At 67.7% G+C, this 114,314-nt stretch carries 99 protein-coding genes and 1 tRNA gene (1 of these 100 cut by a window edge); 38 read left to right on the forward strand and 62 right to left on the reverse strand.

Annotated features, from left to right (window positions below; translation table 11 throughout):
• Together ABIN76_RS07210 and ABIN76_RS07215 are read right to left on the reverse strand one after the other, a co-directional pair.
• Nucleotides 1-1,242, reverse strand: partial view of an MFS transporter gene (locus tag ABIN76_RS07210; protein WP_346959026.1) — the 5' portion only. 90 nt of this gene lie to the left of the window's left edge; the window shows 1,242 of its 1,332 coding nt (coding positions 1-1,242); the start codon lies at nucleotides 1,240-1,242; the stop codon falls past the left edge of the window.
• A 34-nt stretch (nucleotides 1,243-1,276) separates the two neighbouring features.
• Complete coding sequence (locus ABIN76_RS07215) at nucleotides 1,277-2,215, reverse strand: PAC2 family protein (protein WP_346959027.1); 939 nt, start codon at nucleotides 2,213-2,215, stop codon at nucleotides 1,277-1,279.
• Nucleotides 2,216-2,536: 321 nt separating this feature from the next.
• Between ABIN76_RS07215 and ABIN76_RS07220 the strand changes: the two genes are divergently transcribed.
• The 5 genes from ABIN76_RS07220 (at nucleotide 2,537) to ABIN76_RS07240 (ending at nucleotide 8,747) form a co-directional block, all read left to right on the forward strand.
• Nucleotides 2,537-4,063, forward strand: a complete 1,527-nt coding sequence (locus ABIN76_RS07220; RefSeq protein ID WP_346959028.1) for a leucyl aminopeptidase — start codon at nucleotides 2,537-2,539, stop codon at nucleotides 4,061-4,063.
• Nucleotides 4,064-4,362: 299 nt separating this feature from the next.
• A complete protein-coding gene (gene lpdA / locus ABIN76_RS07225; RefSeq protein ID WP_346959029.1) occupies nucleotides 4,363-5,748 on the forward strand; it encodes a dihydrolipoyl dehydrogenase in 1,386 nt (461 codons plus the stop codon).
• Nucleotides 5,749-5,870: 122 nt separating this feature from the next.
• Complete coding sequence (gene sucB, locus ABIN76_RS07230; protein ID WP_346959030.1) at nucleotides 5,871-7,628, forward strand: 2-oxoglutarate dehydrogenase, E2 component, dihydrolipoamide succinyltransferase; 1,758 nt, start codon at nucleotides 5,871-5,873, stop codon at nucleotides 7,626-7,628.
• A gap of 96 nt (nucleotides 7,629-7,724) precedes the next feature.
• Nucleotides 7,725-8,075, forward strand: a complete 351-nt coding sequence (locus ABIN76_RS07235; protein ID WP_346959031.1) for a hypothetical protein — start codon at nucleotides 7,725-7,727, stop codon at nucleotides 8,073-8,075.
• Nucleotides 8,076-8,318: 243 nt separating this feature from the next.
• Nucleotides 8,319-8,747, forward strand: coding sequence for an OsmC family protein (locus ABIN76_RS07240; protein ID WP_056739892.1), 429 nt, complete (start codon nucleotides 8,319-8,321; stop codon nucleotides 8,745-8,747).
• A gap of 72 nt (nucleotides 8,748-8,819) precedes the next feature.
• On the opposite strand, the gene ABIN76_RS07245 is transcribed toward ABIN76_RS07240, so the two are convergent.
• Nucleotides 8,820-12,422 carry a S41 family peptidase gene (locus ABIN76_RS07245; RefSeq protein ID WP_346959032.1) on the reverse strand — a complete coding sequence of 1,201 codons (3,603 nt, stop codon included), beginning with the start codon at nucleotides 12,420-12,422 and terminating at the stop codon, nucleotides 8,820-8,822.
• A gap of 73 nt (nucleotides 12,423-12,495) precedes the next feature.
• Here ABIN76_RS07245 and ABIN76_RS07250 point away from each other — a divergent pair, with 73 nt between their 5' ends.
• The gene (locus ABIN76_RS07250; RefSeq protein WP_346959033.1) at nucleotides 12,496-13,389 is read left to right on the forward strand and encodes a TIGR01777 family oxidoreductase; all 894 of its coding nucleotides are present in this window, start codon (nucleotides 12,496-12,498) and stop codon (nucleotides 13,387-13,389) included.
• A gap of 72 nt (nucleotides 13,390-13,461) precedes the next feature.
• Here the strand turns inward: ABIN76_RS07250 and ABIN76_RS07255 are convergent, their stop codons facing one another.
• Nucleotides 13,462-15,207: a serine/threonine-protein kinase gene (locus tag ABIN76_RS07255; protein WP_346959034.1), complete on the reverse strand. Its 1,746-nt coding sequence runs from the start codon at nucleotides 15,205-15,207 to the stop codon at nucleotides 13,462-13,464.
• 107 nt (nucleotides 15,208-15,314) lie between these two features.
• Between ABIN76_RS07255 and lipB the strand changes: the two genes are divergently transcribed.
• The 4 genes from lipB (at nucleotide 15,315) to ABIN76_RS07275 (ending at nucleotide 18,419) form a co-directional block, all read left to right on the forward strand.
• Entirely contained in the window at nucleotides 15,315-15,983 is a 669-nt protein-coding gene (gene lipB, locus ABIN76_RS07260) for a lipoyl(octanoyl) transferase LipB (protein WP_346959035.1), read from the forward strand.
• Entirely contained in the window at nucleotides 15,980-16,987 is a 1,008-nt protein-coding gene (lipA, locus tag ABIN76_RS07265) for a lipoyl synthase (protein ID WP_346959036.1), read from the forward strand. The genes lipB and lipA overlap by 4 nt, the downstream gene beginning before the upstream one ends.
• Nucleotides 16,988-17,076: 89 nt before the next feature.
• Complete coding sequence (locus ABIN76_RS07270; protein WP_346959037.1) at nucleotides 17,077-17,853, forward strand: DUF4191 domain-containing protein; 777 nt, start codon at nucleotides 17,077-17,079, stop codon at nucleotides 17,851-17,853.
• Between the two features lie 203 nt (nucleotides 17,854-18,056).
• On the forward strand, nucleotides 18,057-18,419 hold the full coding sequence (locus tag ABIN76_RS07275) for a DUF3817 domain-containing protein (RefSeq protein ID WP_346959038.1): 363 nt from the start codon (nucleotides 18,057-18,059) through the stop codon (nucleotides 18,417-18,419).
• A 97-nt stretch (nucleotides 18,420-18,516) separates the two neighbouring features.
• On the opposite strand, the gene ABIN76_RS07280 is transcribed toward ABIN76_RS07275, so the two are convergent.
• Entirely contained in the window at nucleotides 18,517-18,954 is a 438-nt protein-coding gene (locus ABIN76_RS07280; RefSeq protein ID WP_346959039.1) for an RDD family protein, read from the reverse strand.
• 298 nt (nucleotides 18,955-19,252) lie between these two features.
• Here ABIN76_RS07280 and glnA (ABIN76_RS07285) point away from each other — a divergent pair, with 298 nt between their 5' ends.
• From glnA (ABIN76_RS07285) to ABIN76_RS07300, 4 genes are all read left to right on the forward strand, one after another.
• Entirely contained in the window at nucleotides 19,253-20,677 is a 1,425-nt protein-coding gene (glnA, locus tag ABIN76_RS07285; protein WP_138769611.1) for a type I glutamate--ammonia ligase, read from the forward strand.
• Between the two features lie 400 nt (nucleotides 20,678-21,077).
• Nucleotides 21,078-21,296 carry a hypothetical protein gene (locus tag ABIN76_RS07290; RefSeq protein ID WP_346959040.1) on the forward strand — a complete coding sequence of 73 codons (219 nt, stop codon included), beginning with the start codon at nucleotides 21,078-21,080 and terminating at the stop codon, nucleotides 21,294-21,296.
• Between the two features lie 243 nt (nucleotides 21,297-21,539).
• Nucleotides 21,540-21,974: a hypothetical protein gene (locus tag ABIN76_RS07295; RefSeq protein ID WP_346959041.1), complete on the forward strand. Its 435-nt coding sequence runs from the start codon at nucleotides 21,540-21,542 to the stop codon at nucleotides 21,972-21,974.
• A gap of 21 nt (nucleotides 21,975-21,995) precedes the next feature.
• Nucleotides 21,996-22,289: a DUF6221 family protein gene (locus tag ABIN76_RS07300; protein WP_346959042.1), complete on the forward strand. Its 294-nt coding sequence runs from the start codon at nucleotides 21,996-21,998 to the stop codon at nucleotides 22,287-22,289.
• A 64-nt stretch (nucleotides 22,290-22,353) separates the two neighbouring features.
• On the opposite strand, the gene ABIN76_RS07305 is transcribed toward ABIN76_RS07300, so the two are convergent.
• From ABIN76_RS07305 to glnA (ABIN76_RS07325), 5 genes are all read right to left on the reverse strand, one after another.
• On the reverse strand, nucleotides 22,354-22,869 hold the full coding sequence (locus ABIN76_RS07305) for a GNAT family N-acetyltransferase (RefSeq protein WP_346959043.1): 516 nt from the start codon (nucleotides 22,867-22,869) through the stop codon (nucleotides 22,354-22,356).
• A 68-nt stretch (nucleotides 22,870-22,937) separates the two neighbouring features.
• Entirely contained in the window at nucleotides 22,938-23,687 is a 750-nt protein-coding gene (locus tag ABIN76_RS07310) for an amino acid ABC transporter ATP-binding protein (RefSeq protein ID WP_346959044.1), read from the reverse strand.
• Complete coding sequence (locus ABIN76_RS07315; protein ID WP_346959135.1) at nucleotides 23,684-25,141, reverse strand: amino acid ABC transporter substrate-binding protein/permease; 1,458 nt, start codon at nucleotides 25,139-25,141, stop codon at nucleotides 23,684-23,686. The genes ABIN76_RS07310 and ABIN76_RS07315 overlap by 4 nt, the downstream gene beginning before the upstream one ends.
• A gap of 188 nt (nucleotides 25,142-25,329) precedes the next feature.
• Nucleotides 25,330-28,341, reverse strand: a complete 3,012-nt coding sequence (locus ABIN76_RS07320; protein WP_346959045.1) for a bifunctional [glutamine synthetase] adenylyltransferase/[glutamine synthetase]-adenylyl-L-tyrosine phosphorylase — start codon at nucleotides 28,339-28,341, stop codon at nucleotides 25,330-25,332.
• Nucleotides 28,342-28,350: 9 nt separating this feature from the next.
• Nucleotides 28,351-29,691 (reverse strand): type I glutamate--ammonia ligase, encoded by a 1,341-nt coding sequence (gene glnA / locus ABIN76_RS07325; RefSeq protein WP_138769615.1) that lies wholly within the window; start codon nucleotides 29,689-29,691, stop codon nucleotides 28,351-28,353.
• 264 nt (nucleotides 29,692-29,955) lie between these two features.
• Between glnA (ABIN76_RS07325) and panB the strand changes: the two genes are divergently transcribed.
• Nucleotides 29,956-30,882, forward strand: coding sequence for a 3-methyl-2-oxobutanoate hydroxymethyltransferase (gene panB, locus ABIN76_RS07330; protein WP_346959046.1), 927 nt, complete (start codon nucleotides 29,956-29,958; stop codon nucleotides 30,880-30,882).
• A 12-nt stretch (nucleotides 30,883-30,894) separates the two neighbouring features.
• Here panB and ABIN76_RS07335 read toward each other — a convergent pair whose 3' ends face one another.
• Nucleotides 30,895-31,059: an SPOR domain-containing protein gene (locus ABIN76_RS07335; RefSeq protein WP_346959047.1), complete on the reverse strand. Its 165-nt coding sequence runs from the start codon at nucleotides 31,057-31,059 to the stop codon at nucleotides 30,895-30,897.
• Between the two features lie 139 nt (nucleotides 31,060-31,198).
• On the opposite strand from ABIN76_RS07335, the gene map reads away from it, so the two are divergent.
• Complete coding sequence (gene map, locus ABIN76_RS07340; protein ID WP_346959048.1) at nucleotides 31,199-32,077, forward strand: type I methionyl aminopeptidase; 879 nt, start codon at nucleotides 31,199-31,201, stop codon at nucleotides 32,075-32,077.
• Between the two features lie 63 nt (nucleotides 32,078-32,140).
• Nucleotides 32,141-32,944, forward strand: a complete 804-nt coding sequence (gene ppgK / locus ABIN76_RS07345) for a polyphosphate--glucose phosphotransferase (protein WP_346959049.1) — start codon at nucleotides 32,141-32,143, stop codon at nucleotides 32,942-32,944.
• 80 nt (nucleotides 32,945-33,024) lie between these two features.
• Here ppgK and nrdR read toward each other — a convergent pair whose 3' ends face one another.
• The 3 genes from nrdR to ABIN76_RS07360 form a co-directional block, all read right to left on the reverse strand.
• Entirely contained in the window at nucleotides 33,025-33,516 is a 492-nt protein-coding gene (nrdR, locus tag ABIN76_RS07350; protein WP_346959050.1) for a transcriptional regulator NrdR, read from the reverse strand.
• A 161-nt stretch (nucleotides 33,517-33,677) separates the two neighbouring features.
• On the reverse strand, nucleotides 33,678-35,099 hold the full coding sequence (gene hisD, locus ABIN76_RS07355; protein ID WP_346959051.1) for a histidinol dehydrogenase: 1,422 nt from the start codon (nucleotides 35,097-35,099) through the stop codon (nucleotides 33,678-33,680).
• A 91-nt stretch (nucleotides 35,100-35,190) separates the two neighbouring features.
• Nucleotides 35,191-35,751, reverse strand: coding sequence for a hypothetical protein (locus tag ABIN76_RS07360; RefSeq protein WP_346959052.1), 561 nt, complete (start codon nucleotides 35,749-35,751; stop codon nucleotides 35,191-35,193).
• 207 nt (nucleotides 35,752-35,958) lie between these two features.
• Between ABIN76_RS07360 and ABIN76_RS07365 the strand changes: the two genes are divergently transcribed.
• Entirely contained in the window at nucleotides 35,959-36,417 is a 459-nt protein-coding gene (locus tag ABIN76_RS07365; RefSeq protein WP_346959136.1) for a flavin reductase family protein, read from the forward strand.
• Nucleotides 36,418-36,444: 27 nt separating this feature from the next.
• Here the strand turns inward: ABIN76_RS07365 and dnaE are convergent, their stop codons facing one another.
• The 23 genes from dnaE to dinB all read right to left on the reverse strand — a co-directional run bounded on the left by dnaE (nucleotide 36,445) and on the right by dinB (nucleotide 64,466).
• On the reverse strand, nucleotides 36,445-40,002 hold the full coding sequence (gene dnaE / locus ABIN76_RS07370; protein WP_346959053.1) for a DNA polymerase III subunit alpha: 3,558 nt from the start codon (nucleotides 40,000-40,002) through the stop codon (nucleotides 36,445-36,447).
• A gap of 77 nt (nucleotides 40,003-40,079) precedes the next feature.
• Nucleotides 40,080-41,036 carry an RluA family pseudouridine synthase gene (locus ABIN76_RS07375; RefSeq protein ID WP_346959054.1) on the reverse strand — a complete coding sequence of 319 codons (957 nt, stop codon included), beginning with the start codon at nucleotides 41,034-41,036 and terminating at the stop codon, nucleotides 40,080-40,082.
• Complete coding sequence (gene lspA, locus ABIN76_RS07380) at nucleotides 41,029-41,664, reverse strand: signal peptidase II (RefSeq protein WP_346959055.1); 636 nt, start codon at nucleotides 41,662-41,664, stop codon at nucleotides 41,029-41,031. The genes ABIN76_RS07375 and lspA overlap by 8 nt, the downstream gene beginning before the upstream one ends.
• 82 nt (nucleotides 41,665-41,746) lie before the next feature.
• Nucleotides 41,747-42,433 (reverse strand): DivIVA domain-containing protein, encoded by a 687-nt coding sequence (locus tag ABIN76_RS07385; protein WP_346959056.1) that lies wholly within the window; start codon nucleotides 42,431-42,433, stop codon nucleotides 41,747-41,749.
• 148 nt (nucleotides 42,434-42,581) lie between these two features.
• Nucleotides 42,582-42,890, reverse strand: coding sequence for a YggT family protein (locus ABIN76_RS07390; protein WP_346959057.1), 309 nt, complete (start codon nucleotides 42,888-42,890; stop codon nucleotides 42,582-42,584).
• A gap of 148 nt (nucleotides 42,891-43,038) precedes the next feature.
• Nucleotides 43,039-43,569, reverse strand: a complete 531-nt coding sequence (gene sepF / locus ABIN76_RS07395) for a cell division protein SepF (RefSeq protein ID WP_346959058.1) — start codon at nucleotides 43,567-43,569, stop codon at nucleotides 43,039-43,041.
• Nucleotides 43,570-43,683: 114 nt separating this feature from the next.
• Nucleotides 43,684-44,427, reverse strand: a complete 744-nt coding sequence (locus ABIN76_RS07400; RefSeq protein ID WP_346959059.1) for a YggS family pyridoxal phosphate-dependent enzyme — start codon at nucleotides 44,425-44,427, stop codon at nucleotides 43,684-43,686.
• Nucleotides 44,424-45,188, reverse strand: a complete 765-nt coding sequence (locus ABIN76_RS07405) for a polyphenol oxidase family protein (RefSeq protein WP_346959060.1) — start codon at nucleotides 45,186-45,188, stop codon at nucleotides 44,424-44,426. The genes ABIN76_RS07400 and ABIN76_RS07405 overlap by 4 nt, the downstream gene beginning before the upstream one ends.
• A gap of 131 nt (nucleotides 45,189-45,319) precedes the next feature.
• Nucleotides 45,320-46,534: a cell division protein FtsZ gene (ftsZ, locus tag ABIN76_RS07410; protein ID WP_346959061.1), complete on the reverse strand. Its 1,215-nt coding sequence runs from the start codon at nucleotides 46,532-46,534 to the stop codon at nucleotides 45,320-45,322.
• A gap of 285 nt (nucleotides 46,535-46,819) precedes the next feature.
• Nucleotides 46,820-47,746, reverse strand: coding sequence for a cell division protein FtsQ/DivIB (locus ABIN76_RS07415; protein WP_346959062.1), 927 nt, complete (start codon nucleotides 47,744-47,746; stop codon nucleotides 46,820-46,822).
• Nucleotides 47,739-49,151 (reverse strand): UDP-N-acetylmuramate--L-alanine ligase, encoded by a 1,413-nt coding sequence (gene murC / locus ABIN76_RS07420; protein ID WP_346959063.1) that lies wholly within the window; start codon nucleotides 49,149-49,151, stop codon nucleotides 47,739-47,741. The genes ABIN76_RS07415 and murC overlap by 8 nt, the downstream gene beginning before the upstream one ends.
• Before the next feature lie 129 nt (nucleotides 49,152-49,280).
• The gene (gene murG / locus ABIN76_RS07425; protein WP_346959064.1) at nucleotides 49,281-50,411 is read right to left on the reverse strand and encodes an undecaprenyldiphospho-muramoylpentapeptide beta-N-acetylglucosaminyltransferase; all 1,131 of its coding nucleotides are present in this window, start codon (nucleotides 50,409-50,411) and stop codon (nucleotides 49,281-49,283) included.
• 5 nt (nucleotides 50,412-50,416) lie between these two features.
• Nucleotides 50,417-51,952: a putative lipid II flippase FtsW gene (gene ftsW / locus ABIN76_RS07430; protein WP_346959065.1), complete on the reverse strand. Its 1,536-nt coding sequence runs from the start codon at nucleotides 51,950-51,952 to the stop codon at nucleotides 50,417-50,419.
• A gap of 2 nt (nucleotides 51,953-51,954) precedes the next feature.
• Nucleotides 51,955-53,556 carry a UDP-N-acetylmuramoyl-L-alanine--D-glutamate ligase gene (gene murD, locus ABIN76_RS07435; protein ID WP_346959066.1) on the reverse strand — a complete coding sequence of 534 codons (1,602 nt, stop codon included), beginning with the start codon at nucleotides 53,554-53,556 and terminating at the stop codon, nucleotides 51,955-51,957.
• Nucleotides 53,538-54,647: a phospho-N-acetylmuramoyl-pentapeptide-transferase gene (gene mraY, locus ABIN76_RS07440; RefSeq protein ID WP_346959067.1), complete on the reverse strand. Its 1,110-nt coding sequence runs from the start codon at nucleotides 54,645-54,647 to the stop codon at nucleotides 53,538-53,540. Before mraY ends, murD begins: the two co-directional genes overlap by 19 nt.
• Nucleotides 54,644-56,167 carry a UDP-N-acetylmuramoyl-tripeptide--D-alanyl-D-alanine ligase gene (gene murF, locus ABIN76_RS07445; protein WP_346959068.1) on the reverse strand — a complete coding sequence of 508 codons (1,524 nt, stop codon included), beginning with the start codon at nucleotides 56,165-56,167 and terminating at the stop codon, nucleotides 54,644-54,646. Before murF ends, mraY begins: the two co-directional genes overlap by 4 nt.
• Before the next feature lie 6 nt (nucleotides 56,168-56,173).
• Entirely contained in the window at nucleotides 56,174-57,847 is a 1,674-nt protein-coding gene (locus ABIN76_RS07450) for a UDP-N-acetylmuramoyl-L-alanyl-D-glutamate--2,6-diaminopimelate ligase (RefSeq protein WP_346959069.1), read from the reverse strand.
• A 112-nt stretch (nucleotides 57,848-57,959) separates the two neighbouring features.
• Complete coding sequence (locus tag ABIN76_RS07455) at nucleotides 57,960-59,762, reverse strand: penicillin-binding protein 2 (protein ID WP_346959070.1); 1,803 nt, start codon at nucleotides 59,760-59,762, stop codon at nucleotides 57,960-57,962.
• A gap of 45 nt (nucleotides 59,763-59,807) precedes the next feature.
• Complete coding sequence (locus tag ABIN76_RS07460; RefSeq protein ID WP_346959071.1) at nucleotides 59,808-60,470, reverse strand: hypothetical protein; 663 nt, start codon at nucleotides 60,468-60,470, stop codon at nucleotides 59,808-59,810.
• Nucleotides 60,467-61,468 (reverse strand): 16S rRNA (cytosine(1402)-N(4))-methyltransferase RsmH, encoded by a 1,002-nt coding sequence (rsmH, locus tag ABIN76_RS07465; protein ID WP_346959072.1) that lies wholly within the window; start codon nucleotides 61,466-61,468, stop codon nucleotides 60,467-60,469. Before rsmH ends, ABIN76_RS07460 begins: the two co-directional genes overlap by 4 nt.
• 224 nt (nucleotides 61,469-61,692) lie before the next feature.
• Nucleotides 61,693-62,121 (reverse strand): division/cell wall cluster transcriptional repressor MraZ, encoded by a 429-nt coding sequence (mraZ, locus tag ABIN76_RS07470; protein WP_056740915.1) that lies wholly within the window; start codon nucleotides 62,119-62,121, stop codon nucleotides 61,693-61,695.
• A 402-nt stretch (nucleotides 62,122-62,523) separates the two neighbouring features.
• Nucleotides 62,524-62,895 (reverse strand): DUF3040 domain-containing protein, encoded by a 372-nt coding sequence (locus tag ABIN76_RS07475; protein ID WP_346959073.1) that lies wholly within the window; start codon nucleotides 62,893-62,895, stop codon nucleotides 62,524-62,526.
• A gap of 332 nt (nucleotides 62,896-63,227) precedes the next feature.
• Nucleotides 63,228-64,466: a DNA polymerase IV gene (dinB, locus tag ABIN76_RS07480; protein ID WP_346959074.1), complete on the reverse strand. Its 1,239-nt coding sequence runs from the start codon at nucleotides 64,464-64,466 to the stop codon at nucleotides 63,228-63,230.
• A 73-nt stretch (nucleotides 64,467-64,539) separates the two neighbouring features.
• On the opposite strand from dinB, the gene ABIN76_RS07485 reads away from it, so the two are divergent.
• Complete coding sequence (locus ABIN76_RS07485; protein ID WP_346959075.1) at nucleotides 64,540-65,082, forward strand: hypothetical protein; 543 nt, start codon at nucleotides 64,540-64,542, stop codon at nucleotides 65,080-65,082.
• Entirely contained in the window at nucleotides 65,079-66,173 is a 1,095-nt protein-coding gene (locus ABIN76_RS07490; RefSeq protein WP_346959076.1) for a polyprenyl synthetase family protein, read from the forward strand. Before ABIN76_RS07485 ends, ABIN76_RS07490 begins: the two co-directional genes overlap by 4 nt.
• Nucleotides 66,174-66,271: 98 nt before the next feature.
• Here the strand turns inward: ABIN76_RS07490 and ABIN76_RS07495 are convergent, their stop codons facing one another.
• A complete protein-coding gene (locus ABIN76_RS07495; RefSeq protein WP_346959077.1) occupies nucleotides 66,272-66,625 on the reverse strand; it encodes an Rv2175c family DNA-binding protein in 354 nt (117 codons plus the stop codon).
• Between the two features lie 349 nt (nucleotides 66,626-66,974).
• On the opposite strand from ABIN76_RS07495, the gene ABIN76_RS07500 reads away from it, so the two are divergent.
• On the forward strand, nucleotides 66,975-68,378 hold the full coding sequence (locus ABIN76_RS07500; protein ID WP_346959078.1) for a LysM peptidoglycan-binding domain-containing protein: 1,404 nt from the start codon (nucleotides 66,975-66,977) through the stop codon (nucleotides 68,376-68,378).
• Nucleotides 68,379-68,477: 99 nt separating this feature from the next.
• Nucleotides 68,478-70,595: a PASTA domain-containing protein gene (locus tag ABIN76_RS07505; RefSeq protein ID WP_346959079.1), complete on the forward strand. Its 2,118-nt coding sequence runs from the start codon at nucleotides 68,478-68,480 to the stop codon at nucleotides 70,593-70,595.
• 116 nt (nucleotides 70,596-70,711) lie between these two features.
• On the opposite strand, the gene ABIN76_RS07510 is transcribed toward ABIN76_RS07505, so the two are convergent.
• Together ABIN76_RS07510 and ABIN76_RS07515 are read right to left on the reverse strand one after the other, a co-directional pair.
• Nucleotides 70,712-72,097 (reverse strand): class II 3-deoxy-7-phosphoheptulonate synthase, encoded by a 1,386-nt coding sequence (locus ABIN76_RS07510; protein ID WP_346959137.1) that lies wholly within the window; start codon nucleotides 72,095-72,097, stop codon nucleotides 70,712-70,714.
• A 107-nt stretch (nucleotides 72,098-72,204) separates the two neighbouring features.
• A complete protein-coding gene (locus ABIN76_RS07515) occupies nucleotides 72,205-72,945 on the reverse strand; it encodes a lysophospholipid acyltransferase family protein (protein ID WP_346959080.1) in 741 nt (246 codons plus the stop codon).
• Between the two features lie 111 nt (nucleotides 72,946-73,056).
• On the opposite strand from ABIN76_RS07515, the gene ABIN76_RS07520 reads away from it, so the two are divergent.
• From ABIN76_RS07520 to ABIN76_RS07530, 3 genes are read left to right on the forward strand one after another with little or no spacing between them, the layout of a single operon-like run.
• Entirely contained in the window at nucleotides 73,057-73,899 is an 843-nt protein-coding gene (locus tag ABIN76_RS07520; RefSeq protein ID WP_346959081.1) for an alpha/beta fold hydrolase, read from the forward strand.
• A complete protein-coding gene (locus tag ABIN76_RS07525) occupies nucleotides 73,896-74,699 on the forward strand; it encodes an alpha/beta fold hydrolase (protein WP_346959082.1) in 804 nt (267 codons plus the stop codon). The genes ABIN76_RS07520 and ABIN76_RS07525 overlap by 4 nt, the downstream gene beginning before the upstream one ends.
• The gene (locus ABIN76_RS07530; protein WP_346959083.1) at nucleotides 74,692-75,231 is read left to right on the forward strand and encodes a hypothetical protein; all 540 of its coding nucleotides are present in this window, start codon (nucleotides 74,692-74,694) and stop codon (nucleotides 75,229-75,231) included. The genes ABIN76_RS07525 and ABIN76_RS07530 overlap by 8 nt, the downstream gene beginning before the upstream one ends.
• 33 nt (nucleotides 75,232-75,264) lie before the next feature.
• Here ABIN76_RS07530 and ABIN76_RS07535 read toward each other — a convergent pair whose 3' ends face one another.
• Nucleotides 75,265-76,353 carry an ROK family glucokinase gene (locus tag ABIN76_RS07535; protein WP_346959084.1) on the reverse strand — a complete coding sequence of 363 codons (1,089 nt, stop codon included), beginning with the start codon at nucleotides 76,351-76,353 and terminating at the stop codon, nucleotides 75,265-75,267.
• Nucleotides 76,354-76,541: 188 nt separating this feature from the next.
• Here ABIN76_RS07535 and ABIN76_RS07540 point away from each other — a divergent pair, with 188 nt between their 5' ends.
• On the forward strand, nucleotides 76,542-78,362 hold the full coding sequence (locus ABIN76_RS07540; protein ID WP_346959085.1) for a long-chain fatty acid--CoA ligase: 1,821 nt from the start codon (nucleotides 76,542-76,544) through the stop codon (nucleotides 78,360-78,362).
• A gap of 83 nt (nucleotides 78,363-78,445) precedes the next feature.
• On the opposite strand, the gene ABIN76_RS07545 is transcribed toward ABIN76_RS07540, so the two are convergent.
• A complete protein-coding gene (locus ABIN76_RS07545) occupies nucleotides 78,446-81,841 on the reverse strand; it encodes a pyruvate carboxylase (protein ID WP_346959086.1) in 3,396 nt (1,131 codons plus the stop codon).
• Between the two features lie 319 nt (nucleotides 81,842-82,160).
• On the opposite strand from ABIN76_RS07545, the gene ABIN76_RS07550 reads away from it, so the two are divergent.
• Nucleotides 82,161-83,015, forward strand: a complete 855-nt coding sequence (locus ABIN76_RS07550) for a ParA family protein (protein ID WP_346959087.1) — start codon at nucleotides 82,161-82,163, stop codon at nucleotides 83,013-83,015.
• A 105-nt stretch (nucleotides 83,016-83,120) separates the two neighbouring features.
• Here ABIN76_RS07550 and ABIN76_RS07555 read toward each other — a convergent pair whose 3' ends face one another.
• The 5 genes from ABIN76_RS07555 to gcvH form a co-directional block, all read right to left on the reverse strand.
• Nucleotides 83,121-83,717, reverse strand: a complete 597-nt coding sequence (locus ABIN76_RS07555; protein ID WP_346959088.1) for a MerR family transcriptional regulator — start codon at nucleotides 83,715-83,717, stop codon at nucleotides 83,121-83,123.
• A gap of 264 nt (nucleotides 83,718-83,981) precedes the next feature.
• Nucleotides 83,982-84,485 carry a bifunctional nuclease family protein gene (locus tag ABIN76_RS07560; RefSeq protein ID WP_346959089.1) on the reverse strand — a complete coding sequence of 168 codons (504 nt, stop codon included), beginning with the start codon at nucleotides 84,483-84,485 and terminating at the stop codon, nucleotides 83,982-83,984.
• On the reverse strand, nucleotides 84,485-85,201 hold the full coding sequence (locus ABIN76_RS07565; RefSeq protein WP_346959090.1) for a MerR family transcriptional regulator: 717 nt from the start codon (nucleotides 85,199-85,201) through the stop codon (nucleotides 84,485-84,487). The genes ABIN76_RS07560 and ABIN76_RS07565 overlap by 1 nt, the downstream gene beginning before the upstream one ends.
• 23 nt (nucleotides 85,202-85,224) lie before the next feature.
• Complete coding sequence (locus ABIN76_RS07570) at nucleotides 85,225-85,698, reverse strand: FHA domain-containing protein (RefSeq protein WP_346959091.1); 474 nt, start codon at nucleotides 85,696-85,698, stop codon at nucleotides 85,225-85,227.
• A gap of 163 nt (nucleotides 85,699-85,861) precedes the next feature.
• Entirely contained in the window at nucleotides 85,862-86,248 is a 387-nt protein-coding gene (gene gcvH, locus ABIN76_RS07575; protein ID WP_346959092.1) for a glycine cleavage system protein GcvH, read from the reverse strand.
• Between the two features lie 153 nt (nucleotides 86,249-86,401).
• On the opposite strand from gcvH, the gene ABIN76_RS07580 reads away from it, so the two are divergent.
• Nucleotides 86,402-87,271, forward strand: a complete 870-nt coding sequence (locus tag ABIN76_RS07580; RefSeq protein WP_346959093.1) for a DNA-formamidopyrimidine glycosylase family protein — start codon at nucleotides 86,402-86,404, stop codon at nucleotides 87,269-87,271.
• 89 nt (nucleotides 87,272-87,360) lie between these two features.
• Here ABIN76_RS07580 and ABIN76_RS07585 read toward each other — a convergent pair.
• The 10 genes from ABIN76_RS07585 to ABIN76_RS07630 form a co-directional block, all read right to left on the reverse strand.
• Nucleotides 87,361-87,437, reverse strand: a tRNA-Pro gene (locus ABIN76_RS07585).
• Nucleotides 87,438-87,588: 151 nt separating this feature from the next.
• Nucleotides 87,589-89,139, reverse strand: a complete 1,551-nt coding sequence (gene der / locus ABIN76_RS07590) for a ribosome biogenesis GTPase Der (RefSeq protein WP_346959094.1) — start codon at nucleotides 89,137-89,139, stop codon at nucleotides 87,589-87,591.
• Complete coding sequence (locus ABIN76_RS07595; RefSeq protein WP_346959138.1) at nucleotides 89,136-89,834, reverse strand: lysophospholipid acyltransferase family protein; 699 nt, start codon at nucleotides 89,832-89,834, stop codon at nucleotides 89,136-89,138. The genes der and ABIN76_RS07595 overlap by 4 nt, the downstream gene beginning before the upstream one ends.
• A 49-nt stretch (nucleotides 89,835-89,883) precedes the next feature.
• Nucleotides 89,884-90,627 carry a (d)CMP kinase gene (gene cmk, locus ABIN76_RS07600; RefSeq protein WP_346959095.1) on the reverse strand — a complete coding sequence of 248 codons (744 nt, stop codon included), beginning with the start codon at nucleotides 90,625-90,627 and terminating at the stop codon, nucleotides 89,884-89,886.
• Nucleotides 90,627-91,736, reverse strand: a complete 1,110-nt coding sequence (locus ABIN76_RS07605) for a prephenate dehydrogenase (protein ID WP_346959096.1) — start codon at nucleotides 91,734-91,736, stop codon at nucleotides 90,627-90,629. The genes cmk and ABIN76_RS07605 overlap by 1 nt, the downstream gene beginning before the upstream one ends.
• Nucleotides 91,737-91,739: 3 nt before the next feature.
• Nucleotides 91,740-92,936 carry a pseudouridine synthase gene (locus ABIN76_RS07610; RefSeq protein ID WP_346959097.1) on the reverse strand — a complete coding sequence of 399 codons (1,197 nt, stop codon included), beginning with the start codon at nucleotides 92,934-92,936 and terminating at the stop codon, nucleotides 91,740-91,742.
• Between the two features lie 110 nt (nucleotides 92,937-93,046).
• On the reverse strand, nucleotides 93,047-93,628 hold the full coding sequence (locus ABIN76_RS07615) for an SMC-Scp complex subunit ScpB (protein WP_346959139.1): 582 nt from the start codon (nucleotides 93,626-93,628) through the stop codon (nucleotides 93,047-93,049).
• A gap of 101 nt (nucleotides 93,629-93,729) precedes the next feature.
• Nucleotides 93,730-94,578: a ScpA family protein gene (locus tag ABIN76_RS07620; RefSeq protein ID WP_346959098.1), complete on the reverse strand. Its 849-nt coding sequence runs from the start codon at nucleotides 94,576-94,578 to the stop codon at nucleotides 93,730-93,732.
• Nucleotides 94,579-94,586: 8 nt separating this feature from the next.
• Nucleotides 94,587-95,486, reverse strand: a complete 900-nt coding sequence (locus tag ABIN76_RS07625) for an AAA family ATPase (RefSeq protein WP_346959099.1) — start codon at nucleotides 95,484-95,486, stop codon at nucleotides 94,587-94,589.
• A gap of 309 nt (nucleotides 95,487-95,795) precedes the next feature.
• Entirely contained in the window at nucleotides 95,796-97,163 is a 1,368-nt protein-coding gene (locus ABIN76_RS07630) for a cation:dicarboxylate symporter family transporter (RefSeq protein ID WP_346959100.1), read from the reverse strand.
• Between the two features lie 134 nt (nucleotides 97,164-97,297).
• Between ABIN76_RS07630 and ABIN76_RS07635 the strand changes: the two genes are divergently transcribed.
• The 5 genes from ABIN76_RS07635 (at nucleotide 97,298) to ABIN76_RS07655 (ending at nucleotide 104,194) form a co-directional block, all read left to right on the forward strand.
• On the forward strand, nucleotides 97,298-99,028 hold the full coding sequence (locus ABIN76_RS07635; RefSeq protein WP_346959101.1) for a sensor histidine kinase: 1,731 nt from the start codon (nucleotides 97,298-97,300) through the stop codon (nucleotides 99,026-99,028).
• Entirely contained in the window at nucleotides 99,025-99,744 is a 720-nt protein-coding gene (locus ABIN76_RS07640; RefSeq protein WP_346959102.1) for a response regulator, read from the forward strand. Before ABIN76_RS07635 ends, ABIN76_RS07640 begins: the two co-directional genes overlap by 4 nt.
• Before the next feature lie 98 nt (nucleotides 99,745-99,842).
• On the forward strand, nucleotides 99,843-100,499 hold the full coding sequence (locus tag ABIN76_RS07645) for a hypothetical protein (RefSeq protein WP_346959103.1): 657 nt from the start codon (nucleotides 99,843-99,845) through the stop codon (nucleotides 100,497-100,499).
• 8 nt (nucleotides 100,500-100,507) lie between these two features.
• Nucleotides 100,508-101,011 carry a hypothetical protein gene (locus ABIN76_RS07650; RefSeq protein ID WP_346959104.1) on the forward strand — a complete coding sequence of 168 codons (504 nt, stop codon included), beginning with the start codon at nucleotides 100,508-100,510 and terminating at the stop codon, nucleotides 101,009-101,011.
• 384 nt (nucleotides 101,012-101,395) lie between these two features.
• On the forward strand, nucleotides 101,396-104,194 hold the full coding sequence (locus ABIN76_RS07655; protein ID WP_346959105.1) for an NACHT domain-containing protein: 2,799 nt from the start codon (nucleotides 101,396-101,398) through the stop codon (nucleotides 104,192-104,194).
• A 362-nt stretch (nucleotides 104,195-104,556) separates the two neighbouring features.
• On the opposite strand, the gene ABIN76_RS07660 is transcribed toward ABIN76_RS07655, so the two are convergent.
• Nucleotides 104,557-106,449, reverse strand: coding sequence for an AMP-binding protein (locus tag ABIN76_RS07660; protein ID WP_346959106.1), 1,893 nt, complete (start codon nucleotides 106,447-106,449; stop codon nucleotides 104,557-104,559).
• A gap of 171 nt (nucleotides 106,450-106,620) precedes the next feature.
• Between ABIN76_RS07660 and ABIN76_RS07665 the strand changes: the two genes are divergently transcribed.
• The 4 genes from ABIN76_RS07665 (at nucleotide 106,621) to ABIN76_RS07680 (ending at nucleotide 110,896) form a co-directional block, all read left to right on the forward strand.
• A complete protein-coding gene (locus ABIN76_RS07665; protein ID WP_346959107.1) occupies nucleotides 106,621-107,262 on the forward strand; it encodes a GntR family transcriptional regulator in 642 nt (213 codons plus the stop codon).
• Between the two features lie 10 nt (nucleotides 107,263-107,272).
• Nucleotides 107,273-108,793 carry an MmgE/PrpD family protein gene (locus ABIN76_RS07670; RefSeq protein ID WP_346959108.1) on the forward strand — a complete coding sequence of 507 codons (1,521 nt, stop codon included), beginning with the start codon at nucleotides 107,273-107,275 and terminating at the stop codon, nucleotides 108,791-108,793.
• The gene (gene prpB / locus ABIN76_RS07675) at nucleotides 108,793-109,695 is read left to right on the forward strand and encodes a methylisocitrate lyase (RefSeq protein ID WP_346959109.1); all 903 of its coding nucleotides are present in this window, start codon (nucleotides 108,793-108,795) and stop codon (nucleotides 109,693-109,695) included. The genes ABIN76_RS07670 and prpB overlap by 1 nt, the downstream gene beginning before the upstream one ends.
• Before the next feature lie 61 nt (nucleotides 109,696-109,756).
• A complete protein-coding gene (locus tag ABIN76_RS07680) occupies nucleotides 109,757-110,896 on the forward strand; it encodes a bifunctional 2-methylcitrate synthase/citrate synthase (RefSeq protein WP_346959110.1) in 1,140 nt (379 codons plus the stop codon).
• A 77-nt stretch (nucleotides 110,897-110,973) separates the two neighbouring features.
• Here ABIN76_RS07680 and ABIN76_RS07685 read toward each other — a convergent pair whose 3' ends face one another.
• From ABIN76_RS07685 to ABIN76_RS07700, 4 genes are all read right to left on the reverse strand, one after another.
• Nucleotides 110,974-111,843 (reverse strand): hypothetical protein, encoded by an 870-nt coding sequence (locus ABIN76_RS07685; RefSeq protein WP_346959111.1) that lies wholly within the window; start codon nucleotides 111,841-111,843, stop codon nucleotides 110,974-110,976.
• A gap of 157 nt (nucleotides 111,844-112,000) precedes the next feature.
• The gene (locus ABIN76_RS07690; RefSeq protein ID WP_346959112.1) at nucleotides 112,001-112,489 is read right to left on the reverse strand and encodes an NUDIX domain-containing protein; all 489 of its coding nucleotides are present in this window, start codon (nucleotides 112,487-112,489) and stop codon (nucleotides 112,001-112,003) included.
• 36 nt (nucleotides 112,490-112,525) lie between these two features.
• The gene (locus ABIN76_RS07695) at nucleotides 112,526-113,326 is read right to left on the reverse strand and encodes a hypothetical protein (protein ID WP_346959113.1); all 801 of its coding nucleotides are present in this window, start codon (nucleotides 113,324-113,326) and stop codon (nucleotides 112,526-112,528) included.
• Nucleotides 113,327-113,328: 2 nt separating this feature from the next.
• Nucleotides 113,329-113,832, reverse strand: coding sequence for a sigma-70 family RNA polymerase sigma factor (locus ABIN76_RS07700; RefSeq protein ID WP_346959114.1), 504 nt, complete (start codon nucleotides 113,830-113,832; stop codon nucleotides 113,329-113,331).
• Nucleotides 113,833-113,863: 31 nt separating this feature from the next.
• Here ABIN76_RS07700 and ABIN76_RS07705 point away from each other — a divergent pair, with 31 nt between their 5' ends.
• Nucleotides 113,864-114,247 carry a GNAT family N-acetyltransferase gene (locus ABIN76_RS07705; RefSeq protein WP_346959115.1) on the forward strand — a complete coding sequence of 128 codons (384 nt, stop codon included), beginning with the start codon at nucleotides 113,864-113,866 and terminating at the stop codon, nucleotides 114,245-114,247.
• Nucleotides 114,248-114,314 lie beyond the last annotated feature (67 nt).

Below are 114,314 nucleotides of genomic sequence, written 5' to 3' on the forward strand. Positions count from 1 at the left end.
CTGCCGGCGCACCTTCCGCCGGGTGATAAGGATGGCGGCGGCGCCGAAGGCCAGCAGCAGGAACTGCACGCTCAGCGCGATCCGGAAAGCGCCGAGGCTGTACAGCCCGCCCGGCGAGGCCCCGGCCAGATGCAGCGCGTCCAGGGCCAATCCGATTAGGTAGATGGACAACAGCGCGGCGATGAAGCCGCCGACATTAACGATGCCGGTAGCCGTCCCGATCCGGTGGGCCGGGTTGAAAGTCCGGGCGAAGTCGAAGCCGATCATCGAGCCGGGGCCGCCGATCGCCAGGACCACCACGAGGCCGGCCAGCAGCCAGAGTGGCGACCGGCCCGGCTGGAGCAGCACCGCGGCCCAGGCCGCTGCCGTGGCCCCGGAGATCAGCAGCACCATGGTGGAGCGGCGCAGGGGGTGCCGGGCCACAAAGCTGCCCATCAGCGGCCCGGCGGCGATCGCGGCTCCCACGTAGAGGGCCATCAGGGCGGACACGGTGCCGGCGTCCAGCCCCTGGGCCGAGATCAGGAACGGGTAGCCCCAGGTCATCGCAAAGACCGTCCCGCTGAACTGCACGGTGAAGTGGCTCCACAGCCCCAGCCGGGTGCCCGGCTGCTGCCAGGCCCGGGAGAGCGAAACGCCGGTGGCGCGCAGCCCCTGGGACGGCTCCGGCGCGGGGTGGCCCGGCGGCAGGTCCTGCAACAGCAGCACCGTCAGCACGACGGCGAGCCCGGACATGCCGGCCAGGGTCAGGAACGCCGGGGTCCAGCCCGCCGAATGCAGGATCATGGCGAACGGCACCACGGAAAAGAGCTGGCCCAACTGGCCGGACATGCCGGTTAACTGGGTCAGCAGCGGCACGCGGGACGGGGCAAACCACAGCGGGATCAGCCGGATCACGGAAATAAAGGTCATGGCATCGCCGGCCCCCACGAGCACGCGGCCCAGGACTCCGCCCGGAATGCTGTCAGCGAACGCGAGCTGGAGCTGGCCCAGGCCCATCAGCAGGGCGCCGCCGGCAATCATGGCCCGCGAGCCGAAGCGGTCCACGAGGACCCCGACAGGGATCTGCAGGCCCGCGTAAACCAGTAGCTGCAGCACGGTGAAGAAGGAGATTTCGGCGGCGCTGGCGTGGAACCTCGCGGTGGCTTCCAGCCCGACAACGCCGAAGGAAGTGCGCTGGCTGACCGCCACCAGGTACGCGAAGATCCCGATGATCCAGATCAGCCAGGCGCGGGGGGAGGTCACTCCCCCATTATGCCCCGGTCGTCATAAATAGTATTTATTCGCCGGGTTCTTTACGGGCAAGATAAGCCTCGACGGCGGCGCCGAGCGCGTCCGCATTAGGGAGCTGGTCGTTCTCGTCCGCGAGCAGCGAGCGGCGCACCGTTCCCTCGGCCTTCTCGTCGTACCGCGTTTCCAGCCGGGAGACGACCTGCTGGACCTCCTCGGAGGCATCGATCTGCTCGGCAATCTGCCTGCCGACCTCCCGGCCGGCCTCGCGGAGCCGGTCCGTGGGCAGCATCAGCGAGGTGGCCGCGCCCAGGTATTCAAGTCCCGCGACGGCGGCCGTCGGGTATTCGGCCTCGGCCAGGTAGTGCGGGACGTGGATCACGTACCCGGCGATGTTCCGGCCGGCCTCGCTGAGGCGGAGTTCCAGGATGTGGCCGACGGCGGCGGGCACCTCCACGGTGGGTTTCCAGACGGAGATCCCCTCGATCAGCTCCGGGCGGTTGCCGTGGACGGTGACTCCGACCGGCCGGGTGTGCGGCACCGGCATCGGAATGGAGTGGATCCAGGCCGCCAGGTTGACGTCCAGTTCCTCCACGATGCCTACCACGGCGCGGGCGAACCGCTCCCATCGCAGGTCCGGCTCGAACCCGGCCAGCAGCAGGAACGGGTTCCCCAGTCCGTCGATGAGCCGGTAGAGGGCCAGGCGCGGAGCCTGGTAGTCCTGCAGGTGGTCCTCGACGAAGCTCACCTGCGGGCGCCGGGAGCGGTAGTCGATCAACTGGTCGGCGTCGAACTCGGCAACCAGCTCATGGTCCAGGCTGTCGAGCAGTTCGGTGGTGATCTGCTTGACCACGTGGCCGGCGTCGGCGAATCCGGTGAAGCCCATCAACAGGTTCAGCCCGCGCAGCTCAGGATTGCGGAACAGCGCGTCATCACGGACGTAAAGCGTTTCGGGGTCCAGCAAGGAGCCGGAAATCCGTTCCATCACGGCATGTTCCTTTCGCAGTAGCAGGACGGGTGGGCGGCGGCGCCCGCGGCAGTGGACCGTGGGGGCCCAAAGCAGGGCGCCGGAGTGCCGATACCAGCTACAACGCGCCGCCGGCCGGGGTAATTCCTGCCCCCGGTGTGTGCCAGCTCTCATTAAATTGAACTCCGGTACCGGGGAGAGACTACGATCGGAACTGGCCTTATCGATGGCCTTGCAGACACTGAGGTTACGTGCAATACCGATGGTGGCTCAGGTACCCATGGCAGGGCGCCGAACATGCAGTTCCTGCCGAAAAATCACAGAGAATTGAGGATTGTCCTCGTGGTCAAGAATACCGAAGTCAAACTGAGTGCGGTCGCCGGAGACTTGAAGAAGTCCCCGTCCGACGCCCTCGTCGTGGGCGTGGGACAGGGCACTGACGGCCCCGTGCTGCTGGAGAACCCGCTGACGGCCAAGGCTGCCGAGGCGCTGGCCGAGTCGCTGGGCGTTCTGGGCCTCAGCGGCGCCGCAGACCAGGCGCACCGCCTTCCCGGCCTACCCGAGGCCAGCGCCTCCGTCCTGGTCCTCGCCGGCGTCGGGAAGGTCACCGCCGGCACCCCGCTCTCCGAGGAGGCACTGCGCCGCGCGGCCGGCTCGGCCGTCCGCCAGCTCGCCGGGGTCACCACCGTCACCCTCGCGCTCCCGACGCCGGACCTCGCCGCCGTTGCTGCCGTCGCCGAGGGCGCCGCGATGGGCGCCTACTCCTTCACCGAGTACCGCTCCGCCAAGGACGGGCTCAAGGACCCGGTCAAGAACGTCCGCATCCTCACCGACTTCGCCACGGACAAGGCACTGGCGCCCGTGCTGGAACGCGCCTCCCTGATCGGCAAGGCCGTCAACGCCACCCGCACGCTGGTCAACCAGCCGCCGAGCCACCTCTACCCCGAAACGTTCGCCGACGCCGCCAAGGACCTGGCCAAGGGCCTGCCGGTCAAGGTGACCGTCTGGGACGAGAAGCGCCTGGAGAAGGACGGCTTCGGCGGCATCCTCGGCGTCGGCAAGGGCTCCACCCGGCAGCCGCGCCTGGTCAAGGTCGAATACGCCCCCGCGAAGGCCACCGCCAAGATCGCCCTCGTCGGCAAGGGCATCACCTTTGACACCGGCGGAATCTCGCTCAAGCCGCACCTCGGCATGGGCGAGATGAAGTCCGACATGGCCGGCGCCGCCGTCGTCCTCAACACCGTACTTGCCCTCGCCGAGCTGGGCCTGCCGGTCAAGGCGACCGCCTGGCTGTGCATCGCGGAGAACATGCCCTCCGGTGCCGCCCAGCGGCCCGCCGACGTGCTCACCATCTTCGGCGGCAAGACCGTCGAGGTCCTGAACACCGACGCGGAGGGCCGCCTGGTCATGGCCGACGGCATCGTTGCCGCGAGCCAGGAGTACCCGGACGCGATCATTGACGTCGCCACCCTCACCGGCGCCCAGCTGATCGCCCTCGGCGACCGCACCGCCGGCGTGATGGGCTCCGACTCCGTCACCGGAGCACTCAAGGCCGCGGCGGACCGTGCCGGCGAACTCGTCTGGCCGATGCCGCTGCCCGAGGAACTCCGCCCCAGCCTGGACTCACAGGTCGCGGATATCGCCAACATCGGCGAACGCCACGGCGGCATGATGACGGCGGCCGTCTTCCTGCGCGAGTTCGTGGGCAAGGGCAAGGACGGCGAGCAGATCCCCTGGGCCCACATCGACATCGCCGGCCCGTCCTTTAACAACGGCAGCCCCTACGGCTACAACCACAAGCAGGGCACCGGCTGCACCGTGCGCACCCTGGTGTCCTACGTCGAGGACATCCTCGCCAAAGCCGTCTGAACAAGCACGCCTTCAGCGCCGGCTGAGGCACCGTCCGGTGCGGCGCGGCCTTGCGGCCCGGGGCTGATAACCCGGCCACAAGGCCGCGTGACACTGGACACAAGCGCTCCACAAACGCCACGGCAAGGTGGAGCATGTATTAGTGGTTCGCTAAGGTGAACCGTAGTTTCAAAGCAAACAGCTTCACAGAAGTAATTCCAAACGAAAGGGAACCGGCCTGCTGGCATAATCACGGCAGACAGTTCCAAGACCAGATGATGCGTACTCTCGTGTCATCGTTCACGCGAGGGAGCGTTTTAGTGGCCGATCAGGCAACTGCGCAAGAATTCGACATCCTGGTACTCGGCGGCGGCAGCGGCGGCTACGCAACTGCGCTCCGCGCCGTCCAGCTTGGCCTTACCGTCGGCCTCATCGAAAAGGGAAAGCTCGGCGGCACCTGCCTGCACAACGGCTGCATCCCCACCAAGGCCCTGCTGCACTCCGCCGAACTGGCCGACCACGCCCGGGACTCCGCGAAGTACGGCGTCAACGTGACCCTGGACGGCATCGACATCAACGCCGTCAACGCCTACAAGGACGGCATCATTGCCGGCAAGTTCAAGGGCCTCCAGGGACTCATCAAGGGCAAGAAGGGCATCACCGTCATCGAGGGTGAGGGCAAGCTCCAGGGCACCGACACCGTCGTCGTCAACGGCACCGCCTACAAGGGCAAGAACATTGTCCTCGCGACCGGCTCCTACTCCCGCACCCTGCCGGGCCTGGAAATCGGCGGCAAGGTCATCACCTCCGACGAAGCCCTCACCATGGATTTCATCCCCAAGAGCGCGATCATCCTCGGCGGCGGCGTCATCGGCGTCGAGTTCGCCTCGGTCTGGAAGTCCTTCGGCGTCGACGTCACCATCATCGAAGGCCTGCCCTCGCTCGTCCCGAACGAGGACGCGACTATCGTCAAGGCCTTCGAGCGTGCCTTCAAGAAGCGCGGCATCAAGTTCTCCACCGGCACCTTCTTCCAGGGCGTTGAGCAGAACAACGACGGCGTCAAGGTCACCCTTGTCGACGGCAAGACCTTCGAGGCCGACCTCATGCTGGTCGCCGTCGGCCGCGGCCCGGTCACGGCCAACCTCGGCTACGAGGAAGCCGGCCTGACGATCGACCGCGGCTTCGTCATCACCAACGAGCGCCTCCACACCGGCGTCGGCAACATCTACGCCGTGGGCGACATTGTCCCCGGCGTCCAGCTCGCACACCGCGGCTACCAGCAGGGCATCTTCGTGGCCGAGGAAATCGCCGGCCTCAAGCCGGTCGTCGTCGAAGACGTCAACATCCCCAAGGTCACCTACTCCGAGCCGGAAATCGCGACCGTCGGCTACTCGGAGAAGGCCGCCAAGGCCAAGTTCGGTGACGATCAGATCGAAACCCAGGAATACAACCTCGCCGGCAACGGCAAGAGCTCCATCCTGGGAACCAGCGGCCTGGTCAAGCTGGTCCGCCAGAAGGACGGCCCCGTCGTCGGCGTCCACATGATCGGCGCCCGCATGGGCGAGCAGATCGGCGAGGCCCAGCTGATCGTGAACTGGGAAGCCTACCCGGAGGACGTGGCCCAGCTGGTCCACGCGCACCCGACGCAGAACGAGTCCCTGGGCGAAGCGCACCTCGCCCTCGCCGGGAAGCCCCTGCACGGCTAACAGCCCCGCAGCACCGCAAGAACTCCGTGCTTAGTGCGCCCGGCCCGAAATGCCGGGTGCACTAAGCTCGAACAAGGCAGCAACCATCCGCACTAAAGATCAATAAGGAGAACGGGGACGACATGTCTGAATCCGTTAACTTGCCCGCCCTCGGTGAGAGCGTCACCGAAGGAACCGTCACCCGCTGGCTCAAGCAGGTAGGTGACCGGGTAGAGGTGGACGAGCCCCTGCTCGAAGTTTCCACCGACAAAGTAGACACCGAGATCCCCTCTCCGATCGCCGGCGTGATCGAGGAAATCCTCGTCGCCGAAGACGAGACCGCTGAGGTCGGCGCCCCGCTGGTCCGCATCGGCGACGGCTCCGGTTCCGCTGAGGCTGCCGCCCCCGCCGCCGAGGAACCCCCCACCCAGGAGGCGCCCGCCGAGTCGCCGTCCGGTGCCGAGGCTCCGGCTCCCGAAGCTGAAACCCCCGCCGCCGAGCCCGCCGCCCCGGCCCCCGCCGCCGAGGCTGCCCCTGCCGGTGAAGGCCATGAGGTCACCCTCCCCGCCCTGGGCGAGAGCGTCACCGAGGGCACCGTCACCCGCTGGCTGAAGAGCATCGGTGACACCGTCGAGGTGGACGAGCCGCTGCTGGAAGTCTCCACCGACAAGGTCGACACCGAGATTCCCTCCCCGGTGGCCGGCACGCTGCAGGAAATCCGCGTCGCCGAGGACGAAACGGCCGAGGTGGGCTCTGTCCTCGCCGTGATCGGCTCCGGCGCGGCCGCCCCTGCCGCCGCTCCGGCCCCCGAGGCTCCGAAGCAGGAAGCTCCCAAGCAGGAAGCGCCGAAGCAGGAGGCCCCCGCTCCGGCTGCGGCTCCCCAGCAGGAAGCCCCGAAGCAGGAGGCACCCGCTCCGGCCGAAGCCTCGAAGCAGGAAGCCCCGAAGCAGGAAGCTGCCCCGGCCGAGTCCGGCTACGTCACTCCCCTGGTCCGCAAGCTCGCCAACCAGCAGGGCGTGGACATCTCCTCGCTGACCGGCACCGGCGTCGGCGGCCGCATCCGCAAGCAGGACGTGCTGGCCGCGGCTGAGGCCAAGGCAGCCCCGGCCGCCGCACCGGCAGCATCCTCCACCCCGGCAGCTGCTCCGGCAGCGCGCCCGTCCGCTGATCAGTCCTCGCTGCGCGGCACCGTGCAGAAGGCTCCGCGGATCCGCCAGGTCATTGCCCGCCGGATGCGTGAGTCGCTGGACATCTCCACCCAGCTGACCCAGGTGCACGAGGTGGACATGACCAAGGTCGCCAAGCTCCGCGCCAAGGCCAAGAACTCCTTCCAGGCGCAGAACGGCTCCAAGCTGACCTTCCTGCCCTTCATCGCCAAGGCTGTTGCCGAGGCCCTGAAGCAGCACCCGAAGGTCAACGCCTCCTACGACGAGGACAAGCAGGAGATCACCTACCACAACGCCGAGCACCTGGCGATTGCGGTGGACACCGACAAGGGCCTGCTGGTTCCGGTCATCGCCGACGCCGGCAACCTGAACCTGGCCGGCCTGGCCGGCAAGATCGCCGACGTTGCCGACCGCACCCGCAACGGCAAGATCGGTCCGGACGAACTGTCGGGCGGAACCTTCAGCATCACCAACATCGGTTCCGTGGGCGCCCTCTTCGACACTCCGATCATCAACCAGCCGCAGGTCGCCATCCTCGGCACCGGCGCCATCGTCAAGCGCGCCGTGGTGGTCTCGGACGAAAACGGCGACGACTCGATCGCGATCCGTTCGATGATGTACCTGTCGCTGACGTACGACCACCGCCTGGTGGACGGCGCCGACGCGGGACGCTTCCTGCAGACGCTCAAGGCACGCCTCGAAGAAGGCGCGTTCGAGGCAGACCTCGGACTCTAGCCGCTAGCTCATCCGATCGGGTGAGAGAAGGGCACCTCCCCGTAAGGGAAGGTGCCTTTCTCTATTTATGGACACTTTGTCGCTAAGCTAGGTCCCATGAACATCGTCTATAACATCATGGTTTTCCTGCACATCATCGGCGCCGCCATGATCGTGGGCATCTGGATCGTCCAGATGAAGAAGCCCACCGTCCACCCCCGCCAGTTCGACGGCGCTGCACTGCAGCTCATCACCGGCATCGTGATGATGGGCCTGATCCCGGCCCTCGACATGGACGCCAACTACGCCAAGCTCGGCATAAAGTTCGCGATCGCCGCCGTGGTGGCCGTGCTCGCGTTCATCGGCAGCCGCAAGTACAAGAAGGACCAGCCGGTCAGCAAGGGTCTCGCCCATGCCGTGGGCGGCCTCGCGCTGCTCAACGTGGCCATCGCCACCCTCTGGCAGTAGACCCCGGCCACCACGACGGCGACGCACCCCGCGCGGGTGCGTCGCCGTCGTCGTTAACCCCGGGGCTCGAGCGCCGGGCCGCCGCCGGGCGCTCAACCGGGAGGCGGCGGAACCGGTGGATGTCCAGACAATCCTCTGAGAGCGGACACCGCGTGCAGCGGTCGGACCGAGTCCCTAGGATGGGACACGGCAGGATCCGCTTACCTGACCGGATCGCTGACTCAACGACGCTGAGGAGTGGACATGGCAACAACACGCACCGCACACACTGTATGGAACGGCGACCTGATGTCGGGGGCCGGCAACACCAGCCTGGACAGCTCCGGGCTCGGCAACTTCGACGTCACCTGGAAGGCGCGCGCCGAAGCGGCCGAGGGCAAGACCAGCCCGGAAGAACTGATCGCCGCCGCGCACTCGGCATGTTTCTCGATGGCCTTCAGCCACGCCCTGGCTCAGGCCGGCCACACGCCGGAGGAAGTCAACACCAAGGCCGACGTCACCTTCGAGCCCGGCACCGGCATCACCGGCAGCCACCTCACCCTGAACGCCCGGGTGCCCGGTATCTCCGAAGAGGATTTCCAGCGCATCGCCGAGGAAGCCAAGACCGGCTGCCCGGTCTCCGCGGCCCTGACCGGCATCAAGATCACTTTGGACGCCACCCTGGCCGCCTAGCAGCCGGCAAGCGCAGATACACGAAGGCCCCCGCCCCGGATTTTCCCGGGACGGGGGCCTTCCGCGTGGGCGCTAGTTGCCCGGCCGGCGGGCGGGCAGCGGGGCGGGCCGCACCTTGCGGTACCCCTCGCGGAGCGGCGGGCGGTCGGTGGGGAGCTCCTGGATCATTTCCTTGAGCGCTCCGATGCCGTATTCCAGCTGCGGGTCTGCCCCGGCCGCGTAGGCGTGCGGCGGGAAGGCCACCTCGATGTCGGGGGCAACACCATAGTTTTCGACGCCCCAGCCCACGCCGCCGGTGAACCAGGTGGCGTAGCGGGGCTGGGTGACGCCGGTGCCGTCCGCCAGGGCGAACCGGTTGTCGATGCCGACGACGCCGCCCCAGGTCCGGGTGCCGATGACCGGCCCGATCCCGCGCAGCTTGGAAACCTGGGTGATGATGTCGCCGTCGGAACCGGCAAATTCATCGGTAAGGATGATGACCGGCCCGCGCGGCGCGTGGTGCGGGTAGGTGCGCGGACGCTCGCCCCGCGGCATGCTCCAGCCGGTCACCTTGCGGCCGATCAGCTCCGCCACGAGTTGCGAGGTGTGGCCGCCGCGGTTGCGGCGGACGTCCACGATCAGGCCGTCAAGGGAGGTCTCGGTATCCAGGTCGCGGTGCAGCTGCGCCCAGCCGTTGGCCATCATGTCCGGGATGTGCAGGTAACCGAAGGTCCCCTGCGAGGCTTCCCGCACGGTGCGGCGGTTCGACGCGACCCATTCCTGGTAGCGCAGGCGTTCCTCGTCCTTGACCGGCACGACGGCGACGCGGCGCTGCTTCCCGGCGCCGGCGCCGTGCCCGGCGCCGTTGCGCAGGGTCAGTTCGACGGCGCGGCCGGCGGCTCCGGCCAGCTGCACCGCCGGGGTCAGCGACGCCGAGAGTTCGACGCCGTCGACTGCCAGCAGCACGTCGCCTGGCCGGGCGTCCACGCCCGGCCGGGTCAGCGGCGAGGTGGCGAGCGGGTCGGAGGATTCCCCGGCCAGGATGCGGGTGATTTCCCAGCCCTCCCCGGTGAACGCCAGGTCGGCGCCCAGGCGGCCCTGGCCGTTGCTGCCGTTCTCCGTCACCATGGCGGGGCGGACGTAGGCGTGCGAGGTTCCCAGCTCGCCGTGGAGTTCCCAGAGCAGGTCCACCAGGTCATCGTGCGAGCCGAGCCGGTCCACGATCGGCCGGTACCGGGCATGCACGGAATCCCAGTCCTGGCCGGCCATGTCCGCGGTCCAGAAGAAGTCGCGCTGCAGGCGCCAGGCCTCGTCGAAGGCCTGGCCCCAGACGCTGACCGGATCCAGCCGGACCCGGATGCGGTTCAGGTCCACTTTTACCAGCTGCCCGGATTCCTCGTCAGCCTTCGACGCGGCGGGCGAGACGCGGATCTGCTTGTCCTGGAGCAGGACCACCTTTTCGCCGTCGCCGGTGAGCCGGTAGCTGTCCAGTGCGTCAACAATGGTGGTGGTGCGGCGCTTGGCCAGGTCGAAGCGGACCAGGCTCGGGGCCGCGTTCTTGTCCTCCAGGCTGGCCCGGCCGTCGCCGGTCACCCCGGCGAGCTCGTGGTCGAGCCAGAGCAGGGCGCCGGCGGTGGCGGCCAGGTGCGAGTAGTTGCCCTGCGGGACCGGGACGCTGATGACCCGGTGTGCCAGGCCCTCGGCGTCGACCTTGACCGTCACGGCGGGTTCGGTGCCGTCGCCCTCCCCGGTGGCGGCGGCAGCCGCGCTGTCTTCGGGGAGCGCGACGCTGGGGCCGAACGGGGACGGTGTGTCCGCGGCCAGGGCCACGAGGTAGGGCTTGATCGGACTCGGGAAGGACAGGTCGAAGGAGTGTCCGTCATAGACCGGGTCGAAGCTGCGGTTGGACAGGAAGGCCAGGAATTTACCGTCCGGGGTGAACGCGGGCGAATCGTCCCGGAAGCGGCCGTCGGTGACGTCGATGATCGCGGCCCCGCCGTCCCGGTCCGAAGCCGGGGTTTCCGCGGCTGCTCCGGCCGCGGAGATCCGGGCCAGCCGCAGGCGGGTGCGGGAACCGAAGGAGGTGACCGGCTCAGCCCAGCCCAGCCAGGCCGAGTCGGGCGACCAGGTGAAGCCGTCGATGCTGCCCTCGCCGATGCTGCTGAGCAGCGTCAGGGTGCCGGTGCGGGTGTCCGCGAGGTAGATATCGCCGAACGAGGTGCCGATGGCCAGCCAGTTGCCGTCCGGGCTGGCTTCCATGGCGCTGGCACGGCTCGGCTTAGGGAACTCGATCCGGACCGTGTCCTTGGCGTCGGCCCGTTCCGGTGCGGGGCCGGCAGCGGAAGAACTGTTGTCTGCGCCTTCGCCGGCGCCTGGCGCGGCATCTGCGGCGACGACGGCGGCCGGCGCGGGAACGGGGGCAGAGATGGTGTCCGGCCGGGTCAGGGCGGCTGCCGAGACGGGGCTGGGCAGCGGCGTTCCGCCGTCGGGGTCCTGCGGGACCTTACTGTTTGCCGGGGCGCCGGTTGCCGGGGCGGCAGCTCTCGCAGCAGCTGCCGGGCCGGTGTTGTGCGGCTGGCCGGACCGGTGGCCGCCGTCGCCGTGCAGCGGCGCGGCGATGGACTTCAGGTAGAGTGCCTCGGCGCCCTCGTGGTCAGCGATGTAGGCGATCCGGCCGGCGCCAAAGGGGCGCGGCAGACGTGCCCGGACGCCCGGGGTCGCCTCCAGGATGCGGGACGGTCCGTCTTTGTGCCGCAGCCAGTGCAGGGTGCCGTGGGCCTCCACGGCGCTGGAGTCGCCGGTGTGGTCCGGGATGACGTCGCCGAGGTGGCGGGAGGGCTTCAGCGCGGTCGAGCGCCGGGCCTGCGAGGCGGAGCCCAGCGTGATGTCGAGTTTGGCCGCGTCGGCGTCCAGGCCGGTGAGGAGCCAGAGTTCGCCGGCGGATTCGAAGACCACCCGTTCGCCGTCGGTGGCCGCGTGCCGGACGTAGAAGTCCTCGTGGTCCGTGTGGCGGCGGAGATCCGTGCCGTTGGGCAGCACGGAATAGAGGTTGCCGTAGCCCTCGTGGTCGGAGAGGAACGCGATCCGGCCCCGGACCCACATGGGGTCGGTGAGGTTGCCGTCGAGTTCGGGCGCGAGCCGCTCGAACTCGCCGTTGCCATCCGCGTCGATCCACAGCTTGCCGGCAGTGCCGCCGCGGTAGCGCTTCCACCAGGCCGGTTCGCGGGAGAGCACACTGGCCAGGACCACGGGGCGCTCGTCCCCGACGACGGTTCCGTAGGCCACGGACTCGACCGGACCGAACGGAAGTTCCTCGGCCCAGCCGCCGTCGACCGGGAGGCTGTAAGCATGCGTGAGGCGGCTGTCCGCCTGCCGGAAGGCGCTCGTGACCACCACGTCGCCGTCCGGGGTGAAGCCCTTGACGCGGGTGGAGCTGTGGCCGAAGTAGCTGAGCTGGCGGTACCCGCCGCCGTTGACGTCCGCGGTGACGACCTCCGGTGCCGTGCCCTGGATGACCGTCCAGACCAGGCGCTGCCCGTCGGGGGTGAAACGGGGGTTGCGGGCGGGCAGCTGCAGCGAGGAAACCCGCCAGGCGCGGCCTCCGGCGAGGGGCGCGATCCAGACGTCGTCCTCGGCCACGAAGGTGACCAGATCGCCGTGCAGATGCGGGAAACGGAGGTAACTCGAAGAGGTCATCGTTTGATCATAGTCAAAAGCGCCCGGGCGCCGGGGAGGTTTCCCTGCCGTGCCGGGCATGGTGAGATGGATCATGCGAATCCTTATTGCCGGCGCCTCCGGGCTGATCGGAACGGCCCTTTCCAGCACGCTGCGCGGCAGCGGCCACGACGTCGCCAGCCTGGTCCGGCGGGCGCCCGCGTCCGCCACCGAGTTCCGCTGGGACCCTGCCGAGGGACGCATTGACGACACGGCCCTCAAGGGCGCCGACGCCGTCATCAACCTTTCCGGTGCAGGGATCGGCGACCGGCCCTGGACGCGGCGGCGGATCAACGAGCTCAGCGCCTCGCGGCTGGGCCCGACGCGGATCCTGACGGCGGCGATGGCCCGGATGGACACCCCGCCGCCGGTCTTCCTGAGCCAGTCCGCCTCCGGGTACTACGGCAACGCCGGACCTGCTGTGCTGCAGGAGAGCGCCCCGGCCGGCAGCGGTGTCCTGGCCCGGATCTGCGTCGACTGGGAAGCCGCCGCCCACGAGGCGCCGGCCGGGGTCCGCGTGGTCACCGCCCGCACGGGCGTCGTGCTGAGCCGCACCGGGGGCGCCCTCGGCCGGCTGCTGCCGTTGCTGCGCCTGGGCGTAGGCGGTCCGCTGGGCAACGGCCGGCAGTACTGGCCGTGGATCACGCTGCCGGACGTGGCGGGCGCGTTCGAGTTCCTGCTGACCGCACCGCTGGCCGGCCCGGTCAATGTCTGTGCCCCGGAAAGCGCGGACGTGAACTCGCTGATCGCCCGGCTGGCCGAAGCACTCCACCGGCCGGCCGTGCTGCGGGTACCCGCTCCCGTGCTGCGCCTGGTGATGGGGCAATTGGCCAACGAACTGCTGCTCGCCAGCCAGCGGATGGAGCCCGCCGCCTTGGCCGGGGCCGGGTTCCAGTGGCAGCACCCCTCGCTGGCCCAGGCAGCGGCATGGGTCGCGGACCGCGGCTAAGCGGCAAGCCCGGCTAATCGGTACCGCAGCTAAGCGGCGCCGCGGCTAACGGTATCGCCGGACGCCGTCGGGCTAGCTCCCGGCGGCGGGCAGGATCTCCTGGATCCGCCATTTGCCGTCCACCGGCACCAGCACCAGGCGAAGCCGCTGCTCGCCGACGGCGGCCGCCTCGGCGACCACTGTTCCCTCGGCATCCCGTTCCCGGTAGGGCGGCGAGGCCACCCTGACCGCGACGACCGCCCGCGCCGCAGTGCTCTCGGGCCGGCGCTGCACCAGGCTCAGGCGCGTTTCGAAGCCGTCCAGCACATGCCCGGTCTTCGCCAGCCGGGAACCGACGCCGGCGTCCGCGGCGGCCGCCGGCGACGCCGGGGCGTTGACCTGGTCGAGCAGCCCAAGGTTCCCCGTGGAGAGCGCGTAGGAACGCAACCCCGCGAGCCCGCGGACGGCGTCTTCCGGCTTCGCTGCGGCGAGCAGCTCCTGCAGTCCAGCCGGCACGGCCCGGGCCGTGGCGGGAACCGGCGTCGTGCCGGGAACCGGCGTCGTGTTGTGCCGGGCCGAGGGTACGGACGACGGCCGGACCTCCGGCGCCCATTCACCGGCAGCCAGCCTCCCGGCCAGCAGCAACGTCCCGAAGACACCCGCCGCCGCGACGCACACGGCCGTGACGAACGCAGCGGTTGCCCGCCGGAGGCCCGGGCCACGGCGGACCGGGCCTGGGCGGCCCGGGCCGCGGCGGATCCTGGCGCTCTGGTTCAGGCCGCGGAGGGGGCCCGCGGCGTGCCGCGCACTGCGTCCCGCCGGGACCTGATCCGGCGGGCCCGGATCCGCCGGAGGTGCACTCCGGCGCTTCCGGTCCCGGAGTCGTGCCGCCCGGCGTTCCCGCGCGCTGGCAGGAACAGAGCGCCGGGTCAGGAGCTGCGGGACGACGGTCGGATGCACCGAGACCGAGAGGTCGACGGGCGCCGGCGGCACGCTGCGGAATATTGCGGCGGCGAGCTCCGCCGCGGAGGGCCGCTGGCGGCGGTCGGCACGCAGTCCCGCTTCGAGCGCGTCGGCCAGGCTGGCCGGAACCGTCGGGACCAGCAGCGGCAGGGGCGGACGCTGCGGTTCCGGCTCGGGCGCCCGGCCGGTGAGGCAAAACCAGCCCAGCGCGGCCAGCGAGTAGACGTCGCGTTCGGGCTGGAGTCCGGCGCGGACCGCATCAACCGGGGCCGGGTCATGGAACCCGTCCGTGCCGGCACGGCCGGACTCCTGCGGGTCTGCCAGCATCCGAGCCACGCCCAGGTCTGCCAGCAGCGGCTTGCCCTGGGCAGTGAACAGCACGTTTCCCGGTGACACATCGCCGTGCGTGAAACCCTTGGCGTGCAGGTAGGCCAGGGCCTGCGCGATCGGGGTCAGGATGGTGACGGCCTCCCCCGCCGCCAGGCTGCCGCGGGCCGAGAGGAGCTGCCCCAGCGATCCCCCGGCGGCATAGTCCAGCACGAGGCCCAGCCCGACCCCGCCGTTTGCGTAACCTACCCGCAGCACGGCGTGCGCCTTAACGAGATGCTCATGGTCGAGGGCGGAGAGGATCAGCACCTCGCGCCGCACCGATTCCTCGGCATCCGCGGCCCGTCCCGGACCCGGCGGCGCCTGCCCCGGCGGCCCGACGAAACACTTCAACGCGACGTCACACCGCGTCATCCGGTCAGTGGCGAGCCAGACGCCGGCGGTGCCGCCGCGTCCCAGCAGCCGTCCGACGTCGTAACCGGCAACCTCCGGAACCGGTGCGGGATCAGCTGCGCAGTCAGGTGGCGCGGACCGTTCGAAATCATCCATGGTTCAGGAATAGCGGATCTTCGGCATCCCTGCAGAAGTTATCCACAGGCGTGAGAGGTTCGCCACAGAATCGGTGGGCGGGACGGCCGAGGACTAAGCTGGATGCCATGACTCTTGAGTTCACCCGGCTGGGTCTCGCTCCGGACTTCGTCGACTACACCCGCGGCTGGGACATCCAGCGCGAACTCCACGGGAAAGTCCTCGCCGGAACCGCCCCCAGCACCGTCCTGCTGCTCGAACACTCCCCGGTCTACACCGCAGGTAAACGCACCGAGGACCACGAACGTCCCTTCGACGGGACCCCCGTGGTGCCCGTGGACCGCGGCGGAAAGCTGACCTGGCACGGCCCCGGACAGCTGGTGGGCTATCCCATCATCAAACTGAAGAACCCGGCCGGCATCCGCGACTACGTGGAGCGCCTCGAAGCCGTCATCATCGCCGTCCTCGCCGATTACGGCATCGACGCCGTCCGGATCAAGGGCCGCGCCGGCGTCTGGATCGAACAGGATGAGAAAGGCCCGGCGCGCAAGATCGCCGCCATCGGCATCCGGGTCCACGAAGGCGTGACCATGCACGGCTTTGCGATCAACTGCAACAACGATCTGGCCCCCTATGGCCAGATCATTGCCTGCGGCATCACCGACGCCGGCGTCACCACGATCGCGCAGGAGACCGGCCGGAACGTCACCCCGGCGGACCTCGTGTCGCGGATCACTGAGGAACTGCGCAACAATGAAGAAGCCCTAGTTGCAACCCATGAAGGAGCCCTACTGTGACACTGGCACCAGAAGGCCGGAAGATGCTGCGCATTGAGCAGCGAAATGCGGCCACCCCGGTGGAACGTAAGCCCGAATGGATCAAGGCCAAAGTCCAGATGGGCCCGGAGTTCGTCCAGCTCAAGAACCTGGTGAAGAAGGAAGGCCTGCACACGGTGTGTGAAGAGGCCGGCTGCCCCAACATCTTCGAATGCTGGGAAGACAAGGAAGCCACTTTCCTGATCGGCGGCTCCGAATGCACCCGGCGCTGCGACTTCTGCCAGATCGACACTGGCAAGCCCTCTCCCGTGGACATGTTTGAGCCCACCAAGGTGGCCCGTTCGGTCCAGGCCATGCAGCTGCGCTACGCCACCGTCACCGGCGTGGCCCGCGACGACCTCGCCGATGAGGGCGTCTGGCTCTACGCGGAGACGGTCAGGAAGATCCACGAACTGAACCCGGGTACCGGCGTCGAACTCCTGATCCCGGATTTCTCCGGCAAACCCGAGCACATCGCCGCGATCTGCGACTCCAAGCCCGAGGTCTTCGCGCACAACGTCGAGACGGTGCCCCGGATTTTCAAGCGCATCCGCCCCGCGTTCCGGTACGAGCGCTCCCTGGACGTCATCACGCAGGGCCGCAAGCTCGGCATGGTCACCAAGTCCAACCTGATCCTGGGCATGGGCGAGACCCGCGAGGAGATCTCCGAGGCGCTGCGTGACCTGCACGAGGCCGGCTGCGACCTGATCACCATCACCCAGTACCTGCGCCCCTCCGAACGCCACCTCCCGGTGGACCGCTGGGTCAAGCCGCAGGAATTCGTGGACCTGCAGCAGGAAGCCGATGAGATTGGTTTCCTCGGCGTGATGTCCGGACCGCTGGTGCGCTCCTCCTACCGCGCCGGCCGGCTCTGGGCCACCGCGATGCGGAAGAAGGGCTGGGAAATCCCCGCCGCCCTCGCGCACATCGAAAGCTCCGGCAGCACCCGACAGGAAGCCAGCTCACTGCTCGCAGCGCACTCCTGATCCACCCGCACCCCCTTGCCGCCCAGGGCCGGCTCCGGAGCAATCCGGTGTCCGGCCCTGAGCCGTGCATCACGTAGAATTAAGGCACTATGGCGAATTCCCCTGACCCCCGCATGCCCAGCTCTTCAGCCCACGGCTCTTCTGCCGTTGAGCCGAAGCGTGGCCTTTTTTCCCGCAAGCCCAAGGAAGCAAAGGTCAAGAAGCCGAGCCGGCTGAAGCAGATCCGCGACGTCTTCCAGATGACCCGCCGGCACGATCCGATGGTGCCGTGGCTGATGCTGCTGGCCTTCCTCGGCGTCGTCGCGGTCAGCTTCCTGGTCGGCTTCCTGCTGGATAACTGGATCACCGGCCTGATCATCGGCATTCCGCTGGGCATCCTGGCCGCCACCCTGATCCTGTCCCGCCGCGCCGAGCGCGCCGCGTTCGCGCAGATCGAAAACCAGCCGGGCGCCTCGGGCGCCGCGCTGGGCACGCTGCGCCGCGGCTGGATTACCGAGGACCAGCCGGTCGCCGTGAACCCGCGCACCCAGGACGCCGTCTTCCGCGCCATCGGACGCCCCGGCGTCGTCCTGGTCAGCGAGGGCCCCAGTCACCGGGTCAAGCCGCTGCTCGACGGCGAACGCAAGCGCCTCGCCCGGATCCTGCCCAACGTCACCATCCACGTGATCGAGAGCGGCCGGGGCGAGGGCCAGGTGCCGATCAGCCAGGTCGCGAAGAAGATGGGCAAGATGAAGAACGAACTGACCAAGACCGAGGTCAGCACCGTTTCGAAGCGTATTTCCTCGCTCGGCAACCGCCTTCCGATCCCCAAGGGCATCGACCCGTACAAGGCCCGCCCGGACCGCAAGGCGGCGCGCGGCCGCTAGGTGCGGACCTTGGCAAAGAGTTTTCCGGGACGCCCCGGTTACCGGCACCACGCCGGCAGCCGGGGCGTCCCGCTTTAACCCGCGCCGCCCCCAGCGATCCGACTAACGACGCCGACGCCGTGCGCCGGCGTCCGCGCACCGCCCATCCTGACGACCCACCCCGTCGACCCACCCCGACGATCCACAGCAGAGGACTGCCCCTCATGAAATTTCCCCCGACGACCGCCGTGATCAGGATTTTCCGGACCCTGGCCGTAGCCGAAGCCTTCAGTTGGGCGGCGCTGCTGGTGGGGATGTTCCTCAAGTGGGTGCTCCGGACCACCGAACTGGGCGTTGAAATTGCCGGACCGGTGCACGGGGCGTTCTTCATCGGCTACGGCCTGGCCGCCCTGTCGCTGTGGCGGCTGCAGCGCTGGCCGTTCCGGGTGGCGTTCCTCGCCGGGCTCGCCGCGGTCCTGCCGTTCGCCACGATTTGGTTTGAACGATGGGCCGGACGCCGCGGGCACCTCAGTGTCCGCACCGGCACGGCAGAGCCGACCCCGGTTCCCGAGCAGGCGCGGGTCTAGGTCCGCGGCCTCGTCGATTAGCCACAAATGGCCGCCAGGCGGTGTGGGATACCGGCCATCTCCGGCAAATCGCCGAAGGTTCGGTGCTGGGCGACCGTTACATCCGGACGAGGACGGTATTCATGGCCTTGTCGTGCAGGCCGCGGTGGTCCGGATCGAAGATGACGGCGGGGACCACCAGGCAAAGCAGGACGCTGCGGACCAGCGCCGGGAGCGGTCCTGCGGGACCGCCGTCGAGCCGGACGACGTGGATGCCCACGATGCGGTGGCCGATGCTGTAGCCCAGCGTTCCAACCAGCAGGGCCTGTTCGACGGCGAAGACCGCCAGGTTCGCCCAGGGGTTTCCGGCGAAGGCGAAGTTGCTGATCAGCAGGGCGATCCCCCAGTCGATGCAGATGGCCAGGATCCGGCGGCCCGCGCGGGCGATGGAGCCCGGTCCTGACTCGGGCAGGCCCAGCCGCTCCCCCGGGTACTTGGAGATGCCGGACGTGTCCGGTCCGCTGAGCCAGGAGCCTATATCTTTGCGATCAACCACCCTTCAAGCCTATCGGCTCCCAGGCAGGGCAACGGGCTGTTCACAATATGGACGCTTCCCGGCCACAGAGCGGACCCGGATAGGCCACACTGTGGACAGCGACTAGCTTTAACACGTCAGCGCATTCTGTAACCTGCCCGAAACAAAGCGGACACCGTGGGGAAATCCCGTGTCCTTAGGGTGGTAACAGTTGCTAGCGGCATCGTAGGCGGGGTGGACACTGCGTTTTCCCCGCCGTTGGACTGCGCTGGACCACACGGCCTGACGGCCAGATCTTTCATATGCGTAAGGAGCATAGATGTTCAAGACTGCGGACGAAGTCCTCAAGTTCATCAAAGACGAAGACATCAAATTCGTTGATATCCGCTTCACCGACCTCCCGGGCGTTCAGCAGCACTTCAACGTCCCCGCCAAGAGCGTTGACGCGGACTTCTTCGTCAACGGCCAGCTCTTCGACGGATCGTCGATCCGCGGCTTCCAGGGCATCGCCGAGTCGGACATGCAGCTCATCCCGGACGTCACGACGGCGTTCGTTGACACCTTCCGCATCGAGAAGACGCTCGCGCTGAACTTCTCCATCGTGAACCCCCGCACGGGTGACCCGTACCACCGCGATCCCCGCGGCGTGGCCGAGAAGGCCGAGGCCTACCTGGCTTCCACCGGCATCGCCGACACCGCGTTCTTCGCCCCCGAGGCCGAGTTCTTCGTCTTCGACAACGTCCAGTACCAGTCATCCCCGCAGGGCAGCTTCTACAAGATCGACTCCGAGGAAGCCCACTGGAACACCGGCCGCGAGGAAGAGGGCGGCAACCTCGGCTACAAGACCCCGGTCAAGGGCGGTTACTTCCCGGTCTCCCCGACGGACAAGCAGGCCGACCTGCGCGACGCCATGTGCATCGCGCTGGACGAGGCCGGCCTTGAGGTCGAGCGCAGCCACCACGAGGTCGGTTCCGCCGGCCAGGCTGAGATCAACTACAAGTTCACCACGCTGACCCACGCGGCCGATGACCTGCAGAAGTTCAAGTACGTCATCAAGAACACCGCGGATGCCTGGGGCAAGTCGGTCACCTTCATGCCGAAGCCGGTCTTCGGTGACAATGGCTCGGGCATGCACTGCCACCAGTCGCTGTGGAACGGCGGCGAGCCGCTGTTCTACGACGAGAAGGGCTACGCCGGCCTGTCCGACACCGCCCGCTGGTACATCGGCGGCCTGCTGAAGCACTCTTCCGCCGTGCTGGCCTTCACCAACCCCACGGTGAACTCCTACCGCCGCCTGGTCAAGGGCTTCGAGGCTCCGGTCAACATGGTCTACTCGCAGGGCAACCGCTCCGCTGGTATCCGTATCCCGATCACGGGATCCAACCCGAAGGCCAAGCGCATCGAGTTCCGCGCGCCGGACCCCTCCTCCAACCCGTACCTGGCGTTCGCTGCCCAGCTGATGGCCGGCATCGACGGCATCCGCAACCGCATCGAACCGCCGGCTCCGATCGACAAGGACCTCTACGAGCTCCCCGCCGAGGAAGCCAAGGACATCCCCAAGGCTCCGGGCACGCTCGAGGAAGCCCTGGAAGCCCTGGCCGAGGACAACGAGTTCCTGCAGGCCGGCGGCGTCTTCACCCAGGACCTGATCGACACCTGGATCGAGTACAAGTACGAGAACGAGATCCGTCCGCTCTCACTGCGCCCGAACCCGTACGAGTTCGAGCTCTACTACGGCGTCTAGTTCATAGGCACAACGAAAGGCCGGTCCGAGGTTTCAAACCTCGGGCCGGCCTTTCGTTGTGTCACGAGCAGCTTTGCCGCGCTTCCCAGTCAGCGAGTTCAGCCGCCCGTATGCATGCGCCCGCGATTCCAGTGTTAGCCCTGTGGTTATACTCATGCTTGGGGGCGCCTTAGACGGTGTATGTCGGAAGCGTTCAGCAGCCTAAGTTTTATCTGCCAACCACCGACAGGAGGTGCGGGGAACCGTGCCAGCGTTGAAACGATTGATATTCCGCAAAGCGGCAGCCGCCGCCGTCCTTTCCGTTGCAATGGGCGCCGGAGGACTCATCACCGCGGCCCCTGCCAGCGCCGCTGTGTGCCCGCCGGGCCAGCAGTGCCTAGTCGGAAAGTCCACAGTGTACGTGTCGGCTGGGACCGTTCTGCGCGCAAACAAGTACGGCTGGCCCAAGGGCGCAAACCTGAGGTACCGCTGGTACCAGAACGGCCACTACGTCGCCGGCGGCTGGAACAGTACCCACGCAGCATGGGGTCCTAAAGGTACAAAATGGGTTGTCCGCGTCCATAACACCAAGGACGACCCAACAATCTTCAAGATCAGCCGGACGTTCATCGTCCGCTAACTTCCGCACGCAGACGCCACCGCCAGTCGTTGCGTCAGCCGTTCCTAACGGTTCCGGAACCAGCGACGGCTGGATAAATCTGGCCAACCGCGCCCGACCACCATTCCGCGGAAACTAGGCGATTCCAGCCCTCGCCCGCGTTCCCCCGTCAAGCCGCTCGGTGCCGCACCTGGAGATAATTAGCGGTCCGTCTCCCGCGTTCGAGGCTACGCTTGGTCTTAGGAACTACATCGAGGAGCGGTGATGTCCCGGTTCCGAAGCTTTATACGCCACCACCTTGTGGCCGACGACCCGGCACCCGGTTACTCGCGCCTGGACCGCTTCGATGGCCTGGGAGCATCATCGGCCGGTCAGTCCGCGCCGGGCGGAGAAGCAGAAGCAATCCCGTCCAGCCAAGCGGCCTCCCGGGACGCGGCTCTCGCCGCCATCGAGGAACGACTCACGGCTGACGAAAACGAATTTGCCGGCGGTGTGGCCGACCAGTCCGCCCGGGACCGGCGCTACCTCCTCGCCCTCGTCCAGGAGCGGCGGTCCCAGATTGAGCGGGTGGAGGACCTGGCGTCCTACCTGGACCGCCTCGGTCCCCATGACAGGCACTACTCCCGGCTCATCCGGACGGCCCTCATCCCAGCAGACGAGAATCGGCCCGAAGGTGGCGAAACCGCCCACCAAGCGTAGCGGCATGGCAGAATCCGTGGTGTGGATATTGTGGAGTTCCTGGAAGCTCGGATCGACGAGGAAGAAGCAGAGCTCCGGCACGCCCCCGTTACGGAGCACCCGGCGGCTCCCCCGCTCGCCGCGCCCATGCGCGCAGAATGTGCCCAAAAGCGGGAAATCCTGGCGCGCTATAAGCGGGCCGCATCGGGCACCGTTGACAGCGCGGACGCCCAGAGCGAGCTGGCGATGGCCCGCCGCGCCATGCTCAACATCCTCGCCGCAGGCTACGAGGACCACCCGGACTTCGATCCGGAGTGGGCCGCGACCCTAAAGTAAGGGACGCCCGCTCCCCACGTGCGTCCCGCCCGCAACATCCCGGGCGGAATGTTCCGTGCGCTGGTCAGAACTCGCGGTACATGATCCGCTGCGGCCCGGCGTCCCCGCCCAAGTATTGCCCGCGGTCCTCGAAGCCGGCTTTGCGGTAGGCGGCCTGGCCGGCGGGATTGGCTTCGTTGACGGACAGGACGACGCCGCGCTGCTCCCCGCCGAGCGCGGCCGTCAACCGGGCGGCTTCCCGCACGGCCGCTGCCGCCGCGGCGGCGCCGAATCCCTTGCCCTGCTGCCTCCGGTCGACAAGGAAGCCACGGAGCAACCAGACGGAGTCGTCGTCGGCCCAGCCGGCGGCGCGTGCGGCCCCGGACTGCAACGTGGCGACGCCAACGGCCGCGCCGTTGGCGTCCATCACGTAGGGGAACCGGGAGTCCTCTTCGAGGCCCATCAGCATCATCCGCAGCGGATCACCGACGAACATCCGCTGCCCCCCGCCCAGCTCCAGCCCGGCGACCTCCCCCAGCTTGATGGCGCGGGCATCGTCGTCGAGGTTCTTCAAGGCGATCAGCCACACGTGTTCAGACATGTCAGAAGAGTATCCAACGCCGGGCCGCCCGGCGGGCCAGCCCGGCGGGCCAGCCCGGCGGCAAGAGCCTAGAGCACCTTGGACAGGAACTCCCGGGTCCGTGACTGCTGCGGGTTGCCGAACAGCTCCTCCGGGGCGCCCTGCTCGCAGATCACGCCGTCGGCCATGAACAGCACCCGGTCAGCCACTTCACGGGCGAAGCCCATCTCGTGGGTCACCAGCACCATGGTCATACCCTCGCGCGCCAGGTCCTTGATTACCTGCAGCACCTCGCCCACCATTTCCGGGTCCAGCGCGGATGTGGCCTCGTCGAAGAGCATGATGTCCGGGTTCATTGCCAGCGCCCGGGCAATGGCCACGCGCTGCTTCTGCCCGCCGGAGAGCGACGCCGGACGGGCGTCCGCCTTCTCGGCGAGTCCGACCCGGTCCAGCAGCTTCAGGGCGCTGGCCCGTGCTTCGTCCTTGCCCTGTTTCTTGGACTCCACCGGTGCCAGCATGATGTTCTCGATCACGGACATGTGCGGGAACAGGTTGAAGTGCTGGAAGACCATGCCGATGTGCCGGCGGACCTCGTTGATGTCCACCTTGGGGTCGGTCACGTCGAAACCGTCCACCGTGACGTGGCCGGCGGTGATGTCCTCGAGCTTGTTCAGGCAGCGCAGGAAAGTGGATTTGCCGGAGCCCGAGGGCCCGATCACGCACACCACCTCGCCTTCGGCGACTTCGGCGTTAATGCCTTTGAGGACCTCGTTGGAGCCGAAGGACTTCTTCAGTTCCCGGACGGAGATCTTGCTCGGTGCAGTGACTGCCGTGCTCATTTGTTGAACCTCTTATCCGCGAAGTTGGCCAGCTTGGTCAGCAGCATGATCACCACGAAGTACAGCACCGCCACGATCAGCAGGGTCTCGGTGATCCGGAAGTTTCCGGCGTAGATCTGCTGGCCCTGGTAGAGCAGTTCAGCGAAGCCGATGGCGAGCAGCAACGAGCTGTCCTTGAGCATGATGATCAGCTGGTTGATAAGGGACGGCGTCATGATCTTGAACGCCTGCGGGACCACGACTTTTTGCATGGACTTGGAGTAGCCCAGGCCCAGGCTGCGGCTGGCTTCGAGCTGGCCCGGGTCCACGGACTGGATGGAGCCCCGGACGATTTCGGTGATGTACGCCGCGGAATTCAGGCTCAGTGTCAGCACTGCGGCCACCCAGATGTCGATCGGCTGTCCGGTCAGCTGCGGGATGCCGAAGTAGAAGAAGAAAGCCCAGACCAGTAGCGGCGTGCCGCGGAAGATATTGACGAAGGTGGTGGCGATTCCGCGCAGGATGACGGACGTGGAAATCTTGAAGAAACCCATGAACAGGCCAATCAGCATGGCGAGGGCGAAGGAGATCGCGGTGACCAGCACGGTGTTCCCGAGACCCTTCATCAGGGCGGGGAAGCTGTTGGCCAGCAGGTCCCAGAAGCTGGACGTGGCGGCCTGCGTGGGGTCCTTGAGGTACTTGTCCAGGATTTCCTGGTACTTGCCGCTGGACTTCAGCTCCGCCAGGCCGGTGTTGAACGCCTTGAGCAATTCGGGGTTCTTGCCCTTGTTGACGGCGAAGCCGTAGGAGCCGCCCTTTTCCTTCTCGGACACGGCCTTGAGGCCGTTGTTCTGGCTGATGCCGTAGGCCAGCACCGGGTAGTCGTCAAAGACGGCGACGGCGTTCCCGGACTTGACCAGTTCGTACATGGTGGCGGACTGGTCCAGGGACTTGACCGTGAAGCCGTACTTGCCGGCAATCGACTTGGCGAACGTTTCGCCCTCGCTGCCGGTCTTGGCTGTGACGGTCTTGCCCCGCAGGTCCTCGTAGCCCTTGATCTCCGTGTTGGACTTGGCGACGGCCATCTGGACGCCCGACTCGAAGTAGGGGTCGGAGAAGTCGTAGATCTTCTTGCGTGGTTCCGTGATGGACATGCCGGCGATCACGCCGTCCACCTGGTTGGAGGACAGCGCCTGCAGGGCCGCGTTGAAGCCGAGCGACTTGATCTCGACGGCGAAGCCCTGGTTCTTGGCGATCTCGCGGATCAGGTCCATGTCGATGCCGGTCAGCTCGCCGCCGGCGTCACGGAACTCGAACGGGGCGAACGTGGTGTCCGTGCCGATGACGAAGGTTTTTCCGGACAGGCTCGACGGCGCGGCGGCCGGCAGCGCTGTACCGGCGGACCGGAGCGTCGCGCCTGCGGCGGGGCGCGCGTCCGAGGGGGCCGCCGCGGCGCCTGAGGCACCGAGGAGCATAGCGGCGAAGGCCAGCAACGCTCCGATGACCGTGGCCGTCCGTGGCCGGGCGGCGCCGGTCTGCTGGAGTCTGGGCAAGGTAAACAACCCCTAGGTAAGTGCGGGAGCCGGCCTCAAGGACCGGCAAAGTACCCCTCGAGGCTACCCGCATTTGCCCGCTGGCACCCGGCGAGGCCGGACAGGGCCGGCTATTGGCCGTAAAAGACGCGCTCGAAGACGGCGCGGGCCCGCCGGCTGAGCCGCAGGTAGTCCTCCTCGAGCTCGGCCGCATTCCCGTGGCCGTAACCGCACCAGCGGGCCACTGCTTCCAGGTCGCGGCGCGAGGAGGGCAGCAGGTCCGAGGCGCGCCCGGTCCAGATCACGTTGGCCGAGCGGATCCTGCTCGCGAGCCGCCAGGCCCGCAGCAGCAGCACCACTTCCCCGGCCTCCAGCAGTTCCAGGCCGGCCGCCGCTTCAAGGGCCTGGACAGTGGAGGTGGTCCGCAGTTCCGGATGCCGGCCGGCGTGCCGCAGCTGCAGCAGCTGGGCGAGCCATTCGACGTCGCTCAGGCCGCCGCGGCCCAGTTTCAGGTGCCGTGCCGGGTCCGCGCCGCGGGGCAGCCGCTCGGATTCCATCCGGGCCTTGATGCGCCTGACCTCGCGGACATCCTGGTCCGCCACGGAGTCGGGATAGCGGATCGGATCGATCAGTGCCAGGAAGTCGGCGGCGAGTTCGTCGTCACCGGCCATCGGCCGGGCCCGCAGCAGCGCCTGGGCCTCCCAAATCAGGGACCAGCGGCGGTAGTACTCGGCGTAGGACTCCAGCGACCGTACCATCGGCCCGTTTTTGCCCTCCGGGCGCAGATCGGCGTCCACCGTAAGCACCCGTTCGGCGAGGATCGCCGGTTTCAGCGGCTGGGTCAGCAGGCTGGAGAGTTTGCCGACGATCCGGGCGGCCTGCTGCTGGGCCTCGTCCTCCGGCACGCCGGGCAGGCCGCGGTGCACGTACATGACGTCGGCGTCGGAGCCGTAGCCGATCTCCCGGCCGCCGTGCCGTCCCATCGCCACCACCAGGACCTTGGTTTTGAGCGGCTCCCGGGCCGTGACCACCGTCTCGGCCACCCGGAGCGCGCCGAGCATGGCGGCACGGTCCGTGTCGGCCAGGGCGGCACCCACCTGGTCCTGGTCCAGCAGTCCGGCGCTGTCCGCGATGGCGATCCGCAGGATCTCGCGCCGCCGGATCAGCCGGATCAGGCGCATGGCGCTTTCCGGGTCCGCGTGCCGGGACATCTTGGAGGTGATTTCCAGCCACTGTGCCTCATAGCTGAGCGGGACCAGGTCCTTGTCCGAGCCAAGCCAGGCCACCGATTCCGGCGAGACCTCCAGCAGGTCCGAGATGAGCCGGGAATTGGAGAGCACGTGGCAGAGCCGTTCGGCTGCCGCCGTCGAATCCCGCAGCAGGCCGAGGTACCAGTGCGTCGTGCCCAGCGCCTCGCTGACCCGGCGGAACGCGAGCAGGCCGCCGTCGGGGTCCACCCCGTCGGCGAGCCAGCCCAGCAGAATCGGCAGCAGCTGGCGCTGCAGCGCGGCACGGCGGCTGACCCCGCCGGTAAGCGACTCGATGTGCCGCATGGCGCCGCGCGGATCGAGGTAGCCGAGCGCGGCGAGCCGGCCCTGCGCGGCTTCGGGCGTGAGCTTGGCTTCCTCGCTGCTCAGCGCGGCGGCGGTGTTCAGCAGCGGCCGGTAGAAGATGCGTTCGTGGAGTTCCCGTACCGAGCGCTTGGTTTTCCGCCACGCCGCCAGCAGCGCGTCGGGGTGTGGGCGTTCGTCAGAGAACGGGCCCAGCACGGCTTTGGCGAGGGAGCGCAGCGAGGCTTCCTTGACCGGCATGAGATGGGTGCGGCGTAGCTGGAAGAGCTGGATGCGGTGCTCGAGCAGGCGCAGGTAGCGGTAGTCGCGGTCGAATTCCTTGGCATCGGAGCGTCCGATGTAGCCGCCGGCGGAGAGGGCCGCGATGGCCGAGGTGGTGTCCCGGCAGCGCAGGGTTTCGTCCGATTTGCCGTGCACCAGCTGGAGCAGCTGGACGGTGAATTCGACGTCGCGCAGGCCGCCGCGGCCCAGTTTGATCTGCCGCTGCTCCTCCTCGGCCGGGATGTGTTCGGTGACCCGGCGGCGCATCGAGCGCACTGATTCGACGAAGCCTTCGCGGCCCGCGGAGGACCAGATCAGCGGCGCGACGGCGGCCTCGTAGCGTGCGCCGAGCGCGGCGTCGCCGGCGATGGTGCGGGCCTTCAGCAGCGCCTGGAATTCCCAGCTCTCGGCCCAGCGCGCGTAGTAGCTCTCGTGCGAGGCCAGGGTGCGCACCAGCGGCCCGGACTTCCCCTCGGGCCGGAGGTTCGCGTCCACCTCCCACAGCCCGGGCTCGCGGCTGGTGGACATGATGGCGCGCGAAATCCCCGAAGCCAGGGCGGTGCCGATGGTGTTCGCCCGGGAGTCCTCCAGCGCGCCGGGGTCGATCACGTAAATCACGTCGACGTCGGAGATGTAGTTCAGCTCGCGGGCGCCGCATTTGCCCATCCCGATCACGGCCAGTCCGACGTCGGCGACGTCCGCGGCGCTGAACTGCTCCGCCGCTTCGGCCCGGGACACCGCGAGGGCAGCTTCGATCGCGGCGCCGGCCAGGTCCGCCAGTTCGGCCCCGACGGCGGGCATGAAGTCCAGCGGGTCGGCGGCGCAGAGGTCCTTGACGGCAAGCTCCACCAGGCCCCGCCGGTACGCGGTGCGCAGCGCCGCGTAGCCCTCCTGCCCGGTGAGGGCGGCGACCGGCCGTGCGGCCTTCGGGTCGGCGCGGACGGACTGCAGCAGCCGGGTGCGCAGCTCACCGGCGTCGGCGGCCTGCGGCTCCGGGCTGGCGGTCGTGTGGAAGGCGTCCAGGTGTTCGGGGTGCCGGATGAGGAATTCGCCCAGCGCCTCGGACGCGCCCAGCACCCGGTACAGCGGTTCGCTCCGGTCCGGTTCGGCCGCGGCCAGCTTGCGCAGGTCCGGGTGCTTCTCAATCAGCCGGACCAGGGACTGCAGCGCCGTGTCCGGGTTGGCGGCCAGCTGCAGCCCGGCGAACAGGGCATCCTCATCCAGGCCCGCCAGTTCCGGGGCAGCCAGGAACCGCTCGCCCTTCTCCAGGTCGTTGAAACCTGCGGCGATGAGGCGCCGTGCCAGGCTCACCGCAGCCGCCTAAAGGATGGCCAGGTTGCGCTGCAGCTCGTAGGGCGTCACCTGCAGGCGGTAATCCTGCCACTCGGCACGCTTGTTGCGCAGGAAGTGCTCGAAGACCTGCTCGCCCAGGATCTGCGGCATCAGCTCGGAATCCTCCATGGTGCGGATCGCATCGTGCAGGCTGGCCGGCAGCGGGTCGTGGCCCATGGCGCGGCGCTCGGCCGAGCTCAGCGACCAGATGTCGTCCTCGGCGGCGGCGGGAAGCTGGTAGCCCTCCTCGATGCCCTTCAGCCCGGCGCCCAGCAGCACGGCGTAAGCGAGGTACGGGTTGGCGGCGGAGTCGATGCCGCGGTATTCGATCCGCGCGGACTGGCCCTTGCCGGGCTTGTAGAGCGGAACCCGGACCAGGGCCGAGCGGTTGTTGTGGCCCCAGCTCAGGTAGCTGGGGGCTTCTCCCCCGCCCCAGAGGCGCTTGTAGGAGTTCACGAACTGGTTGGTCACGGCGGTGAACTCGGGGGCGTGCTTGAGGATGCCGGCGATGAACTGCCGCGCGGTTTCGGAGAGCTGGAACTCCGCTCCCGCCTCGTAGAAGGCGTTGGTGTCGCCCTCGAACAGCGAGAAGTGGGTGTGCATGCCGGAGCCGGGGTGCGCGGTGAACGGCTTCGGCATAAAGGTCGCGTAAGTCCCCTGCTGCAGCGCGACCTCTTTGATCACGGTGCGGAAGGTCATGATGTTGTCCGCGGTCTGCAGGGCGTCCGCGTAGCGCAGGTCGATCTCGTTCTGGCCGGGGCCGGCCTCGTGGTGGCTGAACTCGACCGAGATGCCCACGGATTCCAGCATGGTCACGGCGGTCCGCCGGAAGTCCTGCGCAACGCCGCCGGGCACGTGGTCGAAGTAGCCGCCTTCATCCACCGGAACCGGCGCACCGTCCGGGCCGGGCTGCTGGGACTTGAGCAGGTAGAACTCGATTTCGGGGTGGGTGTAGCAGGTGAAGCCCATGTCCGCGGCCTTGGCGAGGTTGCGCTTGAGGACGTTGCGCGGATCCGCCGCGGAGGGCTCGCCGTCGGGGGTCAGGATGTCGCAGAACATCCGCGAGGTCGCTTCCGTCTCGCCGCGCCACGGCAGGATCTGGAAGGTCGAAGGGTCCGGCTGGGCCAGCATGTCGGATTCGAAGACGCGGGCCAGGCCCTCGATCGAAGAGCCGTCGAAGCCCAGCCCCTCCTCGAAGGCGCCTTCCACTTCGGCGGGGGCGAGCGCCACAGACTTCAGCGATCCCACGACGTCGGTGAACCACAGGCGCACAAAGCGCACGTCACGCTCTTCGATCGTCCGCAGGACAAACTCTTGCTGGCGGTCCATGGTGCCTCTTTCCGGGTTTACGTCCGTGCCCCGGACCCGTCCCGACTACTCGTCCTGGCTGGCGCCCGCAGCTGCTCTCGAATCACTCTACTAAGCATTTGAGGCGATTGCTGGCGTAGCGCACCGGCGTAACACGCCGTTAACACAATGTCCGCCGAACCGGCGTCCGGGCGGCCCCCGGCCATGCCAGGGGGCCTTGCTTGTGACGGCCTTCGCCGGACCGCCGGGTAGCTAGGACCCCGGGTATCGCACTACGCTCGTGGCATGGCCCCCAGCAACAGCCCCGAATCCAGCATGTCCGCAGAACTCGCCGCCCCCTACGGCAACGGCCCCGCATCCGGCGTCCCGGCGGAGTCCGGCGCAGCCGCGGTTCCGGCGTCGGGCAGCGCCAAGCCCGTTGCCCGGATCCGCACGCACCACCTGCGGCAGGCCAAACTCAACGGTGAACGCTTCGCCATGCTGACGGCCTACGACCAGTACACCGCGGAGATCTTCGACGCGGCCGGCATCGAGGTGCTGCTGGTGGGAGACTCCGCCTCCAATAACGTGTTCGGCAACGAAACCAGCCTGCCCGTCACCGTGGACGAACTGATCCCGCTGTGCCGGGCGGTGACGCGGTCCGCGCGGCGCGCGCTGGTGGTGGCCGACCTGCCGTTCGGCAGCTACGAGGTATCCGCGCAGCAGGCGGTCGCCACGGGCGTGCGGTTCCTCAAGGAGGGGCTCGCGCACGCGGTCAAGATTGAGGGCGGCAAGTTCTACGCCGAGACCGTCCGGGCCATGGTCCAGGCCGGCATCCCGGTGATGGCGCACATCGGCTTCACCCCGCAAAGCGAACACGCCCTCGGCGGCTACCGGGTCCAGGGCCGCGGCGACGACGCACAGCGGCTGATCGATGACGCCGTCGCCCTCGCCGACGCCGGTGCGTTCTGCGTGCTGATGGAGATGGTTCCGGCGCCGACGGCGGCTGCCGTGGACGCCGCCGTCAAGGTCCCCACCATCGGCATCGGCGCCGGCAATGCGACCACCGGCCAGGTGCTGGTCTGGCAGGACATGGCCGGGCTGCGCGGCGGGAAGATGGCCAAGTTCGTCAAGCAGTACGCGGATCTGCGGACCACCCTGAGCGACGCCGCGAAAGCCTACGGCGACGACGTCCGCTCGGGCCATTTCCCCGGCCCGGAGCACTCTTTCTAGCCGGAGTCTCCGCTAGTCCTCGTCGCCCTTTTCCCAGGCCTCGTTGCGGGCCTTGACCTTTTCGAGGGCGTGTTCGGCTTCCTCGCGGGTTTTGTAGGGGCCGATCAGCTGGCTCCAGTCGGACATCGCGTCTTCCTCGATCTCGTGGGTGTTGACGTTGTACCAGTATTCGGTCATCGGTGATCCTTTCGGGTGTGCCCGGGCGCCGGGGGTATTTCCGGATGTACTGTCCGGCCATGGTTTCCGGCTGCATTTTCCAGCTGCATTCTCCAGCTGCATTTTCCGGGCTGCGCCCGGCTGCTTATAGAATCAATCTATGCCTTCCCTCACCTCGACTGCACCCATCGGCACCCTTGTCCCGGGAACAGTCAGCCCCCAGCTTGCCGTGCCGGCGTCCATCCCGCGCCCCGAATACGTCGGCAAGCCCGCACCGGCCAAGTTCACCGGCTCAGAGGTCAAGTCCGCAGAGACCATCGAGAAGATCCGGATCGCCTCGCGGATCGCAGCCCAGGCAGTCGTCGAGGTCGGCAAGCACATTGCACCCGGCGTGACCACGGACCAGCTGGACAAAGTGGGGCACGAGTTTCTGCTCGACCACCAGGCGTACCCGTCCACCCTGGGCTACCGCGGCTTCCCCAAATCCCTGTGCTCCTCGCTCAACGAAGTCATCTGCCACGGCATCCCGGACAGCACCGTGGTCCAGGACGGCGACATCCTGAACATCGACATCACCGCCTTCATCGGCGGCGTGCACGGCGACACCAACTACACCTTCCTGGTGGGCGACGTCGACGAGGAGTCCCGGCTGCTGGTCGAACGCACCGAAGAGTCGCTGCGCCGTGCCATCCGGGCGGTGGCCCCGGGCCGCGAAATCAACGTCATCGGCCGGACCATCGAGTCCTACGCCAAGCGCTTCGGCTACGGCGTCGTTCGGGACTTCACCGGCCACGGCGTTGGCGAGGCCTTCCACACCGGGCTGATCATTCCGCACTACGACGCCGCACCGGCCTACAACACCATCATTGAGGCCGGTATGGTCTTCACGATCGAGCCCATGCTGACGCTGGGCACGGTCGAGTGGGACATGTGGGCCGACGACTGGACCGTCGTCACGCGTGACCGCAAACGGACCGCGCAGTTCGAGCACACGCTGCTGGTCACGGAGTCCGGCGCTGAGGTCCTGACCCTCCCCTGACGCAGCAACAACCCGCAACACCCCCCGAAGACCCACCCCGCCCCTGCCACGAACGGAAGCCCATTGGCCAAGAAGGACGAGAAGTCGAAGAAGAACGCACCGCTGATCGGCATCGACATCGGTGGCACCGGCATCAAGGGCGGAATCGTTGACCTGAAAAAGGGCAAACTGGTGGGCGATCGGCTCCGCGTGCCCACCCCGCAGCCTTCCACCCCGGAAGCCGTCGCCGAAGTTGTCGCACAGGTCGTCACAGAGCTCTCCAAGCGTCCCGACGCCCCGGCGCCCGACTCCCCGGTCGGTGTGACCTTCCCGGGCATCATCCAGCACGGCGTCGTGCACTCGACGGCGAACGTGGACAACTCCTGGCTGAACCTGGACATCGATGCCCTGCTGACCGCGCGCCTCGGCCGCCCGGTTGAGGTTATCAACGACGCCGACGCCGCTGGCCTGGCCGAAGCCCGCTACGGTGCCGGCGAAGGGATCTCCGGCACCGTCCTGGTCATCACGCTGGGCACCGGCATCGGCTCCGCCTTCATCTTCGACGGCAAGCTCGTCCCGAACGCCGAACTGGGCCACCTCGAAATCGACGGCTTCGACGCCGAAAGCAAGGCTTCCGCCGTCGCCCGTGAGCGGGACGGGCTGAGCTGGGCCGAATACAGCGTGCTGCTGCAGCGCTACTTTTCCCACGTCGAGTTCCTCTTCTCCCCGGAACTGTTCATCGTGGGCGGCGGCATCTCCAAGCGCGCCGACGAGTACCTTCCGCACATGTCACTTCGCACACCCATCGTTCCGGCCGAGCTGAAGAACGACGCCGGCATCGTGGGTGCGGCGATCGAGGTCGCCCTGACGCACAAACTGGCCAAGTAGCCCCGTACGCGATACCGAAACTTGGAGCCGGTGGTGGCCGCGGCTTCCCCTCCGCCGCCACCACCGGAGCTTGGCTGAGCCTAGAGCGGGCTCTTCTGCGAGTTCTTGCCTTCGCGCCCCTTGGACTCCGCCTCGTGGCGGAGCAGGGCGATGGCGGACTCGAAGTCTTCCAGCGATTCGAAGGCCTGGTACACGCTGGCGAAGCGGAGGTAGGCCACCTCATCGAGGCGCTGGAGGGGGTTGAGGATGGCGAGGCCCACCTCGTGGGCGTCGATCTCGGCGGCGCCGGAGGCGCGGATGGTCTCTTCGACCTCCTGCGCCAGCATGGCCAGGTCGTCTTCCGTGACGGGACGGCCCTGGCAGGCTTTCCGCACGCCGTTGATGACCTTGCTGCGGCTGAACGGCTCGCCGACGCCGGAGCGCTTGATGACGGTGAGGCTGGTGGTTTCCACGGTGGTGAACCGGCGCCCGCATTCGGGGCACTGCCGGCGGCGCCGGATGGCGGAACCGTCGTCGGCGATGCGGCTGTCCACCACGCGCGAATCAGGGTTACGACAGAACGGGCAATACACGTCGGTTCCTCCCTGCCGCAAGCCTGGACACCATCACAGCGCCGGAGCACCGTGATGGCGCTTCCCGGATCAGTTTACGACTAGATGTTGCTGAATAACAAGCCTGTAATTACTACATGTTGTGGTCGGGCGCGGTCCCGGCCGGGCGGCCAACGCCCGGTTTATGCACCCGCGGCGAACCGTGCCGTCACGGCCTCGCCGTGCGCCGGCAGGTCCTCGGCGCCGGAGAGGCTGACAATGTGCCCGCTGACCTCCTCCAGCGCGCTCCGGCTGTAGTTGATCACCTGGATGGCGCGGAGGAAGGTGGTCACGTTTAACCCGGAGGAGAACGCGGCCGTCCCGCTGGTGGGCAGCACGTGGTTGGAGCCCGCGCAGTAGTCCCCCAGGCTGACCGGGCTGTAGTCGCCCACGAAGATGGCGCCGGCGTTCCGGATCCGTGCGGCCACTCCGGCGGCGTCCGCGGTCATGATCTCCAGGTGCTCAGCGGCGTAGGCGTCGCAGGCGGCGATGCCCTGCTCAAGGTCCTCGACCAGGACGACGCCGGACTGCGGACCGGACAGGGCCTGGCACACGCGGGCGCTGTGCTTGGTCGCGGCGGCCTGGACGCCGAGTTCGCGGCGGACGGCGGCGGCCAGCTCCTCGGAGTCGGTGATCAGCACGGACGCGGCCTGCGGATCGTGCTCGGCCTGGCTGATCAGGTCGGCTGCGACCAGCCCGGGCCGGGCCGTGGCGTCGGCCAGGATGGCAATCTCGGTGGTCCCGGCCTCGGAGTCGATGCCCACGACGCCCTTGACCAGCCGCTTGGCGGTGGCCACGAAGATGTTTCCGGGCCCGGTGACGACGTCGACCGGGTCGATGCCGGCGTCGATGCCGGTCTCGACGCCGGCGTCGGTGTTACCGGTGCCGGCGGGGATGCCGTAGGCGAACGCGGCGATGGCCTGGGCGCCGCCGATTGCGTAAACCTCCTCGATGCCCAGCAGGCACGCGGCCGCCAGGATCGTGGGGTGCGGCAGGCCGTCGAAGTCTTTCTGCGGCGGCGAGGCCAGCGCGATCGACTCCACGCCGGCGGCCAGCGCCGGGACGACGTTCATGATGACGGACGACGGATAGACCGCCAGGCCGCCCGGGACGTACAGCCCGACGCGGGCCACCGGGACCCACTTCTGGCTGACCACGGCGCCTTTGCCGAGTTCGACGTCGGTGTCTGCCGGCCGCTGCGCATCGGCGAAGCGGCGCGCCCGGCTGATGGACTCCTCCAGGGCGGTGCGCACGGCCGGGTCCAGCCCGTCCAGCGCGGCCTTGAGGGCCCCGGCGGGGACACGCGGGTGGGCCTGGTCGACGCCGTCGAAGTTCAGTGCCAGCTCTCGCAGCGCCTCGAAACCGCGGGTTCGGACCGCTGAAATAATGTCCAGGACCTTTTCCTCGGCGTCGGCCACGGTGCCGTGCTGCGCCCGCGGGACGGCGGCGCGGAGCCCGGCGAGGGACAGCCGCTGCCCGCGCACGTCGACGGTGCGGAAGTCGAGGGTGGCGGGCGCCGTGGGCAGGGAGGCGGAAGATACGGGGCTGTCAGCAGTGGGGGTCACGCCTCCATTTTACGCGCCGGCCGGGCCGGGCCCGCACGCTGTTACGCGGCACCCCGCCCGGAGCGTCCCGGGCGCCCTGGAGGGCGCTGTGTCAGGCCTGCGGCCCGGGCGCTTGGTCCGGCTCGGAGTGGCCGAAAACGGTGGCAAGGAAGATCGCCAGCGCGACGGCGGCCGGCCAGATGGCCAGCATGGCGTAAGCGCGCAGCGAAAACGCGATGCTGGCGCTGGCCGAGGTGTCCTCCGCGGCGCCCCACACACTGCCGGCGAACACCCCGGTCCCCCACGCCAGCAAGGCACCCGCTGCACCCGCGGCAACGGCCAGGACCACCGTCGCGGTTGCCAGCCGCGCGGGCCGGTTCCCGGCAATAAGCACCCCGGACAGGCAGCCGGCCAGCAGGAACAACCCGGCCAGGACGAGGTCGCGGGGCAGCCAGGTCTCGGGGTTGCTGCCGGCGGCGAGGGCGGGGTCCCGGGTGAGAAGGTTCAGGCCGGTCGGCGCCAGGAGCCACCACAGCAGGCCGACCGGGAGGCCTGCCGCGGCGATCACGGCCAGCCCCGTCCACGGCACGCTGCGCCCGGGCCGCCGGGGTGCAGCGTGCGCGGGGGCGCCGTCGTAGTCGTCAACGGGCACGTGCACCGCGGGTTGTGTCATGCAACAAACCTTAACAAAGCATCCGGCGGCGGACGGACATGACGCCGCCGCACGGCACGTGACGCCCGGACGCCTCCTGGGCGCCGGCCGAATACCGCGGGCGGCGCCGGCAGGAATACGCTGGCAGTGAGCACCAGTCGCAGAACAGCAGGGAGATGAACCACAGTGGCCTCAGCCGAAGAAGCTTTCGAAGGGACATTCAAGGAAATGTTCCGCCGCCACGCGGCCGGAGTCGCCATCATCACCGTGAACTACGACGGCGTGCCCTACGGTTTCACCGCCACCTCGGTGGCGTCCCTCTCGGCCAAGCCGCCGCGGTTCACCTTCAACATGGCCCGGACCTCCCGCTCGTGGCCCGCCGTCGCGAATTCCGCCTACATCGGAGTGCATATGCTCGGGCTGGAGAACCAGGAGCTCGCCGACAGGTTTGCCCGCACCCGCAACCGGTTCGAGGGCGACCACTGGGCGCTGGGCCCGCACGAGGTCCCCATCCTCAAGGACGTTACCGGCTGGCTGATCGGCAAGATCCAGATGCGGCTCTCCTTCGAGAACAACGCCGTGGTGGTCGTCGAGGTGGTCGACGGCGCGCTCGGCGGCGACAGCGCACCGCTGCTTTACCACGGTGGCAGCTACAGCCAGCCGGTGCCGCTGGACTACGAAATCTAGGCTGCGGACTCAGCTGACCAGGCCGGCTCAGCTGTCCAGGCAGGTCGGGCCGAGCAGCACCTTCAGGTCGCCGAACAGGGACGGGCTGGGGTTGACGCGCAGATGCACGGGCAGCCCCATGACCTCCACCCGGGAGTCGCCGTGCAGGTGCAGCCGGACCTCGGACTTGCCGCGGTGCGTCCGGAGCACCTCACCGAGCTCGTTCACCACGGCCTCGGTGGCCTTGTGCGTCGGCATGGTGATCACCAGCGGCCCGTCGAGTCCTTCGCTGAGGTCCGGTACCGACAGTTCCATGCAGTTCAGGGCCACCGCACCGTCGTCGCGCCGCTGCAGCCGGCCCTTGACCACAACGATCAGGTCCTCGGCCAGCACGGAGGCGATCGGGCCGTAGACCTGCCCGAAGAACATCACTTCCACCGAGCCGCCCAGGTCCTCGATCTCTGCGCGCGCGTAGGCGTTGCCGCTGGCCTTGGCGATCCGCCGGCTGAGCGAGGTGATCATGCCCGCGATGGTGATGATGGCGCCGTCGTGCGGCCCGTCCTCGGCGATGATCGAGGTGATGGACTGGTCGGCGTGCTGGCTCAGCAGCCCCTCGAGGCCCTGCAGCGGGTGGTCCGAGACGTAGAGGCCCAGCATGTCGCGTTCGAAGGAGAGCTTGTCCTTTTTCTCCCACTCGGGCAGCTCGGGGATCTCGATGCTCAACGAGGATTCCGACTCGGTGTCGTCGATGCCGGCGAACAGGTCGAACTGGCCGATCGCCTCGTTGCGCTTGAGCGTGATAACCGAGTCGATGGCTTCTTCGTGGATCATGGCCAGGGCCCGGCGGTGGTGGCCGAGGGAGTCGAAGGCGCCGGCCTTGATCAGGGATTCGATGGTGCGCTTGTTGCAGACCACCGCCGGGACCTTCATCAGGTAGTCCTTGAAGGAGGTGTAGGCGCCTTCGCGTTCCCGTGCGGCCACCATCGCGTCGACGGCGTTGGCGCCGACGTTGCGGATCGCCCCCATGCCGAAGCGGATGTCATTGCCCACCGGGGTGAAGTTGAGCGCTGATTCGTTGACATCCGGCGGCAACACCGTGATGCCCATGCGCCGGCACTCGTTGAGGTAGATCGCCGACTTGTCCTTGTCGTCGCCGACGCTGGTGAGCAGGGCCGCCATGTACTCCGGCGCGTAGTGCGCCTTGAGGTAGGCGGTCCAGTAGGAGATCACGCCGTACGCCGCCGAGTGCGCCTTGTTGAAGGCGTAGTCGGAGAAGGGCAGCAGGATGTCCCAGAGGGTCTTCACCGCGGCCATCGAGTAGCCGTTGTCCTGCATGCCCTGGGAGAAGCCGGCGAACTGCTTGTCCAGCTCGGATTTCTTCTTCTTGCCCATGGCACGGCGCAGGATGTCGGCCTGGCCCAGGGTGTAGCCGGCGAGCTTCTGCGCCACCGCCATAACCTGCTCCTGGTACACGATCAGGCCGTAGGTGCCGCCGAGGATCTCGGCCAGCGGCTCCTCGAGTTCGGGGTGGATCGGGATGACTTCCTGGATGCCGTTCTTGCGCAGCGCGTAGTCGGTGTGCGCGTTGGCACCCATCGGTCCCGGCCGGTAGAGCGCCAGCACGGCGGAGATGTCTTCGAAGTTGTCGGGCTTCATCAGCTTGAGCAGCGACCGCATGGGGCCGCCGTCGAGCTGGAAGACGCCGAGCGTGTCGCCCCGGGCCAGCAGCTCGTAGGAGGCGGCGTCGTCCAGGGCCAGGGACTCGAGGTCCAGGTCGACGCCGCGGTTCATTTTGATGTTTTCCAGGGCGTCGGAAATGATCGTCAGGTTCCGCAGGCCCAGGAAGTCCATCTTGATCAGGCCGAGGCCCTCGGAGGTCGGGTAGTCGAACTGCGTGATGACCTGGCCGTCCTGGAAACGGCGCATGATCGGGATGACGTCGATGATCGGGTCCGAGGACATGATGACGCCGGCGGCGTGGACGCCCCATTGCCGCTTCAGGCCTTCAATGCCCAGGGCGGTTTCGAAGACCTTCGCGGCTTCGGGATCTGTGGCAATCAGCTGGCGGAAGTCCCCGGCCTCGCCGTAGCGCTTGGACTCGGGGTTCTGGATGTCCGCCAGCGGGATGTCCTTGGCCATCACGGCCGGCGGCAGCGCCTTGGTCAGCTGCTCGCCCATGCTGAAGGGGTAGCCCAGCACGCGGGAGGAGTCCTTGAGCGCCTGCTTGGTCTTGATCGTGCCGTAGGTGACGATCATGGCGACGCGCTCGTCGCCGTACTTGCGTGTCACATAGTCGATCACTTCCGAGCGGCGCCGGTCATCGAAGTCGACGTCGAAGTCGGGCATGGAGACGCGGTCCGGGTTCAGGAAGCGTTCAAAGATCAGTCCGTGGTGCAGCGGGTCCAGGTCGGTGATGCGCATGGCGTACGCCACCATGGAGCCGGCACCGGAGCCACGTCCGGGACCCACCCGGATGCCGTTGTTCTTGGCCCAGTTGATGAAGTCGGCCACCACCAGGAAGTAGCCCGGGAAGCCCATCGAGGTGATGACTTCCAGCTCGTAGTCGGCCTGCTGGCGGACCTTGTCCGGGATGCCCTGCGGGTACCTATAGTGGAGTCCCTTGTCCACTTCCTTGACCAGCCAGGACGTTTCGTCCTCCCCCTCCGGGCAGGGGAACCGGGGCATGTAGTTGGCGCCCGTGTTGAAGGACACCTCGCAGCGTTCGGCGATCAGCAGTGTGTTGTCGCAGGCGTCCGGGTGGTCGCGGAACAGTTCCCGCATTTCCTGCGGGGACTTCAGGTAATAGCCGCTGCCGGAGAAGGCGAAGCGTGAACCGCCGTTGTCATACGTGGGCTCCAGCAGGGTCGAGCCGGACTGGATGGCCAGCAGCGCCTCATGCGCCTTGGCGTCGTGCTCGTGGGTATAGTGCAGGTCGTTGGTGGCCACCAGCGGCAGGTTCAGTTCCTTGGCCAGGCGCAGCAGGTCGCCGGTGACGCGGCGTTCAATGTCCAGGCCGTGGTCCATGAGTTCGCAGAAGTAGTTCTCGGCACCGAAGATGTCGCGGAACTCGGCCGCGGCTTCGAGGGCCTCGCGGTACTGCCCGAGCCGCAGCCTCGTCTGGACCTCGCCGGAGGGGCAGCCGGTGGTGGCGATGAGCCCTTCGGAGTAGGTGTTCAGCAGCTCGCGGTCCAGCCGCGGCCACTTGCCGAAGACCGAGTCCAGGGAGGCGATCGAGGAGGCACGGAACAGGTTGCGCATGCCCACGTTGTTGTAGCTGAGCAGGGTCATGTGCGTGTAGGAGCCGCCGCCGGAGATGTCGTCCTTGCGCTGGTTCTCTTCGCCCCAGCGCACCCTGGTCTTGTCGGTGCGCGCGGTGCCCGGCGTGACATAGGCCTCGACGCCGATGATCGGCTTGATGCCCTTGTCCGTGGCCCGCTTCCAGAAGTCGAACGCTCCGAAGAGGTAGCCGTGGTCCGTGGTGGCCAGCGCCGGCATGCCCAGCCGCTCGGTCTCATCGAAGAGTTCTCCGAGGCGCGCCGCACCGTCCAACATGGAGTATTCGGTGTGGTTGTGGAGGTGGACGAACGAGTTGTTGCTGGAAGTCACCGAATCATTCTAGTGCCGGGCACGGACACTGACGTGCCCGGCACGACGGCGGGGCGGACCGCCGCCTAGGTGCTGCCTTAGGCGTTGCCGGACTCCAGCACTTCGAGGGCGTACTTGAGGTCCTGCGGGTATTCGCTGGTCACGGTGACCCGTTCCCCCGTCCGCGGGTGGTCGAAGGACAACTGCCGGGCGTGCAGCCACTGCCGGGTCAGGCCCAGGGTGGCGGCCAGCCGGGGATCGGCCCCGTAGGTCAGGTCGCCGGCGCAGGGGTGGCGCAGGGCGGAGAAATGCACCCGGATCTGGTGGGTGCGGCCGGTTTCCAGGTGCACCTCCACGAGCGAGGCCTTCCCGAAGGCTTCGAGCACCTCGTAGTGGGTCACCGAGTCGCGGCCGTCCTCGATCACGGCGAAGCGCCAGTCGTGGCCGGGATGCCGGCCGATGGGTGCATCGATGGTGCCGGCCAGCGGGTCCGGCAGGCCCTGCACGACGGCGTGGTACACCTTGTCCACGGTGCGTTCCTTGAAGGCCCGTTTGAGCGCCGTGTAGGCGTTCTCGGTCTTGGCCACCACCATCACACCGGAGGTGCCGACGTCGAGCCGGTGCACAATGCCGGCGCGTTCGGGCGACCCCGAGGTGGAGATCCGGTAGCCGGCACCGGCGAGGCCGCCGACGACGGTGGGCCCGACCCAGCCCGGCGACGGGTGGGCGGCCACCCCGACGGGTTTGTCGACGACGACGAACTCGTCGTCGTCCAGCAGGATCTTCAGACCTTCCACAACTTCCTCCACAACTTCCAGCGGGTCCCGGCGTTCCGGGAGGACGACGTCGAGCTCGCCGCCGGCGCTGAGCTTGAGGGACTTCCCCACCGGCTTGCCGTGGCTGCTGACATGGCCTTCGGCGATCAGCGTGGCGGCCTGGGAGCGGGAGATCTCCATCAGTTTCGCCAGCCCCGCGTCCACCCGGGTGCCGGCGAGTTCGGCCGGGACGTTGAAGTGCCGGCGGCCCTGCTCCCCCGCCGGACCGGGCTCAGACATTGTGGCCGTTCCCGGTATGGTCCGGTGTGGTGGGTTCCGGCGCGGCCGCGCCGGTGGTTGCCTTGTCCTGGTGCTGGTTGAGGCGGGAGCCGTCGAGGGCGACGCCGCGCAGCGTGAGCAGGCAGATGATCACCACCGCGGACACCACGGCCGAATCGGCGATGTTGAAGATCGCGAAGTTGGGCAGCTGGATGAAGTCCACCACGTGGCCCATCGCGAACGAGGGCTCACGGAACAGCCGGTCGGTCAGGTTGCCCAGTGCGCCGCCGAGCAGCAGCCCCAGCGCCAGCGCCCACCAGGCGGAGCCGAGCTTGCGCAGCTGCAGCAGGATCGCGATGGAAACGGCCGCCATGATGATGGTGAACACCCAGGTGACGTTCTCGCCGATCGAGAAGGCGGCGCCGGAGTTCCGGATGTAGTACCAGTGCAGCAGCGGCGGGAGCACCGGGATGCGTTCGCCCTCGGTCATGGTGTTCGTGACCCAGAGTTTGGTCAGCTGGTCGAACACGTAGGCGAACACCGCGAATCCGGCGAACAGGGTCAGCAGCAGGGCGCGCCGCGGTTTGCGCGCCGGCGGCTGCACGGCATCCGCGGGCTGGGCGGCGTCTGGGGTTGGTGCGTCAGTCATAGTGCTTTCGTCCGGGTTAATGCCAAAAGCCGGTGGCCGAGGAGTCCTCAGCCACCGGCTTTCAGAATACGTGTAAAACGTCCTAGCTGGCTTCGACCTCGGGGGCCGCCACCGAACCACGGGCATCCAGGTCACGCAGCTGGCCTTCGATGTAGGCCTTCAGGCGGGACCGGTAATCGCGCTCGAAGCCGCGCAGCTGCTCGACCTTGCGCTCCAGCACCGAGCGCTGCTGCTCGAGGGCGCCGAGGATCTTGCGGGACTTTTCCTGCGCGTCGTTGACCAGGCTGCTGGCTTCGATCTGCGCCTCGGCGATGATCTTGTCACGCTGCTGTTCGCCGTCGGCGACGTGCTTGTCGTGCATCTGCTGCGCCATGGCCAGCAGGCCGGCGGCGGACTCGGCGGACGCCGACGCGGCAACGGGTGCGGGGGCAGGCGCCGGAGCGGGAGCCTTCTCGGCTTCCTTCTTCTTGGCAGCTTCGGCGGCTTCGGCGGCCTTGGCCTCGGCTTCTGCCTTGGCGCGGTCTTCCTTCTCGGCCTTGACGGGTGCAGGCACCTTCTCCACGACGGGAGCGCCAGCAGCGGAGCTCGCGGCCGTGCCGGAACCGGCTTCGGCGAGCTTCTTGCGCAGCTCGTCGTTCTCCTGGTTCAGGCGTCGCAGTTCGACGACGATCTCGTCCAGGAAGTCATCAACCTCGTCCTGGTCGTAGCCTTCGCGGAACTTGGTCGGCTGAAAGCGCTTGTTGACAACGTCTTCTGGCGTCAAAGCCATCTGGTCACCTCGTTGGTCTAGTTAGTCAGGAGGCCTTCCGGCCGTCAAAACTACGGTACCTAAATATGGTCTGGTTCCTCTAATTCAACACCGCAGTGTCAAACCGGAGTTTTATCTTTTTGGCGGCGGACTGGTCCGGCCGCTCACGTTATGCGGCGATCGGCTGCGCGTAGGTGAAGTACCGGGCAACGCTCATGGCCACCGAGACGGCGATGAACAGCACCAGGAACGCGAGGTCCAGCGAAATTCCGCCGAGCCGCAGCGGCGGAAGGACCCGGCCGAGCAGCTTGAGGGGCTTGTCTGTGACGGAGTACACAGCGTGCGCGGTGACGAGCGCCACGCCATGGGGACGCCAGCTGCGCGCGAACATCTGCACCCAGTCGAAGATCAGGCGGATGATCAGGGCGACAAAAAAGAGCAGCAGGGCGATATAGACAAGTCCGAAAACAATTCCCATGAGTTAACTCATATCTCCATGATCATTCCGGATACCGCAGTAGCCTGGCAGGTGGTCGCATGTATTCCGACACGTCTATTCCAACACGGATCGCCCAGCACGGATGCCAGGCAGGTATCCCTGCCTGGCATCCGGACGGAATCCTGGACTAGCTCTGGTTGAAGAAGCTGGCCTGCGTCTCGCTGACCTTCTTGTCGTCGCCGATCACTTCGACATACGACGGCGAGAGCAGGAACACCTTGTTGGTCACCCGTTCGATGCTGCCACGCAGGCCGAACACCAGGCCGGCGGAGAAGTCGACCAGGCGCTTGGCGTCCGCTTCGCCCATGTCGGTGACGTTCATGATGACGGGGATGCCGTCACGGAAGCTTTCACCGATGAGCTTGGCATCGTTGTAGGACCGCGGGTGGATCGTCGTGATCTGCCGCAGGCCTGTGGTCTCTTCGCGGCTCGCGGCCGCTCGCTTGATGGGTGTCACGGGTGCGCGGTATTCCTCTTCAGCGGCGTAGGGCTCTTCCCTGGGGACTTCGCGGACGGGCGTCGGCGCACGGCGCTCCTCGCGGTCGTGCTCCATGGATTCGTCCTCATCCTTGTGCGGGGTGTGATGCTCGGACTCGTAGTGTTCGTCGCCGTCAGCGAGCCCAAGATAGATCATTGTCTTGCGCAGAGCGCCAGCCATGGTCGACTCCTAATCGTGTCCGTTTGCGGGCCGCTCAGTGACGTGACCGTGTTGGAGTCACTGCTTGAATTCACTGCATTGGAATCCCCGCCATTACCTTCCAATACGTTGAACCTACCGCAACGCCGGGCGCGGACCGAGAATATCGGAGCCAATTCGAAGGTGTGTCGCCCCGAACCGGATGGCCGCTTCCAGGTCCTGGCTCATTCCGGCGGAAATGCCGGTGGCCTGCGGGTGGTCGGCGCGGAGCCGGGCCGAGATCTCCGCCAGTTTTTGGAACGCCGCCTCCGGTGCTGCGCCAAGGGGCGCCACGGCCATCACGCCCGCCAGCCGGAGTCCGGCGGCGGCCGCGAGCTGCGCGGCCAGCTCCGGGACATCCGCCGGCAGGGCGCCGCCGCGGTGGCCGTCGGCGTCGTCGTCCAGGCTGACCTGGATGAAGCAGTCGAGGTCTCCGCGGCCGGTGCGTTCCTGCTCCGCGCGGAGCGCCTTGGCCAGGGCAGCGACCAGCTGGGGCCGGTCCACGGAGTGCACCGCGTGGGCGTACTTGACGACGGATTTGGCTTTGTTGCTTTGCAGTTGGCCGATGAAATGCCAGCGCAGGTCCAGCTCCTGCAGCGCTGCGGCTTTCCCGGACGCTTCCTGGTCCCGGTTTTCGCCGACATCGGTGACGCCGAGTGCGGCCAGCCGCGCGACGTCCTCGGCCGGGTGGAATTTGGTGACCACGATCAGCTCCGGGGTGGACTGGCGCCCGGCGGCGGCCACGGCGTCGTCGATCCGCTGCCGGACCACGTCAAGGCGTTCGCGCAGCTGGGCCAATCTTGGGTCCGCCGGAGCAGCGTCCGCTGCCGGCACCGTCACGTGAGGGCCCCGGCGGGCGTGGCGGTCCAGACCAGGCCCGCGAACCGGCCGGTGCGCCCGTCACGCCGGTATGAGTACAGCCCTGCGTCTTCCCGGGTGCAACCGCCGGAGTACTCGACGGCGACGCCCTCCGCCGCAAGCTGGCTGCGGACACCGGCCGGCAGATCCAGTCCGGGCGTGCCCTGGGCCGTGGTGCACCAGGCCGCTGGAACGGACTCTGCAACCTCCGCGCGCATGCTGTCCGGCACCTCGTAGCACTGCCCGCAGATGGACGGACCGATCCACGCGCTAATCCCGGTGGCGCCGTGCTCACGCAGCTGCGCCACCGCGGCGGGGACCACCCCGGCGGCCAGGCCCGGACGGCCGGCGTGGACGACGCCGAACACGGGCGGCGCGTCACGGCCCGCCGCGCGCTCCCCCACCAGGACGATCGGCACGCAGTCCGCCACCATAACCGCCAGCGGCCCGCCGGCGGACACCATGGCGTCGGCGGTGAGGGCGTCGGCGGTAGGAGCATCCGCAGCCGGCGTGCCAGGCTCCCCGGCCGGGGCGCCTCCGCCAACGACTGCTACTTCCTTGCCGTGCACCTGGTTCATGAACTGGAAGCGGCGGGGGCTGAGCCCGGCGGCTTGTTCAAGCAGTTCCCGGCGGCGGTGCACCTGCGCCGGGTCGTCGCCGACATGGAGCGCCAGGTTGCCCGCCGCTACGTTGGTGAACGCCACCCAGATGCCGGGCCGCACCTCAGCTCGCCAGGAAAACACTCAGCACACCGCCACTTCCGGAACCGCAAACAATAAAAAACCCATCTGGACTACCGTAACCCCGCCAAAGCACCATGGCACTGCCGTCAGGGCAGTGCCATGGTGCTTTGGCGGCGTGTGAAAGCGACGGCTTACTTCAGGAAGTCCGGCACGTCGAGGTCATCCGAGTGGCGGCCGGAGAGGTCCGGCTCGACGACGGAGGGAAGGTCCACGTCAAAGCCCGAGTCGGCCGGCACGGCCGAGGGGCGCTGCTGGCCCCAGTTGCTCAGCCCGGACGCGCCGACGCCGGCGTGCAGCGGCTGGACCGGCGCCGAGGCGGGAGCCTGGGCCGGAGCCGGTGCGGGCGCGGCGGGACGGGCCGGGACCGGCTGGGACTGGTCCATCGAGGGCGAAGTGGCCTTGACGTCGTCGAACCCGGCAGCGATCACCGTTACGCGGGCTTCATCCCCGAGCGCGTCGTCAATCACGGCACCGAAGATGATGTTGGCTTCGGGGTGCGCCACTTCCTGCACCAGGCGGGCAGCCTCGTTGATTTCAAAGAGTCCGAGGTCCGAGCCGCCCTGGATGGAGAGCAGGACGCCATGGGCGCCATCGATGGAGGCTTCCAGCAGCGGTGAGGCGATGGCCAGCTCCGCAGCCTTGACGGCGCGGTCTTCACCGCGGGCCGAGCCGATACCCATCAGCGCCGAGCCGGCGCCCTGCATCACGGACTTGACGTCCGCGAAGTCGAGGTTGATCAGGCCCGGCGTGGTGATCAGGTCAGTAATGCCCTGGACACCGGACAGCAGCACCTGGTCGGCGGAGCGGAACGCGTCCAGCACGGAGACGTTGCGGTCGCTGATGGACAGCAGCCGGTCGTTCGGGATCACGATCAGGGTGTCGACCTCGTCGCGCAGGGCGTCGATGCCGGCCTCGGCGGAACCGGCCCGGCGGCGCCCCTCGAAGGTGAACGGGCGGGTGACGACGCCGATGGTCAGCGCACCCAGTGAGCGGGCAATGCGGGCCACAACGGGCGCGCCGCCGGTGCCGGTGCCGCCGCCTTCGCCGGCGGTGACGAAGACCATGTCCGCGCCACGGATGACCTCTTCGATCTCGTCGGCGTGGTCCTCGGCTGCCTGCCGGCCGACCTCAGGATTCGCACCGGCTCCCAGGCCGCGGGTCAGCTCACGTCCGACGTCGAGCTTGACGTCCGCATCGGACATCAACAGCGCCTGGGCGTCCGTATTGATGGCGATGAATTCGACGCCGCGAAGACCCACCTCGATCATGCGGTTGACTGCGTTCACGCCACCGCCGCCGATGCCGACGACCTTGATGACGGCCAAGTAATTCTGCGGAGCTGCCACGTTACGTGTCCCTTGTTCGTGTTCTATTGCGAAAACTGATGGAGTCGAGCTTGAAGCTTTGAACCTTAACCTTCCAGTTGAAGGTTATAGTTATGTCAAGTAACTCATGTCTGTGACGCTATTTCCTATGCAGAGGACATTCAATAACCGGCTCCGCGTGTCGCGGGAATACCGGGAAAATGCCCTCTGTTTCTGCTTTTTTGCCGCTGATCGGCGCCGCCGCGTCCCCGCGGCGGCGCCATTGTGCCTATACCCCGGCCGCGGGCCGGGGTAAGTGACGGAGAGCTATCGGGTGACCGGATGGCGCGGCACGCTCACGTCGTAGACCGCGACCGGATTTTTCGGATCCGCCGGGGCTTTCAGCAGGGCCGAGAGCACCCTGGCTTTCAGTTCCTTGTCCCCCGCGTTGCCCCAGATGATCGTCCTGCCGTCCACGAGCTTGAGTTCGACGGCGTCCGCCGATTTGGCCGAGGCATCGGAAAGCCGGGCCAGGACATCCGGCGGGAGCGCACCGAGCACCGCGGTGACGGCGTGGAACAGGTCCTTGGGCAGCGCGCCCCGGCCGCCGTCGATCACCGGAAGTTTGATCGATGCGGGATCCTTCGTTGTGCCCAGCTGGACGCCGTCGACGTCCACCAGCTGGTAGAGCGCTCCCTGCTTGACCAGCGCCACGGGCACGCGCTCGGTGATCCGCACCTGCAGCGTCGAGGGCGGCCGGGCCTGCGTGGTGACCGCCTTGACCTGGACCAGCGGCCGCAACAGCCGGCCCACCTCGTCATCGCTGATCTGCGGCAGGGGCTTGCCCTGCAACGGCGCCAGGGCCGCCTTGACCTGATCCGCGGTGAGCATCCGGGTGCCCTGCACGGTAACCGTCTGGACGGCCAGCCACGGCGAGTAGATGGCCGCCGCCACGATCGCCGCGGCCAGCACTGCGATCGCCGCGACCGTGCTGAGGATGATCCGGCGGCGCCGCTTCGCCTTCGGTTCCGGGAAGGCGAGCACGTTGCCGCGTTGCGTCTCTGTTCCCCCGGCCCCGGCCCCGGCCGGGTTGACGGCTGAGGGTGCCGGGCCGGACGGCTTGGGGGCTAACGGATCCCCGGCTGCCGGGTCTGCCTTGGACGCCGAGATGACGTCCTCCTGCCCGGCTGCCGGCCGGCCGGAAGCGGAGCCGCGCGGCCCGGACGGGTAGGCGGGCCGGCGCGTGCTAGGCATCCGGCGCCCCGAGGGTCAGTGCGTCGACGATGCGCGGCCCGTAGGCGGTCACGTCGCCCGCGCCGGCTGTGAGCACAATGTCCCCCGGCGCGGCGGCCTCGAGCACGGCCCGGACGGCCTCCTCGCCGGGACCGACCAGCCGTCCGCCGGGGCCGAGGTGGTCGGCGATGAGCTGGCTGGTGACACCGGGAATGGGATCCTCGCGGGCCGGGTAGATGTCGAGCAACAGGGCGGTGTCCGCGGCGTTCAAGGCGTCGGCGAACTCGTGTGCGAATTCCCGGGTGCGGGAAAACAGGTGCGGCTGGAACAGCACGTGGACCCGGTGGTCGCCGGCCACCGAGCGGGCCGCGGCCAGGGCCGCCCGCACCTCGGTGGGGTGGTGGGCGTAGTCGTCGTAGACCCGCACACCGCGGCCGGCGCCCTTGAATTCAAAGCGGCGCGAGGCGCCGGAGAAGTTGGCCAGCGCACCGGCGGCCGTTTCGGGGGCAACGCCCAGCTCCAGAGCCACCGCAAACGCCGCGGCGGCATTCAGGGCGTTGTGCCGGCCCGGGACCTGGAGCTCGACGGCGAATTTCCCCGCCGCGGTGGAGATCCAGACGTCGCCCGGGCCGCCGTCGTGCAGCACCACATCGGCGTCCGCCGCCGTGCCGTACAGGACCACCCGGGTGTTGCCGCGGTCCCGGGTGCGCAGCGCCAGGGCGCGGGCGCCGTCGTCGTCGGCGCAGGCGACCAGCAAGCCGTCCGCCGGGAGGAGTTCGGTGAAGCGGTCGAAGGAGGCGTAGACCGCCTCGGCCGTGCCGTAGAAGTCCAGGTGGTCCGGCTCGACGTTGGTGACGACCGCGATCTGCGGCCGGTAGTTCAGGAAGGAGCCGTCCGATTCATCGGCTTCAGCGATGAAGACCGGGGATGCTCCGGAGGCCGCGTTGACGCCCAGGGCGGGGACGTTGGCGCCGATGGCGAAGGACGGGTCCAGGCCGGCGCCCTGCAGGAGCACCGTGATCATCGACGTCGTAGTGGACTTGCCGTGCGTCCCCGCGACCGTGACGGCCGTGTCCTGCGCCATGGTGGCGGCCAGGGCCTCGGAGCGGTGCAGCACCGGCAGCCCGGCGGAGCGCGCCGCGGCCAGCTCGGGGTTGTCCGGGCGGATGGCTGAGCCGGCGACGACGGTCTGGGCGTCGCCCAGGTTCGCCGCGTCGTAGCCGACCGCGATCCGCGCGCCGGCCGCGGCGAGCTCGGCCATGACCGGCAGGTCCTTGGCGTCCGAACCGCTCACCGTTATGCCGCGGGCCACCATGATGCGGGCCACGGCGGACATCCCCACCCCGCCGATGCCGATGAAGTGCACGCGGCCCAGGGAGTCCTGGGTGCGGGCCGCCGGCGGTGTGCCGTTCTGGGCCTGGGTCATTGCTTTACCGCTTCCTGCCTGCTGTTCACTGTCGCTGCCGTTGAATGTCGCTGCCGTTTGATGTCGCTGCCGGGTCGTTGCCCGGGATTTTGCCGTCCTGGTCGTGGTTGCCTGGTCATAACTGTCTGGTCATGACTGCCCGGCGGTGCGGCGGGGCGTGGACTGCGCGGCTTCCAGGACGAGGGCGGCCATCCGCCGGTCCGCGTCCCGGATGCCGAGCTGCTCGGCGGCCGCGGCCATCGCCTCCAGCCGCGGGCGGTCGCCCAGCAACGCGGTGATGTGCCCGCTGATCCAGGCAGCGTCGAAGGCGCTGTCCTCAACCAGGAGGGCGGCGCCGGCGTTGACCAGGCCGGCGGCGTTGAGCGCCTGTTCACCGTTGCCGATCGGGAGCGGGACGAAGACGGCCGGAACGCCGACGGCGGCGACCTCGCAGACGGTCGCGGCGCCGGAGCGGGCCAGCAGCAGGTCGGCGGCGGCGTAGACCAGTTCCATCCCGTCCACGTACTCGACCTGGCGGTAGCCGGGCGCTGCCAGCGGTTTGCCCTGGGCGTCGTGAACGGTCTTGCCGCGCCCGGTGATGTGCAGCGTCTGGATGCCGGCTTCGGCCAGGGCGTCGACTGAGGCGGCGATGGCGCGGTTGATGCTCTGTGCCCCGGATGAGCCGCCGGTGACGATCAGGGTTGGTTTGTCCTGGTCCAGGCCGAGCGCGGTGCGCGCGGCGGACCGGGCAGCGGACCGGTCCAGGCCGGAGATCTCGCGGCGCATCGGCATGCCGACGTGCCGTGCCCCGCGCAGCCTGGTCTCAGCGAACGCGACGGCCACGTGGCGGCTCAGCCGGGCTCCGACGCGGTTGGCGAGCCCGGGCCGGGTGTTGGCCTCGTGCACGACGATCGGAATCTTGCGGCGCCACGCGGCAAGGTACAGCGGGGTGCAGACGTAGCCGCCGACGCCGACGAGCACGTCAGCCCGGGCGTCGTCGAGGATGGATCCGGCCTGCCGGACGGCGGCGGCGAGCTTGCCCGGGAGCCGCACCAGCTCCATCGACGGCTTGCGCGGAAACGGGACCCGGCTGACCGTGGCCAGTTCCAGCCCGGCGGCGGGCACCAGCCGGGCCTCCATCCCTCCCGGGGTGCCGACGGCGAGAAGCTGGGCGCCGGGGTTGACCTCACGCAGGGCATTGGCGATGGCGAGCAGCGGGCTGATGTGCCCGGCGGTGCCGCCGCCGGCAAGGACGACGGACAGGGGCGACTCGGTCTTCATGGGGGCTAGGTACGCTTTCGTGCGGGGTTCTTGGGAGCGGGCGTCCGGGTGCCAGGCCGCCGGACGGCAGTGCTGCCGGCCGGGGGCCGGGCCGCAGCGCCCGGGGCCTTGGTTGTCTGGGCTTTGGGCGCGGTGGCCTTCGGGGCTTGGGTGCGGGCACCGGCCGGACGCTTGGCGTCCCGCCGCGCGGCCGCTTGCTTGCGTAGTACTTTGGCGAAGCCGGCGGGCCCGAACTTGAACATTCCCTTCGGCTGCATGTCCGGTTCCATTTGGGCCCGGGCCAAGGACAACACTACGCCGATGGCACAGAGCGACATGAGCAAGGCCGAGCCGCCGTAGGAAATGAACGGCAGCGGGATGCCGACCACGGGGAGCAGGCCGGTGACGACGGCCATGTTTACGGAGGCCTGGCCGAGCAGCCACACCATGATGGCGCCGGCGAGGACCCGGTGGAACAGGCCCTGCTGCGCCACCACAACGCGGTAGATGGCCGTGCCCAGGATCGCGAACAGGATCAGGACCACGATGGTGCCGATCAGGCCGAGTTCCTCGCCGATGATGGCGAAAATGAAGTCGTTGTGGGCTTCCGGGATCCAGCTGTATTTTTGCCGGCTCTGGCCCAGTCCCACGCCGAACCACCCGCCGGAGGCCAGGGCGTAGAGGCCGTTGGTGGACTGGTAGTTCACATCCGAGCCGTCCGCGCAGGTCTGGCCGGTCCAGGACAGGATGCGGCAGACCCGGTTGGGGCTGGTGATGGCGAGCACCGCGGTGCCGACGGCCAGGACCACTCCGGCGATGCCGAACAGGTAGAGCCGCACCCCGGCGAAGTAGAGCGCGGCGGCTGTGATCAGCATGACGATCATCGCGGTGCCGAGGTCGTTGCCCATCAGGATCAGGCCGATGACCCCGGCCGCTCCCGGGAGCACCACCGGGATCAAGGCGTGTTTGGCCTGATGCAGGAGCTTGGCCTTGGCATTCAGCACCGTCGCCATCCAGAGGGCGAGGGCCAGCTTGGCCGCCTCGGAAGGCTGGAAGGTGAAGGGTCCGACGTCGATCCAGTTCTGGTTGCCGAGTGCGCTGCGGCCCACCAGGAGCACCAGGACCAGCAGGACGAAGGCGGCCAGGATGGCGGCCCAGGCGCCGCGTTTGAGCCAGACGACGTTGACGCGGGAGAGCACGAACATGCAGAACAGGCCGATCGCGGCGAAGAGGCTCTGCTTGCCGGCCGCGGTGTAGGCCGACTCCCCCGCCGCGATCGCCTCCACGCTCGACGCGGACAGCACCATCAGGATGCCGATCGCGGTCAAGGCGAGGGTGGAGCCCAGGATGAGGTAATAGGTGGAGCCGTTACGCGACTTGCCGGTGCCTTCCAGTGCCGCCCAGAAGCCGCGGTACCAGCCGCGGACCTTGGCAACGGGCGTGGGACGGGGCCCCGCATCGGCCGCCGCGCCGGCGGCGGTGCTGCCTGCTTTCCCGGCTGGTTTTCCACCTGCGGTGGAGGCCGTCCGTGCCGCGGCGGGACGGGTGGGCGTGCTGACCATTGCTACTCCTCGGTGGTCTGAGCCTGCCCTTCCACGAGCTCGCGGACAGCTTCGATGAAGGCGTCGCCACGGTGAGCATAGGAAGAGAACTGATCCATGGATGCAGCTGCCGGGGCCAGCAGCACAGTGTCCCCCGGGGCGGCCAGCTGCGCCGCCGATGCTACGGCCCGTGCCATCACAGTCTCACCGAAGATCGGTGAGGGGGCTGCGTGGGCGTGGGCCGGTTCGGCAGTCTGCACGTCTTCAGTCTCGCCCTTGGCCTGGCCGATCACGGGGACATCCGGCGCGTGTCGCTGGAGCGAGGCCAGCAGGTCCGACGAGTCCGCGCCGATCAGCACCACGGCCTTGAGTCGGGCGGCGTTGTCCCGGACCAGTGAGTCGTAATTCACACCCTTGGACAGTCCTCCGGCGATCCAGACCACGTCCTGGAACGCGGACAGCGAGGCCGCCGCTGCGTGCGGGTTGGTGGCCTTGGAGTCGTTGATCCAGAGCACACCCTCGTGCCGGGCGACGGGCTGGATGCGGTGGTCCCCCGGCAGGTAGTTCTGCAGCCCCTGGCGGACGGCGGACGGTTCGACGCCGTAGGCCCGGACGAGGGCGGCCGCGGCCAGGGCGTTGGCCACCATGTGCCGGGGCGCCACCGGACCCAGATCGGACATCGCGGCCAGCTCGGCGGCGCTGTCCTTGCGCTCCGGGATGAACGCACGGTCCACCAGCAGGCCTTCGACGACGCCGAGCATGCTGATCGCCGGCGTGAGAGTGGTGAAGCCTACCGCGCGGCAGCCCTCCACCACGTCGGCGGCTTCGACCATCCGCTCGGTTTCGATCTGCTCGGCGTTGTAAACACACGCCTTTTGCGTGCGCTCGTAGACCTTGGCCTTGTCCGCCAGGTAGGAGTCGTAGGAGCCGTGCCAGTCCACGTGGTCTTCGGCGACGTTGAGGCAGACGCTCGCGACCGGCGACACGGAGTGGCTCCAGTGCAGCTGGAAGCTGGAGAGTTCAACAGCGAAGACGTCATAGTCCACCGGGTCGCGGAGGGCGTCCAGGATCGGCGTGCCCACGTTGCCGACCGCGATCGCCTTCAGGCCCGCGGCCTGCAGCATCGATTCGGTCAAGCCGACGGTGGTGGTCTTGCCGTTGGTGCCGGTGATCGTGAGCCAGTCCGCGGTCTTGCGGCCCTGGCGTTCGCGCACCCGCCAGGCGAGTTCGACGTCGCCCCAGACCGGGATGTGCGCCCGCGCGGCAGCGGCGAGCAGGGCCTGGTCGGGCCGCCAGCCGGGTGAGGTGACGATCAGTTCGGGCTTTTCGCCGTCGACCCTGGGCACCGTGTCCACGGCGTCCTCGCCGAGGAGCACGTCGGCGGCGCCGACAATCCGGAGGGTGTCCGCCTGGGCGCGCGCCTTGGCGCTGTCCGCGGCATCCACCACGACCACGCGGGCGCCGAGCTCAATCAGGGTGTCCGCGGCGGCGAAGCCGGAAATACCAATCCCGGTGACGACCACGCGGAGCCCGGCCCAGTTCGAGTCCCAGCTCGTCAGGTGCTCCAGCCGCGGCGAGCTGGACAGCGGTTCAGGAATAATGCCGCTCACAGCAGGACCACCCATTCGGCGTAGAAGATGCCCAGGCCGGCCGCGACGAAGAGCCCGCAAAGAATCCAGAACCGGACCACGACGGTGACTTCCGCCCAGCCTTTGAGTTCGAAGTGGTGCTGCAACGGGGCCATCTTGAAGAAGCGCTTTCCCTTGGTGATCTTGAAGAAGCCGACCTGGATGATCACCGAGAGGGTGATCAGCACGAAGAGGCCGCCGATGAAGGCGAGCAGCAGTTCGGTGCGGGACAGGATCGCGAAGCCGGCGACGGCGCCGCCGATCGCCAGCGACCCGGTGTCGCCCATAAAGATCTTCGCCGGGGACGTGTTCCACCAGAGGAAGCCGACCAGCGCGGCGCTGAGGATGGCCGCGAGCAGGGCGAGGTCGAGCGGATCGCGGACGGTGTAGCAGCCGGCGCCGGCCTGGCGGGGAGAGCCGCAGGCCTGGTTGCTCTGCCAGATCCCGATGATCGTATAGGCACCGAACACCATGACGGACGCGCCGGCGGCCAGTCCGTCGAGGCCGTCGGTGAGGTTCACCCCGTTGGTGGCGGCGGTGACGATCAGGTTGGACCAGAGCACGAACAGGATGGCGCCCAGCACGGTGCCGCCGAACGCCAGGTTCAGCCACGGGATATCGCGGACCAGGGAGATCTGGTATGACGCCGGCGTGACGTTGTTTTCGTCCGGGAAGTTCAGGGCGAGGATCGCGAAGATGATGCCCACCGCGGCCTGCAGGATCAGCTTGGCCTTGGCGTTCAGGCCCAGGCTGCGCTGCGCGGAAATCTTGATGAAGTCGTCCAGGAACCCCACAAGACCCATTCCTACCATCAGGAAGAGCAGCAGCAGGGCGGAGGCCGACGGGCCCGGCGAGCGGGGGTTCATCATCCACATCACGAGGTGCGTGATGCCGTAGCTGACCAGCACCGCCACCACGACGACGGTGCCGCCCATGGTGGGGGTGCCGCGCTTGGTGTGGTGCGAGGTGGGCCCGTCGTCCCGGATGAACTGTCCGTAGCTCTTGTGGACGAGGAAGCGGATAAAGAGCGGGGTGCCCAGGAAGGAGAGCAGCAGGGCCAGGCCGGAGCCCATCAGCAGTGCAATCACGGCAGCGTGCTCCCTTCGGCGGTGGTCCCCGCGGTGGATTCAGCAGGGTTCCCGGCGGGATCCCCGGCGGCCGCATCCGGCGCCAGTGGGGGTAATGCTATCCGATCCCCCAGGTGGCGCAGTCCGATGCTGTTGGAGGACTTGAAGAGGACCAGGTCACCGGGCTCGAGTTCGGAGCGCAGGATCCCGTAGGCCTCGTCCACGGTTTCGGCGAACAGGCATTCGTCGCCCCAGGAGCCCTCATTGACCGCAGAGACGTAGAGGGCGCGGGCCTGGCGTCCGATCACCAGCAGCCGGGAGATATTGAGCCGGACCACCTGGGTGCCGACGGCAGTGTGCTCGCGGATGGAGTCTTCGCCGAGTTCCAGCATGGCGCCGAGCACGGCCCAGGTCCGGCGGCCGCGGCCCAGGTCCGCGAGCGTGCGCAGGGCGGCTCGCATGGACTCGGGGTTGGCGTTGTAGGCGTCGTTGATGATGGTCACACCGTCGGGCCGCTCGGTGCGTTCCATCCGCCAGCGGCTTGCCGCTGTCTGGGCGCTCAGCGAGGCGGCGATCTGCGCGCCGGGGATCCCCGCGGCGTGAGCCGCGCCGGCCGCGGCCAGCAGGTTGCCCACGTGGTGGGCGCCGATCAGCTTTGCCGAGACGTGGTGGCGGGCGCTGTCGCCCGGAAGCTGGAGGTCGAATTCCGGGTTGCCCGCGGCGTTCAACTCGACGTCCTCGGCCTGGACGGCGGCACCCTGGCCCTCCCGCGCGGCCTGCGCGGAGAAGCCGAGCACCGTAGCGGACGTCCGGGCAGCCATGGCGGCCACCCGGGCATCGTCCAGGTTCAGCACGGCCGTGCCGTCGGCGGGCAGGGCTTCGACCAGTTCGCCCTTGGCCAGGGCGATGTTCTCGACCCCGCCGAATTCGCCGGCGTGGGCGGTGCCGACGCCGAGCACGACGCCGATCTCCGGGCAGACCATGTCCGCGAGGTAGCGGATGTGGCCGATGCCGGTGGCGCCCATCTCGATCACGAGGTAGCGGGTCTCGAACCCGGCCTTGAAGACGGTCAGCGGGACGCCGACTTCGCCGTTGTAGGAGCCCTGCGGCGCGACCGTTTCGCCGTCTTCGGCGAGGATTCCGGCCAGCAGGTCCTTGGTGGTGGTCTTGCCCGCGGACCCGGTGATACCAATCACGGTGAATGCCGCTCCCCCGGCTGCGCGGCGGGCGCGGATCCGGCGGACCGCCTCGGCGGCGAGGGCGCCCATGGCCAGCACGGAGTCTTCGACGACGACGGCGGGGTAGTTGCGCCCGTCGGCGTCGGCGACGTCCCGCTGGACGAGGGCCAGGACAGCTCCGCGGTCGAACGCGGCGGCCACGAAATCGTGCCCGTCGGCGGCTTCGCCCGGCTTGGCCACATAGAGGGAACCCGCCGTGGCTTCGCGGGAGTCGGTCACCACAGAGCCGGGCGTGATGCCCGGTTCGGCGGCCAGCCGGCCGTTGGTTATTTCGGCGATCTCCGCCGCGGTAAATGCAATCATCTCGGTTTAGGACTCTATCCGCTGGTCATCGAGAACGGTGAATCCTCGTGCTGTCAAGGAGGAGCGCAGCTCCACCCGGTCATCGAGCGCCAGGTTGACGCCCTTTACCTCCTGCCAGACCTCATGGCCGCGGCCGGCGACCAGGATGGTGTCCTCCGGGGTGGCGAGTTCCACCGCTTTGCGGATGGCTGCGTCGCGGGGGAAAACCTCCAGGACGGTGCAGTCACCGTGTTCGCGGGCCTTGGCGTCGAGGGCGCCGGCCAGCACGTCGGCGCGGATGGCGGCGGCGTCCTCGTCGTGCGGGTCGTCGTCGCTGACGATCACAATGTCCGCGAGCCGGGCGGCGATGGCCCCCATCGCGGGGCGTTTGCCCTGGTCACGCTGGCCGGTGGCGCCAAAGACGATGATCACCCTGGAGCCCGGCTGCGGTGAGCGCACGGCCTCCAGGGCGCGGGCGAGGGCGTCCGGGTTATGCGCGAAGTCGACCACGGCGGCCGGGGCCGTTGCCACGAGCTGCATGCGGCCGGGGACGGCCACGGTGAAGGGGTCCGCGCTGTCGAGGGCGGCCTGCACCTGGGCCGGGGAGGCTCCTCCGGACAGCACCATGGCCGTGGCCAGGGCGGCGTTGGCGACGTTGAAGCTTCCGGGCAGGCCGGTGTGCACGCGGATCTCGGTGCCGTCCCGGTGCCGCAGGCCAAACTCGGTGCCGAGTCCGCGCGGCTGCGGGTCCACGACCCTCCAGTCCGCTGCCGGACCGCCTGCGTCGCGGTCACCTGCGCCGGTGTTCGCGTCGGGATTCGTGGAGAGCGTGGTGACCGGGATGCCTGCGCCGTCGGCGAGCTTCCGGCCCCATTCGTCGTCGACCGTCACGACGGCGGCGCGGGCGCGCTCCGCCGTGAAGAGCCGGGCTTTGGTCTCGAAATACTCGTCCATGGTCCCGTGCAGGTCCAGGTGGTCCTGCGTCAGGTTGGTGAAACCGGCGACGTCGAAGACCACGCCGTCGACCCGGTGGAAGGAGATGGCGTGAGAGGACACCTCCATCGATGCCGCATCGAGGCCGCGTTCGCGCATGAGCGCCAGCAGGGCGTGCACGTCGGTCGACTCGGGGGTGGTGAGCAGGCTGGGGATCGCTTCGCCGCCGGCCAGGATCTCGATGGTTCCGATCAGCCCGGTTTTCTGGCCCAGCGCCTGCAACAGGGAGTTGATGAAGTAGGTGGTGGTGGTCTTGCCGTTGGTCCCGGTGACCCCGTACAGGGCCGGCGACGCACCGTTCTCCGGCCGGCTCCGGTAGATCAGTGCGGAGAGGCGCCCCACCAGGCTGCGTGGCTCTGCGGCCAGCAGCACCGGCACCGAGATGTCGTTGGAGAGCGCCAGCAGGCGTGCCCCGGCGTCGTCGGTCAGCACCGCGACGGCGCCGGCGTCCACCGCCTGGGAGACGAAGTCCGCGCCGTGCCGGGTGGCGCCGGGGAGCGCTACGTACAGGTCCCCCGGCAGGACCGCCCGGGAGTTCAGCGAGATACCGGTCACCGGGACGGCGGCGGAGGCTCCGGGAACGACGACGCCGATCCACTCACCGATGGTTTCGAGCGGCACCGCGGTGACCGCCGTGGGCCGGAACGCCGACGTGGATTCCTGGCCGGACGGCGCGGCTGCCGCGTCCTGGGCATTGAGCTCTGACAAGGGGATCTCCGTTGCGGTGCTGGGGCGTCGGGCGCCGCGCGCGGAGAAAGGCTCCGCACGCAGGCCGTGCTGCGTGGAACTGGTTGGTGCTGCTGACTCGTGGTGCTGGATGCTACTTGGCGTACTGGGGCAGCCTGACCGGCTTCCCGGTGGACGGCTCGACGTTGTACGTGCGCAGCGTCTGGCTCATCACCGAACGGAAGACGGGCCCGTTGGTGATTCCGTAGATGCTGCCCTTGGGCCGTTGCAGGACCACTTCAACAATAAACCGCGGATCGTCCATCGGCGCCATCCCCACCATCGAGGCGGTGTAGCCGCAGAAACCGGACTTGCCGTCATCGCAGGGTGACTCGGAGGTGCCGGTCTTGGCCCCCACGCGGTACCCGTCAACCGCGGCGTCCTTGATTTCGCCCTCGGTGACTGCGCTTTCCAGGATGTCGCGCACCTGCCGGGCGGTGTCCTTGGATACGACCTGCCGGCTGGGCTTGGCCGGGACCTTCTCCTCGGTACCGTCGGGGCTGATGTAGCTGTCGATCAGGCGCGGCTGGAGCATCACGCCGCCGTTGGCGATGCTCTGGTAGGCGCGGACCGTTTGCAGGGTCGACTGGGCAACGCCCTGGCCGAACAGCACGGTGTACTGCTGGCGGCCGTCCCACTGGTCGGCGGGCGTCAGGATGCCCTTGGCCTCGGCGGGCAGGCCGATGTCCGGCGCCTCGCCGATGCCGAACTTCTGCAGCCAGTCATGGCGCTTCTGCTTGCTGAGCCGCTGGCCCACCATGACCGTGCCGGTGTTCATGGAATAGCCGACGATGCCCGCCAGCGTGCGTTGCTCAGTGCCGTGTTCGAAGGCGTCAGTGAAAGTCTGGCCGTCCACGGTGTACGTCGGCGGAATGGTGAATTTGTCCAGCGGGCGCGCGGTGCCCTCCTCGATTGCGGACGCGGCGGTGATCATCTTCTCCACCGAGCCCGGCTCGTAGGCGGCGGTCACCGCCCGGACGCCGCGGTCCTTGGCGGCAACCTTGCCGGGGTCATTGGGGTCCGGCGCGTCGGTGTCCGCCATGGCGATGATGTTGCCGTTTTTGGCGTCGGCGACGACGATGATGCCCCACTCGGCGCTGAGTTTGTCCTTCTGGCTCTGGATGGCCTGCTGGGCGAAGTACTGCAGGTCCGAGTTCAGGGTGAGCTTGATGTCCTTGCCGTTCACGGCCGGCGTGAACTGGTCCACGCCCACCGGGATCCGCAGCCCGTCGGCGCCGATTTCGAAGAGCCGCTTGCCCGCGGTGCCCCGGAGCACCTCGTCCTGGGTTTGTTCGAGGCCGGCCTGGCCGGTGGTGCCGTCCTTGAGGAAGCCCACGATGCCGCCAGCGACGGAGCCGTTGGGGTAGACCCGCTTGCTGGTGCCCTCGGTGACGATGCCGGGGATCTGAAGCTTGGATATGCGGTCCTCGACGTCTGGCCGGATGTCCTTGGCCACAATGTAGTAGCGCGACGTCCCGGTCAGCGCCGCCTTGAGGTCTTCCTTTTTCATGCCCAGCACCGCGGCGAGCTCTTCGATGCCCTGGTCCCGGGAGATCTTCACGACCGTGTCCTTGCCGTCGACCTTCTCAAGCCGCGGGAAGGATTCGGTGTTGGTGTTCACGGTCTGGTCCACCACGACGTTGTAGCGGATCACGCTGCTGGCCAGGACCGTGCCCCGGGAGTCAAGGATGCTGCCGCGCTCCGCGGGCAGCTCAATCGGCTTGAGCCGGTTCTGCAGTGCCGCCTCGGCCATGCCGCCGACGTCGAGGCCCTGGACCAGGAAGAGCTTCCCGCCGACCACCAGCAGGAGCGAGAGCATGATCCCCAGCCCGAGCCGCAACCGCCGCGTGGCGCTCGGCGTCTTGCCTATGCGTGCCTTGCCGGTGTTCTGCGCCACGATGTTTCCTTGCTGCTTGCCTGGCTGGTCGGTTGGTCCCGTCCGCTACTTACCGGGGGCCTTCTGCGCGGGGGCGGGGACGGATCCACCGTGCAGGTCTACGGCCGGGGCGGGCGCCTTGACGGCCGGGGCCGGCGCGGCCGGTGCGGCGGCAGCGGGGGCGGTGCTGGGCTCGGCCGGCCTGCGGTTGAGCAGCGGCTCGGCCTCCGACACCGAGGGAACCACGTTGATCTGGCCGGCGACGGCCGGTGCGGCAATAACGGCGCCCGGTGCGTCGCCCTTGACGGCCGCTTTGGCCTTCCCGGTGACGGACAGGGTGGACAGGTCGATCTGCCCCTTGCCGGCGGAGGCCACCATGCCCAGTTCCGTGGCCTTGGCGGCCAGGTTCTGCGGGGCGTCGAAATTCTGTACCTGCTGGGTGAGGTCCTGGTTCTGCTTGGTCAGCGTGGTCTGTTTGGCCCGCAGCTGCACCAGCTGGTACTGCGCCGAGGAGACGGAGATGTTCAGGACCAGCACCGCCATCAGCGCCAGCGCCAGGATCCCGAAGCACATCACGACGAACGGTGCCCGCCGTTTGCGCGGAACAGTCCGGACGACGGAGAGCGGGGTGCGGGATTTGCGGACCGGCGCGGCCGGGTGCAGGTCCGGGAGCGCACGGGCCGTGGCAGCGGTGGCAACGGGGAAGCTGTTGACGGCGGCGGTGCTCATGCGACTCTCCTGGCTTTGATGCGTTCCACGGCGCGGAGCCTGGCGGAAGCGGCGCGTGGGTTTTCTGCGATTTCTGCGGCGGTGGGCACCTCGGTGCCTTTCGTCAGGGTCTTAAGTTCGGCCTTGTGTTCCTCGAGCTCCACCGGGAAGCCGAGCGGGGCCGAGGACTTGGAGCCGGCCTGGAAGACCCCCTTGACGATCTTGTCTTCCAGCGAGTGGTAGGACATCACTACGACCCGGCCGCCCAGGGCGATCGCGGCCACGGCTGCCGGGATGGCACGCTCCAGGACTTCGAGTTCCTCGTTGACCTCGATCCGGAGCGCCTGGAAGGTCCGCTTCGCGGGGTGGCCGCCGCTCTTGGCAGCACCAGCGGGTACGACGGCGCGGATGGTCTCAACGAGTTCCCCGGTGGTGGCGAAAGGCTTCTGCGCCCGGGCCGCCACAATCCGGTTGGCGATCCGGCCGGCGAACTTCTCCTCGCCCCACTTCCGGATGATCCGGACGAGGTCCTCTTCGCTGTAGTTGTTGACGACGTCGGCGGCGGTCTGGCCGCGGCTGGTGTCCATCCGCATGTCCAGCGGCGCGTCGAAGGAATAGGCGAAGCCGCGTTCCCGCTCATCCAGCTGCAGGGAGGAGACGCCAAGGTCCATCAGGATGCCGTGGACCTCGTTGAAGCCCAGGTCCGCCAGGACCTCGGGGATCTCGTCATACACCGCGTGGACCAGGTCGATCCGGTCGGCGAAAGGCGCCAGGCGTTCCCCGGCCAGGGCGAGCGCCTCCTCGTCACGGTCGATGCCGATCAGGTGCAGGTCCGGGAACCGCTGCAGCATCGCTTCGGAGTGGCCACCCATGCCAAGCGTGGCGTCGACGACGACGGGCGTCTCGCCGCGTCGTCGGGCCGCTTCGAAAGCCGGTGCCAACAAATTGATGCACCGGTCCTTGAGGACCGGTACATGGCGTTCGGACGTAGGCTTCGCCTGGTTGGAGTCGTCACTCATGCCTGCGTCCTTTCGTTGCTCGGAGTGGCTGTCAGGTCCTGCTGGGGATTGTGCTGCTTGGTCCTGCTATGCGGCCTTGCTGCTTCTTGATCCAGATCCCCATCCGCGCCTACCCTGCGGTCCGCCTGGCTCCGGGGAAGTGAGCCAGGTGAACCGCCGGATGGGCGGCTGGAGATCTCGGTCAAGAAACGGGTGGTGCTGGTGGTGCCGGCGCCCGCGGGGTTTTAGAGAATCCCCGGGATGGCGTCGTCGGTTTCCGAGAAGGCGGTCTCCTTTTCGGCCAGGTACTCATTCCAGGCCTGGGCGTCCCAGATCTCCGCCCGGGTGCCGGCGCCGATGACGGCCAACTCCCTGCCGAGACCTGCGTACTCCCGGAGCGCCGGCGGAATCGTCACGCGCCCCTGCTTGTCAGGTACCTCGTCGGAGGCTCCAGAGAGGAAAACGCGGATGTAGTCGCGAGCCTGCTTGGAGGAGATTGGAGCCTCCCGCATCTGCTCGTGAACCCGGCCGAATTCCGCCTCACTGAAGACGTAGATGCAACGCTCCTGGCCTCGTGTGAGAACCAGGCCGGCGGCAAGTTCCTCACGGAACTTCGCCGGGAGGATGATGCGACCCTTTTCGTCCAGACGCGGCGAATGTGTGCCGAGAAACACGGCCCACCGCCTGTCTGTTGTAGGAAGTCCAACGTCCCCTGTGCTGCCACTACCCTCTTACGTCCTCCACATTACTCCACTTCGCTCCCCCGTCAACGACATCCGGTGTTTTTTGACCCATTTCCGGCGCTTTTTCGCCCAAATGTTCCTTGGGAATAAAGGGAAGCGGGAAAAGTGGGGCGCAGTGGAGGGACTTGCGCCGCCCCGGCCGCGCGTCGGCTGTTGGCTAACCGCCGTTTAGGCACCCCAAAAGGGCTACACCGGAGCAGCCGGTCCAGGTTGCCCCGTGGAAGCGACGGGTTAAACGGCGAAAGACCCGCCGAAGCGGGTCTTTCGTGGTCTAAGGAAGTCTTAGTGGTGCGGAATGGAGGATTCGGTGCCGGCCGCGGACGCAGCCCTGCTTCAGGAGTCCCCGCGGTGCCGTTCCTCCCAGCGCTCCTCAAGGTTGCTCATAAAGGAACTGCGCGGTTTGCCGGGCTTTCCGCCGGCGGCGCCCGGCCTGGTCTTGCCGCTTGAGCTCCGCATGGTGGCGAAGTAAACGCCGGCGCCCATCACGACGAAGCCAAGCACGCCCACCAGAATGCTCTGCAACGAGACGCCCAGCAACAGCAGCAGGATGCCCGCGAGGGCGCCGAGGACCCCGATGACCAGGTGACGGGTGGACCAGGAACGACCCGGATCCGAGCCCATCGAACTGGCAAACTTGGGATCGTCCTCGTGCAGCTGCTTCTCAAGTTGCTCCAGCAACTTCTGTTCGTGCTCCGAGAGCGGCATCACGACCTCCTTAAGTCGGCCAACGTCCGGACTTGACGCGGCCTTTGTCCCTAAACCCCTAACGACCGGGCTTCCCGGCTGGTTCCCGCTTTCCGTTCCCATTTCCCGTCATTGGTGAAATGCGGATCCGCGGTTCCCTGTGAGGTGTTTAGTTGGCTGGCCGGCAACCCGAACGTTTGATCCGGTCGTTCTAAAACTACGTATATCTAAGGATAGTTTGTTGCGCCCTGTTCTGAAAGACGCCAGCCCTGCTCCGCGGCGCCGGGAGGGCCCTTGCGCGCAGCCGGATCCGCACCCCGCCCGGGACGGCCTGGTTCCCGCAGAACGTGAGTTCAGCCGGGGCCGGGTCCCGGGTCCAGCAGCCGGGCCGGGAGGACCGATTTGTTGCCGAACTTGCGGGTGACGCGGTCCAGCGCCTGCTCGGCCGCGCGCCAGTTGTCATCACGGCGGTCCAGGCTAAGCTGCAGCGGCGCCTGGGCGGCTTCCTCGAGCTGCTCCGCCCGGATTCCGATCAGGCGCACCGTCATGGGCCGCTGGCCCACGGATTCCAGCAATTGCACCGCGACGCCGTAGAGCAACTGGGCGCTGTCGATCGGGGTGCTAACGGTGCGGCTTCGGGTGATCGTGGAGAAATCCGCGTAGCGCAGCTTGAGCGCCACGGTCCGGGCGTGCATGCCGGCACTCCGCAGCCGCTCCGCCGTGCGGTGCGAGAGCCGCAGCAGCTCGCGGTGCAGCTGCGCGTCGTCGGCCGTGTCCACCGCGAACGTCTCTTCCGCCCCGATGCTCTTTTCCAGCCGGACGGGGGTCACCGGCCGGGGATCGATCCCCCAGGACAGGCGGTAGACGTGCTCGCCCGTGGCTCCGAGTATCTTCCGCAGGGACGGCAGCGGCGTCGCAGCCACATCGGCGACGGTCCGGATGCCCATCCGGGCGAGCACCTCCACGGTCTTGGCGCCGACGCCCCAGAGCGCGTTGACCGGCAGGGTGTGCAGGTAAGGCACCGTCTCGTCCGGGCCGATCAGCAGCAGGCCGTCCGGCTTGCACCGGGTGGACGCGATCTTGGCGACGAACTTGCTGGCCGCAATTCCTACCGACGCCGTAATGCCCAGCTCGCCCTCCACCCTGCGGCGGATCAGTTCGCCGATTTCCCGGGGCGGGCCGAGGCGCCGGATGGCACCGCCGACGTCGAGGAAGGCCTCGTCAACGCTCAGCGGCTCCACAAGGTCGGTGATCGACCCGAAGATGGCCATGATCTGGCCTGAGACTTCGTAGTACAGCTTGTGCCGGGGTTCGATGATGATGGCCGAGGGACACATCCGCGCCGCGACTGCCATCGGCATCGCGGACTTGACGCCGAACTTGCGGGCCTCGTAGGACGCCGACAGCACCACGGACCGGTCCGCGGGGTAGCCGACGATCACGGGCCGGCCCTTCAGCTCCGGCCGGCTGCGGAGCTCCACCGAGACAAAAAAAGCGTCCATGTCCACGTGCAGGATGCTGCTGCGGCGGAGTTCGCGAAGCCTGGCTTCGCTGTTCTGTTCCCCACGCTGATTTTCGCTGTCCTGCCCCACACATCAATCCTAGCCGCAGCGACTGACTAAACTGGAGGCTGAATCCGGCGTCAACACCAGGAGGAATACCCCCGTGAAGGTTATTGGAGAGCGCAACCGCGCCGTGACGGCAGTGGCCGCCGCCGGCGCTTTGCTGGCCCTGGCCGCGTGCACCCCCGCCCCCGGGGCCACAACGGCGTCGTCGCCGACGGCCTCGGAGTCAACGTCCGTGGCACAGTCCACCGCCCAGGCCTCCGCCACGGCCCCTCCCAGCCCCTCAGCCGAACCCGGCACTTCCGCCACCGTGGGCGCCCTGGTGGAAGGTTTCCCGAAGACCCTGCTCCCGGTGATGCCGGGCGCCCAGGTGGAATCCAGCAGTTTCGACAAGACCGACACCCCGGCCACGGTCGCCCTGGTGGCAAAAATCAGCTCCCCGGCCGCCGGAGTCGTGGCCTTCTACAGCAAGAAGCTGGAGAGCCAGGGGTTCAAGGCCGTCCCCGGCGAGAAAGTCGGGTCGGTGGCCTCCAAGGACTTCCTGCGCGGGGGCAACGAAACGGTGAACCTCGCCGTCGTGGAGACGGCCGGCGTCTCCACTTTCACCATCGGCGCCAACGTCGCCGCGAAGTCCGTCAAGTGAGCCTGGCCGAACAACTCCGGGTGGAGCAGACGGACTTCGTGGCCGCCGTCGCCGGCAAGCTGACCGACTTCCTGACCGCCCGCACCGCCGTCATGTCCGCCATTTCCCCGGACATCGATCCCTTGATGGGCTCCATCTCCAACCTGGTCACCGGCGGCAAGCGCCTCCGCGCCCTGATGTGCTACTGGGGCTGGCGCGGCGCGGGCGGCGACGCCGGGGCCGGCGAAGTGGTCACGGCCGGCTCGGCGCTGGAGCTGTTCCAGGCCGCCGCGCTGATCCACGACGACATTATTGACCGGTCGGACACCCGCCGGGGCGGCCCCAGCGTGCACCGCCGCTTCACCGAGTTGCACGCGAGCCAGGGCTGGGCCCTGGACCCGGAGCGCTTCGGCCACGCCGCCGCCATCCTGACCGGCGACCTCTGCCTGTCCTTCAGCGAGGAGTCGTTTACCGAAATCGGCGACCGGGCCGCTTCCGGCAGCCAGGCCCGCCTCATCTTCAACCTCATGCGTGCGGAGGTCATGGCCGGCCAGTACCTGGACATCCTCGAGGAGGTGGCCGGGCCGCGCCGCGACCGCGCTGGCGCCGTCAGCCGGGCCCAGTCGATCATCCGCTTCAAATCGGCCAAGTACTCCACCGAGCACCCGCTCGCCCTCGGCGGTGCGCTGGCCGGCGCCTCGGACGAGCTGCTGCGCGGCTACTCCGCCTTCGCACTCCCCCTCGGCGAGGCGTTCCAGCTCCGCGACGACGTGCTGGGAGTCTTCGGCGACCCGGTCACCACCGGCAAACCGGCCGGCGACGACCTCCGGGAGGGCAAGCGCACCGTGCTGGTGGCGTTCGCCCTCGACCAGGCCGCGCCGGCGGAATCGAGCTTCATCGATGCCAAGCTCGGCAGCCCGGACCTGACCGCCGGGGATGTCGAGGAAATCCGCCGGATCATCGTCGACTGCGGTGCGCTGCAGGCCACCGAGGTCCTGATCGAGGAATTCGGCCGGGCCGCCTTCGACGCCCTGGACCTGCTGCCGCTGGACGAGCTGCCCAAGACGGCGCTCCGCAAGCTTGCCGAGGCCGCGGTCAGCCGCACCGCTTAGCCAAGCGCTTGGCCGGGCGGCAGGCCAACCCGGGTACAGCAAAGGCCGTGCACAGCGCCAGGCGCCGTGCACGGCCTTTGTGTCAACGGGAAGGAGGCCTACCAGGCCATGGTCTGGGCGCGGCGGCGGATTTCCGTCTTGCGTCCTTCGCGCAGCGCGTCGATCGGACGCCCGCGCAGGGACTCGTCCGGGGTGAACAGCCACGTGATGAGTTCTTCGTCCGAATAGCCGGCGTCGGAGAGGACAACGATCGTGCCCTTCAGGCTCTCCACGGCGTGGCCGTCCTGGATGAACGCCGCGGGAACCGAGCGGATCCGCCGGTCACCGATCCGGATCGCCGCCAGCGCGCGTTCGTCCAGCAGGGCATGAACCTTGGTGATGGAAACGTTCAGCAGCTGGGCTACGTCGGGCAGGGGCAGCCATTCGCCTACAAGGCTTTCTACAGTACTCACGGATCAAGATTGCCATGCCGGAGCGGAATGCGCCTAGTCAGCCACGACCCGCCGCCGCGACCTCTTAATACAGTCGTACTTAGTACGTCCCGGCACGGGCCCCTTAGTACTCCGAACCGGCCGCCCCTGCGCACCTTCCCCCGCGCCGGTCCGGGCAGGCCGGCAGGTGTCGGCGACACGCGCCGAAGTTGCGTGATTGCAGAATGTCAAACAATTCTTGTGCTAATCCGCAATTCATGAGACATTCGCTTAGATCACATTTGTAACTGCAGTATCTTTAGTCACACTGTTAACACCAGTAACACCGGCCTGAACTGCAGCGTCCGCCGCTGAGAAGAGGATTTTTCCCATGACGACGTCACGTTCGCCAAAAACCAACCCGAGGCCCGGCCTCCCGCTGATTGCGGCGACGACGGCGGCGCTGCCCGCCGTCGTGCTTTCCTCTCTGGCGATCGCCCAGCCGGCCGCTGCGGAAGCCCGTCCCCGGGCGATCCCGGCGACGCTGGCGGCCGCCATGAAGGCCCAGGGCGTGGCCCCCACCTCGCAGCCGTCCACGCTGATCCCTGCCGGGTCCGTCCCGGCCACGCTCCCCGCCGGACTCCGCCCGGCAAAGGTCTCTGCCCCGGCGCAGTACACGATTGTGCGCGGCGACACCATCAGCGGGATCGCCGCCAGGTACGGCCTGAGCACCCAGTCGGTCCTGACGCTGAACAAGCTGCGCGCCAACTCGGTGATTTATCCCGGCCAGAAAATCCGGCTCACCGGTACGGCCACCGCGCCCGCGAAGGCGGCTCCCGCGAAGCCTGCCCCCGTCCGGGCCAGCGTCAGCGGCGGCAGCGTTTACACCGTCAAGCCCGGCGACACCCTCAGCGGTATCGCTGCCCGCCACGGCGTCAAGCTGTCCGAGGTCTTCAGCCGCAACGGGCTGAACATGCGCTCGGTGATCTACCCCGGCCAAAAGATCAAGATCGGCGCCGGCACGGCCGCATCCGCCCCGGTCCGCACCGCGGCACCGAAGCCCGCGCCGGCCCGGCCCGCGGCACCGAAGCCCGCCAGTTCCGGCTCCTACACGATCAAGTCCGGCGACACCCTCTCCGGCATCGCTGCCCGGCACGGGGTGAAGCTCTCCGCCGTCCTGTCGGCAAACCGGTTGACCATGAGCAGCATCATCTACCCCGGCAACAAGCTCGTCATTCCTGGCGCCAGCACCGGCACGATCACGCCTGCCTCGAGCAAACCGGCCACCCCGGTCACCCCCGCCGCGCCGCTGGTACCCAGCTCGTTCCTGGGCTTCAGCTACCCGAAGGCGGTGGTCAGCTCCGCCAACCAGAACAAGGCGCTGCTCAATGCTTCACCGGTTCCCTCGCGCGAGCAGATGAAGCAGATTGTGGCCGACACGGCGCGCCGGATGGGCGTGGAACCGTCCCTGGCCCTGGCCTTCGCCTACCAGGAATCCGGCTTCAACCACCGCTCGGTGTCACCCGCGAACGCGATCGGCACCATGCAGGTCATCCCGTCCTCCGGCGGGTGGGCCTCTGACCTCGTGGGCCGCAAGCTGAACCTGCTGGACCCGTACGACAACGCCACGGCAGGCGTCGCCATCATCCGCCAGCTGGTCAGCACCAGTAAGAACCTGGACTACGCGATCGCCGGTTACTACCAGGGACAGTACTCGGTGAACACCAGGGGCATGTACGAAGATACGAAGGCCTACGTGGCTTCGATCAAGAGCCTCAAGAAGACGTTCAGCTAGAACCACCGGCGAGGGGCTGAGGCCTCCGCCGCGTAACGATACGGGCCCGGGTTGCATGTCAATCCGGGCCCGTTTCCGTGCAGAGCTTAGGATCAAAGGGTGCAGGAATACACATCGGACGCTCTCGTCGGGACCCTGGTGGACAACCGGTACCTGATTCGCTCAAAGCTGGCCCGCGGCGGGATGTCCACCGTGTACCTCGCCACCGACCGGCGGCTCGAACGGGATGTGGCGCTCAAGGTCCTGCATCCGCACATGGCCGGAGACCCGCAGTTCCTGGACCGGCTGGGCCGCGAAGCCAAGGCGGCGGCCCGGCTCTCGCACCCGCACGTCGTCGGGGTCCTGGACCAGGGTGACGACGGTCCGCTGGCCTACTTGGTGATGGAGTTCATCAAGGGCCACACGCTGCGGGATGTGATCAAGGAAAAGGGTGCCCTTACCCCGCGGCTTGCCCTGGCGCTGATCGATCCCGTTGTCGAAGGCCTGGGAGCCGCCCACGCCGCCGGCCTCATCCACCGGGACGTCAAGCCGGAGAACGTGCTCATCGCCGACGACGGCCGGATCAAGATCGGCGACTTCGGGCTGGCGCGGGCGATCACCACGACCACCAGCACCGGCGCGCTGATCGGGACCGTGGCCTACCTGTCCCCCGAGCTCGTGATGGGCAAGCAGGCCGATGCCCGCAGCGATATCTACTCGCTCGGGATCATGCTCTACGAGATGCTCACCGGACGGCAGCCGTTCGACGGCGAGGTCCCCATCCAGGTTGCGTACCAGCACGTGAACTCCACCGTGGGTCCGCCGTCGGCGCTGGTCCCGGGGCTTGCCGAAGAACTCGACGAGCTGGTGCAGTGGTGCACCGCCAACGACCCGGACAAGCGTCCCGTCGACGGCAACGCCCTGCTCTCGGAACTCCGCCACATCCGGACCAACCTCAGCGACGCCGAACTGGACCTGCGGCCGCCGGCCGCCCTGCCCGCCGCCGCGGCGGCCACCGGATTCGGCCCCGCGCCGGTCCGGCCAGCCCCGCCGGAGCAGCCGACCGCCGGGCAGGCGCACACCGAAGTGCTCGGCGGCTTCCAGCACCCCACCGAAGTCATCAGCCGCGGCAGCAACCCGACCACCGTCTTGTCCGGCACGCCACGGCCGGGCGGCTACGGCCCGCTCGCTGCCCCGGAGGAACGCGGGTTCGGCGCCTCTGCGGAGGACGTCCCGGCTGGCCGGCCGGAACCCGCCAGCAAGCGGGCCCAGCGCAAGCAGGACCGCGACGACGCGTTGGCCCGGCAGCGGGCGGCAGCGACTCCAAGCCGCAGCCTGCGGACCGGCAGCCCGCGGCGCCGCGGACTGGTCTGGATCCTCGTGCTGGTCCTGGTAGCGCTGCTCGCCGCCGGTGCCGGCTGGTTCTTCGGCATGGGCCCGGGGTCCCCGGGAACTATTCCGCAGCTGGCCAACAAGACCGTGGCCGAGGCGCAGCAACTGCTCCGGACGGCCGGGTTCGGGTCGACCACCCGGGATGTCTTCGATGACGACGTGTCGCCCGGGCTCGTGGTGGGCTCGGAGCCGCAGGCCGGTCAGGTGGTCCGCAAGTTCGAGTCCGTCTCGCTGGCCGTGTCCAAGGGCCCGGAACTGTTTCCCCTCCCGGAGCTGACCGGCAAGTCGCTGGATGCGGCAAAGACGGCCCTCAACGGCGCCGGGATGGCGCTGGGCCCCATCACCGAGCGCTACGACGAGAAGGCGAAAGCCGGAGCCGTGCTGGCGCAGAAACCCGGGAAGGGCACCCCGGCCAAGCACGGAACGCCCGTCGGCCTGACAGTCTCCAAGGGGCCGCAGCCGATCCCGGTGCCCGACGTCCGCGGCCAGGACCAGGAGGCCGCGGTCAAGGCCGTCGAGGCCGCAGGGCTCAAGGCCGTCGTGGCCCCCGAGCAGGTCTTTGACCGGAACGTGCCCAAGGGGGCCGTCGCCGGCCAGGACCCTGCGACCGGGAACCTGACGAAGGGCGGCGCCATGACCCTGACGATTTCCAAGGGGCCGAAACTCGTGGACGTCCCCAATGTGTTCCGCAAGTCGGAGGAGGAGGCGGTGCAGGTCCTCAAGGACGCCGGCTTCGAGGTGAAGGTCAACTACGCCTTCGGCTCATCCGTGCTGGGCCTGGTTGCCGGCCAGGACAAGACCGGGCGACAGCCCGAGGGATCGCTCATCACGATTACCGTCACCTGACCAGGAGTCCGGCCGCCCGGCCGCAGTCCGCAAGTCCTCCAGAAACAGCACCGCCCCGGCTGGATATAGCCGAGGCGGTGCTGTTTGCTTGCTGGCGGCCCGACGCCGGCCGCCGCCTAGCGCTTGGCGAGGGCGCCCGCCACCAGGAACGCCATTTCGAGGGACTGCATGTGGTTCAGCCGCGGATCGCAGACCGACTCGTAACGGTCCAGGAAAGCGTCCTGGTCGATCGGGTCGGCGCCGCCAAGGCACTCGGCCACGTCGTCGCCGGTCATTTCCACGTGCAGGCCGCCCGGGACGGTGCCGAGGCCGTGGTGCACCTCGAAGAACCCGCGCACCTCGTCGACGACGTCGTCGAAGTTGCGGGTCTTGTAGCCGTTCGGCGAGGTGACCGTGTTGCCATGCATCGGGTCCGTGACCCAGAGGACCTGTGCGCCGGAGGCGGTGACGCGCTCCACGATGGGCGGCAGCTTCTCCCGGATATTGCCGGCGCCCATCCGGGTGATGAAGGTCAGCCGTCCCGGCTCCCGGTTCGGGTCCAGCTTGTCGATCAGGCGCAGGGCGTCCTCGCCGGTGGTTGACGGGCCCAGCTTGACGCCGATCGGGTTGCGGACGCGGGACAGGAAGTCGACGTGTGCGTGGTCCAGTTCCCGGGTGCGCTCCCCGATCCAGAGGAAGTGCGCCGAGGTGTCATACGGCAGGCCGGTCCGCGAGTCGATGCGGGTCAGGGCACGTTCGTAGTCCAGCAGCAGGGCCTCGTGGCTGGCGTAGAACTCCACGCGCTTGAGTGCCTCAAAGTCCGCCCCGCACGAGGCCATGAACTTGATGGCCCGGTCAATGTCGCGCGCCAGCGACTCGTAGCGTGCGTGCGCCGGGTTCTCCGTAAAGCCCTTGTTCCACTGGTGGACCAGTCGCAGGTCGGCGAAGCCGCCCTGCGTAAAGGCACGGATCAGGTTCAGGGTCGACGCCGAGGTGTGGTACGCCTTGAGCATCCGGCTGGCGTCGTGGGCGCGCGACTCCGGGGTGAAGTCGTAGCCGTTGACGATGTCGCCGCGGTAGGCCGGCAGCGTGACGCCTTCGCGCGTTTCGTCGTTGGAGGAGCGGGGCTTGGCGAACTGGCCCGCCATGCGGCCCATCTTGATCACGGGCATCGCCGCGCCGTAGGTCAGGACGACGGCCATCTGCAGGATCGTCTTGACCCGGGCGCTGATCTTGTCCGCCGTCGCCGCTTCAAAGGTTTCCGCGCAGTCTCCGCCCTGGAGCAGGAAGGCCTTGCCCTGCGCCGCAGCGGCGAGCCGTTCCCGCAGGATGTCCACCTCGCCGGCAAACACGAGCGGCGGCAGGACCGAGAGTTCCTTCACCGAGGCTTCAAAGACTGCGGGATCGGACCAGCTGGGCTGTTGCGAGGCGGGGAGCTCCCGCCAGTGGTCCAGCCCCGGATAATTCGCGGCACCGCTCTGGGCCGTGCTGGTCAGCGAGCCCAGGGCGGAGCCGGCCAGCATGGAGTTGTTCAGGGACGTTGAAGGCGCAGATAGCTCAGTCACCCTCTAAGGATAGTTGCCTCCGCAGTGAACGGCGGCCCCCGGCGTCATTGACTGCGGGCGCCCCGTCACACAGTTCCGGGCGTCTCCGGTCCCTGGCCGGCGCCGGCGTCGGGCGACTCGGTGGCTTTCCCGGCGAGCCGCAGTTTGACCACGGCGGCGTACTCGTCGACGTACTCCTGGCCGGAGAGCCGCATCAGTTCGTACATGATTTCATCGGTCACGGAGCGCTGGATCAGGCGGTCGTCCTCCATGCCGTAGTAGCGGCTGAAGTCCAGCGGTTCCCCGAAGATCATCCCGATCCGCCGGATATTCGGCATCCGCTTGCCGATCGGCTGGACCTTGTCGGTGCCGATCATCGCGACCGGGATCACCGGGACCCGGGCCTGCAGGGCAAGCCTGGCGACCCCGACCTTCCCGCGGTAGAGCCGGGAATCGGGGCTACGGGTGCCCTCGGGGTAAATGCCCAGGAGCGAGCCGTTCTTCAGCACGTCCATCCCGGCGTCGAGCGAGCGGGCGGAGGCCGCTCCCCCGGACCGGTCCATCGGCAGCTGGTTGGTCAGGCGGAAAAAGGCGGCGGTCAGTTTGCCTTTGATTCCCTTTCCGGTGAAGTACTCGGACTTGGCCAGGAACACCACGGGCCGCGGCACCATCAGGGGCATGAAGATGGAGTCGGAGAAAGAGAGGTGGTTGGAGGCAAGGATCGCGGCGCCCTCTGCCGGAACGTTGTCCAGTCCCTTGACCCAGGGCCGGAACAGCGACTTCAGGACCGGCCCAAGAACGAACGTCTTCATGAACCAATAAAACACGTGGTGTACCTCTCCGGCAGGCGTCCGGCCGGCCCTTCCTCGGGCCCGGCCGGGACTTCAATGACACCCTACTCTAGTGAGTTTTGCCGCGAACAGTGACACGATGGGCTCATGAGCGAAAGCAGCACTCCGATGACGCCTGCCGCTTATCGCTACCCCGGCCACGGCGCCAACGCGGACACCGGAGTCGCCATCTGCCACGGCTTCACCGGAAGCCCCCTCAGCATCCTGCCCTGGGCCGAACACCTGGTCTCCCAAGGCTTTGCGGTCTCCGTGCCGCTGCTGCCCGGACACGGCACCGACTGGCGGGATCTCGCGCGGTACGGCTGGCAGGACTGGTACGGCGCCTTCGAGGCCGCCTACCTGGAGCTGTCCGCCGGGACCCGGTCGTGCTTTGTGGCCGGCCTCTCCATGGGCGGGACCATCGCGCTGCGCACCGCAGCCCGGCACCGCGTCGCCGGCGTCGCCGTCGTCAACCCCGGGCTCAGCTTCTACGACCGCCGGGTGCGCTACATCGGGCTGCTCAAATACCTGCAGCGCACCACGGTCCCGCTCCAGGAGGCGGAGTCGACGGCGGCAACTACGCAGGACGGCGACTATTCGCTGACCCCGCTGGCGGCCGTTCACCAGCTGCGCAAGCTCTTCACCGCGACCCTGCGCGAGCTGCCCGCCGTCGATGCCCCGGCGCTGGTGTTCAAGTCCGACGCCGACGCGGTGGTGCCGCCGTCCTCGCTGGCGCTGCTGCGCGAACGCCTTGGATCGCGGGAGCTTTCCGTGGTACGGCTGCCGGATAGCGGCCACGTCGCCACCCTCGACGTCGATGCCCCTGCGATTTTTGCGCGGTCCGCCGGCTTCTTTCGCGGGCACGCAACCACGTCCGCCGAACAGTCCACCGTCCCCGCCGGCCGCGCGGCGGAAGACCCACCACAGCCACGAAACCCGGAGCACCCATGAACGCAGCCCCCGACCACTCGCCGTTCAGCAGCCCGTTCACCGGAACCGGTCCCCGGACCGGCGTCGTCGTTTCCCATGGTTTCACCGGCAGCCCGCACGGCGTCCGGGCGTGGGCCGAATTCCTGGCCGGGGCCGGCTACGCCGTCCGGATGCCCCTTTTGCCCGGGCACGGCACCAGCTGGCAGGAGCTGGCCCGGACACGCTGGCAGGACTGGCATGCGGGGCTGGACGCGGCGTACCTGGAGCTGGCCGGGGAGTGCGACCACGTGGTGGTGGCCGGGCTCTCGATGGGCGGGGCGCTGGCGCTGCGGCTGGCGGCCACCCGCCCGGTGGCGGGGGCAGTGCTGGTCAACCCCGGCCTGGTGATCGATGATCCCCGTGCCCCGCTGGCCGGAATCCTTAAGTTCGTGCTCAAAAGCACTCCGGCGATCGCCAACGACATCCTCAAGGAGGGCGTGGATGAGGGCGCCTACCCGCGGACCCCGGTCGCGGCGGCCCACGAGTTGAACAAGATGTTCAAGGACACCGTGCGGCTGCTGCCGCCGATCACCGCCCCGGTCCGGGTCTACCGGTCCGCGGTGGACCACGTCGTCTCCGACACCAGCCTGGCGGCCCTGCGCCGCGGACTGAGCAACGCCCCGCTGGAGGTGATCCGGCTGGAGAACAGCTACCACGTGGCTACCATGGACAACGACGCGCCCCGCATCTTCCGCGGCACGGCCGACTTCATCCGGTCGGTGGTGGAAGGCCACAACCCGGGTGCCCCCAGCGCCAGCCAGAAAGAAACGGCAGATGACTAGATCCGATCCCGACTCCCCCGATCCTGATTCCCCGGACCCGGGCGCCAGCCAGGACGACGCCGTCTGGCTGGATCTGGTCGCCAGGCTTGAGGGCACCGATTCCGGACCTGCCGCCGGCCCCGGAGCCCCGGCCGCGCGGTCCTTCCGCGACTTCGACCCGCTGGGCCTCGCGGCGCCGCCGCCGCTGGAGCCCCCGGCCGCGCGGCGGCCGGACTCCCCGGGCATCGTGGACGACGCTCCGGCGGGCCGGGGCACCCTGACCGGCCCGCGGGACTACGAGCCGGATGACGACGACGGCGCGTTCGTCCCCGAGGAACCGCCCAGCCTGGCCGGGTCCGATCCCCTGACGGTGCTGGCCTGGCTGGGGGCCGTCGGCGGCCCTGTCGCGCTGTTGCTCTCCGTCATCTTCTGGCGGTCCGCACCGCTGCTGGCGATCGTCGGCATGGTGGCCGCTTTCGCAGCCTCGGTGGTCTTCCTGATCATGAAGCTGCCGCAGGAAAAGGACGAGGACGACGACGGGGCCCGTGTCTAGCCTTCCTGCTGCCCGGCCGGCGGCGGGCCGGCGCTAGCTGCGCATCCGGCTGCTGACCCGGGAGAGGTCCGCGGCGCCGATGAGTCCGGCGTTCGGCCCCAGGGCCGCAAGTTCGATCCCGGCTGCCGGACGGAAGCCGCGGCCGGTCAGGTTCCGGGCGAAAGCCTTCCGTGCCGGGGCCACGAGTAGTTCGCCGGCGTCGCAGAGTCCACCGCCGATCACAAAGGTGCCCGGGTCCAGGGCCGCTGCCAGGTTCGCGAGCCCAAGCCCCAACCACTCCCCTACCTCTTCGAGCAATTCACGGGCGGTGGGATCGCCGGCCTTGGCGAGCTCCGTCACGATCACGCCCGTGATCCGTTCGGCGTGGCCGTCCACTGCCTTCAGCAGTTCCTGGGCCACCGGCGAGTTCGCCGCGGCCAGTTCCCGGGCCTCCCGTCCGAGCGCGTTGCCTGAGGCGTACTGTTCCCAGCAGCCGCGGTTGCCGCACTCGCAGCGGTGGCCGCCGGGCATGATGATCTGGTGGCCGAATTCGCCGGCGACGCCGAACCGTCCGCGCTCCAGCCGGCCGTCCATCACCATGGCCCCGCCGATGCCGGTGCCGAGGGTGATGCAGACCAGCCGGCTCTCGCCCCGGCCGGCGCCAAAGCGCCACTCCGCCCAGCCGGCGGCGTCGGCGTCGTTGGTCAGCAGTACCGGGCGGCGCAGCAGCCGCTGCAGGTTTTCGCGCAGCGGCTCGTTGCGCCAGGCGAGGTGCGGGCTGAACAGCACGGTGGCGCCGTCCAGGTCCATCCAGCCGGCTGCTCCGATCCCGACCGACCCGATGCGGTGGCCGCGGCCCAGTTCCTCCACGAGTTCCACGATCACCTGCTCCACGGCGCGCGGATCGTTGCCCGGCGTTGACCGCCTCGCCTGGCTGAGGATGCGCCCCTCGGCATCCACCACGCCGGCCGCCACCTTGGTGCCGCCGATGTCGACGCCAATCGCCAGGCCCTTACGTCCGAGCCGCAGGTGTCCGCGGTAGGCGCCCGCCTCCGCCGCGCCGGGAAAGCCCCGCGCCCTGCGCCGCCAGGCGGCCGTCCTGCGCTGCGGTGCGGGCTGTTGAGCGGGTGTTGGTATATGCATCGTGTCCCATTCTAGGGGCCGCAGGAGTAAGCGCAGCCGGGCACCGGCTCTGTCCCGAAGTGGCGCAACCGGGCCCCTGACCGTAAAGTTACTCGCCAGTAGGTGAGGTGGAACACACCCCCGCGGGGGCCACATACTACTGTTAGTCGTACCCCCCTTGCGGGTCAATGGATATCAAAGGAGCTATCGTGCGAGAAATCAGTGTCCCGCCCCTGGTCACCGTCCCACCGGAAACGAACATCACGGACCTGGTGCTGCGCCAAGCCGCCAAGGCGTCCAACCCGGCCCTGTTCTCACGGCTCGACGCCGCAGGCCAGTGGCAGGACGTCCGGGCCACCGATTTCCTCGCCGACGTCTCCCTGCTCGCCAAGGGCCTGATGGCCAGCGGCGTGGGGGCCGGCGACCGCGTCGGCATCATGTCCCGCACCCGGTACGAATGGGCCCTCGTCGACTTCGCGATCTGGTTCGCCGGTGCCGTCTCCGTGCCGATCTACGAGACGTCCTCCCCCTCGCAGGTGGCCTGGAACCTCGGCGACTCGGGGGCCGTCGCCGCCTTCGGCGAATCGGCCCACCACGAGGACATCATCCGGCAGGCAGCGACCTCCGAGGGCCTGACCGGCCTGAGGCACGTCTGGCAGCTCGAAGGGGACGCCCTGGACGAGGTCCGCGCCGCCGGCACCGGCATCAGCGACGAGGAGCTGGAAGCCCGCCGCAGCCAGGCCTCCCTGAAGGACCTCGCCACGATCATCTACACCTCAGGCACCACCGGGCGTCCGAAGGGCTGCGAGCTGACCCACGGCAACTTCGTGGAGCTTTCCGACAACGTACTGGCCACGTCGCTGGGCCAGATCGTCCACGAGCAGGCGCGGACCATCATGTTCCTGCCGCTGGCGCACGTCTTTGCCCGCTTTATCTCGGTGCTGGCGGTGGCGGCCGGCGTCACCGTTGCGCACACTCCCGACATCAAGAACCTGCTGCCGGACCTGCAGAGCTACAAGCCGACCTTCATCCTCGCGGTGCCGCGGGTCTTCGAAAAGGTCTACAACTCCGCCCTGACCAAGGCCGAGGACGCTGGCAAGGGCGCCATCTTCCACCGCGCCGCGGACACCGCCATCGCGTATTCGCGGGCCCGCCAGGCCGGCAAAGTGGGGCTGGGCCTCAAGCTCAAGCACACTTTGTTCGACAAGCTCGTCTACGGCAAGCTCCGCGCCGCCATGGGCGGTCAGGTGGCGCACGCGGTCTCCGGCGGCGGCCCGCTCGGCGCCCGGCTCGGCCACTTCTTCCAGGGCATCGGCCTGCAGATCCTCGAAGGCTACGGCCTGACCGAGACCACCGCACCGGTCACGGTCAACACGCCGTCGCTGATCAAGATCGGCACCGTCGGCGCACCGATCCCAGGCAACGCCGTGAAGATCGCCGACGACGGCGAGATCCTCGCCAAGGGCGTCTGTGTGATGCGGGGCTACTTCAACCGCGAGGACCTCACGGCCGAGACTTTCGAGGACGGCTGGTTCCGCACCGGCGACATCGGCCAGCTGGACGAGCAGGGCTTCCTGACCATCACCGGCCGGAAGAAGGAAATCATCGTTACCGCCGGCGGCAAGAACGTGGTGCCGGCGCTGCTGGAGGACCAGATCCGCGCCGACGCGCTGGTCTCGCAGGTCCTCGTGGTGGGCGACAACCGCCCGTTCATCGGCGCGCTCGTGACGCTCGATGAGGAGGCACTGCCGGGCTGGCTGCAACGCCACGGCCTCCCGGCGTCGACCACCGTCGCCGAGGCCACCGGAAACCCGGCCGTCACCGCGGCGGTCCAGGAGCTCATCAACCGCGCGAACCAGTCCGTATCGCAGGCCGAGGCCATCAAGTCCTTCCGGATTGTGCCCTCCGATTTCACCGAAGCCTCCGGCCACCTGACGCCGTCCATGAAGGTCAAGCGCGCCCAGGTGATGAAGGACTTCGAGAACGTGATCGAGGAGATGTACTCCGCGAAGCGAAGCACCCACGCCTAACGCCCCGCACCACGAAGCACCACAGAAAGGGCTCCCCCGGCCGAAGCCGGAGGAGCCCTTCTGCTATGCCGCGGCCGGCTGCGCTATTCGACGACCAGCAGCAGGTCCCCGCCCTGGACCTGCTCGACCGCACCGACGGCGAGCCGCGCCACGGTGCCGGCCACCGGCGTCGTGATGGAGGCTTCCATCTTCATGGCCTCGATGGTCGCGACCGTGTCCCCGGCCTTGACCGCGTCGCCGGCCTTGACGGTCAGGGTGACGGCGCCGGCGAACGGAGCGGCGACCTGGCCCGGCTGGGAGGAGTCGGCCCGCTCGGCGGCCTTGACGTTGCTGACCACGGAACGGTCACGGACCACCACCGGCCGGGACTGTCCGTTGAGCGTGCACATCACGGTGCGCATGCCCTTCTCGTCCGGTTCGGAGACGGCCTCCAGCGAGGCGATCAGCCGGACGCCCTTCTCCAGTTCGATCTCGTGTTCGGCGCCGCGCTGCAGGCCGAAGAGGTAGTCGCGGGTGTCCAGCACGGACAGGTTGCCGTAGGACTCGACGCTCTTCTGGTAGTCCTTGGTGGGCCCGGCGAAGAGCAGGCGGTTGAGGGTCTGCTGGACCGTCGTCGAGTCGCCCTTGAGCGCCGCGCTGTCCTCGGCGCTGAGCTCGACGTCGCGGACCTTGACGCTGCGGCCCTGCAGCGCCTTGGTCCGGAAGGGTTCGGGCCAGCCGCCCGGCGGGTCACCGAGTTCGCCGGAGAGGAAACCGATCACGGAGTCCGGGATGTCGTACTTCTGCGGGTTCTCGTTGAAGTCCGCCGGGTCGGCATTGAGGCCCACCAGGTGCAGGGCCAGGTCTCCTACCACCTTGGAGGAGGGCGTGACCTTTACCAGCCGGCCGAGGATCCGGTCCGCTGCGGTGTACATATCCTCGATCGCCTCGAAGCGTTCACCGAGTCCGAGTGCGATCGCCTGCTGGCGCAGGTTGGAGAGCTGGCCGCCCGGGATCTCGTGCTGGTAGACGCGGCCGGTGGGGCCCGGCAGTCCCGATTCGAACGGCGCGTAGACGCGGCGCACCGCTTCCCAGTAGGGCTCCAGGGCGCACACACTGGCCAAATTCAAGCCGGTGTCGCGCGGGGTGTGGGCCAGCGCCGCAACGAGCGCCGACGCGGACGGTTGGCTGGTGGTCCCGGCCAGCGAGGCGGAGGCCACGTCGACGGCGTCCACGCCCGCGTCCACGGCGGCCAGCAGGGTGGCCAGCTGGCCGCCTGCGGTGTCGTGGGTGTGCAGGTGCACCGGCAGGTCGAACTTCTCCCGCAGGGCCGCCACCAGGCGGGCAGCGGCCGCCGGGCGCAGCAGGCCGGCCATGTCCTTGATCGCGAGGATGTGCGCGCCGGCGTCGACGATCTTCTGGGCCAGGTCCAGGTAGTAGTCGAGGGTGTACAGCTTTTCGTCCGGGTCGAGCATGTCCGCGGTGTAGCAGAGGGCCACCTCGGCCACGGCGGTGCCGGTTTCGCGGACGGCGCGGATCGCCGGGGCCATCTGGTTGACGTCGTTGAGGGCGTCGAAGATGCGGAAGATGTCGATGCCGGTCGCGGCGGCCTCGTTGACGAAGGCCACGGTCACCTCTTCCGGGTACGGGGTGTAGCCCACCGTGTTCCGGCCGCGGAGCAGCATCTGCAGGCAGGTGTTCGGCAGCGCCTTGCGCAGCGCGGCCAGGCGGTCCCAGGGGTCCTCGCCGAGGAAGCGCAGGGCGACGTCGTACGTCGCACCGCCCCAGGCCTCGACCGAGAGCAGCTCCGGCAGCAGCCTGGACACGGCCGGCCCGGCCGCCACGAGGTCACGGGTCCGGACCCGGGTGGCCAGCAGGGACTGGTGCGCGTCGCGGAAGGTGGTGTCCGTGACAGCGACGGCATCCTGGCCGCGGAGGGCCTTGGCGAAGCCCTCCGGACCGAGCTCAAGCAGCCGCTGCCGGGACCCGGCGGGCGCCTCACCCTCCGGCAGGGCGGGCAGCTTGTCGGCCGGGTCGGTGTGGACCGTGAGCTCGCCGTTGGGCTTGTTGACCGTGACCTCGGCGAGCCAGGTCAGCAGTTTGGTGCCGCGGTCCGCGGAGACGCGGGCCTTGAGCAGTTCGGGGCGTTCGTCGATGAACGAGGTGGCGACGTCGCCGGCAATGAAGTCCGGATCGTCCAGGACGGCCTGGAGGAAGGAGATGTTGGTGGACACGCCGCGGATCCGGAACTCGGCGAGGGCGCGCCGGGCGCGGGCGACGGCGGTCGGGTAGTCACGGCCGCGGCAGGTCAGCTTGACCAGCATGGAGTCGAAGTGCGGGCTGATCTCGGCGCCGGAGTACACGGTGCCGCCGTCGAGCCGGACACCGGCGCCGCCGGCGGAGCGGTAGCCGGTGATCTTTCCGACGTCGGGCCGGAAACCGTTGGCCGGGTCCTCGGTGGTGATGCGGGACTGCAGTGCGGCGCCGTTGAGCTTGACGGTCTCCTGCGAGAGGCCCAGATCGGCGAGGGTCTCCCCCGAGGCGATGCGCAGCTGCGCCTGGACGAGGTCGACGTCGGTGACTTCCTCGGTGACGGTGTGCTCGACCTGGATGCGCGGGTTCATCTCGATGAAGACGTGCTGGCCGGCCCGCTCGCCCACGGTGTCGACGAGGAACTCCACGGTGCCGGCGTTGACGTAGTTCAGGGCCTTCGCAAATTTCACGGCGTCCCGGTACAGCGCCTGGCGGATGCCCTCGTCGAGGTTCGGCGCGGGGGCGATCTCGATCACCTTCTGGTGGCGGCGCTGGATCGAGCAGTCGCGCTCGAAGAGGTGCATAACATTGCCCTCGGCGTCGGCGAGGATCTGCACTTCGATGTGGCGCGGGCGCAGGACCGCCTGCTCCAGGAACATGGTGGGATCGCCGAAGGCGGCGTCAGCCTCGCGCATGGCGGCCTGCAGGGCCTCGGGCAGCGCCTCCCGGGTGTCCACCCGGCGCATGCCGCGGCCGCCGCCGCCGGCGACAGCCTTCGCGAAGATGGGGAAACCGATCTCGTCCGCCGCGGCGATGAGTTCGTCCAGGTCCTTGGACGGCTGGCTGGACTTGAGCACCGGGACTCCGGCCTTGCGGGCGGCCTCGAGCGCGGCGACCTTGTTTCCGGCGAGCTCCAGGACCTCCGCCGGCGGCCCGACAAAGGTGATGCCGGCCGCGGCGGCAGCGCGGGCCAGGTCGGGGTTCTCAGAGAGGAAGCCGTAGCCGGGGTAGATCGCGTCGGCGCCCGCCTCCTTCGCCACGCGGACAACCTCGTTGACATCGAGGTACGCCCGGACCGGGTGGCCTTCTTCGCCGATCAGATACGCCTCATCCGCCTTCTGGCGGTGGATCGAGTTGCGGTCCTCGGTAGGGAACACTGCAACGGTCTTGGCACCCAGCTCGTAGCTGGCGCGGAAGGCGCGGATGGCGATTTCGCCGCGGTTGGCCACCAGAATCTTGGAAAACATACTTCTCCTGCATCATCGCGGGTGGTTCGGTAAGTCGTCACAGTTTCTAGGACCGGTGTGCGCAAACACAAATCATTGTGGCGCCCGTCACAGCATTATGCGTCATTTCGCCCGCAACAGGCAGATCACCGCGATTGCGGCGGCGCCCCAACGGTCCGGGCGGCCGCCGGGCCGGACGGGACGGCCCGATAAGAAAGGTTTCGGCGGCGCATCAACATATGATGAGTTGGTGGGTGGCGCATGCACGCCCCGGTCCGAAGGAACGCACGGGCCGGCACGACCCAGTCCCGGCAACCGGCGTTAGGTATTGGTTTTTCAAGTGCAAGTAGTCAGCATCAGCAGCCTCAAAGGCGGTGTCGGCAAGACCTCGGTGACAACCGGGCTGGCCTCGGCCGCCCTCGCAGCCGGCATTCCCACCCTCGTGGTCGATCTTGACCCGCACGCGGACGCGAGCACGGCCCTCGGCGTCCGGCCCGGCGACCAGCTGGACATCGGCCGCATGCTCAAGGCCCCGCGCCGGGCCCGCCTGGCCGACAACGTCGTTCCCAGCGGCTGGGTGGAACGCGCCGGCGAAGCGTCCTCCCGCGGTGCCGCGGCGCCGGTGCTGGACGTTGCCATCGGCTCCGCGTACACCGGGATCTACGACCGGCCCGACCTGGGCCGCCGCGACCTGCGCCGGCTCTCCACGGTGCTGGCCGGTGCCGGTCACTACGAGCTCGTGCTGGTGGACTGCCCGCCCTCGCTGAACGGGCTGACCCGGATGGCATGGTCTGCCAGCGACAAGGTGGCCCTGGTTGCCGAGCCGGGGCTGTTCTCCGTCGCGGGCACCGAGCGCACCATGCGGGCAATCCAGCTCTTCCGGCAGGAATTCGCACCCGGCCTTTCGCCTGCGGGCATTGTGGCCAACCGGGTCCGCAGCGGTTCCGCGGAGCACAGCTTCCGCCTGGCCGAGATGCAGTCCATGTTCGGCGAACTGCTGCTGAGCCCGCACATCCCGGAGCAGGCCAACTGGCAGCAGATCCAAGGCGCCGCCCACTCGGTGCATCACTGGCCCGGGGACTCGGCCAAGAACGCCGCCGCGCTGTTCGACTCGCTGCTGGCCAACCTGATGGGGACCGGACGCACCGGGGAGCTGGTGTCCGCCGGGACGGTGCGTAACCGGAGCCAGCGCTAGCACTGCAAACAAAAAGCAACGCGGAGCCACTACGCGTCTATCCACCACGGTGTGATGGACGCCAAGTGACCCCGCGTTGCTTTGCGGAACGGGTGGTGCGCCGTGCTATCCGATTTTGCGGGCGGCGCGGCGCTTGCTGAGTTCGTCGTCCGGGAAGGACTGGTCCGCGGCGTGTTCGCTCGGAAGGGACGCGAGGCTTCCTTCCACTTCGCGCCAGACCCGGCCGACGGCGATGCCGAAGACACCCTGCCCGCCCTGGACCAGGTCAATGACCTCGTCCGCCGAGGTGCACTCGTAAACGCTGGCGCCGTCGCTCATCAGGGTGATCTGGGCGAGGTCCTCAACCCCGCGCTCCCGGAGGTGCTCCACTGCGGAGCGGATCTGCTGCAGCGAGACGCCGGTGTCGAGGAGCCGCTTGACGACCTTGAGGACCAGGATGTCGCGGAAGCCGTAGAGCCGCTGTGAGCCGGAACCGGCAGCGCCGCGCACGGCAGGCTCGACAAGTCCGGTGCGTGCCCAGTAATCGAGTTGGCGGTAGGTGATCCCGGCCGCCTTGCAGGCCGTCGGGCCGCGGTAGCCCGCGTCTTCGTCCAGGACAGGAAGATCCTCGGTGAAGAGCAGGCCCTGCGCGCCGCTCGCGGGCACGGCAACGCCTGCCGTCGAGGCCTGCTTGAGCTCGCCTGCTTCGCCTTTCGGACTCACGTGGATCCTCCTTGTCATGAGTTCCCGCGGGAACTTGCAGCAACAACACGCGGTCCGGGACCGGCGTCGGACCGTCACGGCACGAAATTCATTCGTGTAATTTCGGATCCGGCTGCACTGTCCAGTGTGACTTGCGCTGCTGTTGTATGCAATGGGAACTTGTACCTCCGACGTTAGGCCTGCCGGGGCCCAAGGTCAAAGACGTTGGGGGTATTGCGGGGGCGTGTCGAAACTTTCGACCCCAACTTTAAGCTTGGGCCGGTCTCAGCCGGCAAAATCCTCGGGCTCGACGTCGTCCAGGAACTCCCGGAAGCGCCGCAGCTCGCCCTCTTCGTCGACGGCGGGCCCGGGCTGGGCCGCCTCGCCGTCGTCGTGTTCGGTGATCCGCACTCCGGCCTCCTCCATCACCGAATCCGCACACCAGATCCGGCACTTGGCCCGCAGGGCCAGGGCCAGCGCGTCCGAGGCCCGGGAGCTGACGGTGGTGCCGTCTTCGAACTGCAGCTGGCCGTAGAAGATGTTGTCCTCGACGGCCACGATGTTCACGCTGACGATCGTGTGGCCCAGCGCTTCGACCACGTCCACCAGTAAATCGTGAGTCATCGGCCGCGGCGGGACGACGCCCTGCTGGGCCAGGGCGATGGCGCTGGCTTCCGGGGTGCCGATCCAGATCGGGACGTGGCGCTCACCGTGCATCTCCTTGAGCAGGACCAGCGGCTGGTTCGACGGCAATTCGATCCGTACGCCTACGATCTCCACCTCGATCATCAGCTGTCCATCCTTGAGATGCGGTCCTGGACCAGGGCGCGGTGCAGCGACAGGCAGAGTTCGCTGATTTCACGGGCGGCCTCCGCGGCGCGGGCATGCGAGGCGGCGTCCTTGCGCGAGGTCAGGGTGGCCACCGCGCGTTCCACCAGCCCGAATTCGCGTTCCGCGGCGGCCTGGAAGGGCCGCAGGTGGCGCGGTTCCAGGCCATGGCCCTCCAGCTGGACACAGGCCCGGGCAACCTGCAGCGCGTGTTCGTCGAATTTGCCGTTGACGTGCCCGATCAGGCCGAAGCTCAGCAGGGACTCGAGCAACGGGACGCTGGCCCCGGACTCGGCGCGGAGCTGCTCCTCGCTGAGCAGACGCACCCGGTTGTTCAGTTCGGCGGCAAGCTGGTCCGAGACGATCCGCGGTGAGACCGTGACGCCGGGCGGCAGGTTGTCCGGCCGTTCGCCGCGGTCGATCGCGTCAAGGTAGTCCTTGATGACCTTCAGCGGCAGGTACTGGTCCCGCTGCAGGGCCAGCACGAAGCGGAGCCGTTCGACGTCGCTCTCCGAGTACTGCCGGTAACCCGCGGGGGTCCGTTGCGGGTTGATGAGTCCCTTTTCTTCAAGGAACCTGATTTTCGACGCCGTCATGTTGGGGAAGTCGTCGCTCAGTTGAGCCAGGACCTCCCCGATGTTCAGGACCTGGGGTCCGCGCCGTTCGGCTTGTGCCATGGCCACAGGCAACTACCCCGATATCAGACGTTGCCTGCGGTACGGGCAGGGCTGAGGTAGAAGGTGAGCCGGAACTTGCCGATCTGCACCTCGTTACCGGACTTCAGCTCCACGCTGTCGACACGGTCGTGGTTGACGTAGGTGCCGTTCAGGCTCCCGGTGTCCACAACTTCGAAGCTGCGCGCCGTGCGGCGGAATTCGACGTGGCGGCGCGAGACCGTGACGTCGTCAAGGAAAATGTCGGCGTCGGGGTGGCGGCCCGCCGTCGTGACGTCCGAGTCAAGCAGGAAACGGGCGCCGGCGTTGGGGCCGCTGTGGGCCACCAGCAGGGCGGACCCGGCCGGCAGGGATTCGACGGCCGAGCGTTCCTCGGCCGAAACCTTCGGGGTGATGGTGGGCTCATCGCGCACAGGGGTGAGATGGATCGATGTGGTCTCCGAGGCTTTCACTCCACCCGTGCCGTAGTCACCGGTGTCGTTCTGTCCGTGCCGAACCATTGAGTCCTCCTCATTCGTTGCAGGTGTCCCCCCTGCAAACAACGCATGCCGTCCGGAAAAGCCTGGCAGATCCGGTAGTCAGTCCCCCGGCCGGCCACCGGTCCAATCAATTGCTGTGTCCAACAACTGACGTGTCCAGTAACACGGCCCGGAGGCCTTCCCTTTAGCCTACCTGCTGTTCGTACTCCGATGCACTGAGCAATGACTCGACGGCGTCGGCTTCCGCGAGCTTGATTTCGATCAGCCAGCCCTCGCCGTACGGATCGGAGTTGATCAGGGCGGAATCGGTGTCCAGCGCCTCGTTGCGGGCCACCACTTCGCCGCTGACCGGGGCGTAGATGTCGCTGACGCTTTTGGTGGATTCGACCTCCCCGACGACGTCGTTGGCCTTGATGTCGGTGCCGACCTCCGGCATCTGGGCGTAAACGACGTCCCCCAGTGCGTCCTGGGCAAAATCCGTGATCCCTACGCGCACGACGCCGTCGGAATTCGGGGCGGAAACCCATTCGTGTTCGGCGGTGTAGGACAGCTCTTCGGGAATGATGCTCATGGCGGGCCTTTCGTCGGGTCAATCACCAAGGTCGACGGCGGCCGATCGGACAGGCCGCCGCTGAAAGTATAGGCATATCCGGCCGGGCCCCGGGAGGACTCTGGCATGATGGGGCCATGGCAGCATGTGCACCCGTTCCGGCCGGATTTGGCCATGCCTGAGCTACCCGAAGTGGCGGCCCTGGCGGACTTCCTGGACACGCGCCTGCGCGGAACAGTCCTGACGAAAGTCCAGATCGTCTCCTTCGCAGTGCTGAAGACGGCGGATCCCCCCATCTCCGAGTTGGAGGGCCGGACCGTGACCGGGGTCCGCCGGCACGGCAAGTTCGTGGATCTGGACGCCGACGGGCTGCATCTCATTTTCCACCTGGCCCGGGCGGGCTGGGTCCGGTTCACCGACGCGCCCACCGGGACACCGCTGAAAATGGGCAGCGGCCATCTCGCGGCCCGGCTGTCCTTCTCCAGCGGGACCGGACCGCTCGACCTGGACCTGACCGAGGCCGGCACGAAGAAGAGCCTGGCGGTCTACCTGGCCCGCAGCCCCTCCGACGTCCCCGGGATCGCGGCTCTGGGCCCGGATCCGTTCAGCCCCGGGTTCGACGTCGACGCGCTGGCCGGAATCCTGGCGGCCAGCAACCAGCAGATCAAGGGGGTGCTGCGCAGCCAGGGCGTGATCGCCGGAATCGGGAACGCCTACAGCGATGAGATTCTGCACGCGGCCCGGACGTCCCCGTTCGCCATCGCCAGCTCCTTGGACCGGCCCGCGGTGCAGCGCCTGTATGACGCCATCCACGAAGTGTTGGGAACCGCGCTGGCCGAGGCCGGCGGCAAACCGCCCAGCGAACTGAAGGACACGAAGCGGAGCCATATGCGGGTCCATGGCCGCGCCGGCGGAGCGTGCCCCGTCTGCGGAGACACGGTGCGCGAGGTTTCCTTTGCCGACACCGCGCTGCAGTACTGCCCTGCCTGCCAAACGAAGGGCAAGATCCTGGCCGACCGCCGGACGTCACGCTTTTTGAAATAGGCGCCTCTAGAGCGGGCGCGTTCTCAATCTTGCGGTTAAATACAGAAAACCCCGCCATTCCGTTGCCGGAATGGCGGGGTACTTTCTGTTGGTCGGGCTGACAGGATTTGAACCTGCGACCCCTTGACCCCCAGTCAAGTGCGCTACCAAGCTGCGCTACAGCCCGCTGGTTCCGCCGTTCTCCGCTCTTGATGATCTCCTGTTGTTATCCAAAGGATTTCATCCGAGCAGTCCGGCCGAACCACCTCCAAAAGCTTACACGATTCCGGAGGGTGCCCGTGACACTTTCACCGTGTGACGGGCCACGCGTGTCGGAATTAACGCTTCTTGCCGCGCTTTTCCCGGACCCGCATGTTGACCTCGATCGGTGTGCCCTCGAAGCCGAAGGTTTCGCGGAGCCGGCGCGTGATGAAGCGGCGGTAGCCGGGGTCCAGGAACCCGGTGGTGAAGAGCACGAACTTCGGCGGCCGGCTCGAGGCCTGGGTGCCGAAGAGGATGCGGGGCTGCTTGCCGCCGCGGACCGGGTGCGGGTGGGCCGCCACCAGTTCGCCGAGGAACGCGTTAAGGCGTCCGGTGGGGATGCGCTTGTCCCAGCTCTCCAGCGCGGTGTCCAGGGCCGGGACCAGCCGGTCCTTGTGCCAGCCGGTCTTGGCCGAGATGTTCACGCGCGGGGCCCACGCCACGTGCGCCAGGTCCTGTTCGATTTCGCGTTCCAGGTAGGTGCGGCGTTCGTCGTCGAGCAGGTCCCACTTGTTGAACGCGAGCACCAGCGCGCGGCCGGACTCGATCGCCAGCTGCAGGATGCGCACGTCCTGCTCGCTGAGCACCTCGTCCACGGCGAGGAGCACGACGGCGACCTCCGCCTTTTCGAGCGCGCTCTGGGTGCGCAGCGAGGCGTAGAAGTCCGCGCCCTGGGCCATGTGCTGGCGGCGGCGGATGCCTGCCGTGTCCACGAAGCGCCAGGTCCGGCCGCCGAGTTCGATGAATTCATCGACCGGGTCGCGGGTGGTGCCGGCAGTGTTGTCAACGACGACGCGTTCGGAGCCGGCCAGCTTGTTCAGCAGCGAGGACTTGCCGACGTTCGGCCGGCCGATCAGCGCGATCCGGCGGGGTCCGCCGCTGCGCTCGAGGCCTTCGATGGTGGAGAATTCCGGCAGCGTGTCCATGACGTGGTCGAGCAGGTCGGCGACGCCGCGGCCGTGCAGCGCCGAGACCGGGTACGGCTCGCCGAAGCCGAGGCCCCAAAGCGCGGCCGAGTCGGCTTCCTGGGCGAAGTCGTCCACCTTGTTGGCCACCATGATGACCGGCTTCTTGGACTTGCGCAGCATCTTCATGACGCCCTCGTCCGTGGCGGTCGCGCCGACGGCGGAGTCCACCACGAACAGCACGGCGTCGGCGAGTTCCACGGCCATCTCGGCCTGCTCGGCAACGCGGGCGTGGATGCCGCGGGCGTCGTGCTCCCAGCCGCCGGTGTCGACGACGGTGAAGTTCCGGCCGTTCCAGTGCGCGGAGTACATCACGCGGTCGCGGGTGACGCCGGGGGTGTCCTCAACCACGGCTTCGCGGCGGCCCAGGATGCGGTTGACCAGGGTGGACTTGCCGACGTTGGGGCGGCCGATGATGGCCAGCACCGGGTCAAGCTTGACCGGGCCGTCGAAGTCCTCGTCCTCGTAGCGGCCGCTGAGCAGGGCCGCGTCTTCCTCGTCCAGCTCGTAGTCGTCCAGGCCGGCCCGGAGCGAGGCCGCGCGGAGCTCGGCTTCCTCGTCGTCCAGGGCGGCAAGATTCTCCGCCACCTGGTCCGTGCCGGTGGGCGTGTATTCGTCTTCGCCGGCGCCAAAATGGCCGGGGGTTTGAGTCGTATCGCTCATTGCACTTTCCTTTGGTGGTGATCTGCCGGCGTCCCGGCTACTGCTGTCTGTCGTTCTTGCGGGGAATCCGCGTCGGGCAGTCCCTGCCCGCTGTACTGAATTGTGTCCTGGACGTGGCGCGCCAGTGCGGCGCGGATCTCGGTTCCCACCCTGTCCATTGAAGCACGCCCGGTCTCGCCGGGCCTGCGGCTTACGGTGAGGGCACCGCCGAAGCTGACCTGCAGCCGCCGGCCGGGCCGGGGAACGGCGTTGAGGTGCTCGCCGCTGATCCTGGTTCCCAGGATGGCCACCGGGATGACGGTCGCGCCGGAGTTCAGCGCGAGCCAGGCCACGCCGTTGTTGATCGCCGCCGCCTCTCCGCTCCCCCGCGTGCCTTCGGGAAGGATCCCGACGCACCGTCCGGCGTCGAGGACACTTTTGGCCCGTTCCAGCGCCGCCCGGTCCCCCGAGCGGTCCACCGGCAGCTGGCCGGAAGCCCTGAGGACCAGGCCGAGGAACCCCTTGAACATCTCCTTCTTGACGAAGATGTGCATGGGCCGCGGCGCGGCGCCGAACATGACCGGGCCGTCGAGGAAACTGATGTGGTTCCCGGCGAAGATCACCGGTCCGGCCGCCGGAACGTTGGCGCGGCCCCTGACGGTGGTCCGGTACACCAGGTGGTCTAGCAGCCAGCCGACCGGACGGCTCCAGGCCATGGTCCCGAAGAGGTACCAGCGGCCGGGAAGCTGCGCCCCGGCTGCGGCCTCAGTCACGGTTGATGGCCGTGGGGTTGATGGCCGTGTGGCTGATGACCCGGTGCACGATCCCGAGGGCCGCGTCGACGGTCTGGGCGAAGTCCAGGTCCGAGGAGTCAAGGGTAACCACGCCGTCGGCGGCCTGGGTGAAGTTCACCACGGTGGAATCCTTGGCGTCCCGGGCCGTGACCTGCGCCGCGAGCTGTTCGGCGTTCTGGCTGCCGCCGAGCTGGATGCCGCGGCGGCGAAGCCGGGCCTCCTCGCTGGCGGTGAGCAGCATCCGGACTTCGGCGGACGGCGCGACGACGGTGGTGATGTCGCGTCCCTCCACCACCATGCGCCGGTGGTGCTTTTCGATCAGTTCGCGTTGCCGGCGGATCAGCTCGGTCCGGGCGCCGAGGGTGGTGGCGACGGCGCTGACCGCCGCGGAGATGGCCGGTTCACGGATGGCCTCGGTAATATCGGCACCCGCCACCCGGACGTACTCTTCCTGCGGGCTGGTACTGACCTCGAGCTGAAGGGCCTCGGCAGCGGCTTCAATCGCCTCGCCGTCGGCAAGGTCCATTCCGCTGTCGAGGCAGAACCAGGTCAGGGCCCGGTACATCGCTCCGGTGTCGAGGTAGGCCAGCCTGAGCCGGCGTGCCACCTCTTTGCTGACGCTGGATTTGCCGGAGCCGGAGGGGCCGTCGATTGCGACGACCAGGCTTTTGCCGGGGCGGACGACGTCCACCGTTTCAATGAGTTCCTGGGTCATTACTGGAGTACCCGCCATCCACGGTCGTTGAGGGCTTCGATGAGCAGTTCATGCTTGTTGGGCAGCACGGAGATTTCCACCATGCCGACATTCTGTCCTGAAGAGTGGTCCAGGCGGAGGTCCTCGAGGTTCACGCCGATCTCGCCGATCTCCGTCAGGAGCTTGGCGATCTGACCGGGCGTGTCATCCACCAGGACGGTCAGCCAGGAGTAGGCCTGTGGCGGCCCGCCGTGCTTGCCCGGAATCCGGGACTGGCCGGCGTTGCCTTCGCTGATCAGCTGCGCGAGGTCCAGCCGGGCGCCCGGCGCCATCGGGTCCTCGAGGGTCCCGATCAGCCGGTTAAGGTCATCGCGGACGCCGTAGAGGATCTCGACGACCTTGGCCGCATTGGCGCCGAGGATCTGCACCCAGAGCGTGGGGTCGCTCGCGGCGATCCTGGTCACGTCCCGCAATCCGTTGCCGGCAAGCGAAAGGGCGTGCAGCGGCGTTCCCTGCAGCCGGCTGGCCACCAGGGAGGACATGACCTGCGGCAGGTGCGAGACCAGCGCCACGGCTTCGTCGTGTTCCTCGGCCCCGAATTCGGAGACGACGGCGCCCAGGTCCCCGGCCAGCGACCGCGCCGCCTGCAGCGCTTCGGGCCGGCTTTCCGGTGAGGGGCAGAGCACCCACGGCATCGAGGTGAACAGTTCGCCGCGGGCGGCGACCGGGCCGGACTTCTCCCGGCCCGCCATCGGGTGGGTGCCCACATAGCGGCCCAGGTCAGCGCCGCGCGCGCGCAGCTCCGCCTGGATACCGGCCTTGACGCTGGCGATGTCCACCACGACGGCCTGCGGGTAGTCCTCGAGGGCCCGGGCGACGACGTCGGCCGTGACGTCCGGCGGCGCGGCGACCACCACGAGTTCCGGCGTTTCGCCGTCCAGGCGCGACAAGGGCAGGCCTGCGCCGATGTCGACGGCGACGGCCTGGTTGGTGGGCGAGGGATCGGAGAGGAACACGGCGACGCCGCGGCCCCGAAGTCCCAGCCCGATGCTGGTGCCCAGCAGCCCGGTTCCCACGACCACGACCGGCCCGTTCAGGTGGCCGCGGCCGTGGGTGCGAAATGCGGACATGCCTTACAGCCCCACGGATGCCAGCAGGTGGCCGACTTCCTGCTTGCCAAGGTTGCGGATGCTGCCCTGGCGCTGGTCGCCCAGGCCGATGGGGCCGACCTTGACGCGGACCAGGCGCAGCACCGGGAAGCCGACGGCGTCGAAGAGGCGCCGCACGATGCGGTTCTTGCCCGAGTGCAGTACGACCTCGATCAGCACGTGGCCCGGGGTCGAGTCGACGAGCTTGAAGGAGTCCACCGAGGCGATGCCGTCTTCGAGTTCGACGCCGGCCTTGAGCTGCGCGCCGACGCCCTGCGGGAACGGCCCGCGGACCTGGACGAGGTAGGTTTTGGGGACCTCATAGGAGGGGTGCGTCAGCCGGTTGGCGAGTTCGCCGTCGTTGGTCAGCAGCAGCAGGCCCTCGGTGGCGACGTCGAGCCGGCCGACGTGGAAGAGGCGTTCGCCGTGGTGGTTGCGGACGAAGTCGCTGATGCACGGGCGGCCGTCCGGGTCCTCCATCGTGGAGACGACACCCTTGGGCTTGTTGAACACCATGTAGACCATGTTCTCGTCCAGCTGGATGCGCAGGCCGTCCACGTGGATCACCGAGGTCTTGGGGTCGACGCGCACGCCGAGCTCCGTGACGACCTGGCCGTCGACCTCAACGCGGCCTTCGGCGATCATTTCCTCGCAGACGCGCCGCGAGGCGACGCCGGCGGAGGCCATGACCTTCTGCAGCCGGATGCCGTCGGCGTCGTGCAGCTCAGACTGCGGCACCTCGGCGCGCGGGCCTCGCTTGCGGGCGGGCTTGCGGACCGGGCCAAGGTTCTGCCCAAAGCGTTCGCTGCCGAAGGCGCGGGAGCCGGTGGCCTTGGCCGCGCCGGCGCCGATGCGCGGCTTGGGCTTGAGTGCGCCCGGCGTGCCGGGCACCTTGCCGGCGCCGGGCTTGCGGGCCGCCGGCTTGCGTGCGGCCGGCTTGGCGCCCTTCCGGTCACCCTGGTCCGGGGCCGCGCCGCCGGCGGCTCCCGGGTTGAGGTCCGGATCGACGAATGCTTCTTCGCGCGGCTTGGGCCGCTTGAACGGGCGGTCGCCGCCGCCCTTGGTGAAGTCGCCCTGGCCGCGGCCGGCGCCGCCCGCACCCTGGGTGCGTGCTGATTGGTGTCCGGCGCTGGTGCGTCCCGAACCGTTACGTGGTGAACCCTGGCGTCCCGCCTGTGTCATGACCCGTCCTTCGTTTGTTGGCCTGTGGCGGCTGCCCCACGGCAGTCCCCCACCGGCCGGGCAACTGGTTCTGCCCTGGTGGATACTCGTTGCGCAGGCAGCGTTCCTGCCTACATTCTTCCTGCGTCGTAAAACTCTGCTATGCCTTCAAGCCCTGGAAGATGGGGTGAAAGCTGAGGCAACTCAGCCACCGAGCCGATTCCCATGCGTTCAAGGAAATACGACGTCGTGCGGTACAGGATGGCCCCGGATTCGGGATCGTGTCCCGAATCCTCGATCAGTCCGCGCTGGGTCAGCGTCCGCACGACAGAGTCAACATTGACCCCTCGAATTGCAGACACCCGCGCCCTTGATACGGGCTGGCGGTAGGCGATGACGGCGAGCGTTTCGAGCGCCGCCTGCGTCAGCCTGGCTGTCTGTCCTTCCAGCACGAATCCGCCAACGACGTCGGCGAACTCAGCGCGGGAATAGATACGCCAGCCGCCGGCGATATTCCGCAATTCAAAACCCCGGGGGGCGGCACTGAAAGCAGTATTTTCAGGTGTACTGCCGGCGTCGTCCGCATCCGGGGCATTACCAGTATAGCCGTTATACTCCCGTTGCAGTTCCCCGAGCAGGCCCTCGACGACGTCGACTGTCAGGTTCAGGCCGCTGGCCAGCTCCGTGGCCGTCGCCGGTTCGTCGATCACCATCAGCACGGCTTCGAGGGCGGCGCGGGCGCCGCCGGGCAGGTTGGCGACATCCGGCCCGGCGTCCGGCGCGGTCTCAGGCGCGGTCTCAGGCAGTTGGTCCGTCACGGCTGTTCCTCGTATTCTTCGCTGAGATTCTCGCTGCTCCAGTCCGTGCCGTCGGCGGTCCAGTGCACGGACAGCTCGCCCAGGGGTAGCAGCTGGTCGAAGGCCACCGCCTTGTCCCGGAACATTTCCAGCAGGGCCAGGAACCGGGCCACCACCACAAGGGTTGACTCGGCGTCGGCGATCAGGGCCCGGAAGGTGAGCGCTTTGCCCAGCCGGAGCCGGTGGCCGATGATTTCGGCCTGTTCTTTCACACTAACCGGCGTCCCGTGCAGGTGCGCGAGGCCTACCTCGGTGGGGGCCGCTGCCTTGGGTTTCAGGGCCGCCTCGGCCAGGGCCGCGAACTGTTGCGGGGTGTGTTTCCAGACCAGCTCCGGCAAGAGTGCCGCGAAGTGGCTTTCCAGCGCGACCTGCCGCGGGTAGCGCCGGCCTTCCAGTTCGAGCGTCGAGCCGATGAGTCCGGCCACCTGCTTGAAGGCCTTGTATTGCAACAGCCGGGCGAAGAGCAGGTCGCGGGCCTCGAGCAGTGCGATGTCTTCGTCGTCCTCGACCTCGCCGGCGGGCAGCAGCCGCGCCGCTTTGAGGTCCAGCAGGGTGGCGGCAATCACCAGGAACTCGCTGGCCTCATCCAGCGCCCAGTCCTCCCCCAGCCGCTGCAGCCCCTTGATGTACTTGATGAACTCGTCGGTGACCGTGGCCAGGGCCACCTCGGTAATGTCCAGCTGGTGCTTGGAAATCAAGCCCAACAGCAGGTCGAACGGTCCGGTGAAGTTGGCCAGCCGGACCTCGAAGCCGGGCTTTTTCCCAGGCGGCAACACTTCCGCCGTCGGGGTCGCTGTGGCCGTCACAGCCCTGGCTAGGGGGCGCCGCCGCGCGAAATCAGCTCTTTGGCCAGGCGGCGGTAGGCGTCGGCGCCGGCGTGGTTGCCGGCGTAGCTGGTAATGGGTTCGGCCGCCACGGTGGCGTCGGCGAACTTGATGGAGCGCTTGATGACGGTCTCGAAGACTTTGTCGCCGAAGGCCTCCACCAGCCGGGCGATGACCTCGCGGCCGTGCAGGGTGCGGGCGTCGTACATCGTGGCGAGCACGCCGTCGACCTGCAGGCGCGGGTTGAGCCGGTCCTGGACCTTGTCGATAGTCTCGACCAGCAGCGCGACCGCGCGGAGGGCGAAGAATTCGCAGATCAGCGGGATGATCACGCCGTGGGCTGCGGTCAGTGCGTTGACCGTGAGCAGGCCGAGCGAAGGCTGGCAGTCGATCAGGACGACGTCGTAGTCGTCCTCGACCTTTTTCAGGGCACGGTCCAGGACCTGTTCCCGGGCCACCTCGTTCACCAGCTGGACTTCCGCGGCGGAGAGGTCGATGTTGGCCGGGAGCAGGTCCACGTTCTCGACGCCGGTCTTCTGGATGGCGTCGCGGATGTCGACCTTGCGGTCCATCAGGACGTTGTAGACCGTGAGGTCGAGTTCATGCGGGTTGGTGCCGAGGCCGGCTGAGAGGGCCCCCTGCGGGTCGAAGTCGACCAGCAGCACGCGGCGGCCGTATTCGGCCAGGGCGGCGGCCAGGTTGATGGTGGACGTGGTCTTGCCCACGCCGCCCTTCTGGTTGACCATGGCGATGACCCGGGCCGGGCCGTGGGATGACAGCGGCGCGGGCTCCGGGAAGTCGCGTTGGGGGCGCCCGGTGGGGCCCATGATTGCGTCGTCCAGGTCGAGTTCGGTGCCTTCCAGAGTGGCTGACCCCTGTTCGCTGCTCACGTATCTATCCACACTTTCGATGACGGTGATTTGGTGCTTGATCCGGCTGGCCTGGTGTCGCTGCCTGGTACTGCCGGCTTGATGCTGACTGCTTGATCCTGCTGGCGGCCCGCCAGTAGCGGATCGTCGTTCCTCCCAAGGTTACAGCCCCCGACACGGTATTCGACGGACCTTGACAACCGCCGTTCCGCGCGCCTTTACCCTCTGGTAGAGGTCGAGGGTTGCTTCGGCGGCAGGGTTTCGGAACACACAAAACCGCCCGGACGCGGGGTGCGCGTCCGGGCGGTTTCAGGTCCTTCGGGGTGGTGCTCAGGCGTTGGCGGGCACCGGCTGGCCGGTCTGGACAGCCGGTTCAACGGCGGCCTCGTGACCGGCGTGGCCGGCCATCATCGTCTGCTCGTCGAAGGGCTCGGCGCCGGAGAGGACACGCTCAACCTGTCCGCCGTCGATTTCCTTGACCCAGGTGCCGATCAGGACCGTCGCCACGGCGTTGCCGGTGAAGTTGGTCAGCGCGCGGGCCTCGGACATGAAGCGGTCGATGCCGACGATCATGCCTACGCCGCCCAGCAGTTCCGGGCGGTGGGCCTGCAGGCCCGCAGCCAGGGTGGCGAGGCCGGCGCCGGTGACACCGGCGGCGCCCTTGGAGGCGATGATCATGAAGATCAGCAGTGAGACCTGCGCGCCCAGGTCCAGCGGAGTGCCCATGGCGTTGGCGACGAACAGGGAGGCCATGGTCAGGTAGATGGCCGTGCCGTCGAGGTTGAAGGAGTACCCGGTGGGGACGGTGACGCCGACCACGGGCTTGGACACGCCGAGGTGTTCCATCTTCGCGATCAGGCGGGGCAGGGCCGACTCCGAGGAGGAGGTGGAGAAGATCAGCAGGTATTCGCGGCCGAGGTACTTCATCAGGCGGAAGATGTTGACGCCGGTGACCACCTTGAGCACACCACCCAGGATCACGACGATGAACACGGCGCAGGTGATGTAGAAGGCGACCATCAGGGTGGCCATGCTGATGATGGCCTGGACGCCGGTGGCGCCGACGACGGCGGCGATCGCACCGAACGCACCTACCGGGGCGAGCCACATGATCATGATGAGCAGGCGGAACACGAGGACCTGGCCGTGGCCGATGGCCTTCAGGATCGGGGTGCCCTGCGGGCCCATCTTCTGCAGCGCGAAACCAATGAGGATGGCCGCAAAGAGTGTGGGCAGCACGGGGATGTCACCCGGAATGATGCCCAGCAGGAAGTCGACGGTGCTGTCCGTCGCGGCCTTCTTGTTCGGATCGTAGGGGGCGATCTTGAGGCCCTCACCCGGGTGGATCAGGTTGCCGACGACGAGGCCGATGGCCAGGGCGAAGGTCGACATAACGATGAAGTAGCCCAGGGCCAGACCGCCGACCTTGCCGACCGTGGCCGCCTTGGCGATGGAGCCGATGCCGAGGACGATGGTGCAGAAAATGACGGGGGCGATCAACATCTTGATGAGCTTGATGAAGCCGTCGCCCAGCGGCTTGAGGGACTTGCCGAACTCGGGGAAGATCAACCCGACGAGGGCCCCGAGAACAACAGCGATGATGACGGCCATGTACAGGTAGTGGGACTTGTCCAGCCCCTTGCGCTTCTTGACCGGCGCCGCGGCCTGTGCCGCTGACTCTCCTCTTTGAGAGGCCATGGTGTTCTCCTTGGATAGGCTGGACTTCGATGCGGCTTGGGGTGCGCATCACGTCCGTTCTGCGTGTTCCTCCATCTTTGGGTATGAAGTGACGCGCATCACCGTTGCGTTCATATTGGTCATGGAAGGTGCAGTTGATCCATCACTGGAGCATCGCCCGCAGGCTGTTTGTGTCCCATCTGCTGTTCATGCTGGCCCTGACGGCGATCGTTGGCACGGCCACGTTCGTGGACGCCCGCGACCACGCCTATGAGGAGGCCGGCCGGCGGATGGCCGGGATCGCGACCGCCGTTGCGGACAACCCGCTGGTCCTGCAGGCCGCGAGCGCCCCGGATCCTTCCGCGCAGCTGCAGCCCTACGCCCAAAAGGTGATGCGGGATGCCCGGGCGGACTTCATCACCATCATGGCGCCGGACCGGACCCGGTGGACCCATCCCCGCGACGAGGAGCTGGGCAAGCCGTACATCGGCTCGATCGACGCCGCCTTGAAAGGCGAGGTCTTCACCGAGATCATGGCCGGCACACTCGGCCCCTCGGTGCGCACGATCGCCCCGGTGAAGGACGCGGACGGCAAGGTCCGGGCGCTGGTGGCGGCCGGCGTGACAGTGCGGACGGTGGATGTGGCGTTTTCCGGCCGCCTGCCCGCCCTGCTCGCGATCGCCGTGGCGCTGCTGGCGGCCGGCTCGGCGGCGTCGTGGCTGCTGGGGCGCTATCTCCGCCGGGTGACCCGCGGCTGGGGTCCGGAACAGCTGGCACAGCTGTTCGCCTACTACGAGTCGGTTCTCCACTCGGTCCGCGAGGGTGTGATCCTCATTGACCCGCGCGGCAAGGTGGTGATGTACAACGACCAGGCTGCGGCGCTGCTGGGGGTACCGCCCCGCACGGTCGACGGCGGTTCCTCCGGCGGGCGGGGCGCGGAGCCGCCGTCGCTGGCGGACCTGCCGCTGGCCCCCAGCCTGAAGGAGCTGTTTGAATCCGGCCGGACCGCCCAGGACGAGATCCACTTGACGGGCGCTCGGGTGCTGGTGGTGAACCAGGGCCCCGCCGTGGGTCCCCGCTCCGCTGCGGGCCGCCAGCGGCCGGCGCCGTCCGGCGCGGTCTACGGCACCGTGGCCACCATCCGGGACCGGACCGAGATCGAGTCGCTCGGCAGTGAGCTGGAAACCATGCGGACGCTCTCCGACGCGCTCCGGGCCCAGACCCATGAGCACGCCAACCGGCTGCACACGATGGTGTCTCTGATGGAGCTGGGCCGCAGCGCCGAGGCGCTGGACTTCGCCACCAAGGACCTGGAGCTGAGCCAGCGGCTCACCGACGACCTGGTCAGCTCGCTCGAGGAGCCGGTGCTCGGCGCCCTGGTCATGGGCAAGGCGGCCGAAGCGCACGAACGCGGCGTCGAACTCATCCTCACGGCGGGCGGCTCCACGGCCGTAACCGGGCTGGCCGTCCAGGACCTCGTCACCATCCTCGGGAACCTGCTCGACAACGCAATCGACGCCGCCGCCGACGCGCCGCCGCCACGCCTCGTGGAATTGTCTGTCTCCTCGGAGGGCGGAGCCTTGGAGATCACGGTGGAGGACAGCGGCCCCGGAATCGATCCGGACGCCGTGGATGACGTCTTTCGGCACGGCTTCAGCACCAAGGCGGCAGGGCGCTTCGGGCGCGGACTCGGGCTGGCGCTGGTGCGCCAGGCAGTGCAGCGTCTGGGCGGTAGCATGACAATCACCAGCCCGGCCGGGGCACTGTTCCGGGTCACCCTGCCGGCGATTCCGGTGGCAGCGCCAAGCGCGCCGGCAGGCACCGCGGAAGACCCCACAGAAGACTCCCGGGTAAAACCCGCCCGGACAGCAGAGGAACAGCAATGAGCGACATCCGCGTACTCGTCGTCGAGGACGAGCCGATCGAGGCCGCGGCCCACGCCGCGTACATCGGGCGGCTGGACGGCTTCACCCTGGCCGGGTCCGCCCCGGACGGGCAGTCCGCCCTTCGCCTGATGACGGAGCTGTCCGCCGCGGGCCAGCCGGTGGAACTGGTGCTGCTGGACATGAACCTGCCGGACCTGCACGGGCTGGACATCGCCCGCCGGATGCGGGCCGCCGGTCTTTTTGCCGACATCATCGCCATTACGGCCGTGCGCGAACTGAACATTGTCCGCAGCGCCGTGGCAACCGGCGTCGTGCAGTACCTGATCAAACCGTTCACCTACGCGACGTTCGCGGACAAACTGCGCAGCTACCGGCAGTTCCGTGAGCAGCTGGCCTCCCCCGGGCCGGGCGGCACCGGGGCCGGCGCGTCGCAGAGCGACGTGGATCAAGCTTTCGCGAGCCTGCGGGCACCCTCCGAACTGCCGCTGCCCAAGGGCCTGTCTACGTCCACCCTGGACTCGGTGCAGGACTTCATGAAGCTGCAGACCGGGGCGGTGTCGGCCAGCGAGGTGATGGAGGCGCTGGGCATGTCCCGGGTGACGGCGCGGCGCTATCTGGAGTACCTGGCCGACGCCGGCACGGTGACCCGCACCGCCCGCTACGGCGCGCCGGGCCGGCCGGAAAACGAATACCGCTGGGGCCGGGCAGGGTCCTAGACCTGCTCGTATGGCCACCCAGTGTCCAATGAGCACGGCGCCCCGGGAATGTCGGTGCCTTGTCTTATCCTCGGGGAAACTCGCGAGGAAGGTACCCAATGGCATCACTCGAGGACGAGCTCCTCACGCACCAGTTCATCTACGTGCCGTGGGTGGAGAGCAAGCCCCTCTACCAGAGCACCCCTCAGGTGGCGTTGTACCTGCAAAAGAAGCATCATGCCCGGTTGACGGTTGTGTGCAACACAAAGTCAAACGCTCCAGGCGGCCTCGGCAAGGCACCCGTCGTTACCGAGCGCAGCGGTAGCGTCGAAGATGGCGGAGTTGTCTTCGCCTACTGCCCGACCTACAAGGTGATGAGCAGAATAACGCACCTGAAGAAAAGCATCATCATAGTCGTCGAGTGGCCCACCGAGTCCTACGAGGGGTGGGCTCGACTTGTCGGGGCGTACAACGTCGTGACAGGGGCAGTGATGTCGACGAACCTCACCGACGTCGGACGCAAGGAACTCGACAGCATCCTGTTCGAGGGCTATAAGGGCTGGCACGATAACATCGCTGTCCGGCTGACGATCAGCCACCTCGAGAAGCTCGCCGCACTGGGTCAGTACGACCGGGGCGTGGTCCTGGCCCACGTACGGCGGGAGAAGAGCGAGGACAGTGTGGAGAGCTTCATCAAGATCCTCGACCAGTTCGAATCCGCTCAGAAGTCGGCACTGGGATCTTCGGCGTCCATGAAAGCTGAGGGCCTGCAGTGATAGATGCCTTGGCCAGCCCTGCCGTCGGCAACTTAGTTCAGATCTTCCTGGCAATCGTCACTGTCGGTGGCCTGTGGGTTGCCCTGGCCAACGGGAAAAAGGATCGAACAACGGCGATGTCCCTGGCTGTAGGTGATCGCCGGGCTGCTGATGAGCGTGCGGACAGTGACCGTCGGGAGGCAACAGCTGCGATAGAAGACGAGCGGGCCTTCCTCCGTGAGCAAGCCCAGCTACAGATGCAGCTCGATCATGCGTTGAAGATCGTGCAAACCGCCGAGAACTTCCCACAGGGCGATTTCAACATGATCAAGCACTGGGGCCTGTCCATAAGGGCTTCGGTCATCGTCCTCGGCAAAGACCTCGTCCCACATGCATGGTCCGTATTTATCGACCATGAGCACCGGTGGGAAGACATTAAGGAGGGCGTACTGCAGGAGATCAATGACCTGGCCATCCGTACAGCACGTACCTTGAACTGCCCGTCGTGCTACCACGTGCACGGCACCATTTGACGGAAGTCAAGAACCCAGAATGAGACCGACAACCGCTTTGAGGGCAGCAGATGACAATGAATGACGAGGTTTCACCCTTCGTCACGCCCTTCTTTGCTGCCCCGAGGCTATGTTGTCGCTGGCCGACTGGAGGAGTTCCTCTCACCAACTGAAGATGTCGAGGAGTACCGCTTCCGTTCGTATGAGTCCTTCCGCCGAAGTATCGCTGGAATCACGATCCTCACCTACGACGAAGTCCTGGGAAGAGCGAAGGCCGCCATCGATCTGGATACAGCTGCTTGAGGGGAGAATCCAGGAAGTTCTAGGTAAGTACGCGCGCCATGATCCGGGGTGTCCGTCCAAGCGCGCGGATAGCCTGGTCCGACTCAGCTAGAGTCAAGCCTCATGGAACCTTTGACTGTGGGGGCGGCTGTGGTGGCTGGCATTGGGGCCGGCAACACAGCCGTCAAGGGCACAACAAACATCGCGAGCGGAATTAAGTACGCCCTGCGACGGCTGCGGCTTTCCGGCAAGTATGACCCGGACTGGCTCGACCTGGGATCGGCGGGCAGTTCACTAACCGCCTCTCAGACTGAGGACGTCCACAAGTTCCTGGCCTCCGTCCGCGTTCAGCCGATTATGCGATTTGTCGCTCTCGCAAAGCTAATTCCCACTTCTGCTGCACACCCCGAGATTATTGAGGCGATGAAAATCGCCTTTCGCAGCGAGGCGGAGCGGTGGCTGATCCATTTTCCAGGCGAAAAGTGGGGGGAGCACATCGGCGCAATCTGGGAGCGTTTGATCCAGATATACGACGCGATGGTCCCCAAAACCGACGACGAGGGGTTGGTTGAAGATGCAGAGAGCTTCGTCGACTTCCTAGCGTCCCCATTGGGCAAGCCGGTGAACAAAACGGGGCTTGCTACGGCCTACCTGGACCGGCTTACGAAGTTGGCCGGCAACTTGAACGAACTCGTGTCTACTGCAGAGAAGTCCCGGCACCTTGCCCAGCTCATTACGGTTGCTGGCCACACTCCGATCATCAACCACATAGAAGTTTCAGGTGGGGCGGGGTTCCAGGATCTTTATGTCGGGAGACTCTTTAAAGACCTCAAGACCCACGAGACCGTTGACTCTGAAGATCTGATCTCATCGCTCATACCCTTCAGAGCGGTGCTCAAAGGTGCGCCAGGAGCCGGAAAGAGCACCTTTGTTGGGCACTTTGTCCAAGCTATGGCATCGCCACGAGACGACGGTGAGGGCAGTCCTAGCGTTGTAGTTCGCTGCCGTGAGTACGTCCGGAACGCTTGGAACACATCCATAACCGACTACGCCGCGCAGAAGACAGCCGTGGACCGGTCCACGACGCTCAGCGCATCCGAGCTGGAAAACATGCTGCTGACCGGGCAAGTGATCATGGTTTTTGACGGACTGGACGAGATTACCGACCGATCCCAACGAGCCGAGATGGTCCAGAGAATCCATGCCTTTACCGCGCAGTATCCCCCAACCTCCGTTTTAATCACCACACGGTCCGTGGGGTACGAAAGGGCTCCTCTGGATAGAACCCTTTTTAGGCAGTTGGAGCTCGAAGAGTTTTCCGTAGAGCAGGTGCGGGAGTACGCCACAAGGTGGTTCACTCATGCAGGCCGGGCCGAACTGATTGACAGTTTTATGAGCGAGTCGGAGAGTGTAGCGGACCTAAGGATCAATCCACTCCTGCTGTCCCTGCTCTGCAATCTCTACCGAAGCAGCGGAGAGATACCGAGCAACCGCCGAGACATATATGCCGACTGCGCTGAACTCCTCTTCAAACGCTGGGACGCTCATCGACAGATCCAGGTGTCCCACGCTGTCCCACGTTTCGCCAACCAGCTGATGCAGCAGATAGCGGAATGGTTCTTCTCGACTACGTCCGCACAGTCGGGAGTTGAGGAGCGCCAAATTGCGAAGGTCATCTCCGACTATATGGTCAGCGATATCGGGCTCCTTCCGGACGAAGCAAGGGAGTCAGCGAAAGAGTTCCTGAACTTCTGCGCCGATCGGGCATGGCTACTTGGCAGTGAAGGTACCAACGAGCGAAATGAGCGTCTCTACTCATTCACTCATCGAACTTTCCTTGAGTTCTTTGCCGCGGAGGCAATGGCCCGTGAGGCCCCCTCCCCCGAGGAACTTGCGAGGCGTATAAGGGAAGCCTTCGACAAGGACTCCACATCCTTGGTCCCAGAACTGCTTATCCAGAGCTATGACTTCGTCAGGAGGCGGGGTGGCACACAGGCATTTGAAGACCTCTGCAAAGCCACGTCGCCGACTACTCCGACGCTTCTTCTACTCAGGCTCCTAGACGGTGCGGTCGTAGCAAAGTACGCGCTCGAGGCCGGCCTCAAGATCCTGATAGGACGATGGCAGCGCAGCCAGTCAATTCCCAGAGATGAATTCCTTGCGCTCTTAGCCATCAACTCAATCGCGAGAGGCAACCTGGTCGAGACATTTCTCATGGCTCCCCAAGAGCGGGTCATTCGAGAGATATTTCTTTCAAGTTGGAGCAGCTACCAACTGTCAGGCGGCAGCCACTTTGAGGACGGATGGAAAGCGGAAGCACTCCAGATCGCCCGGAAATTCTCAGCGGAGATGACAGAGTGCCGGGAGGAAAACCTCGTCAACTGGCTGCTAGTTGAAGGAATGGAGGCAGCCGATCAGTTGGATCCTTGGTCCTACCTCTGTTGCGAAGGAACGTTCGGTCTCTATGGAGGAGCCGTCTGGTGGAGTCTTGAAAACTGCGGCGCAGTTCCGATGACAGAACATCAAGTCCGGGCCATAGACAAAGTACATTCACTTGTCAGCAAACAGCCGATTCCCCGCTGGGTTTGCTATATCTGCGGGGATGTGAAGCCGGCCCCGGCGCTCACTGCAGGCAGCAACCTCGACGCAGTTGAGGTGAAACTCCGCGAGATATTGGCCATCGTTCTATTTTCTTCGTATGAGGAGGACCAGCAGGAGGCGGACCTCGTGTCATCGTCCCAGTGCTGGCCTGGCCGAGTCGAGTATGTAGGCCGCTACCGGGACTGGAAACACGGACATGGCACTGAACTTTCGCCCGAGGAGGAGCAACAGGCACTGGCTGCAATCGCGGAGCTTCCGCCGCGAATCCAAAAATGGGCAAAAGGCGGAAAGTACCTGCTCGCGGACACGAAGCTCACCTAAGCGTCGGCGGTGCGGTACCGAACAAACCATCGACTACATCGTTGCTTGACCTGGCGAAGACGCCGAATTTCATCAGATGCCCCCCGTAGCCGCACTGTAGTTCTCCGGGCCTTCACGCACCTGTCACCAATCAACGCCCTTAGTTCCGCATGAGTGTGCAACCTGACGCCAAGCCGTCTTTGACGTCAATACTGGCAAAGACAGTATTGACGTCATTAGGGCTAGATTCGCCGGCCAAGAGCTCCCGGCCGCCGTCGAGTTGGCATTTCGCGGCAGTGCTTCCGGGAAAAACCCCCGCGAAATGCCACCTCGGCGCGTGAAGCTCGCCGGGCCTGGAACTACTGCGCCGCGGGCATGCCGGGTCAGGACGGTCCCGGGCGGAGGACGCCCACCAGCTGGTCGATCACCCCGGCGTCCTCGATCGTGGACGGCACCACGTACTCGTCGCCGTCGGCGATCTGGCGCATGGTCTTGCGCAGGATCTTGCCGGAGCGGGTCTTGGGCAGCGCCTCCACGACCGTGACGTGCTTGAAGTCCGCCACCGCCCCGATGTCCCGCCGGACCAGGGCGATCAGGTCCTTGACCAGGATCTCCTCCGGCACGTCCACCCCGGATTTGAGGACCACGTAGCCGCTGGGGCGCTGGCCCTTGAGCGGGTCCGCGAGTCCGATCACGGCGCATTCGGCGACGGCCGGGTGCTGGCCGATCACCTGTTCCATGGCGCCGGTGGAGAGCCGGTGGCCGGCGACGTTGATGATGTCGTCGGTGCGGCCCATCACAAAGAGGTAGCCATCCTCGTCCCGGTAGCCGGAGTCGCCGGTGGCGTAGCTGCCCTCGAAGGCCTGCAGGTAGGACGAGATGTAGCGCTCGTCGTTGCGCCAGAGCGTGGCCAGGGTTCCGGGCGGCAGCGGCAGGTCCAGGACAATGTTGCCCTCGGTGCCGGGCTCCACTTCGTCGCCCGCGCCGTCGAGGATGCGCAGCTTGAAGCCGGGCATCGGCACACTCGGCGAGCCGGCCTTGATCGGCAGCACATCCAGGCCGCGCGGGTTGGCGCAGATGGCCCAGCCGGTCTCGGTCTGCCACCAGTGGTCCACCACCGGGACGTTCAGGATCCGGGAGGCCCAGTGGAAGGTGTCCGTGTCCAGCCGTTCGCCGGCCGCAAACAGGGTGTGGAGGCTGGAGATGTCGTACTGTTCGAGCAGTTTGGCCTCGGGGTCGGCCTTGCGGATGGCCCGCAGCGCCGTCGGGGCAGTGAACAGCACGTTGACCTTGTGGTCCTGGATAACCCGCCAGAAGGCGCCCGCGTCCGGCGTGCCCACCGGTTTGCCCTCATAGATCACGGTGGTGGCTCCGGCCAGCAGCGGGCCGTACACGATGTAGGAGTGCCCCACCACCCAGCCGACGTCGGACGCGGTCCACATGACGTCGCCGGGGCCGACGTCGTAAATGTTCTCCAGCGTCCAGCGCAGGGCGACGGCGTGGCCGCCGTTGTCCCGCACCACGCCCTTGGGCGCCCCGGTGGTTCCCGAGGTGTAAAGGATGTAAAGCGGGTCTGTGGCCTTGACGTCGACGGGCTCGGCCGGCGCAGCGGACGCCATCGCCGCGTCCCAGTCCAGCCAGCCGTGGGCGGCCGCGGTCGCCGTGAAGCCGTCCCGCGCCTTGACCAGCACGGGTGTCTCCGGCGCGCCTGCCAGCTCCAGCGCCTCGGCGACGGCGGGCAGGTACTCGATCCGGCGGGATGGTTCGATTCCGCCGGACGCGGTGACCACTGCAGCGGGGGCCGCATCCCGGATGCGGGCGGCGAGTTCCTTGGGCGCGAAGCCACCGAACACCACCGAATGGATTGCGCCGAGGCGCGCCGTGGCCAGCATGGCGATGGCGGCCTCCGGGATCATCGGCATGTAGATCACCACGCGGTCGCCCTTGCCCACGCCGTTGCTGCGGAGGACCCCGGCGAAGCGGGCGACGAGGTCGGTGAGCTGGGCGTAGCTGAAGCGCTGCTGCGTGCCCAGCATGGCGGAGTCGTAGATCAGGGCGTCCTGGTCGCCGCGGCCCTCCTCCACATGGCGGTCCAGGGCGTTGTAGCAGGTGTTCAGCACACCGTCGGGAAACCAGCCGTACAGCGGCGCCCGGCTGGAGTCGAGGGCCCGGCCGGGCGGGGTGGTCCAGGCGACCTTCCCGGCCGCCTCAAGCCAGAAATCCTCCGGCTGCTCAACGCTGCGTTCGTAGCTGTCCCGGTAGCTTTTGGTGACCATGAAGTAATCCCGTCCACGACGTTGTGATGCAGCTCATGGTAGCCCGCAGCGGGTTCCGCCACAAGGCCCGTGTATACAGTGGACGGTGGAATATGCCCTTTCTGTCCAATATGCTGGGCTGCACTACCGATTGTGTATACACTGATGAGGTCAGCGAACGAAGGAGTCACGATGCGCGCCAGCGACAAGGCCTATGCGGCCCTGCGCGAGGACATCATCGAATGGCGCCTGCTGCCCGGTACAGTGCTCGCCGAAGTCGAGCAGTCCGAGCGCCTGGGCATCTCACGCACCCCGCTCCGGGAGGCGCTCAGCCGGCTCACCGCGGAGGGGCTGACGACGACGGCAGGCGGCCGCGGCGTCGTCGTCACCGACATCTCCCTCGAGGACATCGACGAACTGTTCGAACTCCGCGAAACCCTCGAAGGCAAGGCCGCCGCGTTGGCCGCCGAGCGAGGCGACGCCGCGACGTTCGAACAGCTGCGGCGCGAGCTCCTGCGAGCGCCGGAGCTCATCAACGGCGCCGACCCGGCCCGGCACGAGTACTACAGCCTGGTCGGGCGCCTCGACACGGCCATCGATGCCGCGATCTCCAACTCCTACCTGGCCCAGGCCATGCGCAGCCTGCGCGTTCACCTGGTCCGGGTTCGCCGGCTGGCAGCCGACGACGCCGAGCGCCTCACAGCCGCGGCCACCGAGCACGCGGCTATCGCCGAGGCGATCGCCGCCGGCAACCCGCGGCTGGCCGAGGCCGCCACCACGCTGCATCTGCACCGAAGTCTTTCCCACGTCAAAGCAACCCACGTACCTCACTAAAAGGAGCACCATGGTTAAGGAACACCACGTCCGCGTTTACAAGAGCGAGGAAAACCTGGCCCGCGAGGACCAGCTCGCCTACAAGATCGCCAAGGTGGCCGCGGATCCGGTTGCGGTTTCCGATGAGGTCACCGACATGGTGATCAACCGCGTCATCGACAACGCCTCGGTGGCCATCGCCTCGCTGAACCGCGCCCCCATCGTCGCGGCCCGCGCGCAGGCGCTCACCCACGGCCCCAGCACCGGCGGCAAGGGCTCGAAGGTCTTCGGCATTGAGGAGCGGGTCGCACCGGAGTGGGCGGCTTGGGCCAACGGCGTCGCCGTCCGCGAACTCGACTACCACGACACCTTCCTCGCCGCGGACTACTCCCACCCGGGCGACAACATCCCGCCGATCCTCGCCGTCGCCCAGCACGTCGGCTCCAGTGGGAAAGACCTGATCCGCGGCATCGCCACCGGCTACGAGATCCAGGTCAACCTGGTCAAGGCCATCTGCCTGCACAAGCACAAGATCGACCACGTCGCGCACCTGGGCCCCTCCGCTGCCGCCGGCATCGGCACCCTGCTGGGCCTCGACGTCGAGACCATCTTCCAGTCCGTCGGCCAGGCGCTGCACACCACCACCGCCACGCGCCAGTCCCGCAAGGGCGAAATCTCCACCTGGAAGGCCCACGCCCCCGCGTTCGCCGGCAAGATGGCTGTTGAATCCGCCGACCGGGCCATGCGCGGCCAGACCTCCCCGGTGCCGATCTATGAAGGTGAAGACGGCGTCATCGCCTGGATGCTCGACGGCCCCGACGCCAACTACACGGTGCCGCTGCCCGAGGACGGCGAAGCCAAGCGCGCCATCCTGGACACGTACACCAAGGAGCACTCCGCCGAGTACCAGGCCCAGGCGTGGATTGACCTGGCCCGCAAGCTGCACGGCGAGCACCCCGAGGTCACCGACCCGGCCAACGTTGAATCCGTGCTGATCAAGACCAGCCACCACACGCACTACGTGATCGGCTCCGGCGCCAACGACCCGCAGAAGTACAGCCCCACGGCCAGCCGGGAAACCCTGGACCACTCCATCCCGTACATCTTTACCGTGGCACTGCAGGACGGGGCCTGGCACCACGTCGATTCCTACGCCCCGGAGCGCGCCGGCCGGCCCGATACCGTGGAGCTGTGGCACAAGGTGACCACGGTTGAGGACCCGGAATGGACCCGCCGCTACCACTCACTGGACATCGCCGAGAAGGCCTTCGGCGGCTCGGTGGAGATTACGCTCAAGGACGGCACCGTCATCACCGACCAGATCGCCGTCGCCGACGCGCACCCGCTCGGCGCCCGGCCTTTCGCGCGCGAGCAGTACGTCAACAAGTTCCGCACCCTCGCCGCCGGCCTCGTGGCCGAGGACGAGATCGAGCGCTTCCTCGCCGCCGCCGCCCGGCTTCCCGAGCTGGCTGCCGGCGAGCTGGACCAGCTGAACATCAAGGCCGCCGACGGCGTGATCGACCTGGCAGCCGCACCGAAAGGACTCTTCTAATGCTGTATTCGAAGACCACGCCGGAGCAGAAGCGGGTCCGCTTCCGGGAGCTGCTCGCTTCCGGCACCATCGCGCAGTTCCCGGGCGCGTTCAACCCGCTCTCGGCCCGGCTGATTGAGGAGAAGGGCTTCGCCGGGGTCTACATCTCCGGCGCCGTCCTCGCCAACGACCTCGGCCTGCCGGACATCGGCTTGACCACGCTCACCGAGGTGGCCACCCGGGCCGGGCAGATCGCCCGGATGACGGACCTGCCCTCGATCGTCGACGCCGACACCGGCTTCGGTGAACCGATGAATGTGGCGCGCACCGTGCAGGAACTCGAGAACGCCGGCCTGGCCGGCCTGCACATCGAGGACCAGTTCAACCCGAAGCGCTGCGGCCACCTCGACGGCAAGAACGTCGTGGACCTGGAGACCGCCACCAAGCGGATCCGGGCCGCGGCCGACGCACGCCGGGACCCCAACTTCCTGATCATGGCCCGCACCGACATCCGGGCCACGGACGGCCTCGAGGCGGCACAGCAGCGCGCCAAGGCCCTCGTGGAAGCGGGCGCGGACGCGATCTTCCCGGAGGCCATGAAGGACCTGTCCGAGTTCCAGGCCATCCGGGATGCGGTCGACGTGCCGATCCTGGCCAACATGACCGAGTTCGGCAAGAGCGCGCTGTTCACGATGGACGAGCTGGCCGGCGTCGGGGTCAACATGATCATTTACCCGGTGACGCTGCTCCGTAGTGCCATGGGCGCTGCTGAGCGTACTCTGGAATCGATCAAATCCGACGGCACCCAGGAGGCCCAGGTTTCGAGCATGCTGACCCGTGCGCGTCTCTACGACCTCGTCGATTACGAGGCCTATAACCGCTTTGACACCGGGGTCTTCAACTTCCAGATCCCGGGTGTCTGACACCCCACCGGACTGCCGGCCCCGGCCGGTCAACAGGCGTTAGGAACAAAGGAGTTTCAGCATGGCTGAAAATGAGATCAAAAAGGGCCTTGCCGGCGTCGTGGTGGACTACACCGCGGTGTCCAAGGTCAACCCGGACACCAATTCCCTGCTGTACCGCGGCTACCCGGTCCAGGAGCTGGCCGCCAAGTGCAGCTTCGAGGAAGTGGCCTACCTGCTCTGGAACGGTGAGCTGCCCACGGAAGAGCAGCTGGCGGAGTTCACGCGCGCCGAACGCGCCGGCCGCGCCCTGGACCCGGTGGTCAAGCAGGTCATCGACGCACTGCCCGTGACCTCGCACCCAATGGATGTCTGCCGGACCGCGGCTTCGGTGATGGGTGCCCGGCACCCGCTTGCCGAGGATTCCTCGCGGGAGGCCAACATGGCCAAGGCCGTGGACCTGTTCGCCGCGATGCCGGCGGTGGTGGCCTACGACCAGCGCCGGCGGCACGGCCAGGAGCTCGTGGAGCCGCGGGAGGATCTGGGCTATTCGGCGAACTTCCTCTGGATGGCCTTCGGCGAGGAGCAGGTTCCGGAAGTCGTCGAGGCCTTCAACGTCTCGATGATCCTGTACGCCGAGCACTCCTTCAACGCCTCGACCTTCACGGCGCGGGTGATTACCTCGACGCTTTCGGATCTGCACTCGGCCGTGACCGGGGCGATCGGCGCGCTGAAGGGCCCGCTGCACGGCGGCGCGAACGAGGCCGTGATGCACACCTTCGACGAGATCGGCATCCGGCAGGAGGAATCGCTGGAGGAGGCGGCGGTCCGGGCGAAGGCCTGGATGGAAGATGCCCTGGCGCACAAGAAGAAGGTTATGGGCTTCGGCCACCGCGTGTACAAGCATGGCGACTCCCGGGTTCCGACCATGAAGGCAGCCCTGGACAAGATGATTGCGCACTACGGCCGTCCGGAGCTGCTGGGGCTCTACAACGGACTTGAGGCGGCGATGGACGAGGCGAAGGCCATCAAGCCGAACCTTGACTACCCCGCCGGACCCACGTACCACCTGATGGGCTTCGATACCCCCACCTTCACTCCCCTGTTCGTGGCCAGCCGGATCACCGGCTGGACCGCGCACATCATGGAGCAGCTGGACTCGAACTCGCTGATCCGCCCGCTGAGCGAATACAACGGTGTGGAAGAACGGCACCTGCCGTAGTCCCTTCGCGGCAGTCAAAAGCGCGGGCCGGCCACCTCCTGGAGGTGGCCGGCCCGCGCTTTTTGTTGGTTTGGTTGCTAGTCCTGCATCTGCAGGCTGACGATCATCGCCTTGAGCTTCCGGTAGTCCGGGCTCCGCATGAAGTCCTTAGCCTCGGCCAGCGAATTGAAGATGGGCTCATCGTTCCCGGGCCCTTGGGAGGAACGGTCCGCGAAGATCAAGGTCCCCTTGGGCGCGCCGGCCACGAAGGTGTACATCGAGCAGCTGTCCTTGATTTCTCCGCTGTTTTTGTCGACCAGTCCAATCTGGTACTTGAAGGCGCCCCCGTTGGCCCGCACATCCAGCACGCGGAAGGAAAACCGCACGCCCATCGCCTTGGCCCACGGCGCATCCACTGCCGGCGCAGTGTCCAGTTCTGTCATCTTGTAAGTGCCTGAAGGGCAGGCGCCGCCAACTGCCCCGGCGGCGCCGTGGTAAAGCGACGCCACCTGCATCCTGGCTTCGTTGAAGATGGTGATTCCGGTGCCTGGATACCCGGGATTCTGGTTCGTGGATTCCTCAGCCGTCCAGCGGTCGGGCAAGGCGAACGACACTCCGGCCGCAGCACTGACGTATCGCCCGTTTGCGTTTCCGCTGGGCGTCCCCTCGGTTGCGGGTGCAGATGATGCCGAAGGCGTCACGGATACCGGCGCGGCGGTGGTGGGCGACGGCGTCGTCGTCAGGGAAGCGGACTCGGTCGGCGCCGCCACTGCGGCCGTCGAGGCCGCTGCGGGGGCGGGGTCTGCCGACCGGAAGTTGCCGGCCACGGCAACACCCCCGGCGACGGCCGCCAGGGCGACGATAACGACGGCAGCAGCCAGCGGCCAGCGCCGGCGGGTACCGGGTCCGGGCGGCGGCTCCTCGTCGTATAGGTCCGCGCCCGTATGATCGCGATTACTTGGGTCCATGCCGTTCCCCCGAATTGATTCGTGTGCCGCTTGCCGGTGAGCTACCGAAGTGCCCGATCACCGTCGGGCACCGCTCGAAGCCTAGGCTACCGGGCGCGACCCGGCATAGACCGCACCGCCGTTTCGAGTCGCGGAATTATTCGGCGGGAGCTCGGGCTCAGCCCTGGGTGGAGGGATAGCGGATTGACGCCACAGTCTCGTTGTCCTCATTGAGGACAACAACGACGTCGATCGTTTCGCCTGCCAGCGCCGGCGGAAGCCAGTGCTCAGCGTCCTGCCACATGCGGTGTAGCGGGAGCGCTTCGACGCTGAACCACTCGGGGGTGATTTCCCGGCTCTCAGCCGCTTCGCCGCTCCATTTCCGGGCGGTGAAGAGGCGGCAGGACATGTTCCACTCCGGCCGGGCCGGGAAAATGAATTCGACGACGCCGGCGTGGGCCAGGTCCTCCTGGTGCACCTCCAGGCCGACTTCTTCCCACACCTCGCGGACCACGGCTTCCGCGTCGCTCTCCCCCGGCTCCACGTGACCGCCGATGCCCACAATCTTGCCGATGCCGAAGCCGGTCCGCTTCAGCCCCAGCAGCACTTCGGTACCGCTGGGGCAGTCGCGGAGCAGGAAACAGAGAGTGACCGGCGTAAGCTGCATGTGCTCCAGCCTATAGCCGGCGCCGGACGCTTGCGGCTACTTGGCTGCCGGGCCGTCGCCGACCAGCTGGGGCCGGAGTTTGACCGGAATTCCTTTGGCGGCGAATTCTTTGTCCATGGCCTGCTGCGCAGTGAGTCCCTGATTGTTCGTCGTCTGGAACTCCCAGTTGAAAACATAGGCCCACTCTTGCCGGACATCACAGAGGAAACGGCCGTTTTGCAGCTTGGCAATCTTGTACCACGCGTTGCCGCCGTCGAGGTGGAGCGCCCGGACGCCATCATCGGAGATGGAGTAGGCGAGCCAACCGTCAGCACAGCCCAGCACTGTGTAGTACGCCTGCTCGGCGGCGGGTATCGCCTCGATGGCACGCGTCTGGTCATTGCGCTGCTGGTCGATATTGGACAGCGTGCAGGCGACGCCGCCAGTGCTCAAGGCTCCGGCGGCGGTCCCCGATGGTGAAGGGGCGGCTGTTGCAGTGGCGGGCGCGGAGGGACTGGCGGGGCTTGGTGAGGGGCTGGCAGTACCCGGTGAGGGGCTGGTGGAGGCGGTCGTCGTCGGGACGCCGGTCTGGGCAGGGCCGGGCGACGATTGCGGCATCAGGTTCCCGCCGATAACCACTGCGGCAACGACGGCCGCAGCGGCCATCACCGTTGCCGCCGCGGCCCGGACGGTTTTGCGTCGTGCCGGTGTTCGCCCTGCCGGCGTGCGCTCCGACAGGTGGACAACGTTCGGATCCGTGGTCGAGACGATCGAGCGGACAGAGTCGCTTTCGGTGGCTGCACCCGGTGCTCCGACCCGTGGCTTGGCATTCTTCATGAGCTCTTCGATGCGGTCCATGGCTAGTCCTTCCGTTCGTTCATGAGATGGGCGGGGGCGGCTTTCGCGAACGCCCGACGCGCCCGGTGGAGGCGGACTGCGGCGGCAGAAGTGGAACATCCGAGCACCTGGGCCAGTTCAGCCGTGGGGAGTTCATCCCAGTAGCTGAGCATGAGGACCTCGCGGTCCCGCTCCCTGAGTTGGACCAGGACGTCCGCCACTGCCGAGCGCTCTTCCGTGTCCGGACCGGGGATTTGGCTGCGGGCCTCATCCTGCAGCCGGTCGAGCAGTTCCTGGCGGCGCCGTCGACCTTTGTACTCATTGCCGATCACATTCCGGGCCGTCGCTAACAGCCAGCCAATGCCGGGTGGTTCCGAAAGCTGCTTTTCCCACGCAATCCTGAAAACGTCGGCGGTGAGTTCCTCGGCGCGGTGCCGGTCGCTGATACGGAAGGCAATATAGCGGTATACCTGCGCGGAGTGCTGAGTGTGCAGGTCAATAAACGCTTGTTCTTTAGCCGCCAACATGGTGCTCCCCCGGACATCGGATGACTTCCTTTTGATCTTCTTCCTGAAGACTAAGTGTCCCGCGAAGGTTGTTTTCTTACACAGACCGACAACAAACTTCCCGAACGCGGGGATGCTGGGAGGATGTCGTCATGTCCTTCACCTTGCGCTCGGCCCCAGCATCGGGCCGGAAGGCCAGGCGCTCCCGCGCGACCGTCAATTGTTTAGCATCTACGTGGCGGCAGAGTTCTACGGCGCCGGAGTAGGTCAGGCATTGCTTGATGCGACGGCGGGTGATGGTCCAGCCATGCTGTGGGTCGCAAAGGAAAATCCGCGTGCGGTGGCCTTCTACCGGCGCAACGGGTTCAATTTTGATGGAACGGGCCAGACAGACCCCGGCGCACCAATGCTCGTCGACGCCCGCATGGTGCGATAGCCAGTCCTGCCTGGAGCCTAGGATTCGGCCGCAACCGATCCGACATCGTATGTCTGCAGACGTCATA

This window comes from uncultured Arthrobacter sp., assembly GCF_964021775.1.
Lineage (GTDB): Bacteria > Actinomycetota > Actinomycetes > Actinomycetales > Micrococcaceae > Arthrobacter.

What these genes read in the sequence shown, in the direction of transcription:
- ABIN76_RS07560 (WP_346959089.1), bottom strand. Translation starts at nt 84,485, where the DNA reads ATGATCGAGGTGGAGATCGTAGGCGTACGGATCGAATTGCCGTCGAAC.
- ABIN76_RS07595 (WP_346959138.1), bottom strand. Translation starts at nt 89,834, where the DNA reads ATGGCCTGGAGCCGTCCGGTCGGCTGGCTGCTAGACCACCTGGTGTAC.
- ABIN76_RS07295 (WP_346959041.1), top strand. Translation starts at nt 21,540, where the DNA reads ATGTCCCGGTTCCGAAGCTTTATACGCCACCACCTTGTGGCCGACGAC.
- ABIN76_RS07580 (WP_346959093.1), top strand. Translation starts at nt 86,402, where the DNA reads ATGCCTGAGCTACCCGAAGTGGCGGCCCTGGCGGACTTCCTGGACACG.
- murF (WP_346959068.1), bottom strand. Translation starts at nt 56,167, where the DNA reads ATGATTGCATTTACCGCGGCGGAGATCGCCGAAATAACCAACGGCCGG.
- cmk (WP_346959095.1), bottom strand. Translation starts at nt 90,627, where the DNA reads ATGACCCAGGAACTCATTGAAACGGTGGACGTCGTCCGCCCCGGCAAA.
- ABIN76_RS07665 (WP_346959107.1), top strand. Translation starts at nt 106,621, where the DNA reads ATGCGCGCCAGCGACAAGGCCTATGCGGCCCTGCGCGAGGACATCATC.
- panB (WP_346959046.1), top strand. Translation starts at nt 29,956, where the DNA reads ATGGCCCCCAGCAACAGCCCCGAATCCAGCATGTCCGCAGAACTCGCC.
- ABIN76_RS07630 (WP_346959100.1), bottom strand. Translation starts at nt 97,163, where the DNA reads ATGGCCTCTCAAAGAGGAGAGTCAGCGGCACAGGCCGCGGCGCCGGTC.
- ABIN76_RS07310 (WP_346959044.1), bottom strand. Translation starts at nt 23,687, where the DNA reads ATGAGCACGGCAGTCACTGCACCGAGCAAGATCTCCGTCCGGGAACTG.
- sepF (WP_346959058.1), bottom strand. Translation starts at nt 43,569, where the DNA reads ATGGCTGGCGCTCTGCGCAAGACAATGATCTATCTTGGGCTCGCTGAC.
- ABIN76_RS07375 (WP_346959054.1), bottom strand. Translation starts at nt 41,036, where the DNA reads ATGTCTGAGCCCGGTCCGGCGGGGGAGCAGGGCCGCCGGCACTTCAAC.
- ABIN76_RS07690 (WP_346959112.1), bottom strand. Translation starts at nt 112,489, where the DNA reads ATGCAGCTTACGCCGGTCACTCTCTGTTTCCTGCTCCGCGACTGCCCC.
- ABIN76_RS07565 (WP_346959090.1), bottom strand. Translation starts at nt 85,201, where the DNA reads ATGGCACAAGCCGAACGGCGCGGACCCCAGGTCCTGAACATCGGGGAG.
- ABIN76_RS07545 (WP_346959086.1), bottom strand. Translation starts at nt 81,841, where the DNA reads ATGTTTTCCAAGATTCTGGTGGCCAACCGCGGCGAAATCGCCATCCGC.
- ABIN76_RS07315 (WP_346959135.1), bottom strand. Translation starts at nt 25,141, where the DNA reads ATGCTCCTCGGTGCCTCAGGCGCCGCGGCGGCCCCCTCGGACGCGCGC.
- ABIN76_RS07245 (WP_346959032.1), bottom strand. Translation starts at nt 12,422, where the DNA reads ATGACCTCTTCGAGTTACCTCCGTTTCCCGCATCTGCACGGCGATCTG.
- sucB (WP_346959030.1), top strand. Translation starts at nt 5,871, where the DNA reads ATGTCTGAATCCGTTAACTTGCCCGCCCTCGGTGAGAGCGTCACCGAA.
- der (WP_346959094.1), bottom strand. Translation starts at nt 89,139, where the DNA reads ATGAGCGATACGACTCAAACCCCCGGCCATTTTGGCGCCGGCGAAGAC.
- ABIN76_RS07520 (WP_346959081.1), top strand. Translation starts at nt 73,057, where the DNA reads ATGAGCGAAAGCAGCACTCCGATGACGCCTGCCGCTTATCGCTACCCC.
- ABIN76_RS07570 (WP_346959091.1), bottom strand. Translation starts at nt 85,698, where the DNA reads ATGGTTCGGCACGGACAGAACGACACCGGTGACTACGGCACGGGTGGA.
- ABIN76_RS07700 (WP_346959114.1), bottom strand. Translation starts at nt 113,832, where the DNA reads ATGTTGGCGGCTAAAGAACAAGCGTTTATTGACCTGCACACTCAGCAC.
- gcvH (WP_346959092.1), bottom strand. Translation starts at nt 86,248, where the DNA reads ATGAGCATCATTCCCGAAGAGCTGTCCTACACCGCCGAACACGAATGG.
- lspA (WP_346959055.1), bottom strand. Translation starts at nt 41,664, where the DNA reads ATGACTGACGCACCAACCCCAGACGCCGCCCAGCCCGCGGATGCCGTG.
- ABIN76_RS07255 (WP_346959034.1), bottom strand. Translation starts at nt 15,207, where the DNA reads ATGGATGATTTCGAACGGTCCGCGCCACCTGACTGCGCAGCTGATCCC.
- ABIN76_RS07535 (WP_346959084.1), bottom strand. Translation starts at nt 76,353, where the DNA reads ATGCATATACCAACACCCGCTCAACAGCCCGCACCGCAGCGCAGGACG.
- ABIN76_RS07670 (WP_346959108.1), top strand. Translation starts at nt 107,273, where the DNA reads ATGGTTAAGGAACACCACGTCCGCGTTTACAAGAGCGAGGAAAACCTG.
- ABIN76_RS07645 (WP_346959103.1), top strand. Translation starts at nt 99,843, where the DNA reads ATGGCATCACTCGAGGACGAGCTCCTCACGCACCAGTTCATCTACGTG.
- ABIN76_RS07680 (WP_346959110.1), top strand. Translation starts at nt 109,757, where the DNA reads ATGGCTGAAAATGAGATCAAAAAGGGCCTTGCCGGCGTCGTGGTGGAC.
- murC (WP_346959063.1), bottom strand. Translation starts at nt 49,151, where the DNA reads ATGACCCAGGCCCAGAACGGCACACCGCCGGCGGCCCGCACCCAGGAC.
- ftsW (WP_346959065.1), bottom strand. Translation starts at nt 51,952, where the DNA reads ATGGTCAGCACGCCCACCCGTCCCGCCGCGGCACGGACGGCCTCCACC.
- ABIN76_RS07235 (WP_346959031.1), top strand. Translation starts at nt 7,725, where the DNA reads ATGAACATCGTCTATAACATCATGGTTTTCCTGCACATCATCGGCGCC.
- ABIN76_RS07660 (WP_346959106.1), bottom strand. Translation starts at nt 106,449, where the DNA reads ATGGTCACCAAAAGCTACCGGGACAGCTACGAACGCAGCGTTGAGCAG.
- ABIN76_RS07305 (WP_346959043.1), bottom strand. Translation starts at nt 22,869, where the DNA reads ATGTCTGAACACGTGTGGCTGATCGCCTTGAAGAACCTCGACGACGAT.
- ABIN76_RS07615 (WP_346959139.1), bottom strand. Translation starts at nt 93,628, where the DNA reads ATGGTGATCGACGAACCGGCGACGGCCACGGAGCTGGCCAGCGGCCTG.
- ABIN76_RS07240 (WP_056739892.1), top strand. Translation starts at nt 8,319, where the DNA reads ATGGCAACAACACGCACCGCACACACTGTATGGAACGGCGACCTGATG.
- ABIN76_RS07360 (WP_346959052.1), bottom strand. Translation starts at nt 35,751, where the DNA reads ATGACACAACCCGCGGTGCACGTGCCCGTTGACGACTACGACGGCGCC.
- ABIN76_RS07390 (WP_346959057.1), bottom strand. Translation starts at nt 42,890, where the DNA reads ATGGGAATTGTTTTCGGACTTGTCTATATCGCCCTGCTGCTCTTTTTT.
- murG (WP_346959064.1), bottom strand. Translation starts at nt 50,411, where the DNA reads ATGAAGACCGAGTCGCCCCTGTCCGTCGTCCTTGCCGGCGGCGGCACC.
- murD (WP_346959066.1), bottom strand. Translation starts at nt 53,556, where the DNA reads ATGGGTGGTCCTGCTGTGAGCGGCATTATTCCTGAACCGCTGTCCAGC.
- ABIN76_RS07610 (WP_346959097.1), bottom strand. Translation starts at nt 92,936, where the DNA reads ATGACACAGGCGGGACGCCAGGGTTCACCACGTAACGGTTCGGGACGC.
- ABIN76_RS07695 (WP_346959113.1), bottom strand. Translation starts at nt 113,326, where the DNA reads ATGGACCGCATCGAAGAGCTCATGAAGAATGCCAAGCCACGGGTCGGA.
- ABIN76_RS07275 (WP_346959038.1), top strand. Translation starts at nt 18,057, where the DNA reads ATGAAATTTCCCCCGACGACCGCCGTGATCAGGATTTTCCGGACCCTG.
- ABIN76_RS07530 (WP_346959083.1), top strand. Translation starts at nt 74,692, where the DNA reads ATGACTAGATCCGATCCCGACTCCCCCGATCCTGATTCCCCGGACCCG.
- ABIN76_RS07525 (WP_346959082.1), top strand. Translation starts at nt 73,896, where the DNA reads ATGAACGCAGCCCCCGACCACTCGCCGTTCAGCAGCCCGTTCACCGGA.
- ABIN76_RS07500 (WP_346959078.1), top strand. Translation starts at nt 66,975, where the DNA reads ATGACGACGTCACGTTCGCCAAAAACCAACCCGAGGCCCGGCCTCCCG.
- glnA (WP_138769615.1), bottom strand. Translation starts at nt 29,691, where the DNA reads ATGGACCGCCAGCAAGAGTTTGTCCTGCGGACGATCGAAGAGCGTGAC.
- map (WP_346959048.1), top strand. Translation starts at nt 31,199, where the DNA reads ATGCCTTCCCTCACCTCGACTGCACCCATCGGCACCCTTGTCCCGGGA.
- ABIN76_RS07365 (WP_346959136.1), top strand. Translation starts at nt 35,959, where the DNA reads ATGTTCCGCCGCCACGCGGCCGGAGTCGCCATCATCACCGTGAACTAC.
- ABIN76_RS07605 (WP_346959096.1), bottom strand. Translation starts at nt 91,736, where the DNA reads ATGTCCGCATTTCGCACCCACGGCCGCGGCCACCTGAACGGGCCGGTC.
- ABIN76_RS07250 (WP_346959033.1), top strand. Translation starts at nt 12,496, where the DNA reads ATGCGAATCCTTATTGCCGGCGCCTCCGGGCTGATCGGAACGGCCCTT.
- ABIN76_RS07640 (WP_346959102.1), top strand. Translation starts at nt 99,025, where the DNA reads ATGAGCGACATCCGCGTACTCGTCGTCGAGGACGAGCCGATCGAGGCC.
- ABIN76_RS07270 (WP_346959037.1), top strand. Translation starts at nt 17,077, where the DNA reads ATGGCGAATTCCCCTGACCCCCGCATGCCCAGCTCTTCAGCCCACGGC.
- ABIN76_RS07655 (WP_346959105.1), top strand. Translation starts at nt 101,396, where the DNA reads ATGGAACCTTTGACTGTGGGGGCGGCTGTGGTGGCTGGCATTGGGGCC.
- ABIN76_RS07475 (WP_346959073.1), bottom strand. Translation starts at nt 62,895, where the DNA reads ATGCCGCTCTCGGAGCACGAACAGAAGTTGCTGGAGCAACTTGAGAAG.
- ABIN76_RS07335 (WP_346959047.1), bottom strand. Translation starts at nt 31,059, where the DNA reads ATGACCGAATACTGGTACAACGTCAACACCCACGAGATCGAGGAAGAC.
- prpB (WP_346959109.1), top strand. Translation starts at nt 108,793, where the DNA reads ATGCTGTATTCGAAGACCACGCCGGAGCAGAAGCGGGTCCGCTTCCGG.
- ABIN76_RS07460 (WP_346959071.1), bottom strand. Translation starts at nt 60,470, where the DNA reads ATGAGCACCGCCGCCGTCAACAGCTTCCCCGTTGCCACCGCTGCCACG.
- ABIN76_RS07510 (WP_346959137.1), bottom strand. Translation starts at nt 72,097, where the DNA reads ATGCTGGCCGGCTCCGCCCTGGGCTCGCTGACCAGCACGGCCCAGAGC.
- glnA (WP_138769611.1), top strand. Translation starts at nt 19,253, where the DNA reads ATGTTCAAGACTGCGGACGAAGTCCTCAAGTTCATCAAAGACGAAGAC.
- ABIN76_RS07685 (WP_346959111.1), bottom strand. Translation starts at nt 111,843, where the DNA reads ATGGACCCAAGTAATCGCGATCATACGGGCGCGGACCTATACGACGAG.
- rsmH (WP_346959072.1), bottom strand. Translation starts at nt 61,468, where the DNA reads ATGAGTGACGACTCCAACCAGGCGAAGCCTACGTCCGAACGCCATGTA.
- ABIN76_RS07415 (WP_346959062.1), bottom strand. Translation starts at nt 47,746, where the DNA reads ATGCCTAGCACGCGCCGGCCCGCCTACCCGTCCGGGCCGCGCGGCTCC.
- lipB (WP_346959035.1), top strand. Translation starts at nt 15,315, where the DNA reads ATGACTCTTGAGTTCACCCGGCTGGGTCTCGCTCCGGACTTCGTCGAC.
- ABIN76_RS07385 (WP_346959056.1), bottom strand. Translation starts at nt 42,433, where the DNA reads ATGGCTTTGACGCCAGAAGACGTTGTCAACAAGCGCTTTCAGCCGACC.